Genomic DNA, 115343 nt, shown 5'->3' on the forward strand with positions numbered 1-115343 from the left:
TGTTTTCGACATGGAACAATTTATACAGCAGCTGGTTAACGGTGTATCCTTAGGTAGTATTTATGCGTTAATCGCCCTTGGTTACACAATGGTATACGGAATTGTAAAATTAATTAACTTTGCCCATGGGGACGTCTTCATGGTCGGTGCATTTATTGGATTTTATTCTATTACTATACTAGATTTAGGATTTTTCCCGGCTTTACTAATATCAATGGCTGCCTGCGCCATCTTTGGCGTGTTAATTGAACGGATTGCGTACAAGCCTTTACGGAATGCCACCAGAATCGCGGCACTCATTACGGCGATAGGCGTTTCGCTTTTTATCGAATATGGTACCATTTATATCCGCGGTGCCCAGCCGGAAGCTTATCCAAATGGGATTGTTCCATTAAAAAGCCTGGAGATTTTTGGCGTCAAAATCAGCGGCCAGTCCATCCTGATTTTAGGAGTATCACTCTTCTTAATGATTGTCCTGCAGTTTATCGTTCATAAAACGAAGATTGGCAAGGCGATGCGTGCTGTGTCCCACGACATGGATGCCGCAAAGTTGATGGGGATTAACGTCAACAATACCATTTCTGCTACCTTTGCGATTGGTTCTGCCCTTGCCGGTGCAGCCGGAGTGATCTTCGGTATGTACTATACGAAAATTGAGCCGTTGATGGGAATTATTCCGGGCCTTAAAGCCTTTGTTGCGGCAGTTCTTGGCGGGATTGGGATTATCCCGGGGGCAATGGCTGGCGGACTATTATTGGGTGTGATTGAAGCGCTTGTAAGTGCTACCGGAGGCTCTCTCTGGCGCGATGCCGTAGCATTTATCGTATTAATTCTAATCTTAATTTTCCGCCCTGCTGGCCTTTTTGGTAAAAATGTCAGGGAAAAGGTCTAGGGGGGTATGACGCGATGAATAGTTTAAAAAAAGCAAAAGGTTTTTGGGGCACAATGGGTGTTGTCGTGGTTTTTTCCGTTGTTACCCAATTTCTAATTAACGGGGGGTCATTAAACTCCTTTTATGTAAATGCCTTGTTTTCAATTGGCATCAATATCATTCTAGCCGCTTCACTTCATTTAATTATCGGCATTACCGGGCAGTTTTCGATTGGACATGCCGGCTTCCTTGCAGTTGGCGCCTATGCTTCCGCAATTGTGACAATGAAATTGGGTCTGCCTTTTCCGGTGGCCATCGTGGCCGCAGGTTTGGCCGCTGCAATTTCCGGATTGATTATCGGAATTCCGACCCTAAGACTAAGAGGTGACTACCTTGCCATTGCTACTCTCGGCTTTGGAGAGATTGTCAGAATCGTCTTTTTAAATATTGATTATGTCGGCGGGGCCAGCGGTATGACGGTTTCCCACATGACAACCTGGCCATGGCTGATTGCCTGTGTGGCCATCACGATTGTTGTGATTGTCAACTTTACGAACTCGACGCATGGACGAGCCTGTATTTCGATTCGCGAAAATGAAATTGCTGCAGATGCAATGGGGATCAATACGACTTTTTATAAAGTAATGGCCTTTATCATTGGTGCCTTCTTTGCCGGTGTTGCCGGTGCCTTGCACGCTCATAACTTTTATATTATCCAGCCGACAAACTTTGGTTTCTTAAAATCATTTGATATTTTGATTTTAGTCGTAATTGGCGGCTTGGGGAGTATGTCAGGTTCCATTATTGCGGCAATTCTCTTAACGATTATCTCAACCTTCCTCTCCAATTATCCGGAGGTTCGGATGGTTATTTACAGCCTTGTACTGATTGTGATGATGCTGTTCCGTCCGCAGGGATTGATGGGAACGAAAGAAATTACCTCTTTCTTAAAAATGGGGAAATCTGCTAAAGGAGGAGTGCAGCATGACGGCAAAAACACCGTTGCTTAAAGTTAAAAATGCCGGAATCCGCTTTGGCGGCCTGAAGGCTGTTTCGGATGTGAATGTAGAATTAAAACAGGGTGAACTTGTCGGTTTAATTGGCCCAAATGGTGCGGGAAAGACGACCTTTTTCAATCTATTAACAGGTGTTTATATTCCGACCGAAGGCAGTATTTCGTTAGATGGCGAAAGATTAAATGGACAGGCCCCCTATAAAATTACCAAAAAAGGGATTAGCAGAACGTTTCAAAACATTCGTTTGTTTAGTGAATTATCGGTGCTTGATAATGTAAAGGTTGCCTATCATTCGCTTGCTAAACATTCGATCCTTAGCTCCATCTTTCGCCTCCCCTCCCATTTTTCCGGCGAGAAGGAAATGGAGGAAAAGGCCATTGAGTTTTTAAAAATCTTCAAGCTTGAGGGGGTCATGCATGAGGTAGCAAAGAATCTGCCGTACGGTCAGCAGCGCCGCCTTGAAATTGCCCGGGCACTGGCAGCCGGTCCAAAGCTACTTTTGCTCGATGAACCAGCAGCAGGGATGAATCCCCAGGAAACGGAAGAGCTGATGAATTTAATTTCCCTGATCCGCGAGCGATTTGACCTGACGATTCTCCTTATTGAACATGACATGCTGCTCGTCATGGGCGTTTGTGAAAGAATCTATGTACTCGACCACGGCCAATTGATTGCCGAAGGTACACCGGAGCAAATCAGAAATAACCCGAAAGTCATCGAAGCGTATCTCGGCGAGGAGGTCTCGTAAAATGTTAAAAATAAATGATATTAACGTCTACTATGGAAATATTCATGCATTGAAGGGAGTTTCCCTTGAAATCAATCAAGGAGAAATTGTTACCTTGATTGGCGCGAACGGTGCCGGAAAAAGTACGCTGTTAAAAACGATCTCCGGTTTACTGAAGCCAAAAAATGGTGAAATCCTGTTTGAAAATGAGCACCTTGCCGGTAAGGTGGCCCAAGCGATTGTGAAAAGAGGAATTTCCCAAGTTCCCGAAGGCCGCAGAGTGTTTTCAAACATGTCGGTGGAGGAAAATCTTGAGTTAGGTGCCTACTTACGGAAGGATAAAAAGGGTATCCGTGAAGATTTTGAAAAGATCTATCAACTGTTCCCCCGCCTTTATGAGCGCCGTAAGCAGCTGTCCGGAACGCTTTCAGGCGGTGAGCAGCAAATGCTGGCGATGGGACGGGCATTGATGGCCAGGCCGCGCTTATTGCTGCTGGATGAGCCTTCGATGGGCCTTGCACCATTATTGGTGAAAACGATCTTCAATATTATTGGGGAAATTAATAAAACGGGGACAACCATTCTGTTAGTCGAGCAAAATGCCAATATGGCACTTTCGATTGCCGACCGGGCTTATGTCATCGAAACCGGTAAAATCGTGGCTGCTGGAACAGCGGAAGAATTGAGTCAAAGTGATCAAATACGAGCTGCCTATCTAGGTGGGCATTAAATGGTGTTGGGGGAGCCCAACACCTCTTCTTATTAAAAGGTTCTGACCTCTCAACTCATGTAGTTCAAAAATCAAATGAGGCAGAGGGGTCAGACCCATTGTTTTATATTTTCATCTTCCTTTGTTCAGGGTCAAGCTGGAATTGCCGGCGCCTTTGCGGGCTTAAGCGGTGCCTGATTTTGATCATGTAATCCTCGTAAAGCTGTTCGATGCCGACTAGGGCAAGGGAAAAGAAATTGGCGTAATTCTTTTGGACTTCCCACTTTAACTCGTTCTTCCCACAGATACTATATTTATTTAATTCATCAATTTCCTTTTGAATTTTTGCCAGTTCCACAGCTTGCTTACCCACAGGTAATGCAAGGACATGATCAATCTTTTCGATATAGGCCATTGACTTCTCAATTTTCGCTTTGATTTCTTGATAGCCTTCTAGATCAATAAGATTGTATTTTAGTTTAAAGTCATTTAGTTTTTCTGCCGCTTCATAAGTGGAATTGACAATATCATCCCGCGTCATATCTTTTGTTTCATAGCTTAGCATATGCTTCCAAGAAGGCTGGGTAATCGCCTTGCGGTGGTCCTCAAGGGTATGGCAGTATTTTTTATAGCCATGGATTTCCGGATGTTCAAATGCCGGGCTGGCCGGATCAAGGAATGGTGCCAGCGGTGCGACAAAGTAAAAGACCCTTGGATCCTTGTTGCAGGCAAGATGAATCGTTTCACAAAAATCAATATTTTCAATGGCGCTTTGATACGTCTGCCCCGGTATCCCGACCATGAAGAACAGGTCAATCTTTTTACAGCCATTTTTTAACGCGAAATTAAGCGTATCAATCACCTTTTGGTTTGTGCAGTTAAACTTTCCGTTATAGCGTCTGATTTTTTCATCATGGGTTTCGAGGGTAATCTCAATGCTATATTTTGGCACGCTGTCATTCATTTGATTAAAAAATTCCTCGTCCGCATATTGGAATAACTCAAACACAATTTCATTTTTTAGATGCAGTTTTTTAAGCCGGCTAAAAAATTCATTGACATACTCTCGGCCGCCCTGCCGTAGGTCATGAAGAATGAAAATCGGTGCCCGGCTGAAGCGTGAAATAAATTGAATGTCCTCGATCAGCTTCCTGGGTGATCGTAATGCCAGCGAATTGCGGTTGCAGTTTTGGTCATAGGCCTCCCTTGAACCTCCGCAGATCAGGCAGTTTTGCGTACATCCTCTTGCGGTTAAAAGGGCTGTGTTCGGGTATTGCAGCCAGCCGTTGTATGGCAGCGGGTCAAAGAAGTTGCGATATTTAAACACCGAGCGGATTGTATAGCGATACCCCGGTACATCGACATCATCCAAATCCTTTGGTACATACGTAAGCGGATTGAAGCCGTATTCCCCGTCCTTCTTCCAGGTTAGATTTGGAATATCGGCATAATGGCTATTACCTGCTTCAATTTTATTCATTAAAAGGAGCATTAGTTTTTCTGTGGAGTCGCCGCGCATCACGAAATCAATAAACGGGTATTCAATTAACTCTTTATGATAATAGGTTGCGGAAAGGCCTCCGAAGATCATCGGTGTTTCCGGATGGAGGTTTTTTACTATTTTTGCAAGCTCAATACTGCCGTGTGCATGCGGCAGCCAATGGAGGTCAATCCCGAATGCTTTTGTTTGGATGTTCTTTAATTTTTTTTCCACATCAAATGTTTCGCTCATCAGCATGCGGTTAGCAATGTTGATTATTTTTACCCTCAGCCCATACCGCTCCAAGTAGTCAGCGATACTTGTCAGTCCGATTGGATACATTTCAAACACGGGCGATGACGGGACAACATCGCTGATCGGGCCGGCGAGCAAGGAATTTTTTCTAAAGTCATACACACTAGGTGCATGCAGCAAAACCAGATCATATTTCATAAAAAATCACCTCAGGATTGGATTAGTAAAAGAAAGAGTTTAATTTTGTGATATATTTCACATATGTAAATAGTTTTTATGCAAGTACTGCTTTATGATAGATAAATATTTTAAGATAATTTAAGTTTACTATAATCATGGAGTAAGAGAGTGACAAACGGGTGACAAATTTTGGGTGATTTTGTGTAAATTTTGGAACATCTGTTATGATTATGACAATGCAAGGTGAATGTTCTGTGATGGAGGGTTTGGCAAATGGCACAAGCGAAAACAAATGCAATGCGGATTCTGGATGCAAAAAAGGTCAGCTACGACATGCATACATATGACAATAAAGATGGAAAAATTGATGGAATTTCGGTGGCGGAGAAAATTGGCCGTGACCAAAAGGAAGTCTATAAAACTTTAGTCGCCCAAGGGCATAGCAAAGCGGTCTATGTCTTCGTAATACCTGTTTCCGAAGAGTTGGATTTAAAAAAGGCGGCCAAGGCGGCGGGTGAAAAGAATGTGGAAATGCTTCCAGTGAAGGATATTCAGAAATGGACCGGTTACATTCGCGGCGGCTGCTCGCCGATTGGGATGAAAAAGGACTATAAGACTTTCATTGATGAAAGCTGCCTGCAAAATGAATCCATTGTTGTGAGCGCCGGGAAAATTGGCGTGCAAATTGTCCTCTCACCGGAGAGTTTAAAGGATCTAACTAAAGCGGAAATCATTGATGTGGTGAAATAGAAAATTTTCCTAGGCACTCACCTATAAACGGCTTAAGCATAGTATAGGTTGAAATGAACTTTGCGATTGTCACGTATAAGGGAGTGTTGATGAGTGGCAGGGAAAATTAAAAATTATTTTGCCGGCGGAAATACTGCGAGAGGCTTTCATAGTCTTTATGAATCCAATCTTCAAGGATTAGACCGGTTATTTATTCTAAAGGGCGGCCCTGGAACGGGGAAATCATCACTGATGAAGAAAATAGGCAATGAGTGGATCGAACAAGGATATAATGTCGAGTTTCTCCATTGCTCATCTGATAATAGTTCCATTGATGGTGTGCTGATTCCGGCGTTGAAGGTGGGGATTGTCGACGGAACGGCGCCACATGTAATTGAGCCGAAGGCACCCGGGGCGGTGGAGGAATATATTAACCTTGGTGAAGCCTGGAATGCCCGTGCCCTTAGTGTTCAGAAAAATGTGATTCAAAAGCTGACTAACGAGATTAATGCTTCCTTCCAAAAGGCGTATGCAACGTTTAAGGAAGCGTTGGAGATCCACGATGATTGGGAAAAAATTTATATTAACAGTATGGATTTTAAAAAGGCAGACAAACTGACGAACAAGTTAATTGAAACCTTTTTTGGAAAAATGAAATTGAATAAGGATTCGGATGTGCGGCATCGCTTCTTAGGGGCGGCGACACCGATGGGGGCAGTTGATTTCGTTCCGAATTTGACCGAGGAGATTCCGAAGCGCTATTTCGTTAAAGGCCGCCCTGGTTCCGGAAAATCGACAATGCTGAAGAAATTGGCAGCGGCTGCTGAACAGCGCGGCGTCGACGTTGAAATTTATCATTGCGGTTTTGATCCGCACAGCCTCGATATGTTGATTTTACGAGAGCTCGGAATTGCGATTTTTGACAGTACGGCACCACATGAATATTTTCCAAGCCGTGATGGCGATGAGATTATTGATATGTATGAGATCCTGATTGAGCCGGGGACGGACGATCTTTTTGCCGATATAATCAGTAAAATTGCCGCGAAATATAAAAACAAAATGACTGAAGCAACAAGTTATCTTGCAAAAGCAAAAGCGCTCCATGATGAGCTCGAAGCAATTTATGTGGCCGCAATGGATTTTTCCGTGGTGGAAAGGATTCAAGGACGGATTGCGGCGGAAATAAAAGAATTGGCGAATGCTAAGGGCTAAAAAAGTTGGGTGCCGATTATGATATCGGCACCCTGCTTCTATTTCTTCTCTTTCTGCGTGTGATTATTTTGGTTTCCTTTGCTGTTATCGCCGCTGACAAACTCTGTGGCAAATTCAGCTTCAGCATGCCCGGCCCGCGGGGAATTCTGGTTACGGCTGCCCTTATTGAACTTCTTGGTCATCTCGCTTCCCTCCTTTTCTGCTAACATTAGTGTGGCGCCAGTGGATTTGTTTATGCCATTTAATTAAAGGAGAAACTGGAATAAAGTAGAACTAGTACATAAGACTTTTGTGGAGAGGATGGATCATGATGACATCCAATATCGATTTATTGACAAAGCTGTTTGTGGAAAACCGCAATGAAACTGATGCCGAACCGATGAAGAAGTATATGAAAGGCCATTTTCCCTTTTTAGGGATCAAGTCGCCATTACGAAAGGAATTAGAAAAGCAATTTTTTAATGAAACGGGAATTTTAAAGGAGCCGTTTAACAAGGAATTAGTGGATGAGCTTTGGGGGAAAAATGAAAGAGAATACCAATATACGGCCTTGACATATTTGGAAAAAATGATGAACAAGCTGAAAAAAGAAGATTTGCCCTTCATGGAGTGGCTGATTACCACGAAATCGTGGTGGGATACCGTTGATGCAATTGCCCCAAAACCGGTTGGGAAAATTGCTGAGAAGTTCCCCGTGGTGGTGGGGGACACGGTGGATGGCTGGGCCGTTCACGACAACATGTGGCTCCGACGGGCGGCGATTCTTTTTCAATTGAAATATAAGCAGAAGACGAATGAAGAGCGGCTCTATCAATACATAAGGCAAAATGCCGGGAGTAAGGAATTTTTTATCCAAAAGGCGATTGGCTGGGCATTGCGTGAATACTCAAAGACGAATCCCGCTTCGGTGAAGGCGTTTATCGAGGGTCAGTCACTGGCACCATTGAGTGTTCGGGAGGGCAGCAAGTATTTGGGCTGAGCAAACGGCGATAATGTTTTAGTGGTTCATGCTAGAATGGCAGTAACCAGAAAAGCGGAAGCCCCTAGGCGCTTCCGCTGGACAGTTATCAAATTACGTAAAAGGTGGACGTTGACAGCATGATTAAAATTATTGCATCAGACATGGATGGAACATTATTAAACTCAGTTCAACAGATTAGTGAGGAAAATAAAGAGGCAATTTTAAAAGCACAAGCACAAGGAGTAGAATTTGTCGTCGCGACGGGCAGATCGTACCAGGAGGCAACCTACGTCTTAGGTGAGGCGGGCCTAAAGTGCCCAATTATTTGTGTAAATGGTGCAGAGGTTCGTTCGAAGGAGGGAGAAATCCTTTCCGCCACCCCGATAACGAAACACATGGCGCGTGAGGTGGCCGCAAAGCTAAAGGAACTTGATATTTATTTTGAAGTATACACGGATCAAGGTGCCTGTACAGTTGATGCGGATAAAGCGATATCGACACTTGTGGATATTATCCTGAGCGCCAATCCTGAAGCCGACCGGGACGAAGTTACCTATGCTGCCGGGGCAAGATTGCGTGATGGCTTGGTCCAAGTAATCGAGGATTATGAAATTCTTTTTGCCGATGAAAATGTTCAAATCTATAAGATGCTGGTCTTTTCATTTGATGCGGAAAAACTTGCGGCTGCTGGTCACGCCCTCGCTGCCTTTGAAGGTCTGGCTGTTTCCGCATCAGGCCATGAAAATTTAGAAATTACCAATAAGCAGGCCCAAAAAGGAATTGCACTTGAAGCGTTCGCAAAAGAAAAAGGCATTGATATAGCGGAAACGATGGCGATTGGCGATAACTATAATGATGTATCGATGTTTGAACGCGCTGGTAGATCGGTTGCGATGGGAAATGCAAACTATGAAATCCAGGCATTATGTGATGTCATTACCGATACCAATAATAAACATGGTGTGGCGAAGGCGATTTTAGAAGTGTTATAGGAGAGGAAGGGGTCTATGTACCGGGTGGGTTCCGTTTTACTTGTGCTGATATTGCTGCTTTCAGGCTGTTCTTTTTTTGAAAAAAAAGAGGATGCGGATGTGGCGGTTGTTATGCATCCAGATGTGGAAGTGATGGCTGAGAATTTATCTGTTCCATGGTCAATTGATAAAGTGGGAGAATCCTTCTATCTTAGTGAACGAACTGGAAGCATCGTCAAGATTGAAAACGGTAAAATGGAACGCCAGCGAGTTCAGTTAGAAAAGCCGCTTGCCGGGGCAGCAGAGGCCGGATTGTTGGGATTTGTTTTGGATCCGGGATTTTCGGGGAATCAACAGGCGTTTGCTTATTATACGTATGGGGATGACAGCAGTGGCGGGCAATTTAATCGTGTTGTTGTGCTGCGGTATAGCGGTGGTGTGTGGACGGAGGAACGGATTCTTCTGGATCGCATCCCGAGTGCTGCCTATCACCATGGCGGCAGACTGAAGATTGGCCCTGATGGGAAACTTTATATTACGACGGGTGATGCAACTACGCCTTCGGTTGCGCAAAAGCCGAGCTCGTTAAATGGGAAAATTTTGAGAATGAATTTGGACGGAACGATTCCTGCGGATAACCCGTTTCCAAATTCCTATGTTTATAGCTATGGCCATCGGAATCCACAGGGGTTAGTGTGGATTGGGTCGACATTATATGCGAGCGAACATGGGCAATCGGCCCATGATGAAATCAATCGGATTGTGGCCGGGGGAAATTTTGGCTGGCCGGTTATTCAGGGTAAGGAGAAGAATGCAGGGATGGAGACACCCCTGTTTCAATCAGGTGTGGTCGAAACTTGGGCTCCTTCCGGAATGGCGGCAGCTGGCGGTAAGCTCTATGTGGCGACATTAAAAGGGAATGCGGTTCGGGAGTTTGATTTGGAGCAGAAGCAGAGTCGGGCGGTAATTAGCGATTTGGGTCGAATTAGGGATGTGTTCGTTGACGGTGATAATTTATATTTTGTCAGCAATAACACTGACGGTCGTGGGAATCCGGATGAAAAGGATGACAAATTGTATCGGGTTCAGTTGGGGGATTTGAAATAGGTTCATGACAAATCTGACGGATTTCATCAAGGTGATGCGAGGAAAGCAGGATCGTTTTATCGAAGTTAAAAAAAGAGGGAATTATCGACCTTAAGTCAAGGAAAATCATCATTCTCGATTGGTGCATGCTGTGCACACTGCTGCACAAAGAATACTAATAAAGAAAAAGCCCTCTCATTTGGAGGGCTTTTAATGTGTAAACTTATATGTCCAAAACCGTTCGTTATTGATCCATACCATTGTTTGCGGGTCCTGATTTTTTAACTTCTCTTCCATGCCGATCAGCATTTGCTCCGTTTGCGAACGGTGCGCGCGAATGGCAGCTAGTTTTTTGTCAGCAACAGGGGTAATGTTGATGATGATATCGGCTTCCCCAAGCTCCTCGATACAATTATTCGAAAAGGCGACGCAGTTTAAGGTTGGACGTGCGGCCGCCGGCAATTTTTCTACAGCCCTCACGACCGCCGCACCGGTGGCGTCATGGTCAGGGTGGACTGAATAGCCCGGATAAAATGTGATAATCAGAGAAGGATTTACTTCCGCGATGATTGCGGCTATTGTGTTCGTTAGTTTGTCTTCGTCTTCAAACTCAATCGTCTTATCACGGAAACCAAGCATGCGCAGGTCCTGGATGCCTAAAGCCCGTGCAGCTTCTTTTAATTCTTCTTTTCTTATTTTCGGAAGGTTTTCCCGATTGGTGAACGGGGGATTCCCCATATTGCGTCCCATTTCTCCTAAGGTCAAACACGCATACGTAACAGGGGTTCCGTTCTTTATGTGCGTCGCGATCGTCCCGGATACACCAAAAGCCTCGTCATCAGGATGCGGGAAAACGACCAAAACATGGCGTTCTTTCTTCATAGACCATTCTCCTTTCCGAATTTATTCAAATGGGGTCGTGCTTATTTCTAATGCAACGGCCAGTTTCCCGTTATGGTCGTGACCGGCCAATAATAGATGATTTTCTTCGTCGATTTCGAAGTGGGTAAGTCCCTCAGCATAAATCCAGCCAAGGTTTATTTTTAGACCAACACGAAAGGGACCATTCCCGGTAATTTTCCCTAGTTCATAACGGACAAGGGCATTACGAATGTACGCTCCGGCAGAGAAGAAGGATTGGTCGTGATGTGATGCGTAAGCACCATTGGTCGTTTCAAGGTGAATGTAGACATCTTTATGCGCAAAGCCATTGATGGCTTCCTGGACACGTTTCATATCAATTAACTGCAAATCGAACAACTCCTTTCCCCTGTTAAAGAAACTATAAATTATTCTTATTTAATAATGTACCTATCATACTAAAATTAGTAAAAAAATGCGAAATGATTGCTTGAAAAAAAATGTATCTAGAATGCTTGCCACAAAAAGAAGAACCAAATCAGTTGATTGGTTCTTCCGGATTTCTACTTATTCATTACAATCGTCGCAATACTCCGTTACACTTTCGCTATTGCGGTAGGCACCATGCCATGTCGGTCCGACAAATTCATTTAAGCGGAAACCTTGCTGGATACCGGCAGAAACAAAGGCTTTTGATACTTCGACTGCTTCGTAAACCGATTTTCCTTTTGCCAGTTCTGCCGCGATGGCAGCGGAATTGGTGCAGCCCGCCCCGTGTGTAAAGGTAGTATCGATTTTTTCTGATTCGTAGACTCTAAACTCTTTTCCATCATAGAGAAGGTCAAGTGACTTTTCTTCTGTTTGCAGCTTGCTGCCGCCTTTGATGAGGACGTTTTTAGCGCCTAAATCATGAATTTTCACGGCCGCTTGTTTCATTTCTTCCAATGTGTGCGGTGTTTTCATACCGGCAAGCTGTCCTGCCTCAAAGAGGTTCGGAGTGACAACGAAGGCGCGAGGCACGAGAAGTTCCCGCATCGCATCGGCTGTCTCCGGATTTAACACCTCGTCTTCTCCTTTACATACCATGACAGGGTCAATGACAACGCGCTCTAATTTATGCTCATCGATTTTTCTTGCGACTAACTCGATAATTTCAACCGTTCCCAGCATACCTGTTTTCATGCCGTTAATTCCGACAGAAAGAATCGTTTCCAGTTGTTTTTCCAAAATATCGACATCAATTGGAAACACGTTATGGTGCCAATTGTCTTTTGGATCCATTGTCACGATGCAGGTAAGGGCATTCATCCCGTAAACGCCAAGCTCCTGGAATGTCTTTAAATCTGCTTGAAGCCCCGCACCGCCGCTTGTATCAGAGCCGGCAATCGTCATTACTTTTTTAATCGTCATTATGTACTCCTCCTTGTAATAAAACCCTATTTCTTATTATAAAACATTTTTAGAAATATAACAGAAATCATGTGACCGATGAGATTTGAATAACGCATAGGCAATAGTTGACAGAAAAATGACAAATCCTCCATTTGTACTATTTCCAAGTATTTTTAGTGATAAATATTACTTTCAAAAAGGGGCTGGGAAAGTACGATAATGACAAAAGGATCCACCTCCTTGTGGTGAAATCGCTTACCTTTTAATACTAAATAGTATGGTTAAATGATGCGTTTACGAAATTGTTGGAAATCTGACACAAACATAAAAGCCGTTGCCAAAGTCCCATTCTTTGTTAACAGGAATGGGTTTCATGCTGTTTCATGAAAGTTACATTTTTCGACAAAGTGACAAATGTCGCTGAGTGCAATTGGTCCTATTTTTACAATGATTTAATAAGGAAAAATTTCCTGAGGGGAAGTGAAAACAATGAACCGTAAAGGTTGTCCTGATGAATATCCAATTTCCTTGATTATTAACGGTTATGAAATCGCCGTTTTTCAGCTGACAAAATTCGACCTGGAGGACTGGACATATGGGTATTTGTTTTCTGAAGGATTTATTCAGGAGGCAAATGACATCGAATCCATTCTCATCAACGAAGAAATGGGCAGCATTCATGTTTCGCTCTGTAATCATTTTGATGAAGAACAAGTTTTTTCAAAAAAGAAGCACTACACAGCCGGCTGCGGCAGGGGCGTCACCTTCTTCTCGATGACAGATGTGAAAAATTTTTCCAAAGTGGCATCAAGCAAAATCTATCCATTAAGTTATCTATTAAAAAAGAGAAGTGAATTCGCCCAAAACTCCCGCTTTTACCTGGAAACAGGCGGGATGCATGGGGCTTGTATTGTCGAGGAGGACGGCTCGATTACTATCCGCGAAGATATTGGTCGCCACAATGCTGTCGACAAAATTATTGGCCACGCATTAAGAAATCGTTTACAACCCGAAAGGTTACTGTTACTGACAACCGGCAGGGTTTCATATGAAATGCTCTCAAAGGCAGCGAAATTTGGCTTTCCGGTCATCGGCTCGCGCACGGCAGCTACCAAGCAGGCGGTGCAGCTGGCAAAATACTTAAACATTGAGGTCATTGGCTATTTACGAGGGAAAATGGCCACTGTCTATACCAATTGCGAAAGAGTCGAAAACGATCTAAATGTCGAACTTGCAGCGGAGATGCATTGAAAGGGGTGAATTGATTCTTAGAGATTTAGAGAGAAAAAATGGGATGTTCTAATCAAACCTTGGGAAGGAGAATAGAGATGGTTGAAATGAACCTAAATCGCCGGCAATTTTTAAAGCTATCAGGCGCCACTGCGGCAACACTTGCGGTTGTCGAACTTGGTTTTAACGAGAAAAAGGCCTATGCGAAAACAAAAGAATTCAAAATTGCCAAAGCTACTGTAACACCAACCATTTGCTGCTACTGTGGTGTCGGATGCGGAATCCTCTTTCACACCAAAGACAATACCGTGGTTTATACGGAAGGGGATCCGGATAACCCGATTAACGAAGGAAAGCTATGCAGTAAAGGAACAACATTAAGACAGTTATATACATCTGAAAAGCGCTTAACAAAACCGCTTTACCGTGCTCCTGGAAGCAGTAAGTGGGAGGAAAAAGATTGGGAATGGATGCTAGATACCATTGCCAAACGTACAAAAGAAACACGTGACAAATCATTTATTGAAGTAGAAAACGGTATTACCGTTAATAAAACCGAAAAGATTGCCAGCCTTGGCGGCGCGGCACTTGATAATGAAGAAACGTATTTGCTCGCGAAACTAATGAGAGGGCTTGGTGTGACCTACTTAGAGCACCAGGCGCGAATATGACATAGTTCAACGGTTGCCGGTCTGGCACCTACATTTGGTCGTGGAGCAATGACTAACCATTGGAATGATCTGCAGCATACTGATTGTGCGTTGATCATTGGCGCAAACCCTGCAGAAAATCACCCGATTAGCTTTAGATGGCTAACGAAGGCAAAGGAAAACGGCGGAAAAATTGTTTCTGTGGACCCGCGTTATACAAGGACATCCGCACAGGCTGATGTTTACGCTGCCCTTCGCTCCGGTACGGATATTCCGTTTATCGGCGGGATGATTAAGTATGCAATTGAAAACAATCTCATCCACAAAGAGTATGTTGCTAAATATACAAACGCTTCCTTTATCGTGAAAGAGGGCTATGACTTTAAGGACGGTCTCTTCTCCGGTTATGACGAAGCAAAGCGAGTTTACGATAAGACAAAATGGGGCATTGAAACAACGGAAGATGGCAAGCCGGTTACAGATGAAACCTTACAGCACCCGCGTTCTGTGTTCCAATTAATGAAAAAGCACTACTCCCGTTATGATGTTGACACGGTTACAACGGTAACTGGTACACCAAAAGAAGATTACCTAAAGGTTTGTGAAGCCTTCTGTTCGACAGGTAAGGTTGGAAAAGCAGGAACGATTATGTATGCAATGGGAACAACCCAGCATACAGTCGGCTCACAAAACGTCCGGATTTATGCGATTCTACAGCTTCTTTTAGGAAACATCGGCTTGCCTGGCGGCGGAATCAATGCGATGCGCGGCGAATCTAACGTTCAGGGGTCTACTGACTTTGGTTTATTGTATGACAACCTAACAGGGTATCTTGGCGCACCAAAAGCAACGGTTCCGGAGCATGCCACATTGAAGGGCTACTTGGAAAAAGAAACACCAAAAACAGGGTATTGGAGCAACAAACCAAAATTCGTTGTCAGCTTACTTAAAGCATGGTACGGCGCGAATGCAACGGCAGAAAACGAGTTTGGCTATCAATTTTTACCAAAGGGCAATAAAAACTACTCACACATCAACCTATTTAATGCGATGTACAAGGGCGAACTTGACGGAACATTCCTGTTTGGTACAAACCCGGTTGTCGGCGGTCCGAACGCCGGTAAAGAAAAAGAGGCACTTGGAAATCTGAAGTGGATGGTTGCGATTGACCTTTGGGAAACAGAAACATCCTCATTCTGGCAAAAAGAAGCGGGCAGCGACCCGTCTAAGATTAATACCGAAGTATTCCTGCTGCCGGCAAGTGCGTCGTTTGAAAAAGAAGGCAGTGTTTCCAACAGCTCACGCTGGATGCAATACCGCTGGAAGGCGATTGATTCAAGAGGCGAGGCAAGACCAGACCTTGATATCATTCATGAATTGGCACTGACGCTGAAAAAATTATATGCCAACAGTCCAAAATCAGCGGACAAACCATTCTTAGCACTTGATTGGAATTACGGCACCGGAGAAGAACCGGATATTGACCTTGTGGCGAAAGAAATCAATGGCTATGACTTGAAAACAGGTAAACTAATCGCAAACTTTGGCGCCCTTTTAGATGACGGTACAACCTCATGCGGTAACTGGATTTATTCCGGCTTCTATCCTGAGGAAGGGAAAAACAAAGCGAAGAATCGTGACAACAAAGATACAGGCGGCGAACATTATTTGAACTGGTCCTATGCTTGGCCAATGAACCGCCGGATTCTCTACAACCGTGCCTCCGCAGATCCTAGCGGTCAGCCATGGAGCAAGGAAAAGGCCGTCATTTGGTGGGATGATGCCCAGAAAAAATGGGTCGGTAATGACGTCCCGGACTTTAAGGCCGTAACCGCACCAACTGAACCGGGTGGGACGGGTGCATTTATGATGAATAAAGACGGTGTAGCGTTATTGTTTGCACCAACCCTAAATGACGGACCGTTCCCTGAACACTACGAGCCATTTGAAAGCCCTGTTCCAAATGCGTTCTCTAACCAACAATTGAACCCGGCAGCTGTCGTGATTGAAGGTGATTTTAACAAAAAGGGCAATAAGAAAGACTACCCAATTGTCGCAACCACCTACCGGGTAAGTGAACACTGGCAGTCAGGCTCAATGACGCGGAACCAAGAATGGCTCTCAGAGCTTTCCGGTCATATGTTTGTCGAATTAAGTGAAGAGCTAGCGAAAGAAAAAGGCATCAAGAACAAAGACCAAATCATTGTCAGCTCTGCCCGTGGGGAAATCAAAGCCTATGCGATGGTGACAAAACGCTTTAAGCCTTATAGTGTTAGCGGCAAAAAGGTCCATCAAATTGGAATGCCATGGCACTTCGGCTATAAAGGATTTGCTACAGGAGATACAGCGAACCGTTTAACACCACACATCGGGGACGCCAATTCAACGATTCCTGAATATAAAGCATTCCTCTGCAACGTTAGGAGGGCTGACGTATGAGTAAGTATGTGAAATATGTCGATGTAACGAAGTGTGATGGCTGCCGTGCCTGTATGGTTGCTTGTAAAAACTGGAATGACCTGCCCGCAGAACCAACTGAATTCCTTGGCAGTGTCCAATCACATGCAAAAACAACGGCGGATACATGGAATGTCCTGCAATACATCGAGCACGAGAATGGTAAAGGTGATTTAGACTACCTATTCCGTCATTCTTCCTGCTTCCATTGTACCGAGGCCGCCTGTGAAAAGGTTTGTCCTGAGAATGCCATCAGCTATACGAAGTATGGTACGGTTGTCATTGATCAAGATACATGTGTAGGTTGCGGCTATTGCGTGCAAAACTGTCCGTTTGAAGTCATTTCCTTGAAGGAATATAAGGATAAAAACGGTAAGGAATATCGTAAGGCCCATAAGTGCACGATGTGTACCGACCGGATTGATGAGGGCTTACAGCCTGCCTGCGTAACGACATGCCATACCGGAGCAATGGAATTTGGCGATCAAGCTGCGATGATTAAAAAGGCAGAGCAGCGCGTCAAGGAAATTAAGGACCGTTACCCGAATGCGATGGTGTATAATCCACAGGGTGTTGGCGGTACCCATACGGTTTACGTTCTTGCTGAAAAACCGAACGTGTACGGACTTCCTGAAAATCCAAAGGTACCAACATCTGCAGTAGTATGGAAGGACTATGCACAACCAATTGGCAAGGCGATGATTGGGGCAACAACAATGGCGGTTGTCGGTGCATTTGTTGCCAATAAGTTTTTCAGTAAAAAAGCCAATGACGAGGACGAAAATGGAGGTGGCAGCCATGAGTAATTATCAAAAGCACCCGAAAGCGGATGTAAAGATTCGCCGCTTTCCAAAGGCGTTTGTTTGGGCACACGCAATCAATGGAATTGCCTTCTTTGCCCTTTACATCACGGCCCTGCCAATGTATACCGAATTCTTTGACTGGCTTTATCCGGTTTTTGGCGGCCCGGCTATGGCCCGGCTGTTACACCGAATTTTTGCTGTAGCGTTCATAACGCCTACCTTCATCTTATTGATTTTTAGTCCGAAGTTCTTTATTCATTGGATGAAGGAATTAATAACATGGAAGAAGCGCGACCTTCAATTCTTCAGTGAATTCGTTAAAGAATTATTCGGCTTCAAGTTTAAGCATATAAAACAAACCTTCTTTAACGCTGGGGAAAAAATCAACTCGATTCTACAGATTTTATGTGCCATCTTGGTTATTGTTTCAGGTTTCACCATGTGGTTCCCTGAGTTCTTCCCAAGAGCGCTTGTACAATGGGGCTACTTCCTTCATAACGTTGGTTTTGGATTAGGAATCGCCGTTATTGTCGGACACATTTATCTATCTGTTGTTCATAAACATTCAAGACCAGGCTACTCCGGCGTTGTCAACGGAAAGGTCCCTGCTTGGTGGGCTAAAGGCCACTATGGTGACTGGTATGATGAAGAAGTCAAAAAAGGCAACTTCCCTGACTTGGATGATCCTAAACATAAAAAAGGTGCCTAACAGCCGCGGCTAATAAAAAAAGTTAATTGGAGAAAATGGCTGTCGTTAAATTGACGGCCATTTTCTATAAAAATTAAAAAAGAATGAGGTGCAACGATGATTAAATCCGTTGTTTCAAAAGAATATATGGACCTGCAAAAGGAAATCGTCAAGCTTCAGGAACAGTGGAAGCTTCAGCTAGATCCTGAAACTATTAGACCGAACCTTGATAAGGCTGCAATGGAAGCAGGAGTGCCGGCTGCCGCCTTAACGGCTATTGATTTTGAAATTTCACTATTTTTACAGTGGATAGAGGAAGTAAATACCACGCTTGTAAAATTCAATCCAGAGCTCGCGGAAAAACTTGCTAGGATTACAAGCCTTCTTAACGAAGAAACAGCGATTCGCTGGATTGATGAGGCCTTTTCGTTCAACCATGTGTATTTTACTAGTTTTGCAGAAGATCACGGACTTGAAGAATGGATTCCACAATTTCTTGCTGAAACCGCCCTTCGCCCATACTTGCAATTAACTGCTGAAAAAATTCAGCCGGTAATCAACCGTGCAGTGCCAGGAGCCGGCTGTCCTGTTTGCGGCGAACCTGTAAGACTGGCCACCCTAGCAGATGAAGGGAAAAAAGTCATCCATTGTCCACGCTGCCAGGCCAACTGGCATGCTAAGCGCTTAGAATGTTCGCATTGCGGCAATGAAGACCATAAAACCATTCAATTTTTAACGATTGAAGGCGACGCCATCTCACAAATTCAAGTTTGCGAAGAGTGTAAGGGCTATATTAAAATTATAGATACGCGACAATATATCACGAAGCCGTCAGCGGCATTACTGGATTTAAATTCAATTCACCTCGATTTTGTGGCCCAGGAAAACGGGTATAACGCGGTCGGTGAAAAAAAAGAGACAAATTAAGAAGGTGTTTTTTCCATGAAAGCTGCAGCGATTATTTTAGCAGGCGGAAAATCAAGCCGAATGGGCACAAATAAAGCGCTGCTAAAAATAAATGAGAAAACCAACATTGAAAGAATTGCAAATACGCTAAAACTTCTTTTTGATGATATAATCCTAGTGACGAATGATTCTGAACAATACGAATTTTTAGGGCTAACAATGGTCGCGGATCGGTATCCAGGGATGGGGCCGCTTGCCGGAGTGCATGCAGGCTTGCTCGCATCCGACTATGATCTCAATTTTATTGTCGCCTGTGATATGCCGTTTGTTTCATCCGAGCTTGCCGAAGCGCTTGTTAACAGCTGCGGCCATTATGATGCTGTCATACCCGTCATAAATGGGAAACAACACCCGTTGTTTGCCGTTTTTCACAAAAAGGCAGCAGAAGAGGTCGCTTCAAGTATTGAAGCCGGCCGGCTGAGGATGAAACATTTGCTTGATCAATTAAACGTCTTATACGTAACAGAAACAGAACTGCAGACTTACAGCAATCTTGATATCGAGCGGGTCTTTTTCAATATGAATCACCCGGATGAATATGAAGAGGCGAAAAAGTGGGCCGAGGCAGATCTTTAAGGGGGAGTAAGGGAACCATGCAATTTTTCAAAGTTAAAACAGTTGAAGAAACATTTGCCTTAATCGAGGAAAACATACCGGCGATTGAACAAACAGTGGTTAGGGAACTTGGTGATGCATTAAACCATATTTTAGCGGCGTCTGTAGTGGCGAAGGAAAATGTGCCAAGTTTTGACCGTTCAACTGTGGATGGATATGCCGTCCGTGCGAAGGATACGTATGGTTCCTCTGAATCCATGCCCGGCTTCTTAAACGTTGTTGGAGAAGTAAGAATGGGCGAAGTCCCAACTGCTGTGGTTGGCCATGGCACGGCCGTTTACGTGCCAACAGGCGGCATGATGCCAAAGGGCAGTGACAGCGTAATTATGATTGAACATTGTGAGGACGTAGATGGTCTTCTTAATACATATAAGCAAATTGCCCCCGGCGAAAATGTGATTCGTGCGGGGGAGGATATTAAAGCAGAAGAAATTCTTCTGGAGGTCGGGACGAAGCTTCGCCCGCAAGAATTAGGCGCACTCGCTTCGTTAGGAATTGCCCAGGTGCCTGTTTTCCGCAAATTGAAGGTAGGTTACCTATCTTCCGGGGATGAAATTGTCCCCTATCAAACTCCAAAACTGGTAGAAGGGCAAATTCGTGACATCAACTATTTAACGATTGCCGGACTTGCGAACGAATGGAATGTCGATGTCGTATACGGCGGGATTGTCCGTGATGATTTTGAAGAATTTCGCGAGCGGGCTCGGGAGCTTTATGAACAGGTCGATTGTTTAATCCTCTCCGGCGGCAGCTCTGTCGGGGCAAAGGATTATACAACAGATGTCATTCAGTCCTTAGGGGATCCGGGCGTTTTTGTCCATGGTATTTCGATTAAACCGGGTAAACCTACGATTATGGCAATGGCAAACGGTAAGCCCGTTATTGGCCTGCCGGGACACCCGGCGAGCGCAATGATTATTTTCAAGCTGTTCGGCGAGCGGATTTTACGAAAGCTTAAGGGTGAAAAACCTCTGCGCAAACCGGAGCGGATTTTTGCAAAAATCACTAAAAATATCCCCTCTTCAATGGGACGAGCCGATTATATCCGCGTTCGGATTTTTGAAAAAGAGGGCGAATGGTGGGCGGAGCCGATTATCGGAAAATCAGGCTTGATTACCACACTGGTCAAAAGCGATGGCATTGTCGAGATTAGTTCAGAAAAAGAAGGAGTTTCACAGGGGGAATATGTACCTGTGATTCCATCAAGGTAGGGGGCATCCGAGTCATGGAACAGTATAAGCGGAAAATATATTTGGAAGATAAATCTAGGTCGGAGGCCAGAGAGGAAATCCTGGCAGCCTTCGATCTTATACCTGAAATCGACTATCTCTCAGCCGCTGAAGCGCTGGGTCGTGTGACCGCGGAGCCAATTTTTGCACGTGTTTCGATGCCACACTACCACGCATCAGCAATGGACGGAATTGCTGTTGTCGCCGAAAGCACCTACATGGCACATGAGCAAAACCCGCTTTTTCTCAAAATAGGCCGGGAGTTTTGCTTTGTCGATACAGGGAATGCCATTCCTTCCCCCTTTAACGCCGTGATAATGATAGAACATGTTCATGTTGTGGATGAAGAGACAATTGAAATTATTGAACCGGCCACCCCGTGGCAGCATATCCGCCCGATTGGCGAGGATATCGTCCAAGAGGAAATGCTGTTCCCGCAAGGCCATACATTACGGCCGGCGGATTTAGGCGTGCTGCTCGCCGCACAGCAGCTCGTGATTCCTGTTGTCAAAAAACCAGTGGTGACAATCATCCCGACAGGCAATGAACTTGTTGAAGCAGATTCTGAGCTGGCTTCCGGAAAAATCATTGAATTTAACGGCACGGTGTTTTCCGGCTTTATCAAGGATTGGGGCGGCGAACCGGAGCTCCATTCGATTGTGAAGGACGAGCCTGAAAAGATTAAGGAAGTACTTTTGGCGGCGGCGGAAACCTCCGATATTATTGTGATCAATGCCGGCTCATCCGCAGGCAGGAAGGACTTCACGGTCCACATCATTGGTGAAATCGGTGAGGTCTACACCCATGGGGTCGCCGCACGGCCAGGGAAACCAACCGTTTTAGGAAAAATAAACGGAAAAATTGTCGTCGGTGTTCCGGGCTATCCTGTTTCTGCCTACCTTGCACTAGAGTGGTTTGTGCGGCCGCTTGTATGTAAGTACATAGGGATTCCGGAACCTCGGAGGCAGACGGTGACGGTCAAGCTTGGGCGCAGAATTGTTTCCTCAATGGGTGCTGAGGACTTTGTCCGAATGAATATCGGCTATGTCGATGGCCAATTTGTCGCCAATCCCCTGACAAGAGCGGCAGGCGTCACGATGTCCTATGTCAGAGCAGACGGCCTGTTAATCGTCCCGCCAAGTGTGATTGGCTATGAACAGGGGGATACGGCAGAAGTTGAACTGCTGCGCCCGCTTGAGGAGATCCAAAATGCGATCGTGTTCTGTGGCAGCCATGATTTGACGATTGATCTTTTATCTTCGGAGCTAAAACGCGCTCGGACAGAGATGAAAATCGTCTCTTCCCATGTCGGCAGCATGGCCGGGATCATGGCGATTCGGAAAGGCGAGGCCCATGTAGCCGGGATTCATTTGCTTGACCCAAGTACAAAGCAATATAATGTTTCATATGTTCGAAAAATTTTAGCTGGTCAAGATGTTGTTCTATATCCCTTTTTAAAAAGGAAGCAAGGCTGGATTTTGCCAAAAGGGAACCCCCTAGAAATTGCAGGAGTCACAGATTTAGTCCGGACGAACGCGAACTTCGTCAACCGCCAAAAAGGAGCCGGCACACGAATCCTTTTTGATTTGCTTTTGGAAGAGGCGGGCTTGGATGCGGATGCGATTACCGGTTATGACCGGGAAATGTTTTCCCATTTAGCAGTGGCGGCGGAAGTGAACGGTGATCCCTGCGGTGCCGGGCTTGGGATTTACCCTGCGGCAAAGGCGATGGGCTTAGACTTTGTTCCAGTCGCCGATGAAGAATATGATTTAGTGATGACGCGCACCTTTTATGAAAGTGAAAGCTGCAGCCAGCTAATGGGAATTATTCAGTCGGCGGCCTTCAGGGAGCAGGTTGAAAAAATTGGCGGCTATCAAGTGGTTGAAAATCCAGTGTTGAAGAGCTTGCTCGAAGAGGTGAAATAATGAAGATGTACGAAATTTCCAAAGAACCGATTGATATTCAGGCAGTGATAGATAAAGTGGTTCAGCGTGAGGCCGGTGCGATTACCACCTTCATCGGAACCGTTCGTGAATTAACGCACGGCAAGAAGACGTTGTTTTTAATCTATGAAGCGTATGAAGCGATGGCTGTGAAAAAGCTCGAGCAAATTGGCCGTGAAATTGAAGAGCGCTGGGCGGGCTCGCATGTTGCCATTACCCACCGGGTCGGGCGCTTAGATATTACTGATATCGCCGTTGTGATTGCCGTTTCAACACCGCACCGCGCCGATGCCTATGAAGCGAACCGCTATGCGATTGAGCGGATTAAGGAAATCGTGCCAATTTGGAAAAAAGAGCATTGGGAAGACGGCGAATCGTGGATGGGCAACCAGTTAGAGACGGTTGCTTATCCAAGCGGCAAACCTGAGGCAGGTGATTTAGATGAATAAGGTATTGTTTTTTGCACACTTGCGCGATGCCATTGGCTCGGAGTTTTTGTCAGTGGAAGCCGGCGGAAAAACGGTGGCCGAATTGAAGGCAGAGTTAGCGGCGAAGTACGATTTACCGCGCATGGAAACCCTGATGACCGCAATTAACGAGGAATTTGCTTCCAATGATGAGGTCATCCGTGACGGCGACGAGATCGCCTTTATTCCGCCGGTCAGCGGGGGATGATGCTGTGAAACTAAGGCATGAAATGTGGATTCGCAAATAAAAACAGCCTTTTCGCAAATAAATGAGCTACTTTCGCAAATAAATAGTCTAGTTTCGCAAATAAACTGCTTAGTTTCGCAAATAAACATAGAAACCGCACTAAAAACAAGAGGACTTCTCCAAAAACCTTCGCTTTTGAACGGTTAAATAGACAAAAACAGCAATTGAATTTGAGATTTATGAATGATCAATTGAATTACACCCTAAAAATCTCGCCAACTGGCGAGTTTTCTTTCGAAAGGGGTCAGACATATATGAACGAACGATATTCTAGGCAAGTCCTTTTTCCGGGGATCGGTAAAGAGGGCCAGGAGAAAATATGTAACAAGCACGTCCTCATCATTGGCGCCGGCGCACTGGGCTCAGGCAGTGCTGAAATCTTGACGCGAGCCGGTGTCGGCAAGATTACCATTGTTGACCGCGATTATGTCGAAGCCAGCAATCTGCAGCGCCAGCAGCTCTATACGGAAGAGGATGTTGCCGAGAAGCTTCCAAAGGCCGCGGCAGCCGAGAAGCGCTTGCGGGCGATTAATTCCGATGTGGAGATCCACGCGATTATTGGCGATGCAACCGCTGAGTTAATGGAAGAGCGTGTGACCGGCGTTGATTTGATGTTGGACGCCACCGATAATTTTGAAACGCGGATGCTGATGAATGATATTTCGCAAAAATACAAGATCCCGTGGATTTACGGTGCCTGCGTCGGCAGCTTTGGGATGAGTTTTTCGATCATTCCTGGGAAAACGCCGTGTCTAAATTGTTTATTGCGCACCATCCCGCTGCAGGGGATGACCTGTGATACCGGCGGCATTATTTCACCGGCAGTACAAATGGTCATTGCTCATCAGACGGCTGAGGCGTTGAAGATGCTAGTCGAGGATTGGGATGCGGTTCGCACCTCGTTTGTCAGCTTTGATTTGTGGCGTAATCAATATACAAGTTTGAAAATGTCGAAGGCAAAGTTTGCCGGCTGCTTGTCATGCGGTGAGGAGCGGACATATCCTTATTTGGATCATGAAAATATGACAAAGACGACGGTGCTGTGCGGCCGAGATACAGTGCAAATCCGCCCGTCCACAGCGGGGGAAATATCGCTGGAACAGCTCTCGGGCCAGCTCAGCTCGCTTGGATACTACGTGAAAGGCAATCCGTATTTATTGTCGGTGGAAATCGGCGACGAACGGATGGTTATTTTTCAAGACGGCCGTGCCCTTATTCATGGAACAAAGGATTTAACCCACGCCAAATCACTTTATCAACGGATCTTAGGATAAAAAGAAAACCCGCACCATCAACCGCCGGTACGGGTTTTCTTAATCTTTTCCCTTCGAAAGCTGGACGCAGACAAGCATCAAGAAGGAAATCCCAATCATGCACAAAACCCATAACCAAGCCATTTGCATGTTGCCGGAGTCGATGGCAACATAGATGGCTGTCGGGATGGTTTGTGTTTTCCCGGGAATATTGCCGGCAAACATGAGCGTAGCGCCAAACTCACCTAACGCTCGGGCGAAACTTAGAATTCCACCTGAAATAATCGACCGTAATGCAAGCGGGATGGAAATAAACAGAAATAGCTGGAGGCTACTCGCCCCATCCACACGGGCAGCATCCTCAACATCGCCATCAATCCCTTCAAATCCGGTCTTCGCCGATTGATACATGAGCGGAAAGGCGACAATCAATGCAGCAATCACGGCTGCCCACCAAGTGAAAATAACAGGCTGATGAAAGATCCATTCAATGAATTGACCGATGGGACTATGCTTTCCAAAAATCACAAGTAACAAAAATCCGACAACGGTTGGCGGTAATACTAACGGTAAAAGAAAAATCGTTTCCATAACGGCCTTCCCTTTGAATCTTGCTTTCGCCATCCATTTTCCGATCAATAATCCCAAAACCAATACAATGCATCCTGAAACAACGGCAATCTCTAGCGATAGTTTTACAGGATCCCAAAAGTGGTCTGTCATGTTTATTTTTTACAGTCCTTTAAATCCGTATTTTTCAAACACTTTCATCGCTTCATCTGATTGTAGATATTGATAGAATAACACGGCTTGTTTCGGATGGCTATTTGCCTTGATTACTCCGACTGGGTATACAATTGGAGTATGCAACTTTTCATCAGCTACTGCTGCAATCTCGACCTTATCAGAGGTTAATGCATCCGTTTTATACACCATTCCGGCATCCACATTCCCAGTTTCTACATATGTAAGCACTTGGCGAACGTCTTTTGCATAAACAATTTTTCCTTCAACAGAACTCCAAAGATTTAACTTTTCCAGCACTTCTTTTCCATATGCACCTGCAGGAACAGATTCAGGTGTACCGATGGAGAGCTTATCCGCCTTCGTGAGGTCATCGAACGTTTTAATGCCTTTAGTGGATTCCTTTGGTACGACAAGGACGAGTTCATTTCGAACCAGATCTTTGCCATTTTTCTCTTCAATTAAACCATCGGTCACCAATTTGTCGAATTTATCTTCTGCAGCTGAAAAAAAGAGATCGACAGGGGCTCCTTGTGAAATTTGCTGCTGTAATGCTCCGGAAGCGCCAAAATTATAGTTTATTTTCACATTGCTATGCTTTTTGTTAAAATTTGTCGTAATTTCACTTAATGCGTCTTGCAAACTTGCTGCGGCTGAAATGGTTAATTCAACGTTTTCTTCAGGGGCTGGTTGTTTTTCTTTTACAGGCTCTTTACTTTCTTCCTTCGTGGTACACCCCGATAGAATAAGTAAAAACAAAATCAAGGTTAAAAATATTTGATACCCTTTTTTCAAAATTATTTCCACTCCTTATAATTAGATATAACTAATTATAACTAATTATAATTAGATTGGGTATGAAAAATATCACAATTAGTTCACGATATGCTTTTTAAAAATGAATGAGATACAATAGAAATTGGAGGGATGGACATGTCAAAGGAGATTTCCTATACGATTGAAGAAGTTTCACAGCTGTTAAAAGTTTCGAAGCTTACGATATATGATTTAATTAAAAAAGGGGAGCTTCCCGTATTTCGAGTTGGCAGACAGATGCGGATGGACGCAGAGGATTTAAACCGTTATATTAAAAATCAAAAGTCCGCGCAGCTGCCGGCAGCTTTTGTTCCGGCTGTCGAACCGCACAGGGTTGAAAAAAGGGAATCCCACAACATTGTCATCAGCGGCCAAGATATCGTCCTCGATATCCTCGGAAAACATATCGAAAAACGTTCACCCTATAAGACACTCCGGTCGTATTCTGGCAGCTTAAACAGCCTTATTTCTTTATATAACGGCGACTGTGACATCGTGAGCCTGCATATGTATGACGGCGATACCGGAGAATATAATCTTCCATATGTAAAAAGAATCTTAACAGGGTACCCATACATATTACTTAATCTCGTTTCCAGAAAGGCAGGATTTTATGTTCAAAAAGGAAACCCGCTCAACATCACTTCCTGGACGGACTTACAGCAGCCGAACATTCACATCATCAATCGTGAGAAAGGGTCCGGGGCAAGGATCCTGCTTGATGAACAGCTGCGGATTCATCACCTATCATCGAAATCGATTATCGGGTATGATCAGGAAGAAACCAATCATTTAAGTGTGGCCTCTGCTGTTTCTACCGGCAAGGCAGATGTTGGCATAGGAAATGAAAAGGCAGCCAAGATGGTGGGAGTTGACTTTATTCCGTTAATTACGGAACGGTATGACCTCGTGATCGTTAAAACACCTGAAAATGAAGCCCTCATCCGGATTGTAAAGGAGATTCTATCCTCCGTATTGTTTCAAACAGAAATCAGCTCATTGGGCGATTATGATCAATCGCAGACGGGAACGATTATCGCGGAAACCTTTTAAGGAACCGATAATTGACAAATTCTGACTTGTTTCACGTGGAACATGTGAAGATTGTCGAAGCCATCATATGCGCAATGTTTGTAAAAAGAAAGGGAATGTCGACGTGAATATATCTGTCCAAACACTCTTAGCAAAAATAGAAGATGAACTACAGCTGGCGAAAAGCAGTGCCAAGCAGGAAGGCTTGCGGGAAAAAGTTTACTCTATTAAAATATTATGCGAATTGATATTAGACGAAAAACCAGCGGCGAAAATGGAGCTGCCATCGATTCAACCTGCGTCTGTTATGACAAGTCAGGTTTTACAACAGCCGCTGATGAATCAACAAGTTTTTCAGCAGCCGGCAGCGATGCCGCCAGCGAAAAAGTTAGAGATGGACGAAGAAGCCAATGGGGATTCTTTACTTGATTTTTAGACGAAAAGCTGAAGTGACAGTCTCAGCCCCGACAAGCATAAGACAGGCCGGACGGAAGGTTGTTTTTTAACCTTCTTGCCGGAATGGCTTAGACCATAGAGGGGCTTGGCGCTGAAGATAGACAAAAAATGGAGGGATCGTAGTGAAAACATTTATTATTGTTGGGGCAATTAATGCCTTTTTGGCGGTTGCGCTTGGGGCCTTTGGTGCACACGGATTAAAGGATCGGCTCGATGCCCATTATTTAGAGATTTGGAAAACAGGGGTAACCTATCAAATGTTTCATGCAACAGGGATATTAATCATCGGAATTCTCCTTGGGAAAGCAGGGGTAAGCTCTTTATTCAGCTGGTCGGGATGGTTAATGCTTGCAGGCATTATTTTATTCAGCGGCAGCTTGTACCTGTTGAGTTTGACGAAGGTTGGCGTCTTGGGGGCAATCACACCACTTGGCGGCGTTTGTTTTTTGGCGGCTTGGGTCTTAATGATTGTCGGGGCAGTTAAACAGTTTTAAAAAATAAACACCAATTGGGGTTGGACCAATTGGTGTTTTTTTCAAAAGACCAGTAAGTATAAATTTAGACTTTGAGAATTATCCAGCTCCAGCACCCTAGCTGCTAGTGTCCTTCGCTCTCCGCCCTACGATAAGTCAAACACGAATGCGCCTCCGGCTTTTCGTGTTTCCTTTATCTCAGTTGGAGCGCTCCAGGCCATACGCCGCTGACCAGGGCGCTTCCGCTTTTACCTTGGCGGGTAAGTCCCTAAGGATGGTGCGGCTCCGAATGGATATTCATACTCGATTTCCTCCGAAAAGGTAATGTAGTCGACAGCCACCATCGGGATGAGGAAGCGGGTTCCGGCTTGCGGGTCACTTAGGATTACGTGATCTCTTCCTGCGGCTTCAATGATTCCTTTAAATTCTTTGGCATTCCACTGGCTGTTCCCTTCAAAGGTTGCAAAGACAGTGACAAGTTTCCCTTTGTTCAAGCGCAGAATGTTTTCGATGTACGACTGCTCAATTGGCAGCATTCCTGGTGGCTGCCCGCCGCTTATAGGCGGCCTTGGGACCGAACCGGCTCCTGCTGGCGGAAATTGTGGAAAGGCTTGCTGCTGTGGAGGCATAAATCCTTGCCCTCCGCCCGCGATTGGCTGAGCACCCTGCTGCCCCGCTGCTCCAGTGTAGGGCTGAAACCCTTGTGGATTATAATATTGGCTCATTTTTTCCCCCTCCTAAAAATGAATAATTCAAATGGCCCAACATTCTATTCATACTCCCCATAGCCTAAGAAGGTTACTGCAGGATGGAATAAAAATCCCTTCTTGCAGATGGGGGCAATCCTTAAGACTCGCTGTTTAATAAGTATGAGGGAAAGTCCGAATATATGACGTTGAAAAAGTAAAAAAAGCCCCCAGCATCGGCTGAGAACTTTTTGAATTCATTTATGCTTTTCTAACTTAGACATGTAGGAATTTTGCTACGCGTTCTTCTTCTAACAGATTGCCGACAAAGAAAGCACCAAATTCACCGAAGCGGGCACTCACTTCGTCAAAACGCATTTCATACACAAGCTTTTTAAATTGCAGGACATCCTCGGCAAACAGGGTAACACCCCATTCGTAATCATCAAAGCCAACGGAGCCTGTAATGATTTGTTTTACTTTTCCTGCATATGTACGGCCGATCATCCCGTGGCTGCGCATCATGCTGCGGCGCTCTTCCATCGGCAGCATGTACCAGTTATCATTGCCTTGGCGGCGCTTATCCATCGGATAGAAACACACATGTTTTGTTTTTGGCAATGTTGGATAAAGACGAGCTAAAATTTGCGGATTTTGATAAGGATCTTCACCCGCTGGTAAGTAGTTGCTGAGTTCTACCACCGATACATAGGAATGGGCGGGAATCGTAAATTCCGCTAATCTTGTTTTATTGAATTCGGTTTCAATTTCGTTTAGCTCTTCCATTGTTGGACGAAGGATCATCATCATAAAATCAGCCTTTTGACCAACGACTGTATATAAGGCGTGGCTGCCTTCTTTGCGTTCTTGTGTGTGGTTCCATTTTTCAACGAGACTTAAAAACTCGTGGATTGCCGTTTGGCGTTCATCGCTAGAAAGCATTTTCCAAGTTGTCCAATCCACGGTACGGAAATCATGAAGGCAATACCAGCCATCAAGCGTTTGTGCTGCTTCACTCATTATTATCACTCCTAAATAATCATTCACCCATAACTATAACATAGTTTGACCAAGCGAAGCCTTTCTAAACGCTTAAATGCCGGCAAGTGGATATTTTTATGAAAAAGGGTAAATAGTAAAAGTATGAGTGTAATTTTTTGAAAAGAAAAACATTTCGCTGTAACCGCTATCTATGACGTACATTGCTTGAAATTTCACCTTGGTAAAGTATGCTATAAGGGGTAGTTTTTTAAAGGGAGGAAATAGTTGTGAGTGATTTATTTGAAGGTTTAAAGCAAAAAATTTCCGGACGTGACCTAAGAATTGTTTTTCCAGAAGGTTTGGACGAACGGATTATTCGTGCAGCCAGCCGCTTGGCTGAGGAAAAATTAATCACGCCGATTTTGATTGGCAACATTGAGCAGGTGCAGGCAAAGGCTTCAGAAGTGGGCGTTTCTCTGGAAGCTGCAGAAATCTATGACCCTGCGGGTTATGCGGGAATGGATGAATTGGTTGCAGCGTTTGTTGAGCGCCGGAAAGGCAAAGCAACGGAAGAGGATGCCCGTAAAATATTGCTCGACGAAAACTATTTCGGTACGATGCTTGTCTATTTAAATAAAGCACATGGTTTGGTGAGTGGTGCGGCACATTCGACTGCGGATACGGTTCGCCCTGCGCTGCAAATTATTAAAACAAAAGCAGGTGTAAAGAAAACGTCCGGTGTCTTCATCATGGTTCGTGAGGATGAAAAGTATGTGTTCGCTGACTGCGCGATTAATATTGCGCCGGACAGCAATGATTTAGCAGAGATTGCGATTGAAAGTGCGAAGACAGCGGAGATGTTTGATATTGAGCCGCGGATCGCGATGTTAAGCTTCTCAACGAAAGGATCAGCAAAGTCTGAGGAAACGGAACGGGTCGTTGAGGCTGTGGCTGAAGCGAAACGCCGTGATGCTTCATTAGTGTTAGACGGAGAATTCCAGTTTGACGCCGCGTTTGTTCCTTCTGTTGCAAAAAGTAAGGCACCAGGTTCCGTGCTGCAAGGGGATGCGAATGTGTTTATTTTCCCAAGCCTTGAAGCCGGAAACATCGGGTATAAAATTGCGCAGCGCTTAGGTGGCTTTGAGGCGGTTGGTCCGATTTTACAAGGGTTAAACGCCCCGGTGAACGACCTATCCCGCGGCTGTAATGAAGAAGATGTGTACAAGCTCGCGTTAATTACGGCAGCGCAGGGGTTATAATTTTGAAGTTTGGGAGCTGGTCCAAGTGTTGGGGCTGGCTCTTTTTTTAAAAGATAAGAAAGTATAAATTTGGACTTTGAGAATTGTCCAGCTCCAGCGCCCTAGCGGCTAGTGTCCTTCGCTCTCCGCCCTACGATAAGTCAACATCGAATCGCCTCCGGCTCTTCGTGTTTCCTTTATCTCAGTTGGAGCGCTCCAGGCCATACGCCGCTGAACAGGGCGCTTGCGCTTTTCTTATGATAAAATGAGTTTATTATTTTTAAGGGGTTTTCAGCATGGAAGGTTTACTTCGTCAGCCGGAATGGCGGGTTATTGACCAATCCGCGGTCGGCATTCATTTTCAGGCATTGCAATCATTTGGTACCGATGATACATTATGTGCCTCGGTTGGCGCGGGCGAGGCACCGGCGACAGCGCGGACATGGGTGCATCACAATACAGTGGTATTAGGCATCCAGGATACGAGATTGCCATATTTGCAGGAAGGGATCCACTTTTTAAAGCAAGCGGGTTATCAGGCGATTGTCCGAAATTCCGGAGGGCTAGCGGTCGTTCTTGATGAAGGCGTCCTTAATATCTCGTTAATTTTTCCTGAAGCTGAAAAAGGGATCGATATTAACCGTGGCTATGATGTCATGTGGCAGCTGATTCAAACGATGTTTGCTGACTTCCCGCAGCGGAAAATCGAGGCACGGGAAATCGTCGGCTCCTATTGTCCGGGTAGCTATGACCTTAGTATTGACGGGAAGAAGTTTGCCGGTATCTCGCAGCGCCGCCTGAAAAAAGGGGTCGCGGTGCAGATTTATCTTTGTGTGAATGGCAGCGGTGCGAAACGTGCGGAACTGGTGAAGCAATTTTACAAGCTGGCAAAGCATGAGGAACATACGAAATTCATCTACCCGGAAATTGTCCCTGAGGTGATGGCCTCGCTGTCTGAACTGCTCGGGACGTCTTTCACGATTGCCGATGTGATGCTGCGCTTACTAAACCAGTTACATGCCAATAGTGACTTTTTGTATGCGGGGCAGCTGAACGAGTACGAGCTTGGATTATTTCCCGGATATTATCAAAGGGTTATCGATCGGAATGAGAAGACTGCTGACATGTAAAAAAGCCGTAGACCATTTTATTGAATGGTTACGGCTTTTCTATATTAAGATGCTGCTCCTGTCTCTTCTCCCATTGTATTGCTTTTCGAAAATTACTCTGCTACTTTCTCGAGATTCCCGTTGCGGTCCATTTTGAATTTCGTAGCAGGTCTTTCTTCTTCTTCAAATAAAACAAGCTTACGGGCGCGGTTCATAATTTTCATGAGGGTCTCGTAATCTTCTTGAATGGTTTCAGAATTCTGCTCGAGCCCGGCGATTTTTGTTGCCATTTCTTCGTTTTGCTTTCGTAACCCCTCCATTTCCCTTTTCAATCTTTCATTCTCACTTTTTAATGCTTCATTTTGCAGATTGGCATGATGAAAGTTTTGTAAGTAAGAGATAACAGAATCCAGGGAAAGTCCACCAGTGGCTGCTGGTCTGTACGATTGAACTTGGGTTTGTACATGGGCTTGCGCTTGTGCTTGTACTTGCGCAGCCGGTTTCACATAGGTTTCAACGGCCATTTCTGCTGTCATGTCCGGCATTTCAACCTCGGTTTCAACTGGCATTTCAATATCAACCGGCAGCGGCGGCAGTGCTCCGAATTCTTCTGAAGCCGTGACCGAAGGGTTGTATAGCAGTTTTTTCTTGCCGCCTTGGTCCTTCCCTAACACTCTCTGTCTTTGTTTCCGCTGTTTTTTGGCTAATTGTAATGCTTTTTCGTAGGTGTGGCGGACAACGGCATTCCATCTGAAACCACAGGCCGCAGAGGTTCGATTAAGTTTGTCCCCTACCTCTTCAAAGGCATTCAGCTGTGTACTGCCTTCCCTCACATGCCGAAGAACAGTTTCTGCCAAAAGCAGATCATTTTCATCTGTCCATGCGTCTTGACGAACTTTCATATGTTTCAACTCCCTAAAATAATTTACCAATAATTGTGCCAGTCCTAGTCCTGACGATTTCTTAAAAGTTCTAGTCTTAGGATGGACAAGTTTTTCAGGCTTTATACCAAAATGGTTGAAAGGATAGTAGATTTTTTAGCTAATAGGAAAGTATAAATTTTTCCTGAAATTTATACTTTCCTATTTCGCATAAATTCAACTACGCCTCTGTCTTCGTCCTATCGGACTCGCCAATCGGCGAGTTTTCATTTAACTAAAAGATTTAGTCGGGTTGACAAGTTTGCTAAAGATTGCAACTTGCATTGGGAAAAAAGAAAATGTAAAATACCTATGGAGTTAAACTGTTTGATTTAATAAATCCTAGATGGATAAATGATATATAAAAATAGATTGACCGTAGAAAGGGTTGTAGGAAATGTCAAATGAATTTCGTGTTTGCGATGATTGTCAGGCCGTGAATTTAAAGACATTGATTCCTCGTTTAAAAGAAATCGATCCGGATGCCGAAATCAAAATCGGCTGCCAGTCCTATTGCGGACCCGGCCGGAAAAAGACCTTCGCCTTCGTTAACAACCGCCCTGTTGCTGCCTTAACTGAAGAGGAATTAATGGATAAAGTAAATAAGAAGATTAAATAATCACCTTTGCCAACATATGTAAGGTGATTTTTCATTTTATGGTGCCTGACACCCTTACTCATCCATAGATAGTGGAATGGTGTCAGGCACCAATAATGTGGCACCAATAATGTGGCACCAATAATGTCGAAAAATACTGTAGAATTTTGCTGAAAATTGGGTGATTCTGGGATATAATAGTAGCAAATACAAGGAAGAGGGAAATTCATGCAATATTCGGCGGAAAAATTGACTGAAGAAAAAGTGTTTAAAGATCCTGTCCACCGCTATGTCCATGTCCGTGATCTGGCGATTTGGGATTTAATCGGAACGAAAGAGTTCCAGCGGCTGCGCCGAATCAAGCAGCTGGGAACAACCTTTTTGACCTTTCACGGCGCTGAGCACAGTCGCTTCAACCATTCCCTCGGCGTATATGAAATTGTCCGCCGCATCATCGATGATGTGTTTGCGGGAAGGCCGGAATGGAACGACGATGAGCGCCTTCTTACGCTATGTGCGGCGCTTCTCCACGACCTCGGGCACGGCCCGTTCTCCCATTCCTTTGAAAAAGTGTTTGATTTTGACCACGAAGACTTAACCCGTGCGATTATCTTAGGTGATACCGAAGTGAACAAGGTGCTCTTGAGGGTAAGCGCGGATTTTCCTTCTCAGGTCGCCGAAGTCATTGCGAAAACCTCGCCGAAAAAGCTGGTAGTCAGCTTGATTTCCAGTCAAATTGATGCGGATAGGATGGATTATTTGCAGCGGGACGCTTATTTTACCGGCGTCAGCTACGGCCAATTTGATATGGAGCGAATTTTGCGTGTGATGCGGCCGCTGGAAGACCAGGTCGTTATTAAGAAGAGCGGTATGCATGCGGTGGAAGATTATATTATGAGCCGCTATCAGATGTACTGGCAGGTCTATTTCCATCCCGTTTCCCGCAGTGCTGAGGTGATTTTGACCAAAATCCTCCACCGCGCTAAGCAATTATTTAAAGAAAACCATAAGTTTAAGTATGAGCCCATCCACTTTAAGTCCCTCTTCCATGAGCAAGTGACATTAGAAGACTTTTTAAAATTGGATGAATCCGTCATTTTATATTATTTTCAAAGCTGGCAAGAAGAAGCCGATCCTATTTTGAGCGACCTTTGCCGGCGCTTTGTCAATCGCAACCTCTTAAAGTATGCCGAATTTGACCCTGCGAAAGAATACAAGAAGCTTGCAGAATTGACGGCGCTTTTTGAAAAGGCAGGCATTGATCCTGAATATTACTTGGTCGTCGATTCGTCCTCGGATTTGCCGTACGACTTCTACCGCCCCGGTGAGGAAGAGGAACGGCTGCCCATCCATTTGTTAATGAAAAGTGGGGAATTGCGCGAGCTGTCGCGTGAATCAGAAATTGTCGATGCGATTTCAGGAAAAAGAAGAACCGATCACAAACTATACTATCCGGCAGACTTCCTTGAAGATGAATCGACCGAAAAAGAAATAAAACAACAAATACGTGCCCTTTTAGAGATATAAATCAGGTGAAAATAGTAGTATTGGTGCCTGTCACCCTTTCTAACCCGTGGATACAGTAAATGGTGCCTGTCACCCTTTCTAACCTGTGGATACTGTAAATGGTGGCTGACACCTAATGCAATGGAGTAGGAGATGACGAACGTTGTTAAAAGATCACGCGAAGCTGATGCAGGCGATTCTGGTTTCCGGTGAGATTACTGGGAGAAAAAAGCTGCAAAAGATGATATATATTGCGAAAAAGATTGAGTTTCCTTTTCACGAGCGGTTCCAGTTTCATTTTTATGGGCCCTATTCGGAGGAACTGACCACACGAGTGGAAGAGCTCTGTAATATGGGATTTCTGAATGAAGTGAAGGAGAAAAAGGGCGGCTACTTTCAATATCGCTACACGCTGACAGAACCGGGGAAAGAGTTTTTAAGCTTGAACGAAATAGAAATGCCATGTTTGGAGAATTGTTTGACCGATATGAATGAGCAAAATGCTAGATTCCTTGAGCTTGTTTCGACGGTTTTATATTTTGATAACCTTTCAAAAGAAGAAGTTACGGACAAGGTATTTACGTTGAAAAGCAGCCAGCGCTATACAGAAACGGAAATCGATGAGGCGTATCAGTATATTGAAACCTTGAAAGCGAAAATTCAATAATTTAATAATATAAAAGCCGCTTGGGAGCTATGGAAACCCAGGCGGTTTTTTATGATTTTTAACGAACAATAGACCTATACTGTTTGAAATTTTATCTTATAGGGGAATTTTCTGTAAAAATAATATTCATTTTTTTGAAAATTTGCTATGATTTGTCTATCGAGTAGTTAAGGGAGGATTCGCCGTGATTATTGGTGTAATATCTGTCATTATGATATTTGGAATTCCTATAGTTGCTATTTTAACAGGCCATTTTCAAAAGCAGTCGAAAATGAAGGCAAATATGATTAAAGATGAACTGGAACTAGAAAAATTAAAGCATGAAAACTATTTAATCGAAACTGAAAAAATGAAGCTCGAGCTAGAAAAGATAAAACTCGACCAACCCAAAAATGAAATAAAATTCTAAAAAAGGTGTCAGGCATCATGTGAATTTTTCACATGGTGCCTGACACCCTTTACAATATTGTCACTGTTTATTTGTCGCTTGCGCGGACACCGGCAACGGCGTAGTGGTTTTTGCTCATTTCTTCGATGAAGACGGTGATGTTTTCTGCTGGTGCGCCTGTTGTTTCGCTGACGGCTACGGTTACCTTCTCGACTAACGCCCGCTTTTGCTCATCAGAACGTCCCTCAAGCATTTTTACTGTCACATATGGCATGTACTGACCCTCCTTTTAACCTAACTATTTGTTAGTGTTCCATAAACGGTGAAAAAGTGCAATAACCCACTAGGCACATTTGATTTTCTTTTTCGAAGTAGAATCATGTATACTATAGGGAAATAGACAGAGAGTTCGGTCACACAGTTTGTTGATGAGAGGAGAAACGCCATTGGAACAATTTCTTGCCTATCCGTTAAGGCAGATTCCTTATGTAGCCATCACGCTGATTTTTGCGTTTACGTTTCACGAATTAGCCCATGCCTATGTTGCCTATAAATTCGGCGACATGACGGCGAAAAACCAAGGGCGGCTGACGCTAAATCCGCTCAAGCACCTAGACCCATTCGGAACGATTTTAATTCTGATTGCCGGCTTTGGCTGGGCCCGTCCGGTACCGGTCAATCGTTTCTTTTTTAAAAAGCCGCGCTTAGCCGGGGTCCTTGTTTCTGTTGCGGGGCCGCTGAGTAATCTGATTTTGTCCGCCATCGGCTTCGGTGTTGCCTACGGATTGAATCGTTTCGGGGTAAATGCATCGGACAATTTTTATGATTTTCTTGAAATATTTATCCAGCTTAACATTGTGTTATTTATTTTCAACCTGCTGCCGCTCCCGCCGCTTGACGGCTATCGGATTATTGAGGATCTTGCTCCTAATCATCTCCGGGCAAAAATGACGCAATATGAACAATATGGCATCTTAATCTTTCTCATTTTAGTGATTACACCATTAGACCGCTTCACCATCCAGCCTATATTTCAAGTGGTGATTCCTTGGGTTTGGAAGGTAGTTGGAAATTTCGTCTACAGTTTATTTTTTTAAAGGAGGCCTGCACCATCCATGGAGGAAAATAAGAAAAAACTTGGTTTTAATATTATAAAAAGCGACCCGACCGATGGGCACAAGGGCTATGGCAAGGGTGCCCTCAGCCTCGATAATGTTTCCCCGGTCATTATTGATGTCGAAGCCGGTGAAGCCGAGATCGATGTCGGGGCGATGCATGCCCGCAGTGTCGTCGAAAAGGGCATCAAATTTTTAAAAACCAAAGAAGAGGTTCCGAACGGGAAACCATATTGGCTCGTGTGGGTGACGATTGACCGCAAGCCGGAAGGCCCGTATTACGCCGGCGTGACGGCCTGCTATATGACGGTCGACCGCGAAATCCGCCGCGGCTACAAATCGCTGCCGGAGCACGTTAACCGGATGGATAAGTCGCTGAAACGCCATATCATTGTCGAGGATATGGATGCAAACTCGAAAAAAGTACTAGCCGCATTCTTGCGCGGACATAATGAAGTATTATGGGAAAATTCCACGGATGAACTGAAAAAAGGACTATTGGTGGAGTAGGTCTTGCCTAACCACATGTTGTTAATGAATAAAATTTTTTTGAAAAAATATAGTGGAGAACCACTTGTAGTTTTTTTGAAAAATAGGTAGTATTATTATCAGTGTGAAAACACTGTAAAACTAGGACAGGAAAAGCTCCGGAGCAATCCGGAGCTTTTCCATTTAGTAATATAAAATATTATCCAGCAACTCTTTTTTTAAAAGATAAGAAGGTTTAAATTTCGACTTTGAGAATTGTCCAGCTCCAGCGCCCAGCGGCTAGTAGACTTCGCTCTTCTCCCTACGATAAGTCAACATCGGATCGCTCCGCTCTCCGTGTTTCCTTTATCTCAGTCGAAGCGCTCCAGTCTATACACCGCTAAACGGTCGCTTACGCTTTTCTAGCCCCACGGCATGATTTTCTTATACCAAGGTACTTTTTTATGCTCCTGCTTTTTCGCCGGGTGATCATCTGTATTTTTCAGATGATCGGTGCAATATTCGGTCGGTTCGGTGCCGGCGACAAAATAGGTGAAGCGGCGGACAGGACAGTCCTTTGTTGCCAGCTTGCCATTTGCCGGGTTCACGTAAACGCCGACAACCCCCTCTTTCGGCGGTTTAAACGCCTTCACGGGCTTCCCTTGTAACGCTTCCTCCATAAAGTTCGCCCAAATATTCTTAGCGTACGTTTTTTCCGCAGTCAGCTCAATCGGTTTTCCGATATCGTACCCGGCCCAGACCGCTGTCACCAGCTGCGGTGAGTAGCCGATCATCCAGCTGTCCGTTTCCGTTGAGCCAGATTTTCCGGCATATGGCCGCGTAATATTCTTGATAATCGTGCTCCCGGTAACCTTGGCATAGCCGTTTAACTTCGAATCGAAAATCCCCGTCAGCATTTGCGTCATCACAAATGCCTTTGCCGGGTCTAATACTTTTTTCGCCGTATTTTCTTTTTCAAAAATAACATTGCCATTATAGTCTTCCACTCTAGTTATCAATGTCGGGTTCACCCGTTTGCCGCCGTTGGCTAAGAGGCTGTAGGCACCCGCCATTTCGATCACGCGCACACCTGAAGTCCCCAATGCCAGCGACGGAACCTTGGCCATTTTAGTTGAAAGCCCAAATTTCTTCGCTGTCCCAATTAACGTTTCTTCGCCTAAAAATAAATGCGTTTTGACGGCGAAAATATTATCGGAAACGGCTAGTGCCTGGGCAAGTGTAACCTCCCCGTTGGCATACTTGTTGTTAAAGTTATGCGGTGTATAATCGGCCTGACCATCATCAAAATGGAAGGTTGTAAACTCGCTTCTCATTGTCGATGCCGGGGTAAAGCCTTGCTCAAGGGCGGCGTAGTATAACAATGGCTTAATCGTCGATCCCGGCTGCCTGACTGCCTGAACGGCGCGGTTAAACGGGCTTTTTTCATAGTCCCGGCCGCCGACCATTGCCCGTACATAGCCGTTTTTCGGATCCATCGCCACTAAGCCGACTTGAATGTCCGAGGAGCTGGCGACATATTGATTGACCTGGCTTTCGGCTGCTTCCTGCTGTTTTAAGTTAAGTGTCGTAAAAACCTTTAAACCGCCGAGTGCAATCGTGCGGTCATCTAAATGTAATTGATTTTTCAGCGCATTTTTAACGGCATCCTGAAAATACGGTGCCACCTTTACCTTTTGCGTTGTGTGGACGCCCACTATAGTAAGCGGCATATCGGCGGCCGTTTGTGCCTCTTTTTTGCTGATGTAGCGGTTTTTTACCATGCTTTGTAAAATAATCGCCTGACGGCTTTTTGCTTTTTCCAGCGAAGCAAGCGGTGAGTAAATGCCTGGCCCCTTGGGAATACCCGCGAGCATGCTGGCTTCGGCAAGGGTTAAGTCGGCTGCCTTTTTTCCAAAATAGTACTGGCTGGCGGCCTCCACACCATAGGCACCATTGCCATAGTAGATTGTATTTATATAGCCTTCGAGAATCTCCTGCTTCGAATAGTTCATTTCAAGACGAATAGTATAAAAAGCCTCCGTCAGCTTCCGTTTCCACGTTTTGTCGTGTTCGAGAAACAGATTCCGTGCGTACTGCTGGGTGATCGTACTTGCGCCCTGCACCTTGGCAAAGGCTTGAATATCGGCAATCACGGCACCGGCAATCCGTTTATAATCAAAACCATGGTGCTCGTAAAAATTTTTATCCTCAATCGAGACGGTCGCATTCACTAAATCCGGCGAAATATCCTTAAGGCCGACCCAATAGCGCTTTTGACCGCTATTACTCTCGCCCATCAAGGATCCATCGTCGGCGAAAAACAGCGTCGATTGCGGCACGGCGAGCGGCGGCGCGCCTAGGATTCTGGCATAGCCGAGGATGCCAAGGAAGAGAATGAGCATACAAATCATGCCTATCAAACTGATGATAATGATGGCGCGCAAATATTTAACCGTCTTTCGAAACCCTTGATCAGTCATGATTTCCATTTATCCTTCACCCCGCAGTTTTTCCAGTTTTTAAAAAAATAGATAGTAATAGTATTGAAAAAATAGAGTCTTTTTAAACATTCAGGAAAAATTTCTTTAAATTTTGCTAGACTTTTTTTTCTGGTTGTATTTCAATAGGTTGGGTAGTATAAAAATGATGGGGTCAGACCCCCCATAGGACAGCGCGGTAAAACAGTAGGGGAACTACCTCCTAAAATGAAAAATTGGAAGGAAGATGAAAGATGTCAATTTGGTTTACAGAAAAACAAACCGAAAATTTTGGGATTACAATGAAAGTAAATAAAACCTTACATACAGAGCAAACGGAATTTCAAAAGCTGGATATGATTGAAACTGAAGAGTGGGGCAACATGCTGCTCTTAGATGATATGGTCATGACGTCTGTTAAGGATGAGTTCGTTTACCATGAAATGGTGGCACATGTGCCGCTATTTACCCATCCAAACCCTGAGAATGTCCTTGTTGTCGGCGGCGGTGACGGCGGCGTTATTCGTGAAGTGTTGAAGCACCCAAGCGTCAAGAAAGCGACACTTGTTGATATTGATGGAAAAGTAATCGAGTATTCCAAGAAATTTTTACCGGAGATTGCCGGCTGGCTTGAGGACGAGCGTGTGGACGTGCAGGTGGGCGACGGCTTCATGCATATCGCCGAAAGCGACAACCAGTATGATGTCATTATGGTTGACTCAACGGAACCGGTTGGTCCAGCGGTAAACCTATTTACCAAAGGCTTTTATGCGGGAATTTCCAAGGCGTTAAAAGAGGACGGAATCTTCGTTGCACAATCAGACAACCCGTGGTTTAAAGCGGACTTAATCCGCAATGTGCAGCGCGACGTGAAAGAAATTTTCCCGATTACCCGTTTATATGTAGCGAACATTCCAACATATCCAAGCGGATTATGGGCATTCACGATTGGTTCAAAAAAATACGATCCATTAGCGGTTGAGGAAGACCGTTTCCACGAAATCGAAACAAAATATTACACAAAAGAACTTCACAAAGCGGCCTTCGTATTGCCTAAGTTTGTTGGCGATTTAGTGAAGTAAACGGTAAAGGGGGTCAGACCCCCGATAGAGTAGTACGTTAAAGCAGTGGGGGACTGACCCCTTGAAAGGAGAGTTAAGATGCGTTTTGATGAGGCTTATTCGGGGAATGTGTTTATTAAGAGCCACCCGAATTTTGAGGAGAGTCAGGTTGTATTGTACGGAATGCCGATGGATTGGACGGTGAGCTACCGCCCGGGTTCGCGCTTCGGCCCGGCCCGAATTCGTGAGGTATCGATTGGTCTAGAGGAGTACAGTGCCTACCTTGACCGCGAGCTGGAAGAGGTAAAATACTTTGATGCCGGAGATATCCCGCTGCCGTTTGGAAATGCCCAGCGCAGCCTTGATTTAATTGAAGAGTTTGTCGATCAGGTTCTTGCTGCGGGGAAATTCCCGCTTGGTATGGGCGGCGAGCACCTTGTATCATGGCCGGTAATGAAGGCTGTATATAAAAAATATCCGGATTTAGCGATTATCCACTTTGATGCGCATACTGATTTGCGTGAGAACTATGAAGGGGAACCGTTGTCACACTCGACTCCGATTCGCAAGATTGCGGAGCATATTGGGCCGAAAAACGTCTATTCCTTTGGGATCCGTTCCGGAATGAAGGAAGAATTTGTGTGGGCGAAGGAAAATGGCATGCATATTTCAAAATTTGAAGTGCTTGAGCCATTAAAAGAAATTCTGCCAACGCTTGCCGGCCGTCCGGTATATGTCACAATTGATATTGACGTATTGGATCCTGCACATGCGCCTGGAACTGGTACAGTCGATTGCGGTGGAATCACGTCAAAAGAACTGCTTGCTTCCATTCACGCCATCGCCCGTTCAGAGGTGAACGTAGTCGGCGGTGACTTAGTCGAAGTAGCACCAATTTACGACCCATCCGAACAAACAGCCAACACCGCAAGCAAACTAATTCGCGAAATGCTCCTCGGCTGGGTAAAATAGGAAATTGGTGCCTGACACCCTTTGCTGTATTAGTATTGTTGTTATATTGTAATGATGTTCACCAGTTGCAATAGATTTTAAAAGATTGGTGCCTGTCCCGTGATTGGGGCGGGCATCTTTTGATTTGTATGGTTACAATGTTTATAATAGGGAAAGTATGCGATAACGCGCCCAGGTTAATGATAGGGCTAGATCTATGAATGAGAGCAATCTAAGGTTCCTTTTTAAAAAAATTATGGTTCGCAAATAAATAGGGTTGTTTCGCAAATAAAACCGCTTGTTTCGCAAACAAATCATGAAGTTTCGCAAATAAACTTCAATCTTTCGCAAATAAAATTTGATTTTTCGGAAATAAGGGGAGAATTTGTGTGAAAATACTAGAAGGAAGTGCAATTTCGTTTGGCAAACACTGAAATACCTGTGAAAATTAAGGTGAAGACGACGATTGATCAGCAGGAGACGATGGAATTGACGGTATTTGGCCGTTATTTTCAAAAGGGTGGTGCCGCATTCCTAAAGTATGAGGAAGTGCTGGAAGAGGGTACGGTCCGCACGATCGTGAAGGTGACTCCGGAAGAGGCGTTGATTTTACGAGGTGGTGCGGTGAAAATGCGGCTGCCGTTTCGTTTACATAAAATACTGCGAGGCAGCTATGAGATGCCGTTTGGGACGTTTGAAACGTTGACAATGGCGAAAAGAATCGAGCATACGGAGGGTCTGATTGATATTCTCTACGATTTCACGATGCAGGGCTCGCCAACAGGTACATACCATTTAGAAATTACCTTTCAGGAGGATCAAAAATGAATATAGTTGAACAGGTTCAAAGTAAAATAAAAGAAGAGATTCGTGCGGCGGTGCTGAAGGCAGGGATAGCTGCTGAGGAGCAGATTCCCGATGTCATCCTCGAGACTCCAAAGGAAAAGGCGCACGGCGACTACTCGACGAATATGGCGATGCAATTGGCGCGGGTAGCGAAGAAGGCGCCGCGGATGATTGCGGAAGCGTTGGTGGCTAATTTTGACCTCTCGAAGGCTTCGATTGAAAAAATTGAGCTGGCTGGGCCGGGGTTCATTAATTTTTATATGAATAATGCTTATTTAACCGAGTTGATTCCAACGGTGCTCACTGCAGGCGAAAAGTATGGCGAAACGACGGTTGGCGGCGGCCAGAAAATCCAAGTCGAGTTTGTATCAGCGAATCCAACGGGGGACTTGCACCTTGGACATGCCCGAGGTGCGGCGGTTGGTGATTCGCTGTGCAATATTTTAGCGATGGCGGGTTATGATGTGTCCCGCGAATACTATATTAATGATGCCGGCAATCAGATTAATAATTTGGCATTGTCCGTTGAGGCTCGCTACTTCCAGGCACTGGGACTTGAAAAAGACATGCCGGAGGACGGCTATCACGGTGCCGATATTATCGGAATTGGCAAGGAGCTGGCGGAAGAGTTTGGCGACAAGTATGTGGAGGCGCCGGCCGAGGTGCGGTTTGAATTTTTCCGTGAGTACGGTTTGAAATATGAGATGGCGAAGTTGAAGCGCGATTTAGAGGATTTCCGCGTCGGCTTTGATGTGTGGTACTCGGAAACCTCGCTATATAAAAATGGGAAAATTGATGAGGCCCTCGCGGCGCTGCATGAGAGCGGCTATGTGTACGAGCAGGACGGTGCGACGTGGCTGCGGTCGACTGATTTTGGAGACGATAAAGACCGCGTGCTGATTAAGCAGGATGGCTCTTACACGTATTTGACGCCGGATATCGCCTATCACAAGGACAAGCTGGCGCGCGGTTTTGAAAAATTGATTAATATTTGGGGAGCGGACCACCACGGGTATATTCCCCGGATGAAGGCGGCGATTCAGGCCTTAGGATATGACCGCGAGGCGCTTGAAGTTGAAATTATCCAGCTTGTCCATCTTTATAAAGATGGCGAGAAGATGAAGATGAGTAAGCGGACAGGGAAGGCTGTGACGATGCGGGATTTGGTCGATGAGGTTGGCCTCGATGCGACGCGTTATTTCTTCGCGATGCGCAGTTCGGATACCCATATGGACTTTGACTTGGATTTAGCGGTGTCGGAGTCGAATGAAAACCCGGTCTATTATGCGCAGTATGCCCATGCGAGGATTTCGAGCATTTTGCGTTCGGGTGAGGAAAAGGGTGTTCAGGTTGATATGGGCGCTGATTTTTCACAGGTGTCATCTGAAAAGGAAATTGATTTGTTGAAAAAATTGGGTGAGTTCCCGTCCGCTGTCGGCGAGGCCGCGGTGAAGCGGGTGCCGCACCGGATTACGAACTATATCTTTGAGTTGGCGTCGGCATTCCATAGTTTTTACAACGCGGAAAAGGTACTGGACCTCGAGAATCCTGAACGGACGAAGGCACGCCTTGGGTTAGTGAAGACAGTGCAAATCACGTTGAAGAACGCCTTGGCGTTGATTGGCGTTTCGGCTCCGGAAAAAATGTAAATTTGGTTATTGGTTAGGTTGGACCCTCTGTTAATGATAGGGGGTCTATTTGCTATTTTAGGATTGAATTTTTTAAAGTGGACAGTATTTGATGAAAAGTGGACAGTAAATCGCTGAAACCGGATAGTAAAAATAGAAAAGCGGAAAGTAAATGGGCGGAACCGGAAAGTAAACCGTAAAAAGTGGACAGTAAACCAGAAAAAGTGGACCGGGGAGGAGGGAGTTGCACAGTTTTTCTCGGAAACGGCCTCCAAAAATGAATATCCTCCTAAAAAAATACAAATAGTATAGATAGATTTTTCAGTGAGGAGTGGGCCGAACGCATGAATGTAGGAAGAGCAAAGGAAATTGTTGAATCCGCTGATGTGATCAATGTAACCTATGATGGAACACCGGTAATCATTCAACATGTGGACGAAGCGACAAAAATGGCACGGATATATTCCAGAACAGACCCCGACCACGAACAAGAAGTACCCGTACTAAACCTAATTGAAGAATAAAAAAAAGTCTCCGAAAAAGGTTCGGGGACTCTTTCAATTTGTGAAATTTTCACATGGTGCCTGACACCCTTTCTACTACGCGAAGAGTACAAAAGGTGCCTGACACCGTTTCTACTGTTTTCATAGGAAGTATGCGATGGCTCGGGCGATGGTTTCTTTGGTTGTGCGAAGGGTGTTTGGTTTGTTCAGTGCCGCCAATGTCAGCGGCTCCGAGTCAAGGATATCCTTTTCAATGATGTCCTTTAATCGCCCGATAAAGTCAGGATCATAGATGTAGCAATTGATTTCTTTGTTTAAAAACAAACTACGTTGATCAAAATTGGCGGTACCGATATCGCAGATGTTGTCATCGATGACAATCGTTTTGGCGTGATAAAAGCCATTTTTATATTGATAAACGGCCGCACCCATCTTCAGAAGCTGCCGTAAATAGCGAAACGAGGCTTCCTGCACAAGAAGATGATCGGCCGTAAAAGGAACGATGATCGTAATGCTCACACCACGCCGCCGCGCCTCCTGCAGTTCGGTGAAAATCGCCGCGCTTGGAATAAAATAAGGAGTGCCAATCATAATCGAATGTTCCGCCTTCTGAATGAGCCGAATAAAGTTTTTTTCAAGCTGCCCCGCCTCTGTTGGGAGAAATTGATGGCGAACTGCACCTTTTGAAGCAGGTTCAGGAAAATAAACATGGTGATCCTGAAGGTCCTCCCCCGCATACTCGTTCCAATCAATCAAAAACTCACTTTGCAAACTATTCACGCTCTCACCGGTAATCTTTACATGATAGTCACGCCATGGGCTTAGCAACGAATCTTCATCAATATATTCCTTTCCAATATTATAGCCGCCGAGATAGCCAATTTTTCCATCAATAATGGAGATCTTGCGGTGGTTCCGGACTTGCGAGGAATAAAAGAGAAACGGAAGCTTAATCCGATTACTAAATGCAAACTGGACTCCAGCTTCCTCTAATGCCGTAACCGCTGCCCTTTTTACCTTCCAGCTCCCAAGCCTATCAAGCAGCAGCCGGACTTCCACACCTTCCCGCGTCTTTTCTTTCAAAAGAGTAAAAAATTCCTGACTGATGGCATCATCTTTAACAATATAAAAAAGGACATGGATATGGTGCTTGGCCTCTCGTATTTCCTGGAAATAATTACGGAATAATTCCTTTCCGTGCGTAAAAATTTCAAAGCTGCCATGGAGGATGTTTGTTTCCATTTTGCTCGCCGCCGAAAGATGCTTCCTTCGGCCTAACCTAAAATCAATGACAAGCCATATAAAGATGAGAAGGACAAGTCCGCTCAAAATGAGTACAAAATTCATCGACAATCGCTCCCCCAATCGGTTTTGTTAGTGTTTCCGAGACCTGCCATTTCTATAAGTCGAACGATTCCTGCAACCTTTTCTAAAAAAAACTGGTTGACTGAATGCTCATTCATTATATAATAGAGATAAGTATAATTCAGAAAATTAATTATTTTCTACAATTTACAAAAAAGGGAATAGGAAAATAAAGAAAGGGGCGTTAGTATATGAATGGTCTTTTATGGGTTAACCTTATTGCATTTTTGGCTGTAACCGCTTACGCTGTCAGCCTGTTTGTGTATGTTGTCAAAACGCGGATCCAATACATCAAGCTTGGCAAAAAGACGGAGTTTGACAACAATGTCAAAGAACGGATGAAGAAAATTTGGGTGATGGTATTTGGGCAGAAAAAGCTGCTTAAGGATAAAAAGAGCGGCGCGATTCACGTTATGTTCTTTTATGGCTTCCTCCTTGTTCAATTTGGGGCGATTGATTTTATTATCAAAGGGATTAAACCCGGGGCACACCTGCCGCTTGGCCCGCTGTATCCGGCGTTTACTTTTTTCCAAGAGATTGTCACATTGACGATTTTAGTAGCGGTGGTCTGGGCTTTCTATCGCCGTTATATTGAAAAACTTGTCCGCTTAAAGCGCGGCTTTAAATCAGGCCTTGTGTTAATTTTCATCGGCGGCTTAATGATTTCTGTGCTTCTCGGAAATGGCATGGGCATCATCTGGCATGCAGAGGATCCGACGTGGTCTGAACCGGTTGCATCCGTGATTTCGCTCGCTTTTTCATGGATAAATGAAACCGCCTCCATTGCTGTGTTCTATGTCGCATGGTGGATGCACTTACTATTCTTGCTGTCCTTCTTAGTGTATGTGCCGCAAGGAAAGCACGCACACTTAATTGCCGGGCCGGCAAATGTCTATTTAAACCGTTTGGAAAAACCAGGTAAATTAAGCAAGATTGATTTTGAAGATGAATCACAAGAATCCTTTGGGGTTGGAAAAATTGAAGACTTCACCCAGCTGCAAATGGTTGATTTTTATGCCTGCGTGGAATGCGGCCGTTGTACCAACATGTGTCCAGCTTCCGGAACAGGCAAAATGTTGTCACCGATGGATTTAATTGTAAAAATGCGTGATCACCTGACCCATTATGGTGCCTCGGTTACATCGAAGCAGCCATGGGTGCCGACGTTTGCGTTTGCGAACACAAAAGGAAATCAAATTGCCTTAGCAGCGGCAGGGCAGGGGGCACAGGAATCTGCAGCAGCGTCTGCATACAGTCCAAGCCTAATCGGCGACGTCATTACTGAAGAGGAAATTTGGGCTTGTACCACATGCCGCAACTGTGAAGACCAATGTCCAGTTATGAACGAACACGTGGAGAAAATTATCGACCTCCGCCGTTATCTTGTTTTAACAGAAGGAAAAATGAATCCGGATGCGCAGCGGGCGATGACCAATATCGAACGTCAGGGCAATCCTTGGGGCTTGAACCGCAAAGAGCGTGAAAACTGGCGCGAGCTTCGCGAGGATGTACTTGTGCCGACTGTGAAAGAAATGAACAAGGCTGGCGAAGAGTTTGAATACCTCTTCTGGGTTGGCGCGATGGGTTCATACGACAACCGCAGCCAGAAGATTGCCCTTTCTTTTGCAAAATTATTGAATTCAGCTGGCGTGAAGTTTGCCATCCTTGGCAACAAGGAAAAGAACTCCGGCGATACGGCCCGCCGCCTTGGTAACGAGTTCTTGTTCCAGGATTTAGCGGTGAAAAATATTGAAGAATTTGAAAAAGCTGGTGTGAAAAAAATTATCACGACCGACCCGCATGCCTACAATATTTTCAAAAATGAGTACCCTGATTTTGGATTGACCGATGTGGAAGTGTATCACCATACGGAAATTCTTTATGAACTTGTCCGGGATGGGAAGCTTGTTCCAAAACATGCAGTCAACGAAACGATTACCTTCCATGATTCTTGTTACTTAGGCCGTTACAATGACGTCTATGATCCGCCACGTGAGATTTTAAAGGCGATTCCAGGCGTGAAGCTTGTGGAAATGGAACGGAACCGCGATAAGGCCATGTGCTGCGGTGCCGGCGGCGGTTTGATGTGGATGGAAGAAGACACCGGTTCTCGGATCAATGTGGCGCGCACAGAGCAGGCGCTTGAAACGAATTCAACGGCCATCAGCTCAGCGTGTCCATACTGCTTAACGATGCTGTCAGACGGAACCAAGGCCAAGGAAGTCGAGGAAAAGGTTTCAACATACGACGTTGCCGAGCTGCTTGAAAAAGCCATCTGTGGGGAAGTCGCCTAATTTTAATCATCAGCAGAGGTTGATTTGTTGCACGAATTCATAAAATCTTAAGAATTTTATGTAAAACAATTCAACTTCTGCTATTTTTTATGTAAAATAGAAGGTAGGATAAAACGCTTACATTTTTTCTAAATGAGCGGGTGGGGAGCCCGTGCCATTTTTTGTTTGAATTTCGAGCGAGCGTTCAGTCAACCTTATCATCGTGTGACTGAATATTAAGAAAAGGGAGAGTGTTTTGAATGGGGAAAACGGTTATTTTAAGCGGAGTTAGAACAGCTTTTGGAAAATTAGGGGGGAGTTTGAGCGGCTTTACGGCCTCACAGCTTGGGGGAATGGCTGTGAAAGAGGCGTTGATGCGCGCGGGCGTTAACCCGGAAGTGGTAGAGGAAGTCATTCTCGGAACTGTTTTACAAGGGGGACAGGGGCAAATCCCATCACGCCAGGCAGCACGTCATGCAGGATTACCGTGGGAAGTCAAAACGGAAACAATCAATAAGGTCTGTGCCTCCGGCATGCGCAGTGTCACATTGGCAGATCAAATCATCCGCGCCGGCGATGAAGAAGTGATTGTTGCCGGCGGGATGGAATCGATGAGCAACGCCCCGTATATTTTACCAAAAGCAAGATGGGGCTTCAGAATGGGCGACTCTTCCGTTAAGGATTTAATGATCCATGACGGCTTAACCTGCAGCTTTACCGGCGTTCACATGGGCACTTACGGCAACGGGACGACGGCTGAGATGGACATCACTCGCGAGGCGCAGGACGAGTGGGCGCTCCGAAGCCATGTGCGGGCGATTGCCGCAATTGAGAGTGGAAAGTTTGCTGAAGAAATTGTTGCTGTCGAGGTACCGCAGCGAAAAGGGGAACCGCTTGTTGTTTCGCAGGATGAGGGGCCGCGGAAAGATACTTCTTTAGAGCGGCTCGCTAAACTGGCGCCCGTCTTTAATTCAACAGGCACAATCACGGCAGGGAATGCCCCTGGGGTCAATGACGGTGCGGCCGCCCTTGTGCTTATGAGCGAAGAGCGCGCTGTTCGCGAAGGCCGTAAGGTGGAAGCAGTGATTCTCGGGCACGCCGCGATTGCTGTAGAAGCGAAGGACTTTCCGCAAACGCCGGGGCTGGTCATTAATGAGCTTTTACGAAAAACGGGCAAGAGCTTGGATGAAATTGATTTGTTTGAAATTAACGAAGCCTTTGCCGCAGTTGCGTTGGCGAGCGGGAAAATTGCCGGCCTTGATCCGGAAAAGGTCAATGTCAATGGCGGTGCGGTCGCATTAGGGCATCCAATCGGTGCAAGCGGCGCCCGTATTATCATCACATTGATGCACGAACTGAAGCGCCGCGGCGGCGGAATTGGTGTGGCGGCGATTTGTAGCGGCGGCGGCCAGGGTGATGCCGTGATGATCGAAGTGCCGAAAGGGTAACGCGGCTCAATCGGCGGATAGTGAGGTTTAATCAGCGGATAACGGAGTCCAATCGGCGGATAGTGAGGTTTAATCAGCGGATAACGGTATCCAATCGGCGGATAAGCATCTTTTATCAGCGAATAGAACTATTTTACTGGCTAATATAGGTTATTTTGGAGAATGTTTATTTTTAAAAAAATAAACAAAGGTTGGCTTTATTAACCGACCTTTGGATGGAGGGGAAAACATGCAAGTTTCAAATGTAATGGTGATAGGTGCAGGGCAGATGGGCTCTGGAATTGCTCAGGTCTGTGCCCAGGCAGGCTACAAGGTCTTATTAAACGATTTAAAGCCGGAATTCGTCGAGCGAGGCTTGGGGATGATCAATAAAAATCTTTCCCGTAACGTCGATAAAGGCCGGATGACTGAGGAACAGAAGCAGGAAGTACTGGCGCTTCTTACCGCTTCAACCGACCTGAACGATGCCAGCGGTGTAGACCTTGTCATCGAAGCAGCTGTTGAAAATATGGAAATAAAAGCGAAAATTTTTGCTCAATTAGATGAAATTGCCCCGGAACATGCGATTTTAGCGAGCAATACTTCATCATTGCCAATCACCGAAATTGCCGCAGCCACGAAGCGCCCGGAAAAAGTCATTGGGATGCACTTTATGAATCCTGTACCGGTGATGAAGCTCGTCGAAATTATCCGCGGCTTAGCCACAGCCGATGAAGTGTATCAAGTGATTGAAGATATGACCAAGACCTTGAGCAAAGTACCTGTTGAGGTGAATGACTTCCCTGGTTTTGTCTCCAATCGTGTATTAATGCCGATGATCAACGAAGCGATTTTTACATTATACGAAGGCGTTGCCACCAAGGAAGCGATCGACGAAGTGATGAAGCTCGGCATGAACCATCCGATGGGACCGTTAACACTGGCTGATTTTATCGGCCTCGATACATGCCTGTACATTATGGAAACCCTTCAAGATGGCTTCGGTGATGACAAATACCGTCCATGTCCGCTGCTGCGCAAATATGTGAAAGCCGGCTGGCTCGGCAAGAAAACAGGCCGCGGATTCTACACGTACGAATAACTCTAATCTAAAAAGGCGGAGTGAGCAGAGCGAAGCTTCACTAAAACGTAGCGCGAAATAGTAACTTCCCGCACATATGTATACACGGTTTAGCTTATGCGCCGCTCCGCCCTTTTTCCACGTAAAGGGGAAATCAACGTGAATCTTACATTTACGGAAGAACAAGAAATGATGCGGAAAATGGTGCGCGATTTTGCCCAGAGTGAAATTGCTCCATTTATTGAGAATATGGAAAAAGGGGAATTCCCGCGTGAAATTCTTCGCAAAATGGGCGAGCTTGGCCTGATGGGGATTCCCGTTCCGGAAGAATACGGCGGCACCGAAATGGACTTTACCTCCTACATCATTGCGATTAATGAAATTTCAAAGGTAAGTGCAACGGTGGGTGTCATCTTATCCGTCCATACATCGGTATGTACGAACCCCATTCTTTATTTCGGGACAGAGGAACAGAAACAAAAGTATGTACCGAAGCTTGCCGGAGGGGAGTATTTGGGTGCCTTTTGCTTAACCGAGCCAAGCTCAGGGTCCGATGCTGCGAGCATGAAGACCCGGGCGGTCAAGAAGGGTGGTCACTATGTCCTCAATGGCTCAAAAATGTTTATTACCAATGGCGGCGAGGCCGATATTTATATTGTCTTTGCGACCACAGATACAAAGTTAGGCACGAAAGGGATTGCCGCTTTTATTGTGGAAAAAGATACCCCCGGCCTCATCATCGGCAAAGATGAGAAGAAAATGGGTTTGCACGGCTCAAGAACCGTGCAGCTAACATTTGAGGATATGCACGTTCCCGTGGAAAATCTCCTAGGCAACGAAAGTGAAGGCTTTAAAATAGCGATGGCGAACCTCGATGTCGGCCGTATCGGGATTGCGACGCAGGCACTTGGAATTGCCGAGGCTGCGCTGTCGGCCGCAACGGCCTACGCGAAGGAGCGTCAGCAATTTGGCAAGCTGATTGCCGCCCAGCAGGGGATTGCCTTTAAGCTTGCTGATATGGCGACAAGTGTCGAGGCAGCGAAACTATTAGTCTATCGCGCCGCGGATTTGCGCAGCCAAGGCTTGAAATGCGGCTTGGAAGCCTCGATGGCAAAGCTGTTTGCGACAAGGACAGCGGTTGAGGTGACGACGGAAGCGATTCAAGTATTCGGCGGTTACGGCTATACGGAAGATTACCCGGTTGAGCGCTACTTCCGCGATGCAAAGGTAACGGAAATCTACGAGGGCACGAGCGAGATTCAGCGGATTGTGATTAGTAAGTATCTTTGATATGGAGAAAGATGTTTAAGGTTCATAAAGCCCGAGGGCGTGGAAAAAGTGGAATGAAGGTCGTTATGAAGGGGTTCATAAAGCCCGTGGGCATGGAAAAAGTGAGTGGAAGGTCGTTATGAAGGCGTTCATAAAGCCCGAAGGCATGGGAAAAGTGAGTGGAAGGTCGTTATGAAGGGGTTCATAAAGCCCGTGGGCATGGAAAAAGTGACGTGAAGGTCGTTATGAGATGGTTCATAAAGCCCGTGGGCATGGAAAAGTGAGTGGAAAGTCGTTATGAAGGGGTTCATAAAGCCCGCGGGCATGGAAAAAGTCACAAAACGGTAATTATGAATAAGAGGAGGACTCAAAAATGCAATTTAAATTATCCGAAGAGCATGAAATGATTCGTAAAATGGTGCGTGACTTTGCGCGGAACGAGGTGGCACCAACAGCGGCGGAGCGGGATGAGGAAGAACGCTTTGACCGGGAGATTTTTGACAAGATGGCGGAGCTTGGTTTAACAGGAATCCCGTGGCCGGAAGAGTACGGCGGCATTGGCAGCGATTTTCTTGCTTATTGTATTGCTGTAGAGGAGCTGTCCCGCGTTGACGCGTCAACAGGTGTACTTCTTTCCGCCCACACCTCCCTTGCAGGCTGGCCGATTTATAAATTCGGCAGCGAAGAGCAAAAGCAAACCTATCTGCGTCCGATGGCAGAGGGTAAGAAAATTGGCGCGTACGGCCTAACAGAGCCGGGGAGTGGCTCCGATGCCGGCGGAATGAGAACGACAGCCCGTTTAGAAGGTGACCATTATGTCCTTAACGGTTCGAAAATTTTCATTACTAATGGCGGCGTGGCCGACATCTATGTGGTGTTTGCCTTAACCGATCCAACCAGCAAGCAACGAGGAACAACGGCATTTATCGTGGAGAGCGATTTCCCAGGCTTCTCTGTTGGCAAAAAAGAAAAGAAACTGGGCATCCGTTCGTCACCAACAACGGAAATTATTTTTGAAGATTGCAAGGTTCCTGTTGCCAACCGGCTTGGCGAGGAAGGCGATGGCTTTAAGGTGGCGATGATGACCCTTGATGGCGGCCGTAACGGTATTGCGGCGCAGGCGGTTGGGATTGCGCAAGGTGCATTGGATGCAGCAGTCGACTATGCGAAGGAACGCCACCAGTTCGGCAAACCGATTGCGGCAAACCAAGGCATCAGCTTTAAGCTTGCCGATATGGCAACAAATATTGAGGCTTCAAGACTATTAACCTATCAAGCGGCATGGCTCGAGTCAAACGGCTTACCATATGGAAAAGAATCGGCGATGTCGAAATTATTCGCCGGCGATACCGCGATGAAAGTGACAACCGAAGCCGTTCAAGTATTTGGCGGCTATGGCTATACAAAGGATTATCCAGTTGAGCGCTTCATGCGTGATGCGAAAATAACCCAGATTTATGAGGGAACACAGGAAATTCAGCGCCTCGTTATTTCACGGATGATAACAAAATAAGGGGATTTTTTAAAAAGAAAGGCGGTAATCATGGATCGCCCAAATTCAATAAAGGCGGTTAGAGGGATGAATAAACGGGAAGTACAGGCTTCGGTCAAAGATGAGCGCCTTGTCCAAAAACGGCGCGACCAAATGATCAAAGGGGCCGTAGCACTTTTTAAACAAAAGGGGTTTCATCGGACGACGACAAGGGAAATTGCCAAAGCGGCCGGTTTTAGCATCGGGACGCTGTATGAATACATTCGCACAAAGGAAGACGTGCTTTATCTTGTCTGCGACAGCATTTATGATCATGTCAGTGAGCGCCTGCAGCAGGATCTCGCTTTGAAAAAAGGGACATTGGACAGCTTGAAGCTCGGGATTGCCAACTTTTTTCAGGTAATGGATGAGATGCAGGCGGAAGTGCTCGTAATGTATCAAGAAGTTAAGTCACTGTCAAAGGACGCGCTTCCATATGTGTTGAAAAAAGAAATGGAAATGGTCGGCATGTTTGAGAACTTGCTTTCGAGATGTGTCGAAAATGGGGAGCTGCACCTGTCAGAGAAACAAGTGGAGATTATTGCCCATAACATTTTTGTCCAGGGGCAAATGTGGGGTTTCCGCCGCTGGGCTTTACGGAAGTTATTTACCTTAGAAGAATATATTGAGCTGCAGACAGAGCTTTTGTTAGCGGGGATTGATGTTGGGGTCACGAAGGCGTCGGAAATTTCGGAAAAATAGCAAGGAGCGATCGGAGAACAAGGTTCATCGTCATTCAATAAAGTTCAGAACAGGGCACCTTGTGAACGAGGATTAATTCGACGAAGTCTCGGCCACTAAAAAATTTCCGGAAAACGAGCAAAGGCAGCGAACAGTGAACAAGGTTCATTTTTACAAAAGGGGGAGCACGATGGGAAATTATCAGCCAAAGCATCATATCCGCTTTGTGACGGCGTCGAGCTTGTTTGACGGCCACGATGCTTCGATTAATATTATGCGCAGGATTCTTCAGGCGAGCGGGGCGGAGGTTATTCACCTTGGCCACAACCGCTCGGTGGAGGAGGTCGTGAACGCGGCGATTCAGGAGGATGTGCAGGGGATTGCGATTTCGTCTTATCAAGGCGGGCACGTTGAATACTTTAAATATATGTATGACCTGTTAAAGGAAAAAGGGGCGCCACATATTCGCATTTACGGCGGCGGCGGCGGGGTGATTATTCCTCGTGAAATCGATGAGCTGCATCAATACGGGATTGCGTGGATTTTCTCGCCTGAAGACGGCCGGAAGCTTGGCCTGCAGGGCATGATTGACCGGATGATTCAGGAATGTGATTTTTCTACGGTGACAACAGATGTAAGTGAACATATTGAAAAATTGCCGTCTGGCGAAGTTAACAGTATTGCCAAGCTGATTACCTTAGCGGAGCTTCATGTCGATAAAAGGAATGAGGCGGCGGCAACAGCTGAGCAGGTGCTGGAACAAGTGAAGTCGCTCGAGAAGGGGATTCCCGTGGTCGGGATCACGGGAACGGGCGGTGCTGGAAAAAGTTCGTTAACAGACGAATTAATCCGCCGCTTTATCAATGAATTCCCTGAGAAACGGGTGGCGATTCTATCGGTTGACCCGACAAAGCAAAAAACAGGCGGCGCGCTCCTTGGTGACCGGATCCGGATGAATGCGATCTTCTCGCCAAATGTATATATGCGCAGTTTGGCGACCCGGCGCTCGAAAAATGAACTGTCGCTTGCGATTAAGGATGCGGTGGCTGTGACGAAGGCATCCGGCTTTGACCTCGTGATCGTTGAAACGAGCGGGATCGGCCAAGGGGATGCGGAAATCACGGAAATCTGTGATGTGTCGATGTACGTGATGACAAGTGAATTTGGCGCGCCATCACAGCTTGAGAAGATTGATATGCTTGATTTTGCTGACCTTATCGTCATCAATAAATTTGAGCGTAAGGGCTCTGAGGATGCAAAGCGTCAGGTGCAAAAGCAGTATCAGCGCAATCATATGCTGTTTGAGCGGGAAATTGAAGAAATGCCGGTGTACGGCACGATTGCCAGCCAGTTCCATGACCCGGGCACGAATGCTTTGTTTGCGGCGTTAGTGGAAAAAATTAATGCGAAAATGGCGACTGACTGGGTGACGTCTTTTAGTAAGAATGCGGTTGTGGTGGAAAAGCAAAACATGATTATTCCAACCGACCGACGGTACTATTTACGGGAAATTTCGGAAACGGTGCGCGGCTACCATAGGAAAGCAGAAGAGCAGGCGAATATTGCCCGGAAATTATTTCAGTTGGAAGGGGCAATTGCAGCGGTGGCGGGGCAGCCAGATGTGGTTGCTTCTTTAGAAGCTGTGAAGCAGGACACGGAGGCGAAGTTGACGCCGGAATCGCGGAAAATCCTTTCTACGTGGGCGCAAACGAAGGCTGCTTACTCTGGCGACAAATTCGTCACGCGCATTCGCGATAAAGAGATTATCACAGTGTTAAAATCCAAAAGCTTATCAGGCCTTGATATACCGAAAGTAGCCTTGCCGCGTTATAAGGATTACGGAGAAATTCTCCGCTGGGTGTACCAGGAAAACGTGCCGGGTTCGTTCCCGTATACGGCAGGGGTATTCCCGTTCAAGCGCGAAGGGGAGGATCCGAAACGGCAGTTTGCCGGTGAAGGCACACCGGAACGGACGAACCGACGCTTCCATTATTTATCGAAGGATGATGACGCGAAGCGCTTAAGTACGGCGTTTGATTCGGTGACCTTGTATGGAGAGGACCCGGATTACCGTCCCGATATTTACGGGAAAGTCGGCGAGAGCGGCGTCAGCATTTGTACCTTGGACGACATGAAAAAGCTCTATGACGGCTTCGATCTGTGCCATCCGTCGACATCGGTTTCGATGACGATCAATGGCCCGGCACCGATTATTTTAGCGATGTTCATGAATACCGCGATTGATCAGCAGGTGCAGCGGAAGGAAGCTGAGCTTGGCCGAGTGTTGACGGTTGAAGAATTTGCGGAGGTTCGTGCGTATACGCTTCGGACGGTGCGCGGGACGGTGCAGGCTGATATTTTAAAAGAAGATCAAGGCCAGAATACGTGTATTTTTTCAACAGAGTTTGCCCTAAGGATGATGGGGGATATCCAGCAATATTTCATTGATCATCAGGTGCGCAACTATTATTCTGTTTCGATTTCCGGGTACCATATTGCGGAGGCAGGGGCGAATCCGATTTCGCAGCTGGCGTTTACGCTGTCAAACGGCTTTACCTATGTCGAGTATTATTTGAGCCGCGGAATGAAGATTGATGATTTCGCGCCGAACCTGTCGTTCTTTTTCTCGAATGGTTTGGATCCGGAGTATACGGTGATTGGCCGGGTGGCGCGGCGGATTTGGGCAACGGTGATGCGTGATAAGTATGGTGCAAATGAGCGCAGCCAAAAGCTGAAATACCATGTTCAGACATCGGGACGGTCGCTGCATGCCCAGGAAATCGACTTCAATGATATCCGCACGACCTTGCAGGCGTTGATGGCCCTTCAGGACAACTGTAATTCGCTGCACACGAATGCCTATGATGAGGCGATTACGACACCAACCGAGGAATCGGTGCGCCGGGCGATGGCGATTCAGATGATTATTACGAAAGAGCACGGGTTGGCGAAAAATGAAAATCCGCTTCAAGGTTCGTTCGTGGTTGAAGAGCTGACGGAGCTTGTTGAGGAAGCCGTTCTTCAGGAGTTCGAACGTCTGAACGACCGCGGCGGGGTGCTCGGGGCGATGGAGACCCAGTATCAGCGTGGTAAAATCCAGGATGAGTCGATGCACTATGAAATGTTAAAGCATACCGGTGAATTGCCGATTATCGGGGTGAATACGTATTTGAATCCGAATCCGCCTTCAGAGGAGGACGTGAATAATATGGAAATCGCCAGAGCAACAAAAGAGGAAAAGGAGCTGCAGATTCATAATTTGTGCGCCTTCCAGGAAGCGCATGCCGGGGAGTCAGCGGACGCCTTGAAGCGATTGAAGGAAGCAGCCGTGAGCGGCGGCAATATTTTTGCGTCGTTAATGGAAACCGTCCAAGTCGCAAGCCTCGGCCAAATTACCCGGGCACTATACGAAGTCGGTGGGCAATATAGACGAAACATGTAAATTTATGGAAAATGGTGCCTGACACCCTTTTTCAAATCAACATCGTTGATAATGTGGAAATACCGTAAAGGGTGTCAGGCACCACTGTTAGAGATGCAATGGCTTTTACCAATAAGCCATTGTATTTTTTTAGTAAATTTATTTTTCGAGGAGATATTAATATAAACTTTTTTCTTATATAATCAAACTAGCGTTCAAACTTCTAAGGGAACACGGGCAGGTGTGTGTAGATGAAGGTAAGTCACATTATTATTGTTTTAATCATTTTTGCCTGGCCATTAAACTATCTCTATCAACGTCAATTAGGTGCAATTTCGTTCCTTTTGCTGGCTATCTTCTTTTTTGTTATTTCCATTAAGGAGATCAAAAAACTGAAAGCACAGAAGGAAAAGGAACCGCCGAGAGAAAAAATCAAATGATTGTCCAGCTAGAACTAGCATAAACGACAAGAATCTGTTTATAATGAAGAATATGTATTTTGGGAGAAATGCCCTTAACTACTCGATTATCAGAGTGTTAAATAGAGAAAGGAAGTGCCAATATTGAGTTTAGCACAATACTCAAAAGAGGAATTGAAAGAGTTATCCCTCATGGAAATGGCTTATGAATTTTTAAAAAATAGCAAACAGCCAATCTCCTTTCATGAATTAGTGAAAGAGATTCAAACAGCTGCTGATATTTCTGAACAGGAAGTCAGATCCCGCCTTGCACAATTTTATACGGACATCAACATTGATGGCCGCTTTCGCTCACTCGGAGAAAACCGTTGGGGACTCCGCGTTTGGTATCCTGTCGATACGGCAGAGGAAGAAGTGGTCACAGCCGTTAAACCGAAGAAGAAAAAGGCGAAGAAAGTTGTCGATGAAGAAGATTTCGACGAAATTGAAGATGAAGATTATGATGATATCGATGAGTTTGTCGATGAAGACGATCTTCTTGATGAAGAAGAAGAGGATCTCGATCTTGATGAAGTCGACGAATTTGATGAAGATGAGGATGAAGATGTCCTAGAAGACGATGAAGAATTCGAGCTTGATGAAGACGAAGTTCTTGATGAAGAGCTTGAAGAAGAAGAGGAAGAAGAAGAGTTTGAGGACGAGGAAGAAGAAGAGCTGTAATCCGCTTCCCCCGCTTTTTCTAAACGGAACGAATGGGAAACAACTTGACTTTTTATTCTAGCCCTTGTATTATCTTTTTTGGGCTCCTTAAAAAAGGACGAATCATTATTTATTACTATGCGCTCCCTTGCAATAGCGAGATGGAGCGCTTTTTATTTTAAAAAAACTCCCGTGTATACCGGAGTTTTTTCGTTTTTGGAGCAATAGGGAAAATAATTTTTGCAAAAAATCCTTAAACAACCTGAATAATGTACAAACTGTAATGAAGGGGGAATATTTATGACAAAGTATATTTTCGTAACCGGTGGGGTTGTTTCATCCCTCGGAAAAGGCATTACCGCGTCCTCGCTTGGGCGCCTCTTGAAAAATCGGGGCTTGAATGTAACGATTCAGAAATTCGACCCATACATTAACGTCGACCCAGGAACCATGAGCCCATACCAGCATGGTGAGGTATTCGTGACCGATGATGGTGCGGAAACGGATTTAGACTTAGGGCACTATGAGCGTTTTATCGACATCAATTTAAACAAGTATTCTAACGTTACAACTGGAAAAATTTACTCAACAGTGCTGCGAAAAGAACGCCGCGGCGATTACTTGGGTGCAACCGTCCAGGTCATTCCGCACATTACCAATGAAATTAAAGACCGCGTCTTCCGTGCAGGCAAGGAAACGAATGCCGATGTAGTCATCACGGAAATTGGCGGAACCGTGGGCGATATTGAATCACTGCCATTCTTGGAAGCGATCCGCCAAATTAAAAGTGATGTCGGCCGCGACGATGTGATGTACATTCACTGTACCTTAATTCCGTATATAAAAGCAGCGGGCGAAATGAAGACGAAGCCGACACAGCACAGTGTAAAAGAACTGCGCAGCCTCGGAATTCAGCCAAATATCATTGTTGTACGTACGGAAATGCCAGTATCAGAGGACATGAAGGAAAAAATCGCCTTGTTCTGTGATATCGATGCGAAAGCGGTCATTGAATGCCAGGATGCCGATACGCTTTATTCGATTCCACTCGCACTTCAAGACCAAAATATGGATCAAATTGTCTGTGACCACCTGAAATTAGAAACAGACAAGGCGGAGATGACGGAGTGGAAGGCACTGGTAGACCGCGTACTCAACTTGTCGAATAAGACACGCATTGGCCTTGTCGGGAAATATGTGGAGCTGCAGGATGCCTATATTTCAGTGGTTGAAGCGATGAAGCATGCCGGTTATGCCTTTGATACCGATGTCGAAATTAAATGGATCAATTCGGATGAAGTCACACGTGAAAATGTGGCCGAGCTCCTTAATGATGTAGATGGAGTGCTTGTTCCGGGCGGATTTGGCGATCGCGGGATTGAAGGGAAAATCGAGGCAACCCGCTATGCTCGTGAGCAGAAGAAGCCATTCCTCGGCATTTGTTTGGGGATGCAGCTGGCAACGATTGAGTATGCAAGGAATGTGCTTGGTTTAGCAGATGCCCATTCTGCTGAATTTGTGCCTAAGACGACCCATCCGATTATTGACCTGCTTCCGGAGCAAAAGGATGTTGAGGACTTGGGCGGCACATTACGTCTTGGTCTATACCCATGCCGTTTGCTTGAGGGCACGAAAGCCTTTAGAGCTTATGAGGAAAAAGTGATTTACGAGCGCCATCGTCACCGTTATGAGTTTAATAACCATTATCGTCAACAGATGGAAGCGGCTGGATTTATTTTCTCCGGTACAAGCCCTGACGGCCGTTTAGTCGAAATCATTGAGCTTGCGGATCACCCATGGTTCGTGGCTTCTCAGTTCCATCCGGAATTTGTCTCAAGACCAACGCGCCCACAGCCGTTGTTCAGAGACTTTATTCAGGCGTCAATTCAAAAATAAGTGTTTTAGGCCAGTTCTCCGTTATTGAGGGGAACTGGTTTTTTGATGTGAAAGGGGAAGTGGACAGTAAAATGCTCAAAGTGGACAGTAAAATGATGAAACCGGAAAGTAAAACACCCAAACCGAAAAGTAAACAGGATTCTTTTTAAAAAAGGAAAGGAAAGATCCCGCAAAACCAGTCCAAAAAGCCCTTAAAAATAAAAAACGACCCATTTCAGGGCCGTTTTACTCTTCATATTCCGCCAGCATCTCATCAATCGTGAATTTTAACCCATAATAAACAAACAATGCTGCCATTGAGGACGGATAACCGTAGCGGTTACCGAAATCGTCCGGCAGTAAGCCTTTTGTCAATCGCAAATCGATATGAACATCAGCCATGCCCACTAAATGATCTGCAGCATCAGGCTCCATTACCGTCGAAACTGCCACGAAAGGTACCCCTTTTTCCCGGAGCTGCTTCGCGACCGCTAAGGCGTCTTCATCGCCGGAGGTGCGGGTGAACATCAACACGCGATCGGCTTCGCCAAGTTCCGCGACATCCGCCGCTGTCAGAACCTTCGCCCCCACAAATGGCTCTGCCCCATCTAGCGCCTCAACTTCAACCGCCTTCATTTCCTTCGTGCCAAAAATATAGATAGACCCGTCCCCAACAGGAGCCTGGGCAAGTAAGCGGGCCCCGTCCTCAAACGAAAATTCTTCTTTTTCATCTATTTTTTTCCAAACGCCTGTTAGTTGAGTAGTAAACATTTTTAACATAATAACCCTCCTTTTCACAAACCCTATTATAAGCTTTTTCACGAATATGCAAAAATAAATCCCAATTCCCACAAAATAACACTATTCTAGGAAAAAAGCAGGCAGGAAAGTTACCACCCGAGGTAGAATATAACAAGTGGTATGCATAAGTATGTAAATTTAATGAAAACAAGGAAGAGGTGGAGTTATGAAAGAGAAAATTTTAATCGTGGACGATCAATTTGGCATTCGTATTTTGCTGAATGAGGTGTTTCAAAAAGAAGGGTATCAAACATTTCAGGCTGCTAACGGCATTCAGGCACTGGACATTGTCACAAAGCATGATCCCGATCTTGTTCTGCTTGATATGAAAATACCGGGAATGGACGGAATTGAAATCTTAAAACGAATGAAAGTCATCGACCCAGATATTCGCGTCATCATCATGACTGCCTACGGTGAATTGGATATGATTCAAGAAGCCAAAGACCTTGGTGCGATTACCCATTTCGCAAAACCTTTTGACATTGATGATATTAGGGCGGCAGTTCGTAAACATATTCCGCAAAAGGCGAATTAGAGCCGCGTTTCGGTGGTGCCTTTTTGCGAAAAACAGCGGATTATTTTAAAAAAAAGCTACCAATTGGCACGAGATTTTTATAATAATAAATGGGTACGCTTTCATTATGACAGTTTAAAAAACTGGGTATGAATAATGGTAATTCCTCCTTTGTTTTGTTATGATTACATATGAACTTTTTACAGGCTGGCTATCATTTTCGATTTATACATAAACGTTAAATCAGAGGGAAAACCTTTTAGGGAAGACCCTGTTTCGAAATGGTAGTAAGCTAATTTAAGGAGGAAGAGAAATGCCTTTAGTATCCATGAAAGACATGCTTAATAAAGCCAAGGCGGAAGGCTACGCTGTTGGGCAATTTAACATTAATAACTTAGAATTTACCCAAGCAATTCTTCAAGCTGCTCAGGAAGAAAATTCACCAGTAATTCTTGGTGTTTCTGAAGGTGCAGGCCGCTATATCGGTGGTTTCAAGACGGTTGTAAAAATGGTTGAAGGCTTATTAGAAGATTATAAAATTACGGTTCCAGTAGCGATTCACCTTGATCACGGTTCAAGCTTTGACAAATGTAAAGAAGCGATTGATGCCGGCTTCACATCTGTTATGATCGATGCTTCACACCACCCATTTGAAGAAAATATTGAAATTACTTCAAAAGTAGTGGAATATGCGCACTCAAAAGGTGTTTCTGTTGAAGCGGAATTAGGAACAGTTGGCGGACAAGAGGACGACGTTGTTGCTGAAGGCGTGATCTATGCGGATCCAAAGGAATGTGAAGAGCTTGTGAAACGCACGGGCATTGATTGCCTAGCACCTGCACTAGGTTCTGTTCATGGTCCTTACAAAGGCGAACCAAACCTTGGTTTTGCTGAAATGGAGGAAATCGGCAAGATTACTGGCATGCCGCTTGTACTTCATGGCGGAACTGGAATTCCAACAAAAGATATCCAAAAATCTATTTCTCTTGGCACAGCTAAAATCAACGTAAACACAGAAAACCAAATTGCTTCTGCACGGGTTGTTCGTGAAGTTTTAGCCGCAAAACCAAATGAATACGATCCACGTAAATATTTAGGCCCAGCTCGCGACGTTATCAAAGAAACTGTTATCGGTAAAATGCGCGAATTCGGTTCATCAAGCAGAGCGTAATTAGCGACCTGCTTGGCAGATAAAAATTACCAACAGGCATGGCATTAGTGCTATTTGGTAATTTTTTGAAATTGTGATAAAATGAAAACCGCCCTCCTACTAAGGGCGGTTTCAGTGTGTAAATAGGAAACTGAAAATTTAGTCGAAATTTGGAGGGAAAACGATGAAATTTTTTATTGATACAGCAAATTTAGTTGATATTAAAAAAGCTTATAAAATGGGCGTTTTATCCGGTGTCACAACAAATCCTTCTTTAGTTGCAAAAGAAGGGGTAAAATTCGAAGATCGGATCGAGGAAATTCTCCAAGCAGTACCTGAAGTGGAATCTGTATCCGCAGAAGTATCACCATATGCCGAAACAGCTGAACAAATGATTGCAGAAGCTGAAGAACTAATCAAAATTAATGGCGGCGATGAAAAAATCACCATCAAAGTTCCAATGACAGTGGCTGGCTTAGAGACCACTCGTTATCTTGCAAAAAAAGGTGTTAAAGTCAACGTAACACTGATCTTCACAGTGAACCAAGCGCTATTGGCAGCTCGTGCTGGCGCAACATATGTTTCACCATTCCTAGGCCGTCTAGATGATATTTCTGAAGACGGAGTATTATTAGTAAGTAAAATTGCAGAATTAATCCGGATTCATAACTTGGATGCCCAAATTATTGCTGCATCTGTACGCCACCCTGACCATGTAACGCGTGTAGCGATGGCAGGTGCTCACATTGCAACGATTCCTTACAGTGTCATTGAGCAGCTAACCAAGCATCCATTGACAGACAAAGGAATGGCAGGCTTCCTAAAAGATTGGAATGCTCATACAAACGCATAAAACGCAGTGGGGTTTTTCCACTCCACACAAAATAATTCCGCAGTTTTTCCATTTTCGTGCAAATTTTTTTAAAATCGATACATGAAAATAGAATTTTCGTGTAAACTAAAGAATAGACAAGCTGTCGGAATTTGACTTTTGATGTTGGAAAAATATACCTAGTACCATTCTTGGTACTAGGGGTCTTTTTTAAAAATAGCGTAAGCACGGTTAATATAGTCTTTAGCGCCTTTAAACTTGCGCTTCCGCTGAAAAATAAAAGTCCCATTCCATCTACCAGTCATGACTTACATAGGGCTTAGAAGGGAGTCGAAAATGGAAAAACTTAAAATTGCAGGCGGATATCCATTAAAGGGAACGGTTCGCATCAGCGGTGCGAAAAACAGTGCTGTTGCCTTAATTCCAGCAACCATTTTAGCAGAATCACCCGTGACAATCGAAGGGCTGCCACATATTTCAGATGTGGAAATTTTGAAAGATCTGCTTGAAGAAATCGGCGGGAATGTCAATATTTCGGAAGATGAAATGACGGTTGACCCCTCAAGGATGATTTCCATGCCGCTGCCAAACGGGAAAGTGAAAAAGCTGCGTGCATCCTATTATTTAATGGGGGCCATGCTTGGACGTTTTAAAAAGGCGGTTATTGGTTTGCCGGGCGGATGTCATCTGGGTCCTCGTCCGATTGACCAGCATATTAAGGGCTTTGAAGCACTTGGTGCACAAATCACGAACGAGCAGGGTGCGATTTATTTGCGTGCGGATGAACTTCGCGGGGCCCGCATTTACCTCGATGTTGTCAGTGTCGGTGCGACGATCAATATTATGCTCGCTGCCGTTCGGGCAAAAGGACGGACCATCATCGAAAACGCCGCAAAGGAGCCGGAAATCATTGATGTTGCCACACTGTTAACGAACATGGGGGCTAAAATTAAAGGCGCCGGAACCGATGTGATTCGGATTGATGGTGTGGATTCGCTGCACGGCTGCCGTCACACGATCATTCCGGACCGGATTGAAGCGGGGACGTATATGATTTTAGGTGCCGCAGTTGGTGAAGGGGTATTGATTGATAATGTAATCCCGCAGCACTTAGAATCGCTGATTGCGAAGCTCCGTGAGATGGGCGTTCACATCGAATCCGGCGATGACCAAGTATTTGTCAGCGGCTCGTCAAATTTGAAAGCGGTTGATATTAAAACACTTGTGTATCCGGGATTTCCAACAGACCTGCAGCAGCCATTTACGACTCTTTTAACAAAAGCCACAGGCTCAAGCGTTGTCACCGATACGATCTATGGTGCTCGTTTTAAACATATTGATGAACTAAGAAGAATGAATGCGAATATTAAGGTGGAAGGGCGCTCTGCGATCATTAATGGCCCGGTGCAGCTCCAGGGTGCTAAAGTAAAGGCATCGGATTTAAGGGCTGGAGCAGCGCTCGTCATCGCCGGTCTAATTGCTGAAGGTGTCACTGAAGTCACTGGCCTTGAGCATATTGACCGCGGCTACAGCAATCTCGTTGAAAAATTAAACGGCCTCGGCGCGACGGCTTGGCGGGAGGCGCTGACAAAGGAAGAAGTAGAACACCTGAAGAACACATGAGAATGATGAGTTATTGTGACCGAAGGCCCAGGAAGAACGGTGGAACGGTAACAAAAGAGGAAATGGGAGATGGAGACCGATGGAAAGAAGTTTAACGATGGAACTAGTCCGTGTCACAGAAGGGGCTGCCCTTGCTTCAGCGCGCTGGATGGGTCGCGGGAAGAAGGATGAAGCGGACGGTGCTGCCACTTCGGCAATGCGTGATGTGTTTGACACGGTTCCAATGAAGGGAACGGTTGTCATTGGTGAGGGGGAAATGGACGAAGCACCAATGCTCTATATTGGCGAAAAGCTCGGCACTGGATACGGCCCGCGCGTTGATGTGGCGGTTGACCCGCTTGAAGGTACCAATATTCTAGCATCGGGCGGTTGGAATGCCCTGGCTGTTCTTGCTGTTGCCGATCATGGTAACCTCCTGCATGCACCGGATATGTATATGGAAAAAATCGCTGTTGGCCCCGAAGCAGTTGGCTGCGTCGATATAAACGCCTCTGTATTGGACAACCTTAAAGCGGTGGCGAAGGCGAAAAACAAGGATATCGAGGATGTTGTGGCAACGGTCTTAAATCGCGAGCGTCATGAACATATCATTGCCCAGCTTCGTGAAGCGGGAGCACGGATTAAACTCATCAACGACGGCGATGTTGCCGGCGCCATCAATACAGCTTTCGATAACACCGGTGTCGATATTCTCTTTGGTTCAGGCGGTGCGCCGGAGGGTGTGCTTTCAGCGGTTGCCCTAAAATGCCTCGGCGGGGAAATCATGGGCAAACTTTTGCCACAAAGTGATGCTGAACTTGAACGCTGCATCAAAATGGGCTTGGATGTGAATCGAGTGTTACGGATGGAAGACCTTGTCAAAGGTGACGACGCTATTTTTGCAGCAACTGGCGTTACAGACGGAGAACTTTTACGTGGAGTGCAATTCAAAGGCTCATACGGCTCAACACACTCCGTCGTCATGCGTGCAAAATCAGGCACCGTTCGCTTCATCGAAGGCCGCCACAGCCTAAAGAAAAAACCAAACCTAGTAATCAAATAAAGACCAATTGGGTGCCTGACACCAAAAGTTGCACGGAGATAGTGCAAAGGGTGACAGGCACCAATAATAATATGTAGATAGTGTTAAGGGTGACGGTCACCCAATTAGCTAAACTCCGGTTACTTCTAGAGGATATTGAATGAACTCCTGCCAGAAAAAATTTCCAACAAAAGAAATAAGTAAATGTAGTTGATTAATTTTTTGAACAGAGGGTAAAATAGTAATTGTTTTTAGTATGCATAATTTCTGCAAATCTATTCATTTCATTTCTACTTCAATTTCAATTCCTCTAATCTCTTAATTTTTATTTTATTCACAATCTTCCGCTGCCTAAAAATAAGCGGTTTGATGGAAAAATTTTAAAGTGTGGTGCACAAATGGACTTAACTATTTCAAGTTTAGAAAATATGAAGCTGAAGGAGCTTTATGAGCTTGCACGCGAATATAAAGTGACCTATTACAGCAAATTAACAAAAAAAGAATTAATTTTTGCCATTTTAAAATCTCGTGCTGAACAGCAGGGTTATTTTTTCATGGAAGGCGTCCTCGAAATCATCCAGTCGGAAGGCTTTGGATTCTTGCGGCCAATTAACTACTCGCCAAGCTCAGAGGATATTTACATTTCAGCATCGCAAATCCGCCGTTTCGACCTTCGTAACGGGGATAAGGTTTCCGGTAAGGTTCGACCACCAAAGGAAAATGAACGTTATTATGGACTGCTGCACGTTGAAGCGGTGAACGGCGAAGATCCTGAATCGGCGAAAGAACGCGTTTATTTCCCGGCGTTAACACCGCTGTATCCTAATAGACAAATGAAGCTGGAAACGACGCCAAAGCATCTTTCCACAAGGATCATGGATGTCGTGGCACCGGTCGGTTTTGGCCAAAGGGGATTAATTGTCGCGCCACCAAAAGCGGGTAAAACCATGCTGTTGAAGGAAATTGCCAACAGTGTTACAACGAATCATCCGGACGTCGAGTTAATCGTCCTGCTAATCGACGAACGTCCGGAAGAGGTAACCGACATCGAGCGCTCTGTTGCCGGTGATGTTGTCAGCTCCACGTTTGACGAGGTGCCTGAAAACCATATTAAAGTGGCCGAGCTCGTGCTTGACCGGGCGATGCGCCTTGTCGAGCATAAACGCGATGTTGTCATCTTAATGGACAGCATTACACGTTTGGCGCGTGCCTATAACCTTGTCATTCCGCCAAGCGGCCGGACACTCTCCGGGGGGATTGACCCGGCAGCGTTTCACCGTCCGAAGCGTTTCTTTGGTGCAGCCCGTAATATCGAAGAGGGCGGCAGTTTGACCATCCTCGCAACGGCGTTGGTTGATACCGGTTCGCGGATGGACGATGTCATTTATGAGGAATTTAAAGGGACAGGAAACATGGAACTGCATCTTGACCGCCAGCTTGCTGAGCGCCGGATTTTCCCTGCGCTTGATATCCGCCGTTCCGGGACACGTAAGGAAGAATTGCTTATTCCAAAGGATCATTTGGATAAATTATGGGCGATTCGCAAATCGATGTCAGATTCTCCAGACTTTGCCGAACGCTTCTTGAAAAAATTACGGCAAACGAAGTCAAATGAAGAATTTTTTGCACAATTAGGGGAAGAGCTAAAAACTAGACGTTCGTAGTAAAATAATGACTGGGACAAGCCGAGTCGAGGGGCGGATTTGGGTTCCTTTTTAAAAAAGAAATTACGTCAAAACCAACAAATCCCAACTTGCAAAAAAAGGTTTGCCTTGTTATAATGATTCCAGTGTGTTTTAAGTATTTCAGTGCCTGTTTAAGACAAGCACTTTATATAACTCTGTTTCGAATGATTCAGGGCGGAAGGAGATGAAAAGAATGAAAGCAGGAATTCATCCAAATTATAAAACAATTACGGTGACATGTGCATGCGGTAACACGTTTGAAACTGGTTCTGTTAAGAAAGAGATCCGTGTTGAAACTTGTTCAGAATGTCATCCATTCTATACTGGTCGTCAAAAATTCGCTGAAGCTGGCGGACGTGTTGACCGTTTCAACAAAAAATACGGCCTTAAGCAACAACAATAATGAGCGAAGGAACAGGCAAGAGGAACTATGGCTTGCCTGTTTTTTATTGAAAAAAATGTGATGTTGAGATAGATGTGTTAGATAAATGGCTGCAGGATGTTTTCGACAGCTTGGTTTTTTAATATAAAAATGATTGTTTTAAAGGGTTCGTATATAGGAGGGAGACGCCGTTTATGTATTTAATGAAGCAAAGCGGATGGGTTGAGGTTATCTGTGGCAGTATGTTTTCTGGGAAATCAGAGGAATTGATTCGTCGCGTCAGACGGGCTCAATTTGCGAAACAAAAAATAGCTGTATTTAAGCCGAAAATTGATAATCGCTACAGTGAACAATCTGTCGTTTCTCATAATGGTTCTTCTTTTCATGCGAAGCCAATTTCCCATTCGATTGAGATTCTGCATCATGTTGAGGCAGATATGGATATTATTGCGATTGATGAGATTCAATTTTTTGATGAGGGGATTGTCCGGGTTGTTCAGCAGCTGGCTGATAGCGGGCATCGCGTCATTTGTGCCGGTCTTGACATGGATTTCCGCGGCGAGCCGTTCGGCCAAATGCCGGCGTTGATGGCCATCGCGGAATCGGTGACGAAGCTTCAGGCTGTCTGTACGGTGTGCGGCTCGCCATCAAGCAGGACACAGCGCCTGATTGACGGCCGTCCCGCATCCTACCACGACCCAGTCATTTTGGTCGGCGCCTCAGAAGCCTACGAGCCTCGCTGCCGCCACCACCACGAAGTCCCAAAAACCGCACCCGTCACCGCCCGATAAGTGGTGCCTCGGTACGTGGTGCCTGACACCATAAACACCATAAACACTGTTCGAAAACAATAATAGGTGCCTGACACCGTAAACACTGTCTGAGAGTTGGATTCTTGGGCAGTTTTTTTGTGGAGAAAAGGGGTTTGGCGGGATTATTGAAGAAGTTGGCGGAATAAATGGGAAAATTCGCGGGAATAATCCAAAAGTTGGCGGAATAAATGGGAAAACCCGCGGAATTAATCCCGAATCCCGCGGAAAAGTTCGAACTCCGCCTGGCTTTGTGGCGTAAAATAGCTCTTTGGCGGAATTAATGTCTTATTTGGCGGAATAAATTCAAAAGTTGGCGGAATTATCGGCTGAATTGGCGGGATTACGAGGGAAATAGGCGGCATTTAGAGTGGTGCGAGCAGGCTTTGGAAAGATTTCACTCGATAAGCCGGGCCTCCTGGCGGGCATGATAGTAACAGGAGGTGGAATATGCTGAAAAAGTGGATGTTTTTCTTGCTCATTTCGTTGTTTTTCCTAACTATTAGTGGATGTCAAATTAACCGTGGTGCAAATGAGAATGCCTATGATTTAAGGAAGGACCAATCCGCTCCTAATTTAATTTCGGATCGTGACGGCGATGACCTGTCAATTCCTAAAAATATGTCTGACGTCGGTGATCGTAGTAAGAACGAGCAGCACTACGTCGAGGATGATATTACTAATCAAAATCCTAACTTTCTTGATCTGAAGCACACGGGAAGCGGTGGCGAAGCTGGTGCTGGAAATCATGGCACCGATATCAACAAAGCCAAACAAGTCATTGCCGATACGAACGAGTTCGTGGCGGATTCTGTCTGGGTGAATGGCGACCGGATGTGGGTATCTGTTTATAAAAAAGGAATGCTATCTGACCGAGGAAAAGTCGATGCAGAAGCACGCCTACATCGGAAACTGATTGAGGCATTACCTAGATACAATATTGAAGTGCGAGTGAAGGAAGATCGCCGGTAACATGCTCTGATTTTTAGGGCATGTTTTTTTATTGTCCAGCTCCAGCGCCTAGGGGCTCGGGTCAAGCCAATCCGTCAAGAAGGCTAAAGAACAGCCTTCTCGCCGGCTCGTCTTATGCCTGTCGCCCCTGAGCAAGGCGCTTCCGCTTTTCTTTAAAAAAATACCCCAACATATCCCAACAAAAAATTTCTCCCGCAATTTGGTTTTGACGCTGGTTTTCACCTATACTATAATTAGAATGCTATGGACTAAAACTTGAGGTGAATGACTGTGTTCGATCGTCTACAATCGGTGGAGGATCGCTATGAAAAGTTGAATGAACTTTTGAGCGACCCCCAAATTATTAATGATACAAAAAAACTTCGTGATTTTTCAAAAGAACAAGCTGATATACAAGAAACTGTACAAACATACCGCCAGTATAAAGAGGCGCGCGAGCAGCTTCAGGATGCGAAAGCGATGCTTGAGGAAAAACTGGATGTGGAAATGCGCGAAATGGTGAAGGAAGAGGTCCATGAGCTGGAGGCGCAAATCACTGAGTTAGAAGAGAAGATGAAGATTCTTCTTGTTCCAAAGGATCCGAATGATGATAAAAACGTTATCTTTGAAATCCGCGGGGCTGCCGGCGGGGATGAGGCAGCGCTATTTGCGGGTACACTTTATCGTATGTACAGCCGTTTTGCGGAAGCACAGGGCTGGAAGACGGATCTAATTGATGCCAGTCCAACGGGTCTTGGCGGCTACAAGGAAATTAGTTTTATGATTAATGGTACTGGTGCCTACTCGAAATTGAAATTTGAGAATGGGGCGCATCGTGTGCAGCGTGTTCCGGAAACGGAATCGGGCGGGCGGATTCATACTTCGACGGCAACGGTTGTTTGTTTGCCGGAAGCAGAGGAAGTGGAAGTTGAAATCCACGATAAGGATATCCGTTTTGATGCATTTGCTTCAAGCGGCGCCGGCGGTCAGTCTGTTAATACGACGATGTCTGCCGTTCGTTTGACGCATATTCCAACAGGGATTGTGGTATCTATTCAGGATGAAAAGTCGCAGCATAAAAATAAGGATAAAGCGATGAAGGTGCTGCGTGCACGTGTGTATGATAAGTTCCAGCAGGAAGCACAGGCGGAATATGATTCAGTACGTAAATCGGCCGTCGGTACCGGTGACCGTTCGGAGCGGATACGGACGTACAACTTCCCGCAAAACCGGGTGACGGACCATCGCATTGGCTTAACCATCCAAAAGCTGGATCAAATCATCGAGGGTAAGCTTGATGAAATCATTGATGCATTGGTGATGGATGATCAGGCAAGAAGACTGGAAGAGGCATCTAATAATGAGTAAAAAGGTATTTGAAGCTCTGAAATGGGCTTCTTCTTTTTTAATCGAGGCGAAACGGGATGAGAATGCAGGGGAACTGCTGCTTCGTCATTTTACCGGATGGACGCGTTCGCAGTTGTTTGCTGAGATGCGTGAGGAATTACCGCCGGCGGTTTGGATTGATTTTGAAAAAGCAGTATTGGAGCACATGAAGGGCGTACCGGTGCAATATATCATCGGGTCGGAGGAATTTTACGGCCGGACGTTTATCGTAAATGAAGAGGTGCTGATTCCGAGGCCGGAAACAGAAGAACTTGTTTACGAGACGCTAAAAAGGATCAATAAGCGTGAACTGAAGGTGGTAGACATCGGCACGGGAAGCGGCACTATTGCCGTTACTTTGAAGCTCGAGCAGCCATCGCTGAACGTATTTGCCTCTGATATTGCTGAAGAATCTTTGAAGGTGGCGAGGGAAAATGCCCGGAGCCTTCAAGCTGAGGTTGAATTTGTTCAAGGTGATTTGCTCAAGCCCTTTATTGGCGGTGCGTTCGATGTGGTCATTTCCAATCCGCCGTATATTCCGCTTGGGGACCGGACGACGATGTCCGAGGTGGTGACAGAGCATGAGCCGCACCGGGCTTTGTTTGCGGGCGCGGATGGTTTGGATTTTTACCGCCGGTTTATGGTCGAGCTGCCACAAGTGCTGGCGCCGCGCGCGCTGGTATGTTTTGAAATTGGGGCCGGTCAGGGCGAAGCGATAGCGGAGCTTTTTCAAAAGGCATTCAAAGATGTAAAGGTAGAAGTCGTGAATGATATTAATGGCAAGGATCGGATGGTATTTGCGGAAATTGGCTTCGGGATGTAACTTCCCGGGCCTTTTTTGTTTTGCAGCGATTGCAAAAATATTAAAATTTACTAGTTTAGGATTCTGGCATTTTGTCCACAATGTAGATAGCGAAGGGACGGTGCTGGAGTATGCGAAGCAAATTAGCGGTTTGGGGATATTTAGTGGTGTTATCATTGGGAACAATGTTGAGTTTATATATGCCAAAGACGGAAGCAGCGGCGAAGGAATCGATCGTGATTCCGGGGGAAGCGATTCGCCTTCGAATTCTCGCAAATAGTGATTTTGAAAAGGATCAGGCGATTAAACGGAAGGTGCGCGATGCGGTGAATGCGCAAATTACCCTTTGGGTGCAGGATTTGACCTCGATGCAGGAAGCGAGAAAGGTCATGACTTCAAGGCTGCCGGAAATTCAGGCGATTGCGGAAAAAGTAGTGCACGAACAGGGTTCGGATCAGTCAGTAAAGGTTGAGTTCGGGAAAGTTCAGTTTCCAACGAAATTATATGGTCAGTTTTTATATCCGGCAGGAGAGTATCAGGCGATCCTGATTACATTGGGCAAAGGGGAAGGCGCGAACTGGTGGTGTGTGCTCTACCCGCCATTATGTTTCCTTGATTTTTCGAATGGGGTTGCCGTGAGTGAAGGGTTTGAAGAAAAAAAGCAGGTGGCGAAGGCAGGAACGGTGAGTGAGAAGGAAGTGGTGTCGGAGACGGAGGTTGAAGCGGTTCCGGACAAAAAGGTAGTAAAACAGGTGAAAGAGGACGGAAAGCAGGAGAAAAAGGAAGGAAAGCAAGTGAAAGAAGATGTCGAGCCGGAGAAGGAGGCTGTCGCTTCGAGCGATGCTGCGGAAAAGGAAAAGGTAGTGGACAGCAAAAACAGCTCAGTTATGGAGGAAGAAGCAATACCGGCGCCAGTGAAAGAAGCCGAAGTGAAGAAGCCGAAGAAACAAGCAAAAAAGACTGCTCCTGTGTATACAGCGGAAGATGAAGAACCGGTGAAGGTGAAGTTTTTCGTCGTTGAAATGTGGGAGAAAATGTTTAATTAACAGCCAGTTCCCGGGGAGGGACTGGTTTTTTATTTGGCCGGCAGCCCTCGCTAAAAAATCCATTTCTGAGGAAGGAACTTAATTTTTTAATAGATTTGCCAATCCTCCTGTTCTATTTTTCCTATTTTTCCATAGTAATAGAGTAGAATCTTAAAAAGAGGTGGATGGGATGCAGACATTGATTCGCAAGGCAAATAAACAGGATTTGGGGAGGTTGCGCGCGTTTCTTTCAAAGGCAAACCTTGGGACGGATGGCCTAACGGATGAAACAGTCGACTATTTTCTGCTGCTAGAGAATAAGGACGGCACGCTCCGGGGGTCGCTTGGGATGGAGGCATTTGGGGAAAATGGGCTGCTGCGCTCTCTCGTGGTTTCACCTGGACAAGCTGATAAGGAAATATTCGTGCTGTTTGATCAGATGGTGCAGTTGGCAAAGGAAAAAGGGATGAAAAGTTTGTTTTTGGCAACTAATAAAAGTGTAGCACTGCCGTTTTTTGAATTAATGGGCTTTCAGAGGATGGAACGGGAACAATTGCCTACCGACTTTTACCACTCAGAACATATTCGACACGTTTTAAATGTGGATAACTCGTTATTTTTGAAATTTTCACTATAGTTGTGGATATATCCACAAAGTTATCCACTTTTTCAAGCAAGTTATGCACAAATTGTGGATAAAACTTGTTTTTATGCCCACCTTCTTTTATACTTTCAAACGTACTCAGTGAAAAAATATGAGTCTTTCCGGCTAGATTCGCCAAATTTCGCTAAAAGGCTCATTGGAAATAAAGGTGGATAACTATGAACACAATGGTATGGAAAGTGGATAAGTATGTGGATAATCTTGAAAATAATCCACAAGTTGTGGATGCAGCAAATTTTTTACGAAAAAATGAAGTGGTGGCCTTGCCGACGGAGACGGTTTACGGCCTTGGCGGCAATGCTGAAAGTGACGAAGCGGTAGCAAAAATTTATGTGGCAAAGGGGCGGCCTGGGGATAATCCGTTAATTATTCACATTGCGGAGCGGGAGCAGCTGACGCAATTTGCCGCAGAAGTTCCGGCATTGGCTGAAACGTTAATGGACGCATTTTGGCCGGGGCCGCTGACGATTATTTTTAAAAAGAAAGCAGGCGTCCTGTCGGAAAAAGCAACAGCAGGACTCGCGACGGTAGCGGTGCGGATGCCGGATCATCCGGTGGCACTGGCGCTGTTGAAAAGCTGCGGACTGCCGATTGCGGCTCCCAGCGCCAACAGCTCAGGAAAACCGAGCCCAACGAACGCCGAGCACGTGTTGGATGATTTAAATGGAAAAATTGCCGGTGTCCTTGACGGCGGGGTAACTGGGGTTGGTGTCGAATCCACCGTTGTTGATTGCACCGAGACGATTCCGGTCATCTTACGGCCGGGCGGCGTTACAAAGGAACAGCTTGAGGCCGTTGTCGGTGAGGTTCGGGAGGATGCCGCATTAACGGATGAGGCGGCCCAGCCAAAGGCCCCGGGGATGAAATACCGCCACTATGCGCCGAATGCACCACTTTTTATGGTGTCAGGTACCGTGGGATTTCTTCAGCGTCTGGTAGAGGAAAAACGATCGGAAGGACTAAGGGTCGGGGTGCTTACGACGGAAGAGAACGTGTCTGGGTATGATGCTGACCTGGTGCTGGCCTGTGGCAGGCGGGGGGAGCCTGAAACGGTTGCTGCCGCGCTTTATGATACGCTCCGTAGATTCAATCAGGAAAATGTCGATATCATCTTTAGTGAGATATTTCCGAATACCGGCGTCGGACACGCCATCATGAACCGCCTGCAAAAAGCAGCCGGAAATAAACTCATAATCGAATAAAAAAGGGGGTGCCTGACACCGTTAATCCTCTATCTACTATAGATAGGTGGTTAAGGGTGACAGGCACCATTTTTTATCTTTCTACTATCGTTAGGTGGTTAAGGGTGACAGGCACCAACCCCAGAGGCACCAACCCAAAGGCACCACCATCCATTTCGCCCGGGTGACTTCTAATTTTGTTTGGACGTGCATATGCTTAGGTTAGTTAGTCCAAGGGGGCGGAGGTTGTGTCAGGGATGGTTGGCGAATTGGTTACACTTTTATTAATGGCATTTGCTCTGGGGATGGATGCCTTCTCGGTCGGGCTTGGCATGGGGATGTACAAACTGCGGATGAAGAAAATTTTTAATATCGGCATTACGATTGGCTTATTCCATGTTTGGATGCCGCTCGTAGGCTTAATAGCTGGCAAGTTTTTATCAGATAAGTTCGGCGTCTTTGCGACCTTTATCGGCGGCTTGCTTCTCATCCTGCTGGGGGTGCAAATGGTTTGGTCGACCGTGAAAAAGGGCGAGGAAAAAGTTATTTCGCCAGTTGGCTTCGGATTATTATTATTTGCCTTAAGCGTGAGCCTTGATAGTTTCTCCGTGGGCCTGACATTAGGCATATACGGAGCTAAAACGATTATGGTGATTATATGTTTTGGAATCGTAGCAACCGTGCTAACATGGGCTGGTCTGCTGCTTGGAAGAAAGGTGCAAAGCTGGCTTGGAACCTATAGTGAGGCCCTTGGCGGCGCAATTTTACTTGCCTTTGGCTTAAAGCTGCTCGCTCCTTTTTGGTGAAAATGGAGCTCGAACCTTTCAACAACCCTGCCTAAATATGGTAGAATAGAAGCTGGTAAATTTTTAACATACCAATCTATTAAAATCATAAAGGCGTATTTAGGGGAGGTAAACAGGTGCAGCGAAAATTATTGAATATGCTTTTAATTTTTTTGATCGCTATTTCTCAATCTCTTTTTCCAAAGCTTGCATTTGCTGAAACAGCAGGAACAAATGGAACGGCGAATGACCCATTACAAATTCAGTTATTGGAAAAAGTCACTGACCAAACGACGGTCATCAATGGGATTACTTTCCCGAATGCAACTGTCAAAGTGGAAGACAAGACGGGAACCCTTCTTAATTCCACACAAGCCGACACTGCAGGAAGGTTCGGGGCATTAATACCGAAGCAGCCGGCAAACACCATTCTGAAAATAACGGCGGATGATGGGTCAGGAAATACATATTCTCTAGAGGTAACCGTAGCTGGATGGGTCGAAGAGAGCGGCCATTGGTACTACTATGGGCAAAATGGCGAAAGGCTAACAGGCTGGATCACCGATAACGGAAACCGCTATTATCTTGATCAGACAGGCGCCATGCAGACGGGCTGGTTCTTTAATCAGGGCAAGTGGTATTTTTTAAAAAATAGCGGGGCGATGCAGACGGGCTGGCTTTACGACAAAAATAAATGGTACTACCTTGATGGCTCGGGCGTTATGGCTACCGGCTGGGTGCTTGATGCAGGCAAGTGGTATTACCTTCATGATTCAGGAGCTATGGCGGCAGGTTGGGTGAAGGCTTCCAACCGTTGGTATTATTTAAATAGCAGTGGAGTGATGCAGACGGGCTGGCTCTACGATAATGGAAAATGGTATTACCTCACAGACAGCGGCGTGATGGCGGCAGGCTGGGTGAAAGTCTCCGATCGTTGGTATTATTTTAACGGCAGCGGGGCAATGCAGACAGGCTGGCTCTATAATGGCGGCAAGTGGTATTACCTCAACGGTTCAGGTGCCATGGCCACCGGCTGGTTACTTGACGGTGTGAAATGGTACTACCTTAATTCAGATGGCACGATGAAAACCGGTTGGCTTCAAAGCGGCTCGGATTGGTATGATCTTGGCGGCAGTGGTGCTGTTTCAGGGGTCCAGCTGGATGCTCCATTGATCGCCCAAATGCCTGAGCTGCCGCGCGGCTGTGAAGTTACATCGCTTGCGATGCTGCTGCAGGATGCCGGTGTGCAGGCAGATAAAATGACGTTAGCGTCACAGGTGCGGAGAGACCCGACACCCTATTCAAAAGCAAATGGACAAGTATACTTTGGAAATCCATATTCAGGCTTTGTCGGCGATATGTATACCTTTAGTAAGCCGGGGCTTGGTGTTTACCACGGGCCAATTGCTGAACTGGCTGAAAAATACTTGCCAAATCGTGTGATTGATTTTACCGGTTCAAACTTTGAAGAAATTTACAAGCATTTAAATAATGGCAAGCCTGTATGGGTGATTGTAACCTCATGGTACGACACCGTCCCATCACAATATTGGGAGACGTGGAATACACCTGCTGGGAAAATTTCGATTACTTATAAGGAACACAGTGTCCTCGTTACCGGCTATGACAGCCAATACATCTATTTCAACGACCCGCTGTCCGTAACCAAAAACCGCAAAGTAGCCATCAGCGCCTTCAAACGCGGCTGGGAACAAATGGGCAAACAAGCTATCACCTACCGTTAAGTAGTTAAGGGTGACAGGCACCAATTCCCCTATAGTTGGGTTATTAAGGGTGACAGGCACCAATTCTCCTATCGCGGGGTTATTAAAGGTGACAGGCACCAATTCACGGCATCAAATCTCGATTGCAAATGGCCTTCTTTCGTTTTGTTCGGAAGGGGGCTTTTTCAAAAGGGGACGAATGGAACGGTTGGAATTAACTGAAATTGTTCTATAATAGGAGGAAAGGGGGCGAATACAGTGCAGCGCATTTTGTTTGTATGTACGGGAAATACATGTAGGAGTCCAATGGCCGAAGCAATTTTGAACGAGAAGCACATCGATGGAATCGAGGTAAAGTCGGCAGGAATTTATGCCGCAACCGGCAGTGAGGCATCGGCACATGCAAAGAGGGTGCTTGATGACAACAAGATTTCGCATAACCATCGTTCAAGCCTGTTAAAAGGTGCTGAGGTGGAATGGGCAGACCTCATTTTAACGATGACATCCGCCCACAAATTTGCAATCCAGCAGCAATTTCCTCAAGCTGTTGTAAAACTGTTTACCTTAAAGGAATACACCGGCGAACCATTCAATCACGATGTTGTCGATCCATACGGCGGGAGTTTGGGGATGTATGAGGCAACCTATCGCGAGTTAAATGAATTAATTGATAAGGCGATAGAAATATTTAAATCGTAGGTGAAATCGGCACGAGGCGATTTTGAAAAACGAAGGCTGGCGCCGGTGCAGCTGGAAACATAAAGTTTGAGTAGCAGTACTGCTGAAAAAAGTAATCGAAGCCGTGAGGCGAGGCAATAAGCTGTATCAAATCTATGCTCTCTTTAAAAAGGGAGCAATTATTTTTTTGTAGTAGAAACTTTATATTTATAGAACAGTGTGTCAAAATGAAAGCATATTTTTGTAAAAGGAACAGGAGGAATTTTACATGAAAGTGGCTTTAGCATCCGACCATGGCGGGATCCATATTCGCAAAGAAATCGCCAATTTACTTAAGGAATTACAGATTGACTATGTGGATTTCGGCTGCGAGTGTGAAACATCGGTGGATTATCCAGATTACGCGCTGCCTGTTGCAGAAAAGGTAGCGAGCGGTGAGTTTGATAGAGGAATTTTGATTTGTGGAACGGGAATCGGCATGAGCATTGCTGCCAACAAAGTGAAAGGCATCCGCTGTGCCCTTGTACATGATACGTTTAGCGCAAAAGCGACGCGTGCCCATAACGATTCGAACATGCTTGCCATGGGTGAGCGCGTCATTGGCCCGGGATTAGCGCGGGATATCGCCGAAATCTGGCTGACAGGGGAATATGAGGGCGGCCGTCATGCAGGTCGTGTTGGAAAAATTACGGAATATGAAAATAAGCACTCTTAAATTTTCTTTTTAAAAGGAAGGTCGAGGCTGATGATTCACGAATGGGAAAAAGAGCTAGAAACGATCGTAACTGAATTCAAAGAGCAAGCCGCTTTTAAGCCAGGGCAGCTGATGGTTGTCGGCTGCAGCACAAGCGAGGTCATGGGTGAACGAATCGGAACGTCTGGAACCCTTGAAGTAGCAGAGATGATCTTTGGCCAACTGAAAAAGCTTCGTGACGAAACTGGCATACATTTGGCCTTCCAATGCTGCGAACACTTAAACAGGGCATTGGTCATCGAACGATCGGTTGCTGCCGCCCGCGGTTTCGATGAGGTTTCCGTCGTTCCCGTCAGGAAAGCAGGCGGAGCTATGGCCACACATGCTTTTGCGAACATGGACGATGCAGTCGTAGTAGAGTTCGTGAAGGCGGACGCTGGGATCGACATCGGCCACACATTGATTGGCATGCACCTGAAACATGTCGCCGTTCCTGTTCGCGTCACACAAAAAACCGTCGGCCATGCCTACGTCACCCTGGCAAAAGTACGGCCAAAACTAATCGGCGGCGCCAGAGCCGTCTACGAAAAAGAAACCGAACATCTAAGCTGCACATAGTGCAAAGGGTGACAGGCACCAATTCTCCTATCGGTGGGTTAAAAAGGGTGACAGGCACCAATTCTCCTATCGGAAGGTTATTAAGGGTGTCAGGCACCAAAAAACGTGCTATTATAAAGAGGGAATTTTCTAATTGTTTGTATTTTGTACATAAAAGGGGGATTTATCATGAAGTATTTGTCTCAAGCGGACGAGCAGGTCTTTAAAGCGATTCAGCAGGAATTAGGCCGTCAGCGCTCGAAAATCGAACTTATTGCCTCAGAAAACTTTGTAAGTGAAGCAGTTATGGAAGCACAGGGGTCTGTTTTAACCAATAAATATGCAGAAGGCTATCCGGGCCGCCGCTATTATGGCGGATGTGAATATGTCGATGTGGTCGAAGACCTCGCTCGCGACCGTGCGAAGGAAATTTTCGGTGCGGAATATGTGAACGTGCAACCGCATTCAGGAGCACAGGCGAATATGGCTGTCTACTTCACCATCCTTGAGCAAGGCGATACTGTCCTAGGTATGAACCTCTCCCACGGCGGTCACTTAACACACGGCAGCCCCGTTAACTTTAGCGGTATTCAATATAACTTCGTTGAATATGGCGTGGATGAAACGACCCACCGCATCAATTATGAAGACGTTCGCGAAAAAGCACTGACACACAAGCCAAAGTTAATCGTGGCCGGTGCCAGCGCCTACCCGCGCGAGATTGACTTTGCGAAATTCCGCGAAATCGCTGATGAAGTTGGCGCGTACCTAATGGTGGATATGGCCCACATCGCCGGTCTTGTGGCCGCAGGCCTGCACCAAAATCCAGTGCCATACGCTGATTTCGTTACCACGACTACACATAAAACCTTAAGGGGTCCACGTGGCGGGATGATTCTGTGCAAAGAGGAATTTGGCAAGAAGATTGATAAATCCATCTTCCCTGGCATTCAAGGCGGCCCGCTAATGCACGTAATCGCTGCGAAGGCCGTTGCTTTCGGCGAAGCACTGCAGCCCAGCTTTAAAGAATATGCTGGAAACATCATCGAGAACGCCAAGCGCTTAGCAGAGAGCCTGCAAAAAGAAGGCTTAAAGCTTGTTTCTGACGGAACCGATAACCACTTGCTGTTGGTCGATGTCCAAACACTTAACTTAACCGGTAAGGTTGCGGAAAAAGTCTTGGATGAAATCGGCATTACCGTGAACAAAAATACGATTCCATTTGATCCGCAAAGCCCGTTTGTCACTAGTGGCATCCGCATCGGTACGGCAGCAGTCACCAGCCGCGGCTTTGGTTTAGAAGAAATGGACGAAATCGCCTCCATCATCGCCTTCACATTGAAAAATCATGAAGACGAAGCCAAACTTGAAGAGGCGCGAGGACGCGTTGAAGCATTAACAAGCAAATTTACTCTATATCCAGAATACTAATTTTTAGCAAATCGACCCTCATCTGACGAGGGTCGATTTTTTTTTTGGAAAATTGTAAAGAAAAGGTTAAATTTTTGTAAATTTTTTATATACAGAGCTAAAAATATATGATACGATTCGATTGTTCAAAAATTGAACATCGAGGAGCGCGATTCAAGAATGTATCAATTTCAGTTATTAGAGGCACTAACAAAAAACGCCAACGCTTCACAAAGATATTTAGCGAAATTAACGAACCTTTCAGTGGGAAAGGTGAATTACACATTAAATCAACTGGCTGAAGAACATATGATTGTTATCAATAAAGAAGGCAGAATCTACCGTTATGAAGTCACCGATAAAGGCAAGGAATTTTTAAAAAGGGAATTAGACCAGCTGCAAGTGACGAAGGTCACCCTGCATAGTAATGAAAGAAAGGTAGTTAAGCAGGCTGTTATTTTAGCAGCCGGCGAAAAAGCAGAATTTGATCAGCCGGCCTGCTTGCTGCCGATCAAGGATACCACTCTGTTAGAAAGAACGATCGGCATCCTTGAGAATAATGGCATTGAAAAAATTATCATCGTGATCGGCTATAAAAAGGAGGCATTTGCCGAATTCAAGTCTTTAAAAGATAACCGGGCAATTCATTTTGTTGAAAACCCACGGTATCTTTGGACGGGAAGCATGGCCTCTCTTGCCGCGGCGTCACAACTAATTACCGATGATTTTATCCTGGTCGAGGATGATATTCTGATTGAAGAAAATGCGGTCACCGAGCTGTTGAACCGAGAGGAACGCGATTGTCTTCTAGTCACAAAAGAAAGCGGCTCAGGCGATGAGGCTTTTATTGAAATTCAAAATGATTATCTTTACAAAATCTCCAAAGACATTCACCAGCTCAATCGAATCGATGGGGAAATGACCGGCATAACCAAGTTTTCCTATGAAGTTTACCAAGAAATGCTGCAATTGTTTGCCAACAATAAAAACCCATATGTGAATTATGAATATGTCCTTTTGGATGTATCAAGGATTATCAATGTTGGCTTTTATAAAATCCCTGACCTTGTCTGGGCGGAAATGGACAGCTACGAGCATCATTTTAAAGTGGTCGATAAGTTTTACCCGATGCTGATGCGGAAAGAGGCTGATTTTAAGGAACGGGAATTGAAACAAACCATTGCGGGCGCCTTGAATATTACGATTGATGAGGTAACATCTGTTGAGGTACTTGGCGGACTGACAAACCGCAATTACAAGGTGACCGTTGGCGATCAAGAGTACGCTGCCAGAATCCCCGGAAAAGGAACGGAGCAATATATCAATCGTCAGGATGAAAAAGTCAACTCGGAAATCACCAGCAACCTTGGTATCAATCCGGAGGTCATTTATTTCAATGAAAAAACCGGCTTGAAAATTGTCACGTTTATCCCAAATGCCGAAACACTGAATCCGAAGACAGGGACAAGAGAGGATAACCTGATCCAGGTGGCGGGAATCTTTAATCGCCTCCATACATCAGGCGAAACCTTTCAGGCCAGATTCGATGTTTTTGAAAAAATCACCGAGTACGAAACGATTTTAGCCGATTTAAACGGTGCCGTGTTTGATGCCCATGACGTGGTAAAACAGCAGGTGCTCGAGCTTGAGGAGTACTACAAATCGCTAAACATACCGCTTGTTCCCTGCCATAACGACCCGCTTGCCGAAAACTTCGTCAAAAGCGGGGAGGAGAAAATGTTCCTGATTGACTGGGAATTTTCCGGCATGAACGACCCGCTATGGGATGTGGCTGCCTATATTATTGAGGCTGAATTGTCTCCTGCAGAGGAAAAGCTGTTCTTGCTCCATTATTTCAAGGGAACGATGACGACAGAAAGTCGTCAGCAGCTGTTATTGAACAAGATTTTCCTAGATTTCCTTTGGACCATCTGGGCGCTAATGAAAGAAGCGGGCGGAGAAGATTTTGGTTCCTACGCGCTGAATCGGTTTACCCGTGCACAACAACATTTACAGGAATACCAAATTCAGTTTAAGGAGACCTCCCAACTTGGAAAAATTTAATCCGAAGGGCGTTGCCATCGGGCTCGGGGCAGGATTGACATGGGCGATTGACACGATTTTGATCGGTTATGCCCTGTCCTCGACAACCTTTTTAAAATTTAGCGATATTGTCTTGGCAGCTCCATTGCTAAGCACGTTTTTACATGATAGTTTCTCGTCGTTGTGGATGATGATTTTAATGGCCGTCAGAGGCGAGCTCGGCGAGTCCTTTCGCAAGCTGAGGACGAAAAGCGGTATGTGGGTGGTGCTCGCGGCAACACTTGGCGGACCTGTCGGGATGACTTTTTATGTCCTATCAGTACAGAAAATCGGCGCATCATTTACGGCTTCGATTTCATCGATTTTTCCGGCAGTCGGCGCCTTGTTTGCCTTCTTAATCTTAAGGGACAGACTTTCGTTGAAAAACTGGCTCGGATTACTGATCAGTATTGGCTTTACGATTGCCCTCAGCTATTCCGGCGATTTGATTACGGGAACCTCGGTTTCCATTGGTCTTATTTTCATTATCTTTTGTATTTTTGGCTGGGGAATGGAGTCAGTCATTTCGGCTTACGGGATGAAGGATGATGAGGTAAGCCCGCTGCAAGCCTTGTTTATCCGCCAATTAACATCGGCCGTGATCTTTGCGGTCTTGATCATTCCAATCTTTGTCGGTCATTCACTAACCGTACAGGTAGCATCGACGAAGACCTTCTGGTTTATCGGGCTTATCGCCTTGTTCGGTACACTTTCTTATGTATTTTATTACCAAGCAATCAAGCTGATCGGCCCTGTCCGGGCGATGTCGCTGAATATTTCTTACGTAGCTTTTGCAATTTTTCTAGATGTCATATTCTTAGGCGGCGATTTCTCCTTGAAAAATATCATCTTCGCCGTGTTCATTATGGCGGGTGCCGTATTAACGGTCGTCGTTGATCACAAAGAGCCGGAATTGAGTAATAGGGCTGCATAGGTGAAACTTGCCGGCATTTGTCGGCAAGTTTTTTTATATCTTCTTGGAGTCGCGAGTTGCTCAACGGCTTTTTTTTCTGTAAAATGAGACGAATGCATGATTAAATTTTTAAAAAGGGGCGATTATTGTGGCAAAGGTATACGTCTTCGACCATCCACTGATCCAACACAAGCTTACGTACATACGGGATATAAATACAGGAACAAAGGAGTTCCGCGAGCTCGTCGACGAAGTGGCAACATTGATGGCGTTTGAAATCACAAGGGATATGCCGCTTGAAGATATCGAGATTGAAACACCGGTATGCAAAACAAAATCAAAGGTTCTTTCTGGGAAAAAGTTGGGGTTGGTTCCGATTTTACGGGCAGGAATTGGCATGGTAGACGGAATGTTGAAATGTATTCCGGCTGCGAAGGTTGGTCATGTTGGATTATACCGTGACCCGGAAACGTTAAAGCCTGTGGAATACTATGTGAAGCTGCCAAGTGATGTGGAAGAGCGTGACTTCATCGTCGTCGATCCGATGCTGGCGACTGGCGGTTCTGCGATTGATGCAATACATGCTTTGAAAAAACGCGGAGCGAAACATATCAAATTCATGTGCTTGATTGCTGCACCGGAAGGCGTCGAAGCAGTAAAAACAGAGCATCCTGACGTTGATATTTACATCGCCGCCTTGGATGAGAAGCTAAACGACCATGGCTACATCGTGCCCGGCCTGGGCGACGCCGGCGATCGGTTATTTGGAACGAAATAAGTTTTTGGGGAAAGTCGAGTGAGTGCCGCTCGGCTTTTTTTGATGGGAGCAGCGTCTTAAGAGGGTTCTACGTGTCGGAACCGTGCGAAAAAGGGAGTCAAGGTAACGTAGAGTGGTTCTACGTGCCCGAACCGAGTGAAAAAAGGAATCAAAGGTAACGTAGAAAGGTTCTATGTATTCATCTTCTTCAGAAAAAATTGCATACTTTCCCCTCTCAATGAAAACGATAGTGAAAAAAGGGGAATTCTCACATGAAATTGCTGCTTGCCATTCTTCTCTCGATTCAAACTCCTAAAACACTCATCCACCCACCCATACCGAAACCGACTCAAAACACAATCGCGATCGTGCTACTGGAACAGCCGCAATCCGAGCAGGAAATCAATCAGCTCATTAGACCGTATAAAGATGTGAAGCTGCGCCGTGTTTTCCATGAGGCCATTGATGGTTTCTCGATTCAAGCCAGCCCAGAGACAATCGCCAAACTGGCGGAGCAACAACAAATCCTGAATGTTTCGCCCGTTACGCAGTACCAGGCCGAGACCGAGGAAAGTGTCAAGATTATTGGCATAGATGCGGTGCGCAGTTTTTTTGATCAAAAAAATGAACGGCTCACTGGAAAAGGTATTACCGTCGGCGTAATCGATACCGGTGTTGATTACACCCATCCGGATTTAAAGCGAAATTTTGCCGGCGGTCATGACCTTGTCGACAACGATCTGGATCCGATGGAAACTCTTGCACAAGGAAAAGCGACCATTCATGGAACACATGTCGCCGGTATTATTGCGGCCAATGGAAAAATCAAAGGCGTTGCCCCGGAGGCGAAGATTGTTGCTTACCGTGCACTGGGTCCCGGCGGCGGCGGGACAACAGAGCAGGTGATTGCGGCAATTGACCAGGCAATCAAAGATAAAGTCGATATTGTTAATTTGTCGCTTGGGAACGATATCAATGGGCCGGACCTGCCGATCAGCCTTGCCCTCAACCGCGCCGTCGATAAAGGGATTGTTGCGGTAGCAGCATCCGGCAATTCCGGACCGAATGTGTGGACGGTCGGCTCGCCTGGCACTGCCTCGAAAGCCATCTCTGTCGGCGCGTCAACACCGACGATGGAAATCCCTTCTTTACTAATAGAAGGAATGCGGGAAAAAATCCGCCTCCAGCCGCTAGAAGGCTCTGGCCAATGGGCCATAGACCGCACCTTGGAGCTCGTGGATGGCGGCATCGGCAGGAAAAGTGAGCTCAAACATGTTCAAGGGAAAATTGCCCTCATTAAGAGAGGTACATTGACGTTTTCGGAAAAAGCAAAAAATGCCCTGGATGCGGGCGCTAAAGCGGTGCTGATTTACAATAATATGAGCGGCGGCTTCATGGGAAACCTCGATACTCAGCTGACCCTCCCTGTCGGATCACTCACGAAGGGTGACGGAGTTATTTTACAAAAAGAATTAAAAAAACGAAGTGTGACGGCGCGAGTCTTGGTGAATGAAGAACGGGACCGGCTGGCGGATTTCAGTTCGCGGGGGCCTGTGACGGGGACGTGGGAAATCAAGCCGGACATTGTTGCGCCGGGGGTGGCGATTAATTCGACGGTTCCGGGCGGCTACCTCAGTCTGCAGGGGACGAGCATGGCGGCGCCGCATGTGGCGGGGGCGTGCGCGTTAATCAAACAGGCGCATCCGGAGTGGACACCGGAGCAAATCAAGGCGGCGTTGATGAACACGGCGAAACCGCTTACTGGAACGGCGAAAATTCAGGTGAAGCGGAACGAGGGAAACCGTGGAGAGGCGGCCGAATCGCCCTATTACCGCACGTACGAGCAGGGCGCCGGCAGAATCCAAGTGGATGAAGCAATCAAGGCTGCATCGCTTGTGTCACCGAGCAGCATTCGGTTTGGGAAGTTTTCCGCTGAGGGTGACAATCATAAAGCACATTTGCATGTTGAAAATACGAGTGAAAAAGGGCAGCGCTACTCGTTTGCTATTCCAAAAGAGACGGATGGGCTTACGTGGCGGTTTCCGCTGTCGTTTACCCTGGAGCCGGGGCAAGCAAAGGATATCACGGTGGAGTTAATGGTGGACCCAAAGGTTTTTAAGGGGAAGATCCATGATGGCTTTTTAAGTTTGCAGGCCGGATCGAGGACGATTCAGCTTCCGTATTTGTATGTGCTCGAGGAGCCGGGATACCCGCGGGTGATGGGATTCGAGTTTGCGGCAGGGGACAAACCGGGGGAGTACCGCTACGAGGTGTATTTGCCTGGCGGGGCAGAGGAATTTGGGATTGCCTTGTTTAACCCGGAGGATTACCGCTTTGTTGGCTTTTTAGATACGCTGACTAATGTAAAAAAGGGAACGATCCGCAAGACCATCCCTGCTGAGGAGCTGCCGGCAGAAGGGACCTATCTTGTGAAAGTTTTTGCCAAAAAGGCGGGCAAGGAGGATTTTATCGAGACGATGATTGGGATTGAGAAGAAAGAAGAGTAGCTGAAACAGATTGCCCTCCTAGCCCGTTTCATTAAAATTGAATTAGAATATGATTAACGGCAGATTAAAGTTCACAAAATAGACACAAAATCGACTAAAAACGTTAGAAATTTACAATACAATGATAGTGTAAACATAAATTTTTAAATGGAAGAAATTTCGGGAATTGTTTGTGGATTAATTCACGTAAATTCATTGACATTGAAGGGTGCCTATTGTATGCTAACAAAGGGTGTGAATGATAGGGTTTTCATTATTTTCAAATAGGATTTACCTGTCGAAAATAGCGTCTATTATTGATCCCAAAAACCTCAAGTCCGTTGCAAATTCTCTTTAAAGTTTGGGAGAATAGGATGCAAAAAGACCGCAATTCAGTTAAGGCTTTTGTCCCAAACGTCCGCAATCTCTCACAACTGGTGGGAGCCACACTATCGCTAAATTTTCAGGAAGATGGTTTGTTGGATCATTATTGGGGTACAGAACCAATTTTCTTAATAATCGGATTGTTCGTTGGTCTTACGGCAGTATTTATCCCATGAATACAACCGATCCGTCATTTCTTTTCAGGAGATTAACCAACCATGCCGGAACTTCATTTAATGTTTTCAAGACAGCGAAGATGGATGTTTTTTTTATTGGCTATTTACGTACTCGGCTGGGGGTTCACGTCTTATCAAACAATCTTTCTGGGATTGGTTTTTGGGACAAGTTTGAGCCTCTTTAATTTGTGGTTAATGGTACGAAAGATGAAGCAGTTTGGTGATTCGATTTCACAAGGGAAAAAGGTACGATCACTCGGATCTTTTTCACGGTTTGCGACGGGTGCGCTGGCCGTGGTTGTTTCAATGAGGTATCCGGAGCATCTTCACCTCATTAGTGTGGTTATAGGGTTAATGACATCCTATATTGTCATTATGATAGATTTTTTTATACATTCTTTGCAAATACATAAATAGCGGGGAAGCGAGGTGAATATTGTTGGAACACGGAGCACATATAGTTGAATTTATGGGGCTGTATTTTAACATGGGGAACGTGTTGATGATCACCGTTGCCTCTGTCATTGTTTTTCTAATTGCGGTCCTATCTACTCGAAAGCTTGCCATGAAGCCAACAGGCATCCAAAACTTTATGGAATGGGTCATGGATTTTGTTAAGAACATTATAAACAGCACGATGGATTGGAAAGACGGCGGACGATTCCATGTTCTTGGGATTACCATTATGATGTATGTCTTTGTTGCCAATATGGTTGGATTACCGTTTTCAGTTGTAATTAACGGTGAACTTTGGTGGAAATCACCAACTGCCGATCCAGCTGTAACATTAACACTTGCCGTATTAGTAGTAGGTTTATCACATTTTTATGGGGTAAAAATGAGAGGAACGGCTGCATACGGGAAGGAATTCTTTAAACCGTTTTGGTTCATGTTCCCAATCAAAATTATTGAAGAGTTTGCCAATACTCTAACACTTGGTCTGCGTCTTTACGGGAACATTTATGCGGGTGAAATTCTTTTAGGATTACTTGCAGGCGGGTTGGCAACCGGTGTGGGCGGGCATTTAGCCGCAATCTTACCGATGCTGGCATGGCAAGGCTTCTCAGTCTTTGTCGGCGCTATCCAGGCATTTATCTTTACCATGTTAACAATGGTGTACTTGTCTCACAAAGTGAGCAGCGACCATTAATATAATCGTTCATTTTATGGACAAAAAAATAAAAATTTTTATACATTTTAAGGAGGAAAATTACAAATGGGTCTTTTAGCAGCAGCAATTGCAATCGGTTTAGCAGCACTAGGTGCTGGTATCGGTAACGGTCTTATCGTATCTCGTACAGTTGAAGGTATCGCTCGTCAACCAGAAGCTCGTGGTATGCTTCAAACAACAATGTTCATCGGGGTTGCGTTAGTTGAGGCGATTCCAATCATCGCGGTTGTTATCGCGTTCATGGTTCAAGGTAAATAATATTAACCAATAGACGTTCAAAAAATGGCGAAGATCATTTCCATGAGAACCTTCGCCATTCGTTTATGTCTATATTCATCAGGGCAATATTGAAAAGGGTGACAGGCACCATTCTGCATGTATTCATCAGGATAATGGTAGTAAGGGTGACAGGCACCATCATGATTTTGAAAATTATTTGATTGATATATTTGTTTTGAACGACTCTTGAAGGGAGTGAACCCGAGGTGTTAACAAGCAGTCTTGTATTAGGCACAGCAGCGGAACACGCGTTTATCAATACTGGTGATATTGTATTCCAATTAATCATGTTTATCATCTTGATGGCATTGTTGAAGAAGTTCGCATGGGGTCCGTTAATGGGCATTATGAAAGAACGTGAAGCACATGTGGCAAATGAAATTTCTGCAGCGGAAAACAGCCGTCAAGAAGCGAAGAAACTATTAGAAGAACAGCGTTCTCTTTTAAAAGAAGCACGTACAGATGCACAAGGCTTGATCGAATCAGCGAAAAAGCAAGGCGACTTGCAGCGTGAAGAAATCATTGCCACAGCCCGTGGCGAAGCTGAGCGTCTTAAAGAATCAGCTAAGCTTGAAATCGAGCAGCAAAAAGAAAAAGCGGTTGCCGCTATTCGTGAACAAGTTGCATCCTTGTCTGTCTTAATTGCCTCTAAAGTAATTGAGAAAGAATTGAGTGCAGCGGATCAAGAACAACTCATTAACCAATATATTCAAGAGGCAGGAGAAGGCCGATGAGTAGCTCTATGGTAGCAAAACGCTACGCGTTGGCTCTTTTACAAATTGCACGAGAGCAGCAGCTTCTTGGAGTAATAGAAGAAGAACTTCGTGTAGTGAAGGAAGTTGTACAATATAACCTTGAATTAAAAGCTGTCTTGAAATCTTCTAAGCTTTCGATTGAAAGGAAAAAGGAGATCATCACACAGGCTTTTGCTTCAGTAAGTGTATATGTACGCAATACACTGTTGATCTTAATCGACCGCCATCGCGAAAACGAAATTGTCAACGTGGCAAATGAATTTCTAGAACTGGCAAATGAAGAAATGGGGATTGCTGAAGCGGTAGTTACAAGCACACGTGCTTTAACAGATGCTGAGCGCAGCGCACTGTCTTCTGTATTTGCTGCAAAAATTGGCAAGAAATCGCTAAAAATTGAAAATATCGTGGATTCCAATTTGCTTGGAGGCGTAAAGCTTCGCATTGGAAATCGTATATATGACGGCAGTTTGCGCGGCAAGCTCGATCGTTTAGAACGTAAATTGTTAAGTTAAGATTCGATAAGATTAGGGGTGAAACTCATGAGCATCAAAGCTGAAGAAATCAGTGCCCTGATAAAAAAGCAGATTGAAAACTATCAGGCAGAAATTCAAGTGACAGATGTCGGTACAGTTATCTCCGTTGGTGACGGTATCGCTCGTGTTCACGGCCTCGACAATTGTATGGCCGGAGAACTTGTTGAATTTTCAAACGGCGTTATGGGTATGGCACAAAACCTTGAAGAAAATAACGTCGGTATTATCATCCTTGGACCTTTCACCGAAATTCGTGAAGGTGATGAGGTTCGCCGTACAGGCCGCATCATGGAAGTTCCCGTAGGTGAAGCCTTAATCGGACGTGTTGTAAACTCATTAGGCCAACCAGTTGATGGAATGGGTCCTATTAACACAACGAAGACCCGCCCAGTAGAAGCAGTTGCTCCTGGTGTTATGGCGCGTAAATCCGTTCATGAGCCATTACAAACGGGTATTAAAGCGATTGATGCCCTAGTGCCAATCGGCCGCGGCCAGCGTGAGTTAATCATCGGTGACCGTCAAACAGGTAAAACATCTGTTGCAATTGATACGATTTTGAACCAAAAAGGTCAAGACATGATCTGTATCTATGTGGCCATTGGTCAGAAGGAATCAACAGTACGTGCTGCGGTTGAGTCCCTTCGTAAATTTGGCGCATTAGACTACACAATCGTTGTAACAGCTTCTGCATCACAGCCAGCTCCGCTTCTTTTCTTAGCACCGTATACGGGTGTTTCGATGGCTGAAGAATTTATGTACAACGGTAAACACGTATTAATCGTGTATGATGATTTATCAAAACAAGCGGCTGCATACCGTGAACTTTCCCTATTACTTCGTCGTCCTCCAGGTCGTGAAGCCTATCCAGGGGATGTATTCTACTTGCACTCCCGTTTACTTGAGCGTGCAGCGAAAATCAACGACACTTTAGGCGCTGGTTCAATCACTGCATTACCGTTCATTGAGACACAAGCAGGCGACGTTTCTGCTTATATCCCAACAAACGTTATTTCCATCACAGACGGACAAATTTTCTTACAATCAGACCTATTTTTCTCCGGTGTTCGTCCGGCGATCAACGCAGGTCTTTCCGTATCACGTGTAGGTGGATCGGCGCAAATCAAAGCGATGAAAAAAGTCGCAGGTACATTGCGTCTTGACCTTGCATCTTACCGTGAATTAGAGGCATTCTCACAGTTCGGTTCTGATCTTGATAAGGCTACACAGGCAAAACTTAACCGTGGTGCCCGTACAGTAGAAGTGTTAAAACAAGATCTTCACAAACCGATTTCTGTTGAAAAGCAAGTAGCCATTCTTTACGCATTAACACGCGGTTTCCTTGATAATATTCCATTAGAGGATATCCGCCGATTTGAATCAGAATTCCATAATTGGTTAGACCACAACCGCAAAGAGTTGTTAGACCATATTACAAAAACGAAGGATCTTCCTTCTGATGACGATATGGCTTCTGCAATCAACGACTTTAAAAAGACGTTTGCAGTTAGCGAATAATAGGGTCTGACAGTAGATATGGCTATGACCGCGCGGCGGCATCGTTCAGCGTTGCGCGCGCGTTCATAGCCGCACATTCTTTGAATGAGGGTGGTGAGAACCTATGGCTTCATTACGCGAGATAAAAACTCGTATTAATTCAACGAAAAAGACGAGTCAAATCACAAAGGCAATGGAAATGACCTCTGCTGCGAAATGGAATCGCGCCGTGATGAATGCAAAAGCATTTGTACCATACATGGAAAAAATCCAAGAGGTAACGGCATCGATTGCTATCGGCTCAGGCGGAGTTATTCATCCCATGCTCACGTCCCGTCCAGTGAAAAAGACGGGTTATATTGTGATGACTTCTGACTCAGGACTTGCGGGTGCGTTCAACAGTAACGTCATTCGTAAAGTGCACCAAACAATCCAAAGTCGTCATAAATCGAATGATGAGTTCGCAATTATTGCAATCGGACGCATGGCCCGTGATTATTTTTCAAAGCGCGGAATGAATGTTGTCCTTGAGATGACCGGACTTCCGGCGCAGCCAAACTTTGCCGACATCCAAGACGTTACCCGCAGTACGGTTGGGATGTTTGCAGACGGCCAATTCGATGAATTATATGTCTTTTACAATCATTATCAAAGTGCGATTTCACAGGAAGTTACCGAGAAGAAGCTGCTTCCATTATCGGATTTATCCACTTCTCACAAGCTCATTTCCTATGAATTTGAGCCATCTGCAGAAGAAATTTTGGAAGTTCTCCTGCCACAATATGCGGAGAGCTTAATTTACGGAGCGCTTCTCGACAGTAAAGCTAGTGAGCATGCTGCCCGGATGACAGCAATGAGAAACGCAACGGATAACGCAAAAGAATTAATTAATCATTATACATTAGTCTTCAACCGCGCCCGTCAAGCAGCGATTACCCAAGAAATCACAGAAATCGTTGGCGGTGCCGCAGCATTAGAATAGGAACAAAGAGTAAGCAAGGAGGGAACATGATGAACAAAGGACGCGTTCTTCAGATTATGGGTCCGGTTGTTGACGTAAAGTTCGAAAGCGGTCAGCTGCCTGAGATCTATAACGCATTGAAAGTCGTTAATAATGCGCGTACTGGATCAGAAGTTGAAATCAACTTAACCCTTGAAGTAGCCCTTCATTTAGGTGATGATACAGTTCGTACGATCGCGATGTCTTCCACTGATGGTTTAACTCGCGGTATAGAAGTAGAAGATACGGGTGCGCCGATTTCGGTACCGGTTGGTGACGTCACACTTGGTCGTGTTTTTAACGTATTAGGTGAGGCCATTGACTTGAAGGAAGATGTGCCTGTAAGTGCCCGCCGTGATTCCATTCACCGCGAAGCACCAACATTTGAACAATTATCTACTGAGGTAGAAATTCTTGAAACAGGTATTAAGGTAGTTGACCTTCTTGCACCATATATTAAAGGTGGAAAAATCGGCCTTTTTGGTGGTGCAGGTGTAGGTAAAACCGTATTAATCCAAGAATTAATCAATAACATCGCCCAAGAGCACAGCGGTATTTCCGTTTTCGCTGGTGTTGGTGAGCGTACTCGTGAAGGGAACGACCTTTTCCACGAAATGACGGATTCAGGCGTTATCAAGCAAACGGCGATGGTATTCGGACAAATGAACGAGCCGCCAGGTGCGCGTATGCGTGTTGCCCTGACTGGTTTAACAATGGCTGAATATTTCCGTGATGAGCAAGGACAAGACGTGTTATTGTTCATTGATAATATCTTCCGTTTCACACAAGCAGGTTCTGAGGTTTCTGCCCTATTAGGCCGTATGCCTTCAGCGGTTGGATACCAGCCAACACTTGCTACTGAAATGGGTAAATTAGAAGAGCGGATTACGTCTACGAATAAAGGTTCTGTAACATCGATCCAAGCGATATATGTACCAGCCGATGACTATACGGACCCGGCTCCGGCAACAACTTTCGCTCACTTAGATGCGACAACAAACCTTGAGCGTAAGCTTTCTGAGATGGGGATCTACCCAGCGGTTGACCCGCTTGCTTCGACTTCTCGTGCATTGTCAGCTGAAATCGTTGGCGAAGAGCATTATGAGATTGCCCGCCAAGTACAATCAACCTTACAAAAATATCGCGAGTTACAGGATATCATTGCGATTCTTGGTATGGATGAACTTTCTGATGATGATAAGTTAGTCGTGCTTCGTGCACGCCGTATCCAAAACTTCCTATCACAGAACTTCCACGTGGCTGAACAGTTCACTGGTCAGCCGGGATCTTATGTTCCTGTAAAAGAAACAGTTAAAGGCTTCAAAGAAATCCTTGACGGCAAATATGACCACCTTCCGGAAGATGCATTCCGTCTTGTTGGACGGATTGAAGAAGTGGTCGAGGCTGCAAAACGTATGGGTGTTGAAGTTTAAACGAGCCAGGAGGGTAAAAAATGAAGACGATTAAAGTCAGTGTTGTTACTCCCGATGGCCCGGTGTATGATTCAGATGTGGAAATGGTTAGTACCAAGGCTCAAAGTGGTGAGCTGGGAATTTTACCTGGTCACATTCCGATGGTTGCTCCGCTCGAAATTGGTGCCGTACGTCTCAAGAAAGAGGGCAAGACGGATTTAGTCGCGGTCAGTGGCGGATTTTTAGAAGTTCGTCCAGATCAAGTGACGATTCTTGCTCAATCGGCGGAGACTGCATCTCATATTGATGTGGAACGTGCCCAACGAGCGAAGGAACGTGCAGAACAGCGTTTGCATGATCACAAACTCGATCATATCGATTTCAAACGTGCGGAGCTCGCCCTGCAGCGTGCCATCAATCGCCTCGCCGTATCGGAAAGAAAATTTTAATGATTTTTTTGGAAAAATAGAGGACCCCTCCGGTCAGTGCAATTTATTGTGCTGGTTGGAGGGGTTTTTTGTTGTTGTTTTGATGGGTGGTGTGGTGGTGGAGGGTGTTTTGGCGGAAAATGTGGTCAGTGGAAGTTACCTATACGGATCTTATTAAAAAGTGGTCATCAAATCTGATAGAAAGTTTGTTGAGCCAGTCTTGCGACTGGCTTTATGGGTGGGAGTAATGGACTAGTTTTGGTATAAACGGTATGATACGGACAGTTTTGCATATTATGATAGGGGAATTGAATAAGATTTGGTGAGTAGTATTGTGATATAGTGGTGATGATTAGTAGTTGATACATATTAAGTGTTGTAATGGCTGGCTTATTCTTTCAAAGAAGTTTGAAAAGTGGACATTTAATGACAAACCTCACTGACATTATTAGTATTTTGTTATTAAATAGGGGTTGTTGTCGAATTTACAATGTAGCTTGACGGTTCTTGCGAACCTTTTTCCAGGCACGTCATCTTCCGCTGACGCTGCAGATCACGTGCTTGGGCAGGTGTTCTTTGAATAGGTATGGTTCGCTTTTGCGTCATCTCTGGGGCGGATTCAAGGAGTCTTCTCAGCGAGATCACGCAAACGCTCAGGGGTGGGAACCCCAAGTCGACATACTAGTTTGGGTGAAAATTGGAATTCCATCCGCAATGTGCTATCGCACATTGTGCCTCAACTACCGCTGAGGCTTGCGAAATTTTCCAATTTTAGTCTCTTTTGAGAGCGAGCTCTCAAGAGCCTAAAATCGGAAAATTCCGCGGCGGATGGAATCCCAATTTAAAGTAAAAGGCTTGTCGACAGGGGTTTGTAACAATGCTATAATGAATTCGGTTACAATATTCATTAGTATGAAAATTTACAACATTGGAGGGGATAGGCATGGAACTTCTAAATTTATATCAGAATAATTATCTGATAGTTTTTGTGTTCCTATGTCTCGGGGTGCTGCTGCCAGTGGTGGCATTATATTTGGGGAAACTTCTGCGTCCGCATAAACCTAGTGATGCGAAGTATACCACATATGAGAGCGGTATTGAGCCATTTCACGATTCCCGTGTACAGTTCAATGTCCGCTATTATATTTTTGCCCTAATGTTTGTTATTTTTGATGTAGAAACGGTGTTTTTATATCCATGGGCTGTCGCTTATGATAAACTAGGTATTTTTGCGCTTGTCGAGATGTTGATTTTTGTGGTGATGTTATTAATCGGCCTCGTGTATGCTTGGAAAAAGAAGGTGCTAAAATGGATTTAAGACTGGAAGACTTATCACCTGCGGAAATAAAAGAGTTGGAGAGAAATGTATTTTTTGCAACGCTGGAGCAAATTAAGGGTTGGGCACGGAGTAATTCCTTGTGGCCAATGACATTTGGTCTGGCTTGTTGTGCGATTGAAATGATGGGTACAGGGGGAGCGAACTATGACCTTGACCGGTCTGGGACGATTTTCCGCACATCTCCACGGCAATCGGATTGTATGATTGTATCTGGAACGGTGACGAAGAAGATGGCGCCGATTTTGCGCCGTTTATATGACCAAATGCCAGAGCCGAAATGGGTCATCGCGATGGGGTCTTGTGCGACTGCCGGCGGACCGTATGTCAAGTCCTATTCGGTTGTGAAGGGTGTCGATCAAATCGTGCCTGTTGATGTCTATATTCCTGGATGCCCGCCAAACCCGGCCGCATTAATTTATGGAATAAATAAATTAAAAGGAAAAATTCGTTATGAAGCGAAGACTGGGAAGAAGGTGATTTAACAAATGAGCGGGGAAAAAGATCTCGATCAATTAAAGAGAGAAGCCGCTGAAAAGGCTAAAGCTGCGGCGTTAGCAAAGCGTAAAGCGAAGGAAGCTGGCGAGACTGCACCGAAACCAGAAGCGCCAAAACCGGTGGCCGAGCCGAAGTCAGAGGCACAGGAGCCATCCGAGCCGAAAGAGGCTGAAACACCTGTCGCGGCCGCACCGCCATCACCATCAGCTGGAGATGATGATGACATTGCGAAGAAAAAAGCAGCAGCAGTAGCGAAGGCTAAGGCAGCGGCGGCAGCGAAGCGGAAGGCAATGGAGTTAGCCGGAGGCGAAGCACCAGCAGCTGAGGCGGATGACAGTGCGAAGGCAGAAGCAGGCGGAGAAGCCGACGACCTGGCGAAGAAAAAGGCAGCAGCGGTAGCGAAGGCAAAAGCAGCGGCGGCAGCGAAGCGGAAGGCGATGGAGTTAGCCGGAGGCGAAGCCCCATCAGCTGAGGCGGATGCCAGCGCGAGTGCGCCCGAGGGCGAAGAATCCGACGATCTCGCAAAGAAAAAAGCCGCAGCGGTAGCGAAAGCAAAGGCAGCGGCAGCAGCGAAGTGGAAAGCGATGGAGTTAGCTGGTGGAGACGCACCAGCGGATGACAGCGCGCCAGCGGGTGACGATGCGAAGGCCAAGGCGGCAGCAGCAGCGAAAGCCAAGGCAGTAGCGGCAGCAAAGGCGAAAGCAGCAGCAGCGGCAAAAGCAAAGGCAGCAGGAGCTGGTTCGGACGCAGCCGCTGGCGGGGATGATGAAAAGGCGAAAGCCATTGCGGCAGCAAAAGCCAAAGCAAAAGCAGCGGCAGCAGCGAAGGCGAAGGCAGCGGCCGGAGGAAAAGCCGGTGATACAGCAGCAGCCGAAGCCGAGACCGCAGCACCATCACCAAATCAGCCATACTTAGATAAGTATGTAAAGGTGATTGCCGAAAACCTGGGTTCTGATGTTTTAGAAGATTCTTATATTAATAAACTATCCAAAGATGTTCCGACACTTGTGGCGAAGCGTGATACATATTTTAAGGTAGCTCAATTTTTAAAATATAATGAGCTTCTCGGGTTTGACTATCTATCTGAGCTGCATGGAACGGATTTTGAAACACATATGGAAGTCTATGTTCACTTATACTCATACAAAAATCGCCAATCGGTGGCGTTAAAAGTGAAGATTGACCGCGATGAACCAACAATCGAGTCCTTGCAGCCAATATGGGCCGGAGCGAACTGGCCTGAATGTGAAGCATATGATTTACTTGGAATTCAATTTAAAGGACATCCGAATTTACATCGGATTATGCTTGGGGAAGATTGGGTTGGCCATCCACTGCGTAAAGATTATGAACAGTATGATGTGGAGGTGTAGCCAATGATCAGAACAGAAGAAATGTTACTAAACGTCGGTCCACAGCATCCCAGTACGCACGGAGTATTCCGCCTTGTCATTAAAATCGATGGGGAAATCATTACTGAGGCAACACCTGTCATCGGTTATTTACACCGCGGTACGGAAAAATTAGCGGAGAATCTGCAGTATACGCAGATTATTCCTTATACGGACCGGATGGACTATCTGTCAGCAATGACCAACAACTATGTGATCTGTCATGCTGTCGAAACGATGATGGGGATTCAGGTCCCGGAGCGTGCGGACTTCCTGCGCGTGATTGCCATGGAGTTGGGACGTGTTGCCAGCCACCTTGTTGCTTGGGGCACGTACATCCTTGACCTTGGCGCGACAAGTCCATTCATCTATGCCTTCCGCGACCGCGAAATGATTATCAATATGCTGAACGAGTTATCGGGTGCACGTTTGACGTTTAACTATATGCGTGTTGGCGGCGTGAAGTGGGATGCACCTGAAGGCTGGATTGAGCGGTTAAGGGATTTTATTCCTTATATGCGCGAGCAGCTTGCTGGATATCACTCGCTTGTCAGCGGCAATGAGATCTTTTTGGACAGGGTAAAAGGGATTGGCCGCTATACGAAGGAAGAAGCAATCCAATATTCACTCAGCGGGCCAAATCTCCGCTGTACCGGTGTAAAATGGGATCTTCGTAAGGATGAGCCATATTCGATTTACAATCGGTTTGAGTTTGATGTTCCAACATCGGAGGGTGGCGATTGCTTAGCACGCTATAGTCTTCGTCTTGAGGAGATTGAACAATCACTCCGTATCCTTGAGCAGGCAGTTGCGCAATTTCCGGCAGAAGGGGAAATTTTGGCTAAGGTGCCGAAAATCATTAAGGCGCCAAAAGGGGAAGCATTTGTCAGAATTGAATCTCCGCGTGGGGAAATTGGCTGCTATATTGCCAGCGATGGGAAAAAAGAACCGTATCGCTTAAAGTTTAGAAGACCATCATTCTATAATCTGCAAATTCTCCCGAAACTATTAGTAGGCGAAAATATTGCAAATCTGATTGCTATTTTAGGGGCAATTGATATTGTCCTTGGGGAGGTGGACGGCTAATGATGGAAGAGTTGCTCCATTCAAGTCCCGGCTGGGCAAATTTTGGGATCTTCTTTATAATGGGTGTGGTCTTGCTTTTAGTCGTATTAGGCTTCGTTACCTACGGAATTTTAGCAGAACGGAAGGTTATGGGTTACATGCAGCTGCGTCACGGCCCAAACCAGCTCGGCGGACGCTGGGGACTTTTGCAAACGGTCGCTGACGTTTTGAAGCTTTTACTAAAAGAGGATATTATCCCAAAAGCAGCTGACCGGCCATTATTTATTTTGGCACCGGTGATTGCGTTTGCGCCATCGTTTATGGTACTGGCAACATTGCCGTTTACCGATAAGTTTCAGTTTGCCGATATTGGTGTCGGCTTGCTTTACTATATTGCTGTATCCGGTTTAACTGTCTTTGGGATGGTACTGGGCGGCTGGGCGTCAAATAACAAGTACGCGCTCTTAGGGGGCATGCGGGCAGCGGCACAAATGATTTCTTATGAAATTCCGCTGGTAATGGCTGTCCTTGGGGTTATTTTACTTACAGGAAGCTTAAATCTAAATGACATTGTATTACAACAAAAGCATGGCTGGTTTATTCTCTTGCAGCCGATTGGCTTTATCGTCTTTTTTATCGCATCAATTGCCGAATTAAACCGGACGCCATTTGACTTGCCGGAGTCGGAAAACGAACTAGTTGCCGGCTACTTCGTCGAGTATGCTGGATTCCGCTGGGCTTTCTTCATGCTTTCAGAATATGTGTATGTCTTTGGCATGTCGACACTGATTACCGTGGTTTTTCTTGGAGGCTGGCTGCCGCCATTTGCGTTCCTTGGCTTTATCCCGGGTGCAGTCTGGTTTGCACTTAAATTTTGTACCGTCGTCTTTGTTTATTTCTGGATTCGCAGTACGCTTCCGCGTTTCCGCGCCGACAGACTGATGGAATTTGGTTGGAAAGTATTACTGCCAATCGCCTTGGCAAACATCTTCCTAACCGCATTACTCAAATCACTATTCTTCTAAATGGTGCCTGACACCGATCCTCACTTTTATACTGTGATAGTGGTGGGAATGGTGCCTGACACCAATAACCACCTTCCAACTATGACAGTGGTGGAAATGGTGCCTGACACCGATAGCATTAATAACAATTTTTAAACTGTAAAAGGGGTGAAAAACGTGCTTGGAGTATTTAAAGGCTTGAAATATACCCTAAAACAATTAACCCGGGAGAAGGTTACGTATGATTATCCAAACGAGCCGCTTCCGTTGCCAGACCGCTTCCGCGGGATTCAGAAGTTTTATCCGGAGAAGTGTATTGTTTGCAATCAGTGTGCGCAGATTTGCCCGACCGATTGTATTCAATTAACGGGTAAAAAGCACCCGGACCCGACGAAAAAGGGGAAAATCATCGACACATACGACATTAATTTTGAGATTTGTATCCTTTGTGATCTATGTACTGAGGTTTGCCCAACAGAAGCTATCATCATGACCAATAACTTTGAGCTCGCTGAATATAGCCGGGACATGTTATTTAAAAACCTGGAATGGTTAGATGAAAACGACGAAAACATACGGCAGGTGAATAAAGCATGACATTTTCTGGCGAATTCCTCGCTTTTATGGGACTCGCACTTGTTGCGATTATCGGCGGCGTGCTTCTATTGAACCTTAACAAAGTTGTTCATATGGTCGTTGCCCTCATCTTCACTTTCGTCGCCATCGCCGGCATTTATGTACTACTGTCTGCCGAGTTTGTAGCAGCCGTGCAAATCTTGATTTATTCAGGCGCGATCACGATTATCATGCTGTTTGGCATCATGTTAACGAAGCATGATGATGAAAGTGAACCGAAAACGGGTAAATGGAGAAAGATTTTATTGTTCTTAGGAATTGTTGGCTTTGCCTTTGCCGTCTACATCGGGATCTATAATTTCGATATCGAACAGGTTCCGACAAAGCTGCATGAAAACAATACCATGCAAATTGGGGAAGCACTTTACTCAAAATACATTATTCCGTTTGAGTTAACATCTGTTTTACTATTAGTAGCCTTGGTTGGTTCCATCATCCTAGCGAAAAACGAGAAGAAGGGGGCGGATAAGGAATGAGTTCAGTTCCCGCTTCAGCCTTCCTGGCACTTGCACTGATATTATTCTGCATTGGATTATACGGTGCGTTGACGAAAAAAAATACCGTAATCGTGTTGATTTCGATCGAATTGATGCTGAACGCCGTGAATATTAACTTGGTTACCTTCAGCAAATATGGCATTACGCCATCGATTACTGGCCAAATCTTCGCCTTGTTTGCCATCTGTGTGGCAGCAGCCGAAGCAGCGGTGGGACTTGCGATCTTGATATCGCTCTACCGCAGCAAAAAAACCGTCAACATCGACGAAATGAACACAATGAAAAACTAGACAGACAAATTTGGGTGCCTGACACCATTTCTCCTACACGAGAGTGGTAAAGGGTGTCAGGCACCGTAATCGACAAAATTCGGGTCGTGACAGGCACCGCGCCGTGTTACCGCCCGAAAAGGGGACAGTGATAATGATGGAAAATGCATGGCTCATACCGCTTTTCCCGCTATTATCGTTTTTGATCCTTCTTCTATTCGGTAAGCGACTGAAGGAGGCGAGTGCGTATGTGGGGATTCTTTTCACGCTGGCATCGCTTATCTATTCGATTTTGGTATTATTTGAGCGCTTTTCAGAGCCAACCTACAGTACAAATTTCGAATGGCTCACGATAGGAGATCTGCATCTAACAGCGGGCTTTGAAGTGAATCAATTAAATGCATTAATGCTGTTTATCGTATCGCTCGTAAGTTTCTTAGTACATACCTACTCCAAAGGGTACATGCAGGGGGACGAGCGGTTTCCAGTATTCTATGCCTATTTAGGATTATTTACGTTTGCAATGCTCGGGCTGGTTATTTCGCCAAACCTTTTGCAAACCTATATTTTCTGGGAGCTTGTTGGTGTTGGTTCCTTCCTATTAATCGGTTTTTATTATTACAAAGAAGAAGCAAAGGCCGCTGCCAAAAAAGCGTTCATCATGACCCGTATCGGGGACGTTGGACTCTTCATCGGCATGATCCTGCTCTTCTGGCAAACAAAAAGCTTTGAATACAAAGAAATTTTCGCGGCAATCGACGCCGGCGCTGTATCACAAACCATGATTACCTTAACAGCGATCTTGATTTTTATCGGGGCAGTCGGAAAATCAGGTCAGTTCCCGCTCCATACGTGGCTTCCAGATGCGATGGAAGGTCCGACACCTGTTTCGGCCTTAATCCACGCCGCAACGATGGTTGCTGCAGGGGTCTATTTAGTCGCTGCACTATTCCCGCTGTTCGCGGCTAGCAAAACGGCACTCTTAACGATCGCCGTCATCGGTGCGATTACCGCAATCTTTGCCGCAAGCATTGGTCTAGTGCAAACCGATATAAAACGAGTACTCGCTTACTCAACCGTTTCGCAGCTCGGCTACATGATGCTCGCACTCGGTTCTGCCGGCTATGTTGCCGGTGTGTTCCACTTGATGACACACGCATTCTTCAAGGCGCTTCTCTTCCTTGCTGCCGGTTCCGTCATTCACGCGGTCCACACGCAGAATATCGAGGAAATGGGCGGGCTTTGGAAAAAATTAAAACTAACCGGTCCGTTATTCTTAATCGGAACACTCGCGATCAGCGGTGTGCCGTTATTATCCGGATTCTTCAGTAAAGATGAGATTTTAATCGCTGCCTGGGAAGGCGGACATCCTGTTCTCTTCTTGCTCGCATTAATCGCAGCGTTCATGACAGCATTCTATATGTTCCGCTTGTTCTTCATGGTCTTCACAGGTGAGGCTCGCGGCAATCAAAAACATGTTCACGAATCACCATCGAACATGACATTCCCGATGATTCTGCTCGGGGTGCTGGCCATTATCGCAGGTTATGTGAACACACCTTGGTTCGGCTCGTTCCTTGGCGACTGGCTCGTCGATGGCAACCCTGCCCTCGGACACGGCCACGTCGAAGGACCTGTCTGGATCATGATCGCGGCAACCGTTGTTTCTTTATTCGGAATCTACCTTGCCTACATGATGTACTACAAACGCTCCATCGCCCGCAACTGGTTAAGCGGCACGGGTGATACATTGCATACGATTTTACTGAACAAATATTACGTCGACGAGTTTTATCAACTGACAGTCGTGGCCGCCACAAAGGCGATTAGCTACTTCTTACGATTCATCGATGTCTTCATCGTCGAAGGACTTGTCAAAGGAGTTGTCGGCATCGTCCAAGGACTTGGTCAAACCGGTTCAAAAATGCAGACCGGCCAGGTTCAAACTTACGGGGCAGTAGCCTTCATCGGACTTGCACTGCTCGCCGTCATCTTTGCGTTAACAGGGGGGTACTTACGATGAATTTACATTCGGTTCTTTCAATCCTAGTATTCTCCCCTTTACTAGGAATCATCGTTTTGGCGTTCATGCCGAAACTGGCAGAAAAGGCAATCAAATTAGTTGGATTCCTTGCGACCCTGCCGGCATTACTTTTGGCCTTGGCAGCCTATCTCCATTTTCAATGGGGCAAGGACCTCGCTGATTTTGCCGTATCAATGGACTGGATTCAGTTCCGCGGCATGAATGTCCAGGAGCCAATCTACTCGGTGTACTATGAGCTCGGTCTCAGCGGCTTTCAACTTTTGCTTGTCGTGCTGACCGCCATCGTCGCAACGTTATCGGCGATTGCCGCTGCTCGTTTTGTAAAAAAAGAATGGAAAGGCTACTTCATGCTGTTCCTTCTTTTAGAAATCGGGATGCTCGGCGTCTTTACCGCTGAAAACTTAATCCTGTTCTTCATCTTTTTCGAGGTGACCCTGATCCCGACGTTCTTCTTAATCGGAAAATGGGGTTATTTTGAAAAAGAAAAAGCGGCTTACAGCTTCTTAATTTATAACGGTCTGGGTTCAGCGGTGCTCCTGATCGTGATAATGATTCTGTTTGCGAAAACAGGCACAACCAACATTGATTTACTAACACAAATGATGGCAGACCCAAGTGCGCCGCTTTCGAGTGACTTGAAACTTGGACTCCTCATCGGCCTATTGATTGCATTCGGCGTTAAATTGCCGATTTTCCCATTGCACAGCTGGATGTTGAAGGTGCACGTTCAAGCGCCGCCATCCGTTGTTATGATCCACTCTGGGATTCTATTAAAAATAGGTGCGTACGGCTTAATCCGTTTTGGAATGGGGATTTTTCCCGAGCAGTTTAAAACTCTTGCGACGCTGATCGCTATCCTTGGAGTGATTAACCTCCTCTACGGGGCATTCCTAGCGTTCATTCAAACAGACTTTAAAATGGTTTTGGCGTATTCATCGATTTCACATATGGGCATCGTGCTGATCGGACTTGCGGCGATGAATCAGGCTGGAGTTCAAGGGGCGATTTTCCAAGTGGTGTCGCACGGATTGATTTCAGCGTTATTGTTCTTCTTGGTGGGCATCATCTACGAGCGGACCGATACGTCGCTCATCGAAAATCTTGGCGGAATGGCGAAGGGGATGCCGATTGCCGCAGGCTTCTTGCTTGCAGGCGGGATGGCGTCGCTTGGACTTCCGGGTATGTCCGGTTTTGTCAGCGAATTTATGGCCTTCCTTGGATTGTTCAAAGAATTGCCGTGGGTTGCCGCTGTCGGAACAGTCGGTATTATCATGACGGCCGCTTACTTGCTGCGCGCAGTCTTAGGCATCACGTACGGGAAGTCACACCGTGAATTTACTGGTGTCCTTGACCTAAAAGGGGTCGAATTCGTGCCAGTCGTTGTTCTTATGGTATTAATTGTGTTAATCGGAGTAATCCCGAGTGTTCTTAGCTCTCCGCTGCAAACTACACTTGAAACGATCATGCTAGGGTTAGGAGGGTGATGAAGGATGGATATTGAGACATTGAAATCATTTAACTGGAGTGTCATGACACCAGAGTTCATCATCCTTGGTGTAACAGTACTCTTGACATTGTTAGATTTATTTTTACCGAAAAAACAAGATCGCAAAATCCTCGGCTGGGTTGGGATTGCCGGTATTTTTGTGGCGATCATTGCTGTCGCCAGCCTGCTTGGCACCGAGGCCACATCGATTTTGGATGATACCTTCACGCTTGATGCGTTTGGGAAGGCGTTTAAAATAATCCTGCTTGCTGGTTCGGCGCTGGTCATGTTCTTAGCGATCAGCTATAAGGCAAAGGATGGTCTCGAAGACTATCGCGGCGAGTTTTATTACTTGTTCTTAACGGCCTTGCTTGGTGCGATGATCATGACATCAAGCGGTGATTTAATCACGTTATTTATCGGGTTGGAATTGTTATCGATTTCTTCCTATATTTTAGCGGGCATCAAGAAGCATAATCTAAAGTCAAACGAATCAGCAATGAAATACGTCATCAATGGAAGTATCGCCACCGCGATCACGCTGTTTGGGATGAGCTATGTATACGGTTTATCCGGGACAACCAATATTTTCGAAATCGCAAACACGTTATCAGCGATTTCGAGTGGTCAGCAGGCATACTTGCTCGGCCTTGCATTCTTGATGATTTTTGTTGGTTTATCGTTTAAACTGGCAGCGGCACCGTTCCATATGTGGGCACCTGACGTGTACCAAGGGGCGCCAACACCGGTTACTGCCTTCTTGAGCGTTATTTCGAAGACGGCTGGTTTTGTCATCGTCATCCGCATCCTGATTGCGGTATTTTACAGTGCCGCACCTACGGGGGCCAGCGGTGAGAGCATCCTGTTCAAAATGCACGATTATCTCGCTGTCATTGCCGCAGTCACGATGATTATCGGTAACGTGGTCGCCTTGAAGCAGACGAATATTAAACGGATGTTCGCGTACTCCAGTATCGCTCATGCCGGGTATATCCTGGTGGCGCTAACGACGATGAGCTCGAACATGATCTATTCGCTTTGGTTCTACCTGCTCGCGTACATGTTAATGAACCTTGGCGCCTTTGCAGTCATCCAAGTGGTGTCTGAGCAGTCAGGCGGAGAGAAGATTGCCGACTTTGCCGGCCTTTACCGCCGCTCACCGGTTCTTGCCGTGTTGATGGGCATTCTGCTCGTTTCCTTGGCAGGCTTCCCGGGCACAGCCGGCTTCATCGGCAAATTAAACATCTTTGTCGGTGCCTTTTACGGCACACCGCACTATGTACTCGCATCAATCATGATTGCCACAACCGTCGTATCCTATTTCTACTATTTCGGCGTCATGACGCAAATGTTCTTCCGCCCGGCAGCCGACGAACGCAAGCTGAACCTACCATTTGGCATCGTCGTCGTCCTGCTCGTTGCGGTCGTAGGATCCGTACTATTTGGCATCATGCCAAACATCGCCCTCGACTTCCTGAACAACTTGAAGTGAGGGTGAGCTAGGGAGCCGAGGGGACGGTTCTCCTGGCTCATTGCGGGCTTTGACTTTGGGTGAATTTGAGGGAAATGATCGCTCGGTTTCAGATTTTGGTCGGCTTCTTTGGGGAAAGAAGCCGTCACGGTCAAATTAAAGGGGTATTATACAAAACAAAAAGACGAGGCGGGGGGAGCCTCGTCTTTTTATGGGCTTTTTTCGTAAAAATGTTGCTTCGAACTCTTAAAATTGTGGAGTTTGATGTAAAATTACACGATTTTAAGCCATCTGAACGAATGATCAACACCCTTTGTAAATTTATCAGCGAATTTCAGAAGTTTATCAGCGAATTTTCCATTTTATCAGCGAATTCGGGCCATTTATCAGCGAATTTTACAATATATCAGCGAATCAACTAAATACGCCCGAAAAGTACCTTTTTTATAGGTTTAGATCCGCAGCTTGGCACTTGTTGCAGAGGATTAGTCCAGTTTATCCTTTACTTTTCCGACGCCTTCTCTCAATTTACCCTTCGCTTTATCCCATTTTCCTTCAGCTTCTGTTGAGCGGTCATCGGTCAATTTGCCCCATTGCTCTTTCGCCTCACCCTTTACTTGATCCATGCTGCCTTTTAGTTTGTCCTTGTTCATGTAACATTCCTCCTTTTCGTTCTATCGATTTTGTTATCGGAATCCTCGTTCTATTATTCTATTTACCCAATTAAAATAGAGCTAAACTTCCTTTTAGAATCCTCCTCTTCTCCTTATAACTTGCTTTCAAGGACAAAACGATGAAGAGGATCATCTCCAAGAATTTTTACATATGTAAAATGAATACAGCCATGCTGTAAGATAAGGATTTGATTGTTCTAACTTGTTATAAATGTTATAATGAACATGACATTGCAAAAAGGATGATAAGAATGAGCAGGCTGTATGAAAAAATTTATCACTATATATTAGATGAAATAAAAAGCGGAAGACTGCAAAGCGGAGAGAAGATTCCCACCGAAAGTGAATTGGCTGACCAATTTAATGTCAGTAGAATTACTTCAAAAAAAGCACTAGATTTACTTTCTCAACAACATATTATTGAGCGTTTTCAAGGAAAGGGATCATTTGTGTCAGGAATACTGCCTCAGCTTCCCGATGTTCAATTAAATGGAACAGATTATGAAGAAGTGGAAGAACACAATGAAACTCTTGTAGGTCTAATCATACCGGAGTTTTCCGATACGTACGGACTTGATTTAGTAAAGGCAATTGAACAGAAATGTGCTGAATACCACTATAGCATGGTGCTAAAACGCTCATATGGGGATGAAGAAAAGGAGAAACAGGCAATCGAGACTCTGTTGAAAATCGGAGTAAAGGGAATTATGATCATTCCCGTACATGGTGTCCACTATAATAATGAACTTCTTCGGTTAGTTCTTGATCAATACCCTATTGTGTTGGTCGACCGATACTTAAAAGGGATTTCTGCCAGTTCCGTTTCAATTGATAATAAACAGGCAGCAAAGGAAATTACAAAGTATTTCTTAAGGGAGGGGCACGAACATATCGCGTTTATCTCTCCCTCTCCTGAAGGGACCTCATCATTGGAAGAGCGATTATATGGATTTCAAGTGGCATTTTCTGAAATGGGAAAACCTTTAAACCCTGACTATATTTTGATGAATATCGAAAGTACAAAGCATAAAGGAATCTTTTCAAACAAAACACGGGAATATAAACAGAGGGATATTGAAAATATAAAGCATTTTATTAACAATAATCCTTCACTATCAGCGATCATTTGCAGTGAATTTGAAATTGCCGTTCTGGTGAATCAAGTTCTAGAGCGGGCAGGAAAAAAAACGCCTGAGGATATTTCTATTATTTGTTTTGATTCCCCACAGGGCTATATTCACCCGCCCTTGTTTACACATATTCAACAGGATCAACGGCTGATGGGGTATAAAGCAGTGGAGCTTTTACATGACCAGTTAATTGGGAATGAACCTACGGATAACTATTATATTGATTATAATTTTATTAAAGGGTGTTCTACTAAATAGGGGAAAAAGCAGGAATCTGATATATTCAGACGTTCCTGCTTTTTTTTGTCGATAAATTTTTATAATTTTCAAAAATAAGATATTGACATATCATATACCGATAGACTACCATAATGTTATAATAATTTGTTTATGATAGATGAATTATAATATTGATATATTGTTATGTTTATTTTGTTAAAGGTGAGTTGTTTATTATAATCATCTACTAAACACAAAAAAAGGGGGAGTAGTTTTGGTAATGAAAAAAAGAAGCTTTGGAAGAGTCGCATTGGCATCTGCATTAATAGGGTCCTTGTTCTTGAGTGCTTGTTCCAATAAAGGGGTATCTGGTGATGCCGATACGGCAAAGAAGGATGGTGTCACTACGATTACTTTCTGGCATGAAAATACGGGGGTGGGAGAAGAGGCCATTAATGATGTGGCCGATGCTTTTAATAAAAAACATAAAGACATCCAAGTGAAAGCGGTTTATACAGCTGCGAATGAATCCCAAAATGAAAAGTTACTTACGGCAGTAGCGGGCGGTAATCCTCCGGATGTATCGTGGTTTGACCGTTTTAAGGTTGGATCGTGGGCGGAGGAAGGTTCCTTAACAGACCTTACTGAATTTGCAGAAAAAGACGGCATTCAAAAGGATCAATATTATCCGTTTGCCTGGGAAGAAGCAACCTATAAAGGTAAATTATATGCCATGCCGGTTGATACGGATGCTAGACTGCTATTTTACAATAAAGATGCTTTTAAAAAGGCTGGCTTAGATCCTGAAAAACCACCAAAAACCATCGCGGAATTAGAAAGTATGGCCGAAAAATTAACGGTCAAAGAGGGAAAGCGCTTTAAACAAATTGGCTTTATTCCATGGTATAACCAAGGGTGGCTTTACTCTTGGGGCTGGTCCTTTGGAGGTAGTTTCTATGATCAAAAAACGAATAAAGTGACGGCAAACGATCCGAAAATCATCGAATCGCTTCAATGGATGACAGATTATGCGAAGAAATATAATGTGGAAGACATTGCCGGATTTACGGATTCAAAAGGTTCAGGAGCGATGGATCCTTTCTTGACAGGGCAGCTTGCCATGCATATTGGCGGGAACTGGAGTATTTCTGGATATTTAAAATTTAAACCGGACTTAAATTATGGAGTAGCCCCTATTCCAACACCGTCGGGAACTGATTTCACATCCTGGTCTGGCGGCATGGCAGTAGTGATTCCAAAAGGCGCCAAACACCCGAAGGAAGCGTGGGAATTTGTTAAATTCTTTGGTAGTGAAGAGGGACAGGAACTCTATAACGGAAAATACAAAACCTTGTCGGTGATTGATTCTGTCAATAAGAAACTAGGTTATATGGATCATCCTATCTTTAGTGAATTTATTAAAATATTGCCTAACTCCCATAATAGACCGGTTATTCCTGAAGGTGAATTATTGTGGAATGAACTGTCTAACGCCGTAGATAATTCTATTCATGGCAACGGAAAACCGAAAGATCTATTAGATGCAGCAACTGAAAAGGTAAACAAGGCTCTTAATAAGTAAGAGAGGGGAGGATGTTCCCCTCTTGTGCTGTAAAAGGATGTGTCCTGATTGAAGATTGAGAGAATGAAAGCAAAACCCATCCATGAAATCAAAACGACGAAGAAAAAAGCACATGTGTCTAGTGGAATAACAGGGGTATTATTTGCTTCCCCGTGGCTGATTGGGTTGTTCTTATTTTATTTAATTCCGCTGATTGTTTCTATTTATTTTAGTTTTACTTCCTATAGTATTTTGCAGCCGGGTGAATTTATTGGTCTGGAAAACTATCAGGAGTTGCTATCAGATGATTTATTTTTTAAATCGATTTCCAACACGATTTATTTTGCTGTTTTTTATGTACCTTTAAGTATTATGTTTGGTGTCGGTTTAGCGATGTTGTTAAATATGAAAATAAAAGGGATGACGATTTACCGCACCTTATTCTTTTTACCTACGCTGGTTCCCCATGTTGCCATAGCCGTGCTTTGGATGTGGCTCCTCAATCCGGGGTTCGGTCTCATCAATGGATTTCTAGATATGATTGGCATTAGCGGACCATCTTGGTTGGGCAGTGAAAAATGGTCTAAGCCTTCCCTCATTTTTATGTCTCTATGGGGAATCGGACAGTCAGTGGTTATTTATCTTGCCGGATTGGGCGATATCTCAAGCGACTATTATGAAGCAGCCGAAATTGATGGCGCTAATTGGTTTCAGCGAACGTTTCATATTACAATCCCACTGCTGACGCCGGTCATTTTTTATAATCTCGTTATGGGTGTCATTGGGGCCTTTCAACAATTTACGCTGCCGTATACCTTGACACAAGGTCAAGGGAAGCCAGCCAACTCGTTAACTTTTTATGTCATGTATCTGTATGATAATGGTTTTAAATATTTCAGAATGGGCTACGCCTCTGCTATGGCCTGGATTCTGTTTGTTGTCATTATGATTTTAACGGTACTTATTTTTTGGTCATCAAAACGTTGGGTACATTATCAAGGAAAGTAAGGAGGGGAACAAATGAATCCGTTTATGATGAAAGGATGGAAACATTCATTAGGGCATCTCGTTTTAATTCTGGCCTCAGCATTTTTTATCATTCCGTTTATTTGGATGGTGTCCACGTCCTTAAAACCAATTGAGCAGGTCTTTACATTTCCGCCTGAATGGATTCCGAAACCCTTTGAATGGGAGAATTATCTGAAAGCGATTGACTATATTCCGTTTTGGAAGTATTTAATCAATACGACGGTGATCACCGTCCTTAGTACATTAGGGGTAGTCCTTTCCTGCCCGCTGGTGGCATACAGCTTCGCAAAGCTAAAATGGCGAGGAAGAAATGTTTTATTTGCGGCGACATTAGCGGTCATGATGATACCGGGACAAGTGACCATGATTCCCTTGTTTCTGATATTCAATAAATTAGGCATGGTTGGGACCTCGTTACCACTGATCATCCCGCAATTTTTTGGTGTACCTTTTTATATCTTTTTGCTGCGGCAATTTTTCCTGGGTCTCCCAGATTCCTTGCGGGAAGCAGCAAAAATGGATGGGGCAAGCGAGTGGCGAATCTATTGGCAAATCATGCTCCCGCTAGCGAAGCCGGCCGTTCTGGCTGTTGGATTATTTCAATTAATGGCAAGCTGGACTGATTTTCTAGGTCCGTTACTCTATTTGACAAATGAAGATTCATACACCTTGTCATTGGCCTTGCAGCAATTTCAAAGTAAGCAGGGATCAGAATGGAGCTTAATGATGGCCGTGTCAACAATTATGACCGTACCGATTATTATTCTGTTTTTCTTCTTACAAAAGACTTTTATTAAAGGAATTACCTTTAGTGGGATAAAAGGCTAAGGGCAGGAATGAAACTTTTGAAAATCAAGGAGGATCTACATTGTTTTGGACAGAACAGAAATTAGCTGCACGTATAAAGGAACTTGATTCATACCGCTATAGAGGAAAAATCAACATCCCTTCGTTTCGGTTTCAACTTGATTCAGAAGGAACAGTCGGTGCTTATCCGCCGCAAAACGGAAAGGGAACAACCATAAGGCTAGGGGAAACATGGGCAGGTCGTGATCTCTATGCATGGTTGATGACAGAAGTGGCGATTCCGAAAGAATGGAGTGGAGAAACCGTTGTTGGCCTTTTTGACTTTGGGATAACGGATGGGGGCCATAATTCCGGATTTGAATCGTTATTATTTGTGAATGGACAGCCTTACCAAGGGGTGGACGCAAATCATAAGGAAGTGTTTTTTCCTGAAGAGTTGGCGGGAACAACGGTGCAGCTCACGTTTCGTTTATGGTCTGGACTTGAAGGAGGTGGTGTTCCGAAAGAACAAATCCATATCTTAAAACAAGCTGAGATCGCCTCTCTGGATCTCACGGCGGATGATTTGTATTTTACAAGTAAAGCAGTGCTTCAGGCAGTGGATGTAATGGATGATAATCGTCCAGAGCGTGAAGAGCTTCTTATTGAAGTTAACAAAGCTTTTAATCTATTGGATTGGACAAATCCAGGCAGTATGGAATTCTATGATTCCCTTCATCATGCGCAGCACCAATTAAAACGAGGAATGGAAAAGATGGAAAAACACCATCCTGTTACCATTCACGCGGTCGGCCACACCCACATTGATGTGGCTTGGTTATGGAGGTTAAAGCATACAAGAGAAAAGGCGGCAAGATCATTCTCCACGGTACTTCGCTTAATGGAAAGATATCCTGATTATTATTTTCAACAAGCTCAGCCGCAGCTCTATGAATATATCAAACAAGATTATCCCATTATTTACGAAAACATCTCTAAGAGAATAGAAGAAGGGAAATGGGAACCGGATGGTGGAATGTGGGTGGAGCCTGATTGTAATCTGCCTTCAGGGGAGTCGTTTGTGAGGCAGTTACTGCAAGGCACGCGCTTTTTCCGGAAAGAATTTGGGGTTGAATGCCAATATTTATGGCTGCCGGATGTATTTGGCTATAGCTGGACACTGCCTCAAATTCTGCAGAAATCAGGGATTAAAACGTTTGCCACCACGAAGATTAGCTGGAATCAATATAACCGCATGCCCCACGACGTGTTTAGATGGAGAGGGATTGATGGAACGGAGATTTTAACCTATTTTATCACGACCCCATACCCTGGACGAAAAGGTTTCGGCGCGGATTACAATTCGCTGATGACTGCTGAAACAACAGTAGGAGCGTGGGAGGTTTTTAAAGATAAAGGAATCACGAAGGACATCCTCGTCACCTATGGCTATGGAGATGGAGGGGGCGGAGTAAACCGCGAAATGCTTGAAATGCGAAGAAGATTGAATGAAGTACCAGGCATTCCAAAAGTGATAACAGGCAAGGTCGGCGACTATTTTGATCACCTTCATCATCAAGTGGAACACACGGATCACTATGTGCATACATGGGACGGAGAACTTTATCTAGAATACCATCGAGGTACCTATACAAGCCAAGCGAATAATAAAAAATCGAACCGGAAGCTGGAGTTTCTTTTACAAGAGACCGAGTTTTTATCTGTCATTGGAAGTGTAGTTCAAAATAACTGGACGTTGTATCCTTCAGAGAAATTATCCGAGGCATGGAAGATTCTTCTGCGTAACCAGTTTCATGATATTATTCCAGGATCATCTATTCATGAGGTATATGAAGATAGCTGTGAGGAATATAACCAGGCGAAGGAACTTGTCGCCTATTCACAGGATCAAGTTGTGCAGGAAGTAACAAATGGAAAGGCTTCCGGGACATTTA

Annotated in this window: 112 protein-coding genes and 1 pseudogene (1 of these 113 cut by a window edge); 98 read left to right on the plus strand and 15 right to left on the minus strand. The window is 45.3% G+C overall.

Annotated features, from left to right (window positions below; genetic code table 11):
* The first annotated feature begins 10 nt into the window (after positions 1 to 10).
* Genes ACIQXV_RS07195 through ACIQXV_RS07210 form a run of 4 tightly spaced genes read left to right on the plus strand, consistent with a single transcriptional unit; the run spans position 11 to position 3344 of the window.
* A complete protein-coding gene (locus tag ACIQXV_RS07195) occupies positions 11 to 892 on the plus strand; it encodes a branched-chain amino acid ABC transporter permease (protein WP_402957332.1) in 882 nt (293 codons plus the stop codon).
* Positions 893 to 906: 14 nt separating this feature from the next.
* Complete coding sequence (locus tag ACIQXV_RS07200) at positions 907 to 1881, plus strand: branched-chain amino acid ABC transporter permease (RefSeq protein WP_402957334.1); 975 nt, start codon at positions 907 to 909, stop codon at positions 1879 to 1881.
* Positions 1856 to 2635, plus strand: a complete 780-nt coding sequence (locus tag ACIQXV_RS07205) for an ABC transporter ATP-binding protein (RefSeq protein ID WP_402957336.1) — start codon at positions 1856 to 1858, stop codon at positions 2633 to 2635. The genes ACIQXV_RS07200 and ACIQXV_RS07205 overlap by 26 nt, the downstream gene beginning before the upstream one ends.
* Position 2636: 1 nt before the next feature.
* Entirely contained in the window at positions 2637 to 3344 is a 708-nt protein-coding gene (locus ACIQXV_RS07210) for an ABC transporter ATP-binding protein (protein WP_402957338.1), read from the plus strand.
* Between the two features lie 103 nt (positions 3345 to 3447).
* On the opposite strand, the gene ACIQXV_RS07215 is transcribed toward ACIQXV_RS07210, so the two are convergent.
* Positions 3448 to 5256 carry a TIGR04190 family B12-binding domain/radical SAM domain protein gene (locus ACIQXV_RS07215; RefSeq protein ID WP_402957340.1) on the minus strand — a complete coding sequence of 603 codons (1809 nt, stop codon included), beginning with the start codon at positions 5254 to 5256 and terminating at the stop codon, positions 3448 to 3450.
* A 255-nt stretch (positions 5257 to 5511) separates the two neighbouring features.
* On the opposite strand from ACIQXV_RS07215, the gene ybaK reads away from it, so the two are divergent.
* Positions 5512 to 5988 (plus strand): Cys-tRNA(Pro) deacylase, encoded by a 477-nt coding sequence (gene ybaK, locus ACIQXV_RS07220; protein ID WP_402957342.1) that lies wholly within the window; start codon positions 5512 to 5514, stop codon positions 5986 to 5988.
* Positions 5989 to 6081: 93 nt separating this feature from the next.
* Positions 6082 to 7182 (plus strand): PRK06851 family protein, encoded by a 1101-nt coding sequence (locus ACIQXV_RS07225; protein WP_402957344.1) that lies wholly within the window; start codon positions 6082 to 6084, stop codon positions 7180 to 7182.
* Positions 7183 to 7220: 38 nt separating this feature from the next.
* On the opposite strand, the gene ACIQXV_RS07230 is transcribed toward ACIQXV_RS07225, so the two are convergent.
* Positions 7221 to 7364 carry a hypothetical protein gene (locus tag ACIQXV_RS07230; protein WP_402957346.1) on the minus strand — a complete coding sequence of 48 codons (144 nt, stop codon included), beginning with the start codon at positions 7362 to 7364 and terminating at the stop codon, positions 7221 to 7223.
* A 125-nt stretch (positions 7365 to 7489) separates the two neighbouring features.
* On the opposite strand from ACIQXV_RS07230, the gene ACIQXV_RS07235 reads away from it, so the two are divergent.
* From ACIQXV_RS07235 to ACIQXV_RS07245, 3 genes are all read left to right on the plus strand, one after another.
* Positions 7490 to 8161: a DNA alkylation repair protein gene (locus ACIQXV_RS07235; RefSeq protein WP_402957348.1), complete on the plus strand. Its 672-nt coding sequence runs from the start codon at positions 7490 to 7492 to the stop codon at positions 8159 to 8161.
* A gap of 119 nt (positions 8162 to 8280) precedes the next feature.
* On the plus strand, positions 8281 to 9135 hold the full coding sequence (locus ACIQXV_RS07240; RefSeq protein WP_402957350.1) for a Cof-type HAD-IIB family hydrolase: 855 nt from the start codon (positions 8281 to 8283) through the stop codon (positions 9133 to 9135).
* A 15-nt stretch (positions 9136 to 9150) separates the two neighbouring features.
* Complete coding sequence (locus tag ACIQXV_RS07245; protein ID WP_402957352.1) at positions 9151 to 10221, plus strand: PQQ-dependent sugar dehydrogenase; 1071 nt, start codon at positions 9151 to 9153, stop codon at positions 10219 to 10221.
* Between the two features lie 189 nt (positions 10222 to 10410).
* On the opposite strand, the gene bshB2 is transcribed toward ACIQXV_RS07245, so the two are convergent.
* From bshB2 to pdxK, 3 genes are all read right to left on the minus strand, one after another.
* Positions 10411 to 11082: a bacillithiol biosynthesis deacetylase BshB2 gene (gene bshB2 / locus ACIQXV_RS07250; protein ID WP_402957354.1), complete on the minus strand. Its 672-nt coding sequence runs from the start codon at positions 11080 to 11082 to the stop codon at positions 10411 to 10413.
* 21 nt (positions 11083 to 11103) lie between these two features.
* A complete protein-coding gene (locus ACIQXV_RS07255) occupies positions 11104 to 11436 on the minus strand; it encodes a YojF family protein (RefSeq protein WP_402957717.1) in 333 nt (110 codons plus the stop codon).
* Positions 11437 to 11628: 192 nt separating this feature from the next.
* Complete coding sequence (pdxK, locus tag ACIQXV_RS07260; RefSeq protein ID WP_402957356.1) at positions 11629 to 12471, minus strand: pyridoxine/pyridoxal/pyridoxamine kinase; 843 nt, start codon at positions 12469 to 12471, stop codon at positions 11629 to 11631.
* 471 nt (positions 12472 to 12942) lie between these two features.
* Here pdxK and fdhD point away from each other — a divergent pair, with 471 nt between their 5' ends.
* The 12 genes and pseudogenes from fdhD (at position 12943) to ACIQXV_RS07315 (ending at position 25022) form a co-directional block, all read left to right on the plus strand.
* Complete coding sequence (gene fdhD / locus ACIQXV_RS07265) at positions 12943 to 13704, plus strand: formate dehydrogenase accessory sulfurtransferase FdhD (protein ID WP_402957358.1); 762 nt, start codon at positions 12943 to 12945, stop codon at positions 13702 to 13704.
* Between the two features lie 77 nt (positions 13705 to 13781).
* Positions 13782 to 14354, plus strand: a complete 573-nt coding sequence (locus ACIQXV_RS29790) for a twin-arginine translocation signal domain-containing protein (protein ID WP_483874202.1) — start codon at positions 13782 to 13784, stop codon at positions 14352 to 14354.
* Between the two features lie 12 nt (positions 14355 to 14366).
* Positions 14367 to 16772, plus strand: a pseudogene (fdnG, locus tag ACIQXV_RS07270) (formate dehydrogenase-N subunit alpha); the annotation flags it as partial.
* Positions 16769 to 17596: a 4Fe-4S dicluster domain-containing protein gene (locus tag ACIQXV_RS07275; protein ID WP_402957360.1), complete on the plus strand. Its 828-nt coding sequence runs from the start codon at positions 16769 to 16771 to the stop codon at positions 17594 to 17596. The pseudogene fdnG and the gene ACIQXV_RS07275, both read left to right, overlap by 4 nt.
* Positions 17589 to 18302: a formate dehydrogenase subunit gamma gene (locus ACIQXV_RS07280; protein ID WP_402957362.1), complete on the plus strand. Its 714-nt coding sequence runs from the start codon at positions 17589 to 17591 to the stop codon at positions 18300 to 18302. Before ACIQXV_RS07275 ends, ACIQXV_RS07280 begins: the two co-directional genes overlap by 8 nt.
* 96 nt (positions 18303 to 18398) lie before the next feature.
* Complete coding sequence (locus ACIQXV_RS07285; protein ID WP_402957364.1) at positions 18399 to 19208, plus strand: formate dehydrogenase accessory protein FdhE; 810 nt, start codon at positions 18399 to 18401, stop codon at positions 19206 to 19208.
* A gap of 15 nt (positions 19209 to 19223) precedes the next feature.
* The gene (mobA, locus tag ACIQXV_RS07290) at positions 19224 to 19823 is read left to right on the plus strand and encodes a molybdenum cofactor guanylyltransferase (RefSeq protein ID WP_402957366.1); all 600 of its coding nucleotides are present in this window, start codon (positions 19224 to 19226) and stop codon (positions 19821 to 19823) included.
* 17 nt (positions 19824 to 19840) lie between these two features.
* Entirely contained in the window at positions 19841 to 21073 is a 1233-nt protein-coding gene (locus ACIQXV_RS07295) for a molybdopterin molybdotransferase MoeA (RefSeq protein WP_402957368.1), read from the plus strand.
* 14 nt (positions 21074 to 21087) lie between these two features.
* Positions 21088 to 23016, plus strand: a complete 1929-nt coding sequence (locus ACIQXV_RS07300; RefSeq protein ID WP_402957370.1) for a molybdopterin biosynthesis protein — start codon at positions 21088 to 21090, stop codon at positions 23014 to 23016.
* Complete coding sequence (locus ACIQXV_RS07305; protein ID WP_402957372.1) at positions 23016 to 23483, plus strand: molybdenum cofactor biosynthesis protein MoaE; 468 nt, start codon at positions 23016 to 23018, stop codon at positions 23481 to 23483. The genes ACIQXV_RS07300 and ACIQXV_RS07305 overlap by 1 nt, the downstream gene beginning before the upstream one ends.
* The gene (moaD, locus tag ACIQXV_RS07310; protein ID WP_402957374.1) at positions 23476 to 23709 is read left to right on the plus strand and encodes a molybdopterin converting factor subunit 1; all 234 of its coding nucleotides are present in this window, start codon (positions 23476 to 23478) and stop codon (positions 23707 to 23709) included. The genes ACIQXV_RS07305 and moaD overlap by 8 nt, the downstream gene beginning before the upstream one ends.
* Positions 23710 to 24002: 293 nt before the next feature.
* On the plus strand, positions 24003 to 25022 hold the full coding sequence (locus ACIQXV_RS07315) for a thiazole biosynthesis adenylyltransferase ThiF (protein WP_402957376.1): 1020 nt from the start codon (positions 24003 to 24005) through the stop codon (positions 25020 to 25022).
* A 39-nt stretch (positions 25023 to 25061) separates the two neighbouring features.
* Here ACIQXV_RS07315 and modB read toward each other — a convergent pair whose 3' ends face one another.
* Both modB and modA read right to left on the minus strand, forming a co-directional pair.
* The gene (modB, locus tag ACIQXV_RS07320; RefSeq protein ID WP_402957378.1) at positions 25062 to 25724 is read right to left on the minus strand and encodes a molybdate ABC transporter permease subunit; all 663 of its coding nucleotides are present in this window, start codon (positions 25722 to 25724) and stop codon (positions 25062 to 25064) included.
* A 9-nt stretch (positions 25725 to 25733) separates the two neighbouring features.
* On the minus strand, positions 25734 to 26540 hold the full coding sequence (gene modA / locus ACIQXV_RS07325; protein WP_402957380.1) for a molybdate ABC transporter substrate-binding protein: 807 nt from the start codon (positions 26538 to 26540) through the stop codon (positions 25734 to 25736).
* 138 nt (positions 26541 to 26678) lie between these two features.
* On the opposite strand from modA, the gene ACIQXV_RS07330 reads away from it, so the two are divergent.
* The 3 genes from ACIQXV_RS07330 (at position 26679) to ACIQXV_RS07340 (ending at position 28543) form a co-directional block, all read left to right on the plus strand.
* A complete protein-coding gene (locus ACIQXV_RS07330) occupies positions 26679 to 27614 on the plus strand; it encodes a substrate-binding domain-containing protein (protein WP_402957382.1) in 936 nt (311 codons plus the stop codon).
* 103 nt (positions 27615 to 27717) lie between these two features.
* The gene (locus ACIQXV_RS07335; RefSeq protein WP_402957384.1) at positions 27718 to 28029 is read left to right on the plus strand and encodes a YwdI family protein; all 312 of its coding nucleotides are present in this window, start codon (positions 27718 to 27720) and stop codon (positions 28027 to 28029) included.
* Between the two features lie 142 nt (positions 28030 to 28171).
* Positions 28172 to 28543 (plus strand): DUF423 domain-containing protein, encoded by a 372-nt coding sequence (locus tag ACIQXV_RS07340; RefSeq protein ID WP_402957386.1) that lies wholly within the window; start codon positions 28172 to 28174, stop codon positions 28541 to 28543.
* A 227-nt stretch (positions 28544 to 28770) separates the two neighbouring features.
* On the opposite strand, the gene gerQ is transcribed toward ACIQXV_RS07340, so the two are convergent.
* Both gerQ and hemQ read right to left on the minus strand, forming a co-directional pair.
* Positions 28771 to 29247, minus strand: coding sequence for a spore coat protein GerQ (gene gerQ, locus ACIQXV_RS07345; protein WP_402957388.1), 477 nt, complete (start codon positions 29245 to 29247; stop codon positions 28771 to 28773).
* 237 nt (positions 29248 to 29484) lie between these two features.
* Positions 29485 to 30228 carry a hydrogen peroxide-dependent heme synthase gene (gene hemQ / locus ACIQXV_RS07350; RefSeq protein WP_402957390.1) on the minus strand — a complete coding sequence of 248 codons (744 nt, stop codon included), beginning with the start codon at positions 30226 to 30228 and terminating at the stop codon, positions 29485 to 29487.
* Positions 30229 to 30476: 248 nt separating this feature from the next.
* Here hemQ and pta point away from each other — a divergent pair, with 248 nt between their 5' ends.
* Together pta and lipL are read left to right on the plus strand one after the other, a co-directional pair.
* The gene (gene pta, locus ACIQXV_RS07355; RefSeq protein ID WP_402957392.1) at positions 30477 to 31448 is read left to right on the plus strand and encodes a phosphate acetyltransferase; all 972 of its coding nucleotides are present in this window, start codon (positions 30477 to 30479) and stop codon (positions 31446 to 31448) included.
* Positions 31449 to 31723: 275 nt separating this feature from the next.
* Complete coding sequence (gene lipL, locus ACIQXV_RS07360; protein WP_402957393.1) at positions 31724 to 32557, plus strand: octanoyl-[GcvH]:protein N-octanoyltransferase; 834 nt, start codon at positions 31724 to 31726, stop codon at positions 32555 to 32557.
* A 92-nt stretch (positions 32558 to 32649) separates the two neighbouring features.
* On the opposite strand, the gene ACIQXV_RS07365 is transcribed toward lipL, so the two are convergent.
* Complete coding sequence (locus ACIQXV_RS07365) at positions 32650 to 33438, minus strand: RsfA family transcriptional regulator (RefSeq protein WP_402957395.1); 789 nt, start codon at positions 33436 to 33438, stop codon at positions 32650 to 32652.
* A 415-nt stretch (positions 33439 to 33853) separates the two neighbouring features.
* Here ACIQXV_RS07365 and ACIQXV_RS07370 point away from each other — a divergent pair, with 415 nt between their 5' ends.
* The 4 genes from ACIQXV_RS07370 (at position 33854) to ACIQXV_RS07385 (ending at position 36636) form a co-directional block, all read left to right on the plus strand.
* On the plus strand, positions 33854 to 34075 hold the full coding sequence (locus ACIQXV_RS07370; protein WP_402957397.1) for a YuzB family protein: 222 nt from the start codon (positions 33854 to 33856) through the stop codon (positions 34073 to 34075).
* A gap of 207 nt (positions 34076 to 34282) precedes the next feature.
* On the plus strand, positions 34283 to 35581 hold the full coding sequence (locus tag ACIQXV_RS07375; RefSeq protein ID WP_402957399.1) for an HD domain-containing protein: 1299 nt from the start codon (positions 34283 to 34285) through the stop codon (positions 35579 to 35581).
* Between the two features lie 142 nt (positions 35582 to 35723).
* Positions 35724 to 36227 carry a YwgA family protein gene (locus ACIQXV_RS07380; protein ID WP_402957401.1) on the plus strand — a complete coding sequence of 168 codons (504 nt, stop codon included), beginning with the start codon at positions 35724 to 35726 and terminating at the stop codon, positions 36225 to 36227.
* A 211-nt stretch (positions 36228 to 36438) separates the two neighbouring features.
* Positions 36439 to 36636 (plus strand): hypothetical protein, encoded by a 198-nt coding sequence (locus ACIQXV_RS07385; protein WP_402957720.1) that lies wholly within the window; start codon positions 36439 to 36441, stop codon positions 36634 to 36636.
* Between the two features lie 67 nt (positions 36637 to 36703).
* Here the strand turns inward: ACIQXV_RS07385 and ACIQXV_RS07390 are convergent, their stop codons facing one another.
* Positions 36704 to 36889, minus strand: a complete 186-nt coding sequence (locus ACIQXV_RS07390) for a 2-hydroxymuconate tautomerase (RefSeq protein ID WP_402957403.1) — start codon at positions 36887 to 36889, stop codon at positions 36704 to 36706.
* Between the two features lie 172 nt (positions 36890 to 37061).
* Here ACIQXV_RS07390 and ACIQXV_RS07395 point away from each other — a divergent pair, with 172 nt between their 5' ends.
* Together ACIQXV_RS07395 and ACIQXV_RS07400 are read left to right on the plus strand one after the other, a co-directional pair.
* Positions 37062 to 37712 carry a site-2 protease family protein gene (locus ACIQXV_RS07395; RefSeq protein ID WP_402957405.1) on the plus strand — a complete coding sequence of 217 codons (651 nt, stop codon included), beginning with the start codon at positions 37062 to 37064 and terminating at the stop codon, positions 37710 to 37712.
* An 18-nt stretch (positions 37713 to 37730) separates the two neighbouring features.
* Positions 37731 to 38240, plus strand: a complete 510-nt coding sequence (locus ACIQXV_RS07400; RefSeq protein ID WP_402957407.1) for a YwhD family protein — start codon at positions 37731 to 37733, stop codon at positions 38238 to 38240.
* A gap of 380 nt (positions 38241 to 38620) precedes the next feature.
* Here the strand turns inward: ACIQXV_RS07400 and ACIQXV_RS07405 are convergent, their stop codons facing one another.
* Complete coding sequence (locus ACIQXV_RS07405; RefSeq protein WP_402957409.1) at positions 38621 to 40687, minus strand: transglycosylase domain-containing protein; 2067 nt, start codon at positions 40685 to 40687, stop codon at positions 38621 to 38623.
* Positions 40688 to 40929: 242 nt separating this feature from the next.
* On the opposite strand from ACIQXV_RS07405, the gene speE reads away from it, so the two are divergent.
* The 5 genes from speE (at position 40930) to ACIQXV_RS07430 (ending at position 45685) form a co-directional block, all read left to right on the plus strand.
* Positions 40930 to 41757: a spermidine synthase gene (gene speE / locus ACIQXV_RS07410; protein ID WP_402957411.1), complete on the plus strand. Its 828-nt coding sequence runs from the start codon at positions 40930 to 40932 to the stop codon at positions 41755 to 41757.
* 78 nt (positions 41758 to 41835) lie between these two features.
* Complete coding sequence (gene speB, locus ACIQXV_RS07415; protein ID WP_402957413.1) at positions 41836 to 42708, plus strand: agmatinase; 873 nt, start codon at positions 41836 to 41838, stop codon at positions 42706 to 42708.
* 399 nt (positions 42709 to 43107) lie between these two features.
* Complete coding sequence (locus ACIQXV_RS07420) at positions 43108 to 43515, plus strand: YwiB family protein (protein WP_402957415.1); 408 nt, start codon at positions 43108 to 43110, stop codon at positions 43513 to 43515.
* Entirely contained in the window at positions 43512 to 45182 is a 1671-nt protein-coding gene (gene argS / locus ACIQXV_RS07425) for an arginine--tRNA ligase (RefSeq protein WP_402957417.1), read from the plus strand. Before ACIQXV_RS07420 ends, argS begins: the two co-directional genes overlap by 4 nt.
* Positions 45183 to 45505: 323 nt before the next feature.
* Entirely contained in the window at positions 45506 to 45685 is a 180-nt protein-coding gene (locus ACIQXV_RS07430) for an H-type small acid-soluble spore protein (protein ID WP_402957419.1), read from the plus strand.
* A gap of 120 nt (positions 45686 to 45805) precedes the next feature.
* On the opposite strand, the gene cls is transcribed toward ACIQXV_RS07430, so the two are convergent.
* Entirely contained in the window at positions 45806 to 47011 is a 1206-nt protein-coding gene (gene cls / locus ACIQXV_RS07435) for a cardiolipin synthase (protein ID WP_402957421.1), read from the minus strand.
* A gap of 209 nt (positions 47012 to 47220) precedes the next feature.
* Here cls and ACIQXV_RS07440 point away from each other — a divergent pair, with 209 nt between their 5' ends.
* The 10 genes from ACIQXV_RS07440 to ACIQXV_RS07485 all read left to right on the plus strand — a co-directional run bounded on the left by ACIQXV_RS07440 (position 47221) and on the right by ACIQXV_RS07485 (position 61726).
* Positions 47221 to 49323 carry a (Fe-S)-binding protein gene (locus ACIQXV_RS07440; protein ID WP_402957423.1) on the plus strand — a complete coding sequence of 701 codons (2103 nt, stop codon included), beginning with the start codon at positions 47221 to 47223 and terminating at the stop codon, positions 49321 to 49323.
* A gap of 239 nt (positions 49324 to 49562) precedes the next feature.
* Entirely contained in the window at positions 49563 to 50750 is a 1188-nt protein-coding gene (locus ACIQXV_RS07445; protein ID WP_402957425.1) for an acetyl-CoA C-acetyltransferase, read from the plus strand.
* A 229-nt stretch (positions 50751 to 50979) separates the two neighbouring features.
* Complete coding sequence (locus ACIQXV_RS07450) at positions 50980 to 51831, plus strand: 3-hydroxybutyryl-CoA dehydrogenase (protein ID WP_402957427.1); 852 nt, start codon at positions 50980 to 50982, stop codon at positions 51829 to 51831.
* 138 nt (positions 51832 to 51969) lie between these two features.
* Positions 51970 to 53100 carry an acyl-CoA dehydrogenase gene (locus tag ACIQXV_RS07455; RefSeq protein WP_402957429.1) on the plus strand — a complete coding sequence of 377 codons (1131 nt, stop codon included), beginning with the start codon at positions 51970 to 51972 and terminating at the stop codon, positions 53098 to 53100.
* Between the two features lie 352 nt (positions 53101 to 53452).
* A complete protein-coding gene (locus ACIQXV_RS07460; RefSeq protein ID WP_402957431.1) occupies positions 53453 to 54592 on the plus strand; it encodes an acyl-CoA dehydrogenase in 1140 nt (379 codons plus the stop codon).
* Positions 54593 to 54658: 66 nt separating this feature from the next.
* Positions 54659 to 55312, plus strand: coding sequence for a TetR/AcrR family transcriptional regulator (locus tag ACIQXV_RS07465; RefSeq protein ID WP_402957722.1), 654 nt, complete (start codon positions 54659 to 54661; stop codon positions 55310 to 55312).
* 169 nt (positions 55313 to 55481) lie between these two features.
* On the plus strand, positions 55482 to 58733 hold the full coding sequence (icmF, locus tag ACIQXV_RS07470) for a fused isobutyryl-CoA mutase/GTPase IcmF (RefSeq protein WP_402957433.1): 3252 nt from the start codon (positions 55482 to 55484) through the stop codon (positions 58731 to 58733).
* Positions 58734 to 58963: 230 nt separating this feature from the next.
* Positions 58964 to 59152 carry a hypothetical protein gene (locus ACIQXV_RS07475; protein WP_402957434.1) on the plus strand — a complete coding sequence of 63 codons (189 nt, stop codon included), beginning with the start codon at positions 58964 to 58966 and terminating at the stop codon, positions 59150 to 59152.
* A 123-nt stretch (positions 59153 to 59275) separates the two neighbouring features.
* Positions 59276 to 59851 (plus strand): DNA-directed RNA polymerase subunit delta, encoded by a 576-nt coding sequence (gene rpoE / locus ACIQXV_RS07480; RefSeq protein ID WP_402957436.1) that lies wholly within the window; start codon positions 59276 to 59278, stop codon positions 59849 to 59851.
* Between the two features lie 279 nt (positions 59852 to 60130).
* Positions 60131 to 61726: a CTP synthase gene (locus ACIQXV_RS07485; RefSeq protein WP_402957438.1), complete on the plus strand. Its 1596-nt coding sequence runs from the start codon at positions 60131 to 60133 to the stop codon at positions 61724 to 61726.
* A gap of 225 nt (positions 61727 to 61951) precedes the next feature.
* On the opposite strand, the gene ACIQXV_RS07490 is transcribed toward ACIQXV_RS07485, so the two are convergent.
* On the minus strand, positions 61952 to 62485 hold the full coding sequence (locus ACIQXV_RS07490; RefSeq protein ID WP_402957723.1) for a DUF2529 domain-containing protein: 534 nt from the start codon (positions 62483 to 62485) through the stop codon (positions 61952 to 61954).
* A gap of 187 nt (positions 62486 to 62672) precedes the next feature.
* Between ACIQXV_RS07490 and ACIQXV_RS07495 the strand changes: the two genes are divergently transcribed.
* From ACIQXV_RS07495 to ACIQXV_RS07720, 46 genes are all read left to right on the plus strand, one after another.
* Positions 62673 to 63044 carry a response regulator gene (locus tag ACIQXV_RS07495; RefSeq protein ID WP_283920804.1) on the plus strand — a complete coding sequence of 124 codons (372 nt, stop codon included), beginning with the start codon at positions 62673 to 62675 and terminating at the stop codon, positions 63042 to 63044.
* Between the two features lie 292 nt (positions 63045 to 63336).
* On the plus strand, positions 63337 to 64194 hold the full coding sequence (locus tag ACIQXV_RS07500) for a class II fructose-bisphosphate aldolase (protein ID WP_402957440.1): 858 nt from the start codon (positions 63337 to 63339) through the stop codon (positions 64192 to 64194).
* A gap of 163 nt (positions 64195 to 64357) precedes the next feature.
* On the plus strand, positions 64358 to 65026 hold the full coding sequence (gene fsa / locus ACIQXV_RS07505) for a fructose-6-phosphate aldolase (protein ID WP_402957442.1): 669 nt from the start codon (positions 64358 to 64360) through the stop codon (positions 65024 to 65026).
* 315 nt (positions 65027 to 65341) lie between these two features.
* Entirely contained in the window at positions 65342 to 66628 is a 1287-nt protein-coding gene (locus tag ACIQXV_RS07510; protein WP_402957444.1) for a UDP-N-acetylglucosamine 1-carboxyvinyltransferase, read from the plus strand.
* Between the two features lie 79 nt (positions 66629 to 66707).
* On the plus strand, positions 66708 to 67670 hold the full coding sequence (gene glpX, locus ACIQXV_RS07515; protein ID WP_402957446.1) for a class II fructose-bisphosphatase: 963 nt from the start codon (positions 66708 to 66710) through the stop codon (positions 67668 to 67670).
* A 377-nt stretch (positions 67671 to 68047) separates the two neighbouring features.
* Positions 68048 to 69313: a transcription termination factor Rho gene (gene rho, locus ACIQXV_RS07520; RefSeq protein WP_402957448.1), complete on the plus strand. Its 1266-nt coding sequence runs from the start codon at positions 68048 to 68050 to the stop codon at positions 69311 to 69313.
* Positions 69314 to 69527: 214 nt separating this feature from the next.
* Positions 69528 to 69737 carry a 50S ribosomal protein L31 gene (rpmE, locus tag ACIQXV_RS07525; protein WP_402957449.1) on the plus strand — a complete coding sequence of 70 codons (210 nt, stop codon included), beginning with the start codon at positions 69528 to 69530 and terminating at the stop codon, positions 69735 to 69737.
* Positions 69738 to 69910: 173 nt separating this feature from the next.
* The gene (locus tag ACIQXV_RS07530) at positions 69911 to 70507 is read left to right on the plus strand and encodes a thymidine kinase (protein WP_402957451.1); all 597 of its coding nucleotides are present in this window, start codon (positions 69911 to 69913) and stop codon (positions 70505 to 70507) included.
* A gap of 468 nt (positions 70508 to 70975) precedes the next feature.
* Positions 70976 to 71497 carry a hypothetical protein gene (locus tag ACIQXV_RS07535; RefSeq protein ID WP_402957452.1) on the plus strand — a complete coding sequence of 174 codons (522 nt, stop codon included), beginning with the start codon at positions 70976 to 70978 and terminating at the stop codon, positions 71495 to 71497.
* A gap of 270 nt (positions 71498 to 71767) precedes the next feature.
* Positions 71768 to 72844: a peptide chain release factor 1 gene (gene prfA, locus ACIQXV_RS07540; RefSeq protein ID WP_402957454.1), complete on the plus strand. Its 1077-nt coding sequence runs from the start codon at positions 71768 to 71770 to the stop codon at positions 72842 to 72844.
* Positions 72837 to 73685: a peptide chain release factor N(5)-glutamine methyltransferase gene (gene prmC, locus ACIQXV_RS07545; RefSeq protein WP_402957456.1), complete on the plus strand. Its 849-nt coding sequence runs from the start codon at positions 72837 to 72839 to the stop codon at positions 73683 to 73685. The genes prfA and prmC overlap by 8 nt, the downstream gene beginning before the upstream one ends.
* A gap of 110 nt (positions 73686 to 73795) precedes the next feature.
* A complete protein-coding gene (gene spoIIR, locus ACIQXV_RS07550) occupies positions 73796 to 74710 on the plus strand; it encodes a stage II sporulation protein R (protein ID WP_402957458.1) in 915 nt (304 codons plus the stop codon).
* A gap of 169 nt (positions 74711 to 74879) precedes the next feature.
* A complete protein-coding gene (locus tag ACIQXV_RS07555; protein ID WP_402957460.1) occupies positions 74880 to 75326 on the plus strand; it encodes a GNAT family N-acetyltransferase in 447 nt (148 codons plus the stop codon).
* Between the two features lie 185 nt (positions 75327 to 75511).
* Positions 75512 to 76555, plus strand: coding sequence for an L-threonylcarbamoyladenylate synthase (locus ACIQXV_RS07560; protein WP_402957462.1), 1044 nt, complete (start codon positions 75512 to 75514; stop codon positions 76553 to 76555).
* A 227-nt stretch (positions 76556 to 76782) separates the two neighbouring features.
* The gene (locus ACIQXV_RS07565; protein WP_402957464.1) at positions 76783 to 77340 is read left to right on the plus strand and encodes a manganese efflux pump MntP; all 558 of its coding nucleotides are present in this window, start codon (positions 76783 to 76785) and stop codon (positions 77338 to 77340) included.
* Positions 77341 to 77456: 116 nt separating this feature from the next.
* Complete coding sequence (locus ACIQXV_RS07570; RefSeq protein ID WP_402957466.1) at positions 77457 to 79064, plus strand: C39 family peptidase; 1608 nt, start codon at positions 77457 to 77459, stop codon at positions 79062 to 79064.
* 237 nt (positions 79065 to 79301) lie between these two features.
* The gene (locus ACIQXV_RS07575; protein ID WP_402957467.1) at positions 79302 to 79742 is read left to right on the plus strand and encodes a low molecular weight protein arginine phosphatase; all 441 of its coding nucleotides are present in this window, start codon (positions 79302 to 79304) and stop codon (positions 79740 to 79742) included.
* A gap of 247 nt (positions 79743 to 79989) precedes the next feature.
* Positions 79990 to 80436, plus strand: a complete 447-nt coding sequence (gene rpiB / locus ACIQXV_RS07580) for a ribose 5-phosphate isomerase B (protein ID WP_402957469.1) — start codon at positions 79990 to 79992, stop codon at positions 80434 to 80436.
* A 30-nt stretch (positions 80437 to 80466) separates the two neighbouring features.
* A complete protein-coding gene (locus tag ACIQXV_RS07585; protein ID WP_402957471.1) occupies positions 80467 to 81033 on the plus strand; it encodes a TIGR01440 family protein in 567 nt (188 codons plus the stop codon).
* 168 nt (positions 81034 to 81201) lie between these two features.
* Complete coding sequence (gene glyA, locus ACIQXV_RS07590) at positions 81202 to 82443, plus strand: serine hydroxymethyltransferase (protein ID WP_402957473.1); 1242 nt, start codon at positions 81202 to 81204, stop codon at positions 82441 to 82443.
* A 159-nt stretch (positions 82444 to 82602) separates the two neighbouring features.
* Positions 82603 to 84486 carry a phosphotransferase gene (locus tag ACIQXV_RS07595; protein ID WP_402957475.1) on the plus strand — a complete coding sequence of 628 codons (1884 nt, stop codon included), beginning with the start codon at positions 82603 to 82605 and terminating at the stop codon, positions 84484 to 84486.
* A complete protein-coding gene (locus tag ACIQXV_RS07600; RefSeq protein WP_402957477.1) occupies positions 84473 to 85438 on the plus strand; it encodes a DMT family transporter in 966 nt (321 codons plus the stop codon). The genes ACIQXV_RS07595 and ACIQXV_RS07600 overlap by 14 nt, the downstream gene beginning before the upstream one ends.
* A 127-nt stretch (positions 85439 to 85565) precedes the next feature.
* Positions 85566 to 86195, plus strand: coding sequence for a uracil phosphoribosyltransferase (gene upp / locus ACIQXV_RS07605; protein WP_166240159.1), 630 nt, complete (start codon positions 85566 to 85568; stop codon positions 86193 to 86195).
* A gap of 251 nt (positions 86196 to 86446) precedes the next feature.
* A complete protein-coding gene (locus tag ACIQXV_RS07610) occupies positions 86447 to 88681 on the plus strand; it encodes a S8 family serine peptidase (protein ID WP_402957480.1) in 2235 nt (744 codons plus the stop codon).
* A 353-nt stretch (positions 88682 to 89034) separates the two neighbouring features.
* Complete coding sequence (locus ACIQXV_RS07615; RefSeq protein ID WP_402957482.1) at positions 89035 to 89220, plus strand: hypothetical protein; 186 nt, start codon at positions 89035 to 89037, stop codon at positions 89218 to 89220.
* A gap of 42 nt (positions 89221 to 89262) precedes the next feature.
* Positions 89263 to 89637, plus strand: a complete 375-nt coding sequence (locus tag ACIQXV_RS07620) for an ATP synthase subunit I (RefSeq protein ID WP_402957484.1) — start codon at positions 89263 to 89265, stop codon at positions 89635 to 89637.
* Positions 89638 to 89659: 22 nt separating this feature from the next.
* On the plus strand, positions 89660 to 90370 hold the full coding sequence (atpB, locus tag ACIQXV_RS07625; RefSeq protein WP_402957486.1) for a F0F1 ATP synthase subunit A: 711 nt from the start codon (positions 89660 to 89662) through the stop codon (positions 90368 to 90370).
* Between the two features lie 66 nt (positions 90371 to 90436).
* On the plus strand, positions 90437 to 90649 hold the full coding sequence (gene atpE / locus ACIQXV_RS07630) for a F0F1 ATP synthase subunit C (protein ID WP_007086158.1): 213 nt from the start codon (positions 90437 to 90439) through the stop codon (positions 90647 to 90649).
* A gap of 227 nt (positions 90650 to 90876) precedes the next feature.
* Positions 90877 to 91404 carry a F0F1 ATP synthase subunit B gene (gene atpF, locus ACIQXV_RS07635; protein ID WP_402957488.1) on the plus strand — a complete coding sequence of 176 codons (528 nt, stop codon included), beginning with the start codon at positions 90877 to 90879 and terminating at the stop codon, positions 91402 to 91404.
* Entirely contained in the window at positions 91401 to 91937 is a 537-nt protein-coding gene (locus tag ACIQXV_RS07640) for a F0F1 ATP synthase subunit delta (RefSeq protein ID WP_402957490.1), read from the plus strand. The genes atpF and ACIQXV_RS07640 overlap by 4 nt, the downstream gene beginning before the upstream one ends.
* 27 nt (positions 91938 to 91964) lie before the next feature.
* Positions 91965 to 93473 carry a F0F1 ATP synthase subunit alpha gene (atpA, locus tag ACIQXV_RS07645; RefSeq protein WP_402957492.1) on the plus strand — a complete coding sequence of 503 codons (1509 nt, stop codon included), beginning with the start codon at positions 91965 to 91967 and terminating at the stop codon, positions 93471 to 93473.
* Between the two features lie 103 nt (positions 93474 to 93576).
* On the plus strand, positions 93577 to 94434 hold the full coding sequence (gene atpG, locus ACIQXV_RS07650) for an ATP synthase F1 subunit gamma (RefSeq protein WP_402957494.1): 858 nt from the start codon (positions 93577 to 93579) through the stop codon (positions 94432 to 94434).
* Between the two features lie 29 nt (positions 94435 to 94463).
* Positions 94464 to 95885, plus strand: coding sequence for a F0F1 ATP synthase subunit beta (gene atpD / locus ACIQXV_RS07655; protein WP_402957725.1), 1422 nt, complete (start codon positions 94464 to 94466; stop codon positions 95883 to 95885).
* 20 nt (positions 95886 to 95905) lie between these two features.
* Positions 95906 to 96313, plus strand: coding sequence for a F0F1 ATP synthase subunit epsilon (locus ACIQXV_RS07660; RefSeq protein WP_402957496.1), 408 nt, complete (start codon positions 95906 to 95908; stop codon positions 96311 to 96313).
* 922 nt (positions 96314 to 97235) lie between these two features.
* Positions 97236 to 97610: an NADH-quinone oxidoreductase subunit A gene (locus tag ACIQXV_RS07665; protein WP_402957498.1), complete on the plus strand. Its 375-nt coding sequence runs from the start codon at positions 97236 to 97238 to the stop codon at positions 97608 to 97610.
* Entirely contained in the window at positions 97601 to 98113 is a 513-nt protein-coding gene (locus tag ACIQXV_RS07670; RefSeq protein WP_402957500.1) for a NuoB/complex I 20 kDa subunit family protein, read from the plus strand. Before ACIQXV_RS07665 ends, ACIQXV_RS07670 begins: the two co-directional genes overlap by 10 nt.
* A gap of 3 nt (positions 98114 to 98116) precedes the next feature.
* Positions 98117 to 99499 (plus strand): NADH-quinone oxidoreductase subunit C, encoded by a 1383-nt coding sequence (locus tag ACIQXV_RS07675; protein WP_402957502.1) that lies wholly within the window; start codon positions 98117 to 98119, stop codon positions 99497 to 99499.
* Between the two features lie 3 nt (positions 99500 to 99502).
* A complete protein-coding gene (locus ACIQXV_RS07680; protein ID WP_402957504.1) occupies positions 99503 to 100603 on the plus strand; it encodes an NADH-quinone oxidoreductase subunit D in 1101 nt (366 codons plus the stop codon).
* Entirely contained in the window at positions 100603 to 101607 is a 1005-nt protein-coding gene (gene nuoH, locus ACIQXV_RS07685) for an NADH-quinone oxidoreductase subunit NuoH (protein ID WP_402957506.1), read from the plus strand. The genes ACIQXV_RS07680 and nuoH overlap by 1 nt, the downstream gene beginning before the upstream one ends.
* A 156-nt stretch (positions 101608 to 101763) precedes the next feature.
* The gene (gene nuoI / locus ACIQXV_RS07690) at positions 101764 to 102183 is read left to right on the plus strand and encodes an NADH-quinone oxidoreductase subunit NuoI (protein WP_402957508.1); all 420 of its coding nucleotides are present in this window, start codon (positions 101764 to 101766) and stop codon (positions 102181 to 102183) included.
* Positions 102180 to 102698, plus strand: a complete 519-nt coding sequence (locus ACIQXV_RS07695) for an NADH-quinone oxidoreductase subunit J (RefSeq protein WP_402957510.1) — start codon at positions 102180 to 102182, stop codon at positions 102696 to 102698. Before nuoI ends, ACIQXV_RS07695 begins: the two co-directional genes overlap by 4 nt.
* Complete coding sequence (gene nuoK, locus ACIQXV_RS07700) at positions 102695 to 103009, plus strand: NADH-quinone oxidoreductase subunit NuoK (protein WP_402957512.1); 315 nt, start codon at positions 102695 to 102697, stop codon at positions 103007 to 103009. The genes ACIQXV_RS07695 and nuoK overlap by 4 nt, the downstream gene beginning before the upstream one ends.
* A gap of 133 nt (positions 103010 to 103142) precedes the next feature.
* Positions 103143 to 105011, plus strand: a complete 1869-nt coding sequence (nuoL, locus tag ACIQXV_RS07705; RefSeq protein WP_402957514.1) for an NADH-quinone oxidoreductase subunit L — start codon at positions 103143 to 103145, stop codon at positions 105009 to 105011.
* The gene (locus tag ACIQXV_RS07710) at positions 105008 to 106516 is read left to right on the plus strand and encodes an NADH-quinone oxidoreductase subunit M (protein WP_402957515.1); all 1509 of its coding nucleotides are present in this window, start codon (positions 105008 to 105010) and stop codon (positions 106514 to 106516) included. The genes nuoL and ACIQXV_RS07710 overlap by 4 nt, the downstream gene beginning before the upstream one ends.
* 6 nt (positions 106517 to 106522) lie before the next feature.
* A complete protein-coding gene (gene nuoN, locus ACIQXV_RS07715; protein ID WP_402957516.1) occupies positions 106523 to 108010 on the plus strand; it encodes an NADH-quinone oxidoreductase subunit NuoN in 1488 nt (495 codons plus the stop codon).
* 74 nt (positions 108011 to 108084) lie between these two features.
* A complete protein-coding gene (locus ACIQXV_RS07720; RefSeq protein WP_402957518.1) occupies positions 108085 to 108411 on the plus strand; it encodes a hypothetical protein in 327 nt (108 codons plus the stop codon).
* Positions 108412 to 108474: 63 nt separating this feature from the next.
* Here ACIQXV_RS07720 and ACIQXV_RS07725 read toward each other — a convergent pair whose 3' ends face one another.
* The gene (locus ACIQXV_RS07725; RefSeq protein WP_402957520.1) at positions 108475 to 108642 is read right to left on the minus strand and encodes a CsbD family protein; all 168 of its coding nucleotides are present in this window, start codon (positions 108640 to 108642) and stop codon (positions 108475 to 108477) included.
* A gap of 272 nt (positions 108643 to 108914) precedes the next feature.
* Here ACIQXV_RS07725 and ACIQXV_RS07730 point away from each other — a divergent pair, with 272 nt between their 5' ends.
* The 5 genes from ACIQXV_RS07730 to ACIQXV_RS07750 all read left to right on the plus strand — a co-directional run.
* Positions 108915 to 110051: a GntR family transcriptional regulator gene (locus ACIQXV_RS07730; protein ID WP_402957522.1), complete on the plus strand. Its 1137-nt coding sequence runs from the start codon at positions 108915 to 108917 to the stop codon at positions 110049 to 110051.
* A 241-nt stretch (positions 110052 to 110292) separates the two neighbouring features.
* Positions 110293 to 111594 carry an ABC transporter substrate-binding protein gene (locus ACIQXV_RS07735; protein ID WP_402957726.1) on the plus strand — a complete coding sequence of 434 codons (1302 nt, stop codon included), beginning with the start codon at positions 110293 to 110295 and terminating at the stop codon, positions 111592 to 111594.
* A 48-nt stretch (positions 111595 to 111642) separates the two neighbouring features.
* Positions 111643 to 112581, plus strand: a complete 939-nt coding sequence (locus ACIQXV_RS07740) for a carbohydrate ABC transporter permease (protein ID WP_402957524.1) — start codon at positions 111643 to 111645, stop codon at positions 112579 to 112581.
* 12 nt (positions 112582 to 112593) lie between these two features.
* On the plus strand, positions 112594 to 113430 hold the full coding sequence (locus ACIQXV_RS07745) for a carbohydrate ABC transporter permease (RefSeq protein WP_402957526.1): 837 nt from the start codon (positions 112594 to 112596) through the stop codon (positions 113428 to 113430).
* A 40-nt stretch (positions 113431 to 113470) separates the two neighbouring features.
* Positions 113471 to 115343, plus strand: the 5' portion of a protein-coding gene (locus tag ACIQXV_RS07750) for an alpha-mannosidase (RefSeq protein ID WP_402957528.1). It continues 1259 nt past the right edge of the window; the window shows 1873 of its 3132 coding nt (coding positions 1-1873); it begins with the start codon at positions 113471 to 113473; the stop codon falls past the right edge of the window.

Source organism: Neobacillus sp. NPDC097160, assembly GCF_044762155.1.
GTDB lineage: Bacteria > Bacillota > Bacilli > Bacillales > Cytobacillaceae > Neobacillus.

What these genes read in the sequence shown, in the direction of transcription:
- ACIQXV_RS07195 (WP_402957332.1), top strand. Translation starts at nt 11, where the DNA reads ATGGAACAATTTATACAGCAGCTGGTTAACGGTGTATCCTTAGGTAGT.
- ACIQXV_RS07200 (WP_402957334.1), top strand. Translation starts at nt 907, where the DNA reads ATGAATAGTTTAAAAAAAGCAAAAGGTTTTTGGGGCACAATGGGTGTT.
- ACIQXV_RS07205 (WP_402957336.1), top strand. Translation starts at nt 1,856, where the DNA reads ATGACGGCAAAAACACCGTTGCTTAAAGTTAAAAATGCCGGAATCCGC.
- ACIQXV_RS07210 (WP_402957338.1), top strand. Translation starts at nt 2,637, where the DNA reads ATGTTAAAAATAAATGATATTAACGTCTACTATGGAAATATTCATGCA.
- ACIQXV_RS07215 (WP_402957340.1), bottom strand. Translation starts at nt 5,256, where the DNA reads ATGAAATATGATCTGGTTTTGCTGCATGCACCTAGTGTGTATGACTTT.
- ybaK (WP_402957342.1), top strand. Translation starts at nt 5,512, where the DNA reads ATGGCACAAGCGAAAACAAATGCAATGCGGATTCTGGATGCAAAAAAG.
- ACIQXV_RS07230 (WP_402957346.1), bottom strand. Translation starts at nt 7,364, where the DNA reads ATGACCAAGAAGTTCAATAAGGGCAGCCGTAACCAGAATTCCCCGCGG.
- ACIQXV_RS07235 (WP_402957348.1), top strand. Translation starts at nt 7,490, where the DNA reads ATGATGACATCCAATATCGATTTATTGACAAAGCTGTTTGTGGAAAAC.
- ACIQXV_RS07240 (WP_402957350.1), top strand. Translation starts at nt 8,281, where the DNA reads ATGATTAAAATTATTGCATCAGACATGGATGGAACATTATTAAACTCA.
- ACIQXV_RS07245 (WP_402957352.1), top strand. Translation starts at nt 9,151, where the DNA reads ATGTACCGGGTGGGTTCCGTTTTACTTGTGCTGATATTGCTGCTTTCA.
- bshB2 (WP_402957354.1), bottom strand. Translation starts at nt 11,082, where the DNA reads ATGAAGAAAGAACGCCATGTTTTGGTCGTTTTCCCGCATCCTGATGAC.
- ACIQXV_RS07255 (WP_402957717.1), bottom strand. Translation starts at nt 11,436, where the DNA reads ATGAAACGTGTCCAGGAAGCCATCAATGGCTTTGCGCATAAAGATGTC.
- pdxK (WP_402957356.1), bottom strand. Translation starts at nt 12,471, where the DNA reads ATGACGATTAAAAAAGTAATGACGATTGCCGGCTCTGATACAAGCGGC.
- fdhD (WP_402957358.1), top strand. Translation starts at nt 12,943, where the DNA reads ATGAACCGTAAAGGTTGTCCTGATGAATATCCAATTTCCTTGATTATT.
- ACIQXV_RS29790 (WP_483874202.1), top strand. Translation starts at nt 13,782, where the DNA reads ATGGTTGAAATGAACCTAAATCGCCGGCAATTTTTAAAGCTATCAGGC.
- ACIQXV_RS07275 (WP_402957360.1), top strand. Translation starts at nt 16,769, where the DNA reads ATGAGTAAGTATGTGAAATATGTCGATGTAACGAAGTGTGATGGCTGC.
- ACIQXV_RS07280 (WP_402957362.1), top strand. Translation starts at nt 17,589, where the DNA reads ATGAGTAATTATCAAAAGCACCCGAAAGCGGATGTAAAGATTCGCCGC.
- ACIQXV_RS07285 (WP_402957364.1), top strand. Translation starts at nt 18,399, where the DNA reads ATGATTAAATCCGTTGTTTCAAAAGAATATATGGACCTGCAAAAGGAA.
- mobA (WP_402957366.1), top strand. Translation starts at nt 19,224, where the DNA reads ATGAAAGCTGCAGCGATTATTTTAGCAGGCGGAAAATCAAGCCGAATG.
- ACIQXV_RS07295 (WP_402957368.1), top strand. Translation starts at nt 19,841, where the DNA reads ATGCAATTTTTCAAAGTTAAAACAGTTGAAGAAACATTTGCCTTAATC.
- ACIQXV_RS07300 (WP_402957370.1), top strand. Translation starts at nt 21,088, where the DNA reads ATGGAACAGTATAAGCGGAAAATATATTTGGAAGATAAATCTAGGTCG.
- ACIQXV_RS07305 (WP_402957372.1), top strand. Translation starts at nt 23,016, where the DNA reads ATGAAGATGTACGAAATTTCCAAAGAACCGATTGATATTCAGGCAGTG.
- moaD (WP_402957374.1), top strand. Translation starts at nt 23,476, where the DNA reads ATGAATAAGGTATTGTTTTTTGCACACTTGCGCGATGCCATTGGCTCG.
- ACIQXV_RS07315 (WP_402957376.1), top strand. Translation starts at nt 24,003, where the DNA reads ATGAACGAACGATATTCTAGGCAAGTCCTTTTTCCGGGGATCGGTAAA.
- modB (WP_402957378.1), bottom strand. Translation starts at nt 25,724, where the DNA reads ATGACAGACCACTTTTGGGATCCTGTAAAACTATCGCTAGAGATTGCC.
- ACIQXV_RS07330 (WP_402957382.1), top strand. Translation starts at nt 26,679, where the DNA reads ATGTCAAAGGAGATTTCCTATACGATTGAAGAAGTTTCACAGCTGTTA.
- gerQ (WP_402957388.1), bottom strand. Translation starts at nt 29,247, where the DNA reads ATGAGCCAATATTATAATCCACAAGGGTTTCAGCCCTACACTGGAGCA.
- hemQ (WP_402957390.1), bottom strand. Translation starts at nt 30,228, where the DNA reads ATGAGTGAAGCAGCACAAACGCTTGATGGCTGGTATTGCCTTCATGAT.
- lipL (WP_402957393.1), top strand. Translation starts at nt 31,724, where the DNA reads ATGGAAGGTTTACTTCGTCAGCCGGAATGGCGGGTTATTGACCAATCC.
- ACIQXV_RS07365 (WP_402957395.1), bottom strand. Translation starts at nt 33,438, where the DNA reads ATGAAAGTTCGTCAAGACGCATGGACAGATGAAAATGATCTGCTTTTG.
- ACIQXV_RS07370 (WP_402957397.1), top strand. Translation starts at nt 33,854, where the DNA reads ATGTCAAATGAATTTCGTGTTTGCGATGATTGTCAGGCCGTGAATTTA.
- ACIQXV_RS07375 (WP_402957399.1), top strand. Translation starts at nt 34,283, where the DNA reads ATGCAATATTCGGCGGAAAAATTGACTGAAGAAAAAGTGTTTAAAGAT.
- ACIQXV_RS07385 (WP_402957720.1), top strand. Translation starts at nt 36,439, where the DNA reads ATGATATTTGGAATTCCTATAGTTGCTATTTTAACAGGCCATTTTCAA.
- ACIQXV_RS07390 (WP_402957403.1), bottom strand. Translation starts at nt 36,889, where the DNA reads ATGCCATATGTGACAGTAAAAATGCTTGAGGGACGTTCTGATGAGCAA.
- ACIQXV_RS07400 (WP_402957407.1), top strand. Translation starts at nt 37,731, where the DNA reads ATGGAGGAAAATAAGAAAAAACTTGGTTTTAATATTATAAAAAGCGAC.
- ACIQXV_RS07405 (WP_402957409.1), bottom strand. Translation starts at nt 40,687, where the DNA reads ATGGAAATCATGACTGATCAAGGGTTTCGAAAGACGGTTAAATATTTG.
- speE (WP_402957411.1), top strand. Translation starts at nt 40,930, where the DNA reads ATGTCAATTTGGTTTACAGAAAAACAAACCGAAAATTTTGGGATTACA.
- speB (WP_402957413.1), top strand. Translation starts at nt 41,836, where the DNA reads ATGCGTTTTGATGAGGCTTATTCGGGGAATGTGTTTATTAAGAGCCAC.
- argS (WP_402957417.1), top strand. Translation starts at nt 43,512, where the DNA reads ATGAATATAGTTGAACAGGTTCAAAGTAAAATAAAAGAAGAGATTCGT.
- ACIQXV_RS07430 (WP_402957419.1), top strand. Translation starts at nt 45,506, where the DNA reads ATGAATGTAGGAAGAGCAAAGGAAATTGTTGAATCCGCTGATGTGATC.
- cls (WP_402957421.1), bottom strand. Translation starts at nt 47,011, where the DNA reads ATGAATTTTGTACTCATTTTGAGCGGACTTGTCCTTCTCATCTTTATA.
- ACIQXV_RS07440 (WP_402957423.1), top strand. Translation starts at nt 47,221, where the DNA reads ATGAATGGTCTTTTATGGGTTAACCTTATTGCATTTTTGGCTGTAACC.
- ACIQXV_RS07445 (WP_402957425.1), top strand. Translation starts at nt 49,563, where the DNA reads ATGGGGAAAACGGTTATTTTAAGCGGAGTTAGAACAGCTTTTGGAAAA.
- ACIQXV_RS07450 (WP_402957427.1), top strand. Translation starts at nt 50,980, where the DNA reads ATGCAAGTTTCAAATGTAATGGTGATAGGTGCAGGGCAGATGGGCTCT.
- ACIQXV_RS07460 (WP_402957431.1), top strand. Translation starts at nt 53,453, where the DNA reads ATGCAATTTAAATTATCCGAAGAGCATGAAATGATTCGTAAAATGGTG.
- ACIQXV_RS07465 (WP_402957722.1), top strand. Translation starts at nt 54,659, where the DNA reads ATGAATAAACGGGAAGTACAGGCTTCGGTCAAAGATGAGCGCCTTGTC.
- icmF (WP_402957433.1), top strand. Translation starts at nt 55,482, where the DNA reads ATGGGAAATTATCAGCCAAAGCATCATATCCGCTTTGTGACGGCGTCG.
- ACIQXV_RS07475 (WP_402957434.1), top strand. Translation starts at nt 58,964, where the DNA reads ATGAAGGTAAGTCACATTATTATTGTTTTAATCATTTTTGCCTGGCCA.
- ACIQXV_RS07485 (WP_402957438.1), top strand. Translation starts at nt 60,131, where the DNA reads ATGACAAAGTATATTTTCGTAACCGGTGGGGTTGTTTCATCCCTCGGA.
- ACIQXV_RS07490 (WP_402957723.1), bottom strand. Translation starts at nt 62,485, where the DNA reads ATGTTAAAAATGTTTACTACTCAACTAACAGGCGTTTGGAAAAAAATA.
- ACIQXV_RS07495 (WP_283920804.1), top strand. Translation starts at nt 62,673, where the DNA reads ATGAAAGAGAAAATTTTAATCGTGGACGATCAATTTGGCATTCGTATT.
- ACIQXV_RS07500 (WP_402957440.1), top strand. Translation starts at nt 63,337, where the DNA reads ATGCCTTTAGTATCCATGAAAGACATGCTTAATAAAGCCAAGGCGGAA.
- fsa (WP_402957442.1), top strand. Translation starts at nt 64,358, where the DNA reads ATGAAATTTTTTATTGATACAGCAAATTTAGTTGATATTAAAAAAGCT.
- ACIQXV_RS07510 (WP_402957444.1), top strand. Translation starts at nt 65,342, where the DNA reads ATGGAAAAACTTAAAATTGCAGGCGGATATCCATTAAAGGGAACGGTT.
- glpX (WP_402957446.1), top strand. Translation starts at nt 66,708, where the DNA reads ATGGAAAGAAGTTTAACGATGGAACTAGTCCGTGTCACAGAAGGGGCT.
- rho (WP_402957448.1), top strand. Translation starts at nt 68,048, where the DNA reads ATGGACTTAACTATTTCAAGTTTAGAAAATATGAAGCTGAAGGAGCTT.
- rpmE (WP_402957449.1), top strand. Translation starts at nt 69,528, where the DNA reads ATGAAAGCAGGAATTCATCCAAATTATAAAACAATTACGGTGACATGT.
- ACIQXV_RS07530 (WP_402957451.1), top strand. Translation starts at nt 69,911, where the DNA reads ATGTATTTAATGAAGCAAAGCGGATGGGTTGAGGTTATCTGTGGCAGT.
- ACIQXV_RS07535 (WP_402957452.1), top strand. Translation starts at nt 70,976, where the DNA reads ATGCTGAAAAAGTGGATGTTTTTCTTGCTCATTTCGTTGTTTTTCCTA.
- prmC (WP_402957456.1), top strand. Translation starts at nt 72,837, where the DNA reads ATGAGTAAAAAGGTATTTGAAGCTCTGAAATGGGCTTCTTCTTTTTTA.
- spoIIR (WP_402957458.1), top strand. Translation starts at nt 73,796, where the DNA reads ATGCGAAGCAAATTAGCGGTTTGGGGATATTTAGTGGTGTTATCATTG.
- ACIQXV_RS07555 (WP_402957460.1), top strand. Translation starts at nt 74,880, where the DNA reads ATGCAGACATTGATTCGCAAGGCAAATAAACAGGATTTGGGGAGGTTG.
- ACIQXV_RS07560 (WP_402957462.1), top strand. Translation starts at nt 75,512, where the DNA reads ATGAACACAATGGTATGGAAAGTGGATAAGTATGTGGATAATCTTGAA.
- rpiB (WP_402957469.1), top strand. Translation starts at nt 79,990, where the DNA reads ATGAAAGTGGCTTTAGCATCCGACCATGGCGGGATCCATATTCGCAAA.
- ACIQXV_RS07585 (WP_402957471.1), top strand. Translation starts at nt 80,467, where the DNA reads ATGATTCACGAATGGGAAAAAGAGCTAGAAACGATCGTAACTGAATTC.
- glyA (WP_402957473.1), top strand. Translation starts at nt 81,202, where the DNA reads ATGAAGTATTTGTCTCAAGCGGACGAGCAGGTCTTTAAAGCGATTCAG.
- ACIQXV_RS07595 (WP_402957475.1), top strand. Translation starts at nt 82,603, where the DNA reads ATGTATCAATTTCAGTTATTAGAGGCACTAACAAAAAACGCCAACGCT.
- ACIQXV_RS07610 (WP_402957480.1), top strand. Translation starts at nt 86,447, where the DNA reads ATGAAATTGCTGCTTGCCATTCTTCTCTCGATTCAAACTCCTAAAACA.
- ACIQXV_RS07615 (WP_402957482.1), top strand. Translation starts at nt 89,035, where the DNA reads ATGCAAAAAGACCGCAATTCAGTTAAGGCTTTTGTCCCAAACGTCCGC.
- ACIQXV_RS07620 (WP_402957484.1), top strand. Translation starts at nt 89,263, where the DNA reads ATGCCGGAACTTCATTTAATGTTTTCAAGACAGCGAAGATGGATGTTT.
- atpE (WP_007086158.1), top strand. Translation starts at nt 90,437, where the DNA reads ATGGGTCTTTTAGCAGCAGCAATTGCAATCGGTTTAGCAGCACTAGGT.
- ACIQXV_RS07640 (WP_402957490.1), top strand. Translation starts at nt 91,401, where the DNA reads ATGAGTAGCTCTATGGTAGCAAAACGCTACGCGTTGGCTCTTTTACAA.
- atpA (WP_402957492.1), top strand. Translation starts at nt 91,965, where the DNA reads ATGAGCATCAAAGCTGAAGAAATCAGTGCCCTGATAAAAAAGCAGATT.
- atpG (WP_402957494.1), top strand. Translation starts at nt 93,577, where the DNA reads ATGGCTTCATTACGCGAGATAAAAACTCGTATTAATTCAACGAAAAAG.
- atpD (WP_402957725.1), top strand. Translation starts at nt 94,464, where the DNA reads ATGAACAAAGGACGCGTTCTTCAGATTATGGGTCCGGTTGTTGACGTA.
- ACIQXV_RS07660 (WP_402957496.1), top strand. Translation starts at nt 95,906, where the DNA reads ATGAAGACGATTAAAGTCAGTGTTGTTACTCCCGATGGCCCGGTGTAT.
- ACIQXV_RS07665 (WP_402957498.1), top strand. Translation starts at nt 97,236, where the DNA reads ATGGAACTTCTAAATTTATATCAGAATAATTATCTGATAGTTTTTGTG.
- ACIQXV_RS07670 (WP_402957500.1), top strand. Translation starts at nt 97,601, where the DNA reads ATGGATTTAAGACTGGAAGACTTATCACCTGCGGAAATAAAAGAGTTG.
- ACIQXV_RS07675 (WP_402957502.1), top strand. Translation starts at nt 98,117, where the DNA reads ATGAGCGGGGAAAAAGATCTCGATCAATTAAAGAGAGAAGCCGCTGAA.
- ACIQXV_RS07680 (WP_402957504.1), top strand. Translation starts at nt 99,503, where the DNA reads ATGATCAGAACAGAAGAAATGTTACTAAACGTCGGTCCACAGCATCCC.
- nuoH (WP_402957506.1), top strand. Translation starts at nt 100,603, where the DNA reads ATGATGGAAGAGTTGCTCCATTCAAGTCCCGGCTGGGCAAATTTTGGG.
- ACIQXV_RS07695 (WP_402957510.1), top strand. Translation starts at nt 102,180, where the DNA reads ATGACATTTTCTGGCGAATTCCTCGCTTTTATGGGACTCGCACTTGTT.
- nuoK (WP_402957512.1), top strand. Translation starts at nt 102,695, where the DNA reads ATGAGTTCAGTTCCCGCTTCAGCCTTCCTGGCACTTGCACTGATATTA.
- nuoL (WP_402957514.1), top strand. Translation starts at nt 103,143, where the DNA reads ATGATGGAAAATGCATGGCTCATACCGCTTTTCCCGCTATTATCGTTT.
- ACIQXV_RS07710 (WP_402957515.1), top strand. Translation starts at nt 105,008, where the DNA reads ATGAATTTACATTCGGTTCTTTCAATCCTAGTATTCTCCCCTTTACTA.
- nuoN (WP_402957516.1), top strand. Translation starts at nt 106,523, where the DNA reads ATGGATATTGAGACATTGAAATCATTTAACTGGAGTGTCATGACACCA.
- ACIQXV_RS07720 (WP_402957518.1), top strand. Translation starts at nt 108,085, where the DNA reads ATGATCGCTCGGTTTCAGATTTTGGTCGGCTTCTTTGGGGAAAGAAGC.
- ACIQXV_RS07725 (WP_402957520.1), bottom strand. Translation starts at nt 108,642, where the DNA reads ATGAACAAGGACAAACTAAAAGGCAGCATGGATCAAGTAAAGGGTGAG.
- ACIQXV_RS07730 (WP_402957522.1), top strand. Translation starts at nt 108,915, where the DNA reads ATGAGCAGGCTGTATGAAAAAATTTATCACTATATATTAGATGAAATA.
- ACIQXV_RS07735 (WP_402957726.1), top strand. Translation starts at nt 110,293, where the DNA reads ATGAAAAAAAGAAGCTTTGGAAGAGTCGCATTGGCATCTGCATTAATA.
- ACIQXV_RS07745 (WP_402957526.1), top strand. Translation starts at nt 112,594, where the DNA reads ATGAATCCGTTTATGATGAAAGGATGGAAACATTCATTAGGGCATCTC.